This window comes from Massilia sp. Bi118 (assembly GCF_918697865.1).
Lineage (GTDB): Bacteria > Pseudomonadota > Gammaproteobacteria > Burkholderiales > Burkholderiaceae_D > Telluria.
Window position 1 is genome coordinate 1 of sequence record NZ_CAKKMV010000016.1, and the last position, 115343, is coordinate 115343.

The following is a 115343-nucleotide window of genomic DNA, read 5'->3' on the forward strand; positions in this document are numbered from 1 at the left end:
CTGCAAAATGGATAGACCCGCAATGTTACCTTTTTGCAGTCCCCATCACAACCGGCTGTCGTACTTGAAACACATTCGGGACAAGCTGCTGCCGGCTGCATCGGCGAACGCTGATCGAGGAAAGCCAGCCATGCGACAGGATGTTCCGTATTTTGCTAAGGTGACAAGCGCCTACCGCGTCCACGTATGGACGCTCACATTAGAAAGGACAGCATCATGCATGCGCACACCCACCCATCCCGATTCAGCATCACATCGGCGATCTTCGACGTGCTCGACCCGATACCGTTTGGCTTCTTCGTCGGCGCGCTCATCTTCGACATCCTGTACGCCAACACCTTCACGATGCTGTGGGTGAAGGCCGCCGCCTGGCTGATCAGCATTGGCCTCGTGTTCGCCATCATTCCCCAGCTGATCAACCTCGGCCGCACCTGGTTCGGGAAGAGCCGGGTCCGTACACGCGGCCTGGCGATCAACTTCTGGCTCCAGGTGGTCGCGATCGTGGCGGCCCTGTTCAACGCCTTCGTGCACAGCCGCGACGCCTATGCCACCATGCCCGCCGGCGTCTGGCTGTCCATCGTCACGGTGCTGGCGATGGTGATCGGCAGGATCGTCCTGGCCGCGGATACCGTCACTTACAAGGAGGTCCGCCATGGACAAGCGTAATCGCAAACTGCCGCTCGCACTGGGCGTGGCGGCCGCCCTGTCGCTGCTTCTTTCCGCCTGCGGCGAGAAGGCCCAGATGAACATCTCCCAGCAGGTCGGCGGCAATCCGTCCATGCCCAAGCCGCAGGACTTCCTGGTGCCGCCGATGCAGGTGCCCGATGGCGTCGGCTGGAAGGGCGACGCCAAGCCCCAGGTGGTCGCCGGGCTGCAGATCGAGAAAATCGCGTCCGGCCTCAAGCACCCGCGCCAGCTGCTGGTGCTGCCGAACGGCGACGTGCTGGTCGTGGAGGCCAACGGCCCCGGCGAGGAAGCCGTCACGACGCCGAAGCAGGTCATCGCCGGCAAGGTCAAGAGCCAGTCCGGCAAGGGCGGCAAGGGCGGCAACAGCGTCACCCTGCTGCGCAGGAAGCCGGGCGGCAGCGGCGAATGGGACAAGTACACGTACATCGAAAAACTGCACTCCCCGTTCGGCATCCAGCTGGTCGGCGACACCCTGTACATCGCGAACACCGGCAACATCATGAAGTATCGCTACACGCCGGGCGAAACCAAGATGTCCGACCCGGGCGTCGAACTGGGCGATCTGCCGAGCACCGTCAATCACCACTGGACCAAGGCGCTGCTGGCCAGCCCGGACGGCAAGTACCTGTATGTGGGCAGCGGCTCGAACAGCAACATCACGGAAAACGGCCTGGAAGTGGAATACCGCCGCGCCGCCGTGCTCGAGGTCGACGCCGCGACCGGCGCCAGCCGCGTCTTCGCGTCGGGCATCCGCAACCCGACCGGCCTGGGATGGGAGCCGCAGTCCGGCAAGCTCTGGGCCATCGCCAACGAGCGCGACGAGATCGGCGCCGACCTGGTCCCGGATTATCTGACCTCGGTGCAGGAAAAAGGCTTCTACGGCTGGCCCTACAGCTATTACGGCCAGCACGTCGACCGCCGCGTCCAGCCGCAGCGCCCGGACCTGGTGGCCAAGGCGATCAAACCGGATTACGCCCTGGGTTCGCACGTCGCGGCGCTGGGCCTGCTGTTCTACACCGGGACCGGCCTGCCGCAGTACAAGGGCGGCGCCTTCGTCGCCGAGCATGGCAGCTGGGACCGCACGCCGCTCTCCGGCTACCAGGTCGTCTACGTGCCCTTCGCCAACGGCATGCCCAGCGGCCCCGCGCAGCCGGTCGTGACCGGCTTCCATTCGGCCGACGAAAAGCAGCTGTTCGGCGCGCCGGTGGGCATGGCGCAGGATGCGGATGGGGCGCTGCTGATTGCCGACGACGTGGGCAACGTCGTGTGGCGCGTGACCAAGAAGTAATCGTAGGGTGGGCACCCCGTGCCCACGTTCAGCGCCGGCGTTACGCCAGCATGACGCGGGTACGGTGTGCCCGCCCTACCGTCTAGCCAGCTTCACCACATCGCCGTCGGCCAGCCCATCCGGCGGGCTGTCGATGATGCGGTCAGCCTTCGTGACGCCCTCCCCCAGCTCGATCGCATTCCCCAGGTCGCGCGCGATCCTCACCTTCCGCAAACGCACCTTGTTGGCGGCATCCAGCACCGCCACCTGGGCACCGTTGCGGCCCATGATCAGCGCGCCCGGCGGGATCGCCACCGCATTGCCCGCGATCGCCGCCTGGTCGAAAGCGACGGTGGCGAAGGCGCCCGGCACCAGTTCGGCCTTCGGATTCTCGGCCGCCAGCTGGACCAGCATGGTGCCCGATCCCGCATTGATGGCCTGGGCCAGCGACTGTACCCTGGCCTGCCAGGTCACGCCCGGGCGCTCCGGCACCGACACGCGGGCCAGGCTGCCCGGATGGATCTGCGCCACCTGGCGCTGCGGCACCTGCACGTACACGCGCAGGCGGCGCAGGTCGGACACCACGAACAGCTCGCTGCCGGCAGCGCCGCCCGAACCCGCGTTGACCAGCGCGCCGACGTCGGTGTTCCGCGCCGTGACCACGCCGTCGAAAGGCGCGGTCAGCTGGGTGTAGCGCTTCAGCGCCTGCTGGCGCTCGACGCTGGCCTGCAGCGCCGCCACGCTGGACTGCTTGGAGATGAAGTCGCCCTGCTTCTCGTCCGCTTCCTGCCTCGACACCGCGTTCTGCGCCACCAACGATTGCCAGCGCTTGGCCGTGCTCTCGGCCAGCGCTAGATTGCTGCGCGCGACCGCGAGCTGGGCCTGGGCCTGGCGCAGGTCCTGGTCGAGGTCCGGGGTTTCGATCGTGGCCAGCACCTGGCCGGCTTTCACGGGCGCGCCGATGTCGACGCGCCATGCCTTCAGGTAGCCGGACACGCGCGCGTAGATGGGCGCGCGCGACCAGGCTTCGATACGGGCCGGCAGCTCGATCGGGCTGCCGGCGATGTCCTTCAGCGCCACCAAATTCACGGTCTGCACCGCCCGCTCGGCCGCCGCTTCCTTGAGCTGCTCGGCCTGCGAGTGGCGGGTGGCGAGGCCGCCGGCCACCACGGCGGCGGCCACGGCCAGCGCGATCGTCCCGATCACCAGCGGACGTTTGTTTGTCGGTTTAGCTTGCATGAGCGGGAACTCCGGATTGGGGTGGCAGGCCTGCATCCAGCGCGCGCTGCTTGCGGCGGCCGTGGACCAGGCTGAAAACGACGGGAACGAAGACCAGGGTGGCGATGGTCGAGAACACCAGGCCGCCGATCACGGCGCGGCCCAGCGGCGCATTCTGCTCGCCGCCCTCGCCCAGGCCCAGGGCCATGGGCAGCATGCCGATCACCATGGCCAGTGCGGTCATCAGCACCGGGCGGAAGCGCACGAAGCCCGCCTCCAGCGCGGCCGCAGCAGCGTCGCCCAGTTCTTCCAGGCGCTCGCGCGCGAAGCTGATCACCAGGACGCTGTTGGCGGTGGCCACGCCCATGCACATGATGGCGCCGGTCAGCGCCGGCACCGACAAGGTAGTGTGGGTCGCGAACAGCATCCAGACGATGCCGGCCAGCGCCGCCGGCAGCGCCGAGACGATCACCGCCGGGTCGGTCCAGGACTGGAAGTTGACCACGATGAGCAGGTAGATCAGGCCGACCGCGCCCAGCAGGCCAAACAGCAGGCCCGAGAAGGCGCGCTCCATGGTGCGCACCTGGCCCAGCATCTCGACCGTCGCGCCCTTCGGCACGTCGGCCTTCGTTTCGTCGAGCACCTTGCGGATGTCGGCGGCGACGGCGCCCAGGTCGCGGTCCTGGGTGGTGGCGTGGATCTGCACCATGGGCGTGACGTCGTACTGGCTCACCAGCGCGCTGCCGTTGCCGCGTTCGAAGCGCGCGATCCCGCCCAGGGTGGCGGCGTTGGCGTTGGCGCCGTTGCCTACCGGGAGATTGGCCAGCGCGGACAGCGAGTCGAGCTCGCGCTCCGGGGTCTGCATCACGATCGGATAGGTCACGCCGGTGGCCGGGTTCAGCCAGTAGGTCGGCGCCACCTGGCTGGAGCCGGCCAGGTTCACCACCATGCTGTTGGTGACGTCGCGCGTGGTCAGGCCGAGCAGCTGGGCCTGGGTACGGTCGACTTCGACCTTGAACAGCGGCGCGCGGTTCGATTGCTGGATGCGGGCGTCGGCCACGCCCGGGATCGCGCGGATGCGTTTCAGGAGCTGGTTGGCGTAGCCGAAGTTGGCGTCGATGTTCCGGCCGCGCACCTGCACGTCGATCGGCGCCGGCGAACCGAAATTCAGGATCTGGCTGACGATGTCGGCCGGCGGGAAGGAGAAGGTGGTGTCCGGGAATTCGCGCGGCAGCACCTCGCGCAGCTTGCGCACGTAGTCGGCGGTCGGCGCGTGGTCCTCGCCCAGCGCAATCTGGAAGTCGCCGTCCTGGGTGCCGATGGTGCCGGTGTTGTTGTAGGTGAGGTTGATGCTGGACGAGGGCTTGCCGATGTTGTCGACCATCGTCACGATTTCCTTGCCCGGGATGACGCGGCGGATCGCTTCTTCGATCTTCGCGAAGCGCTTGGCCGTCTCCTCGACGCGGGTGCCGATCGGGGCCCTGGCGTGCAGCAGCACCTGGCCCGAATCGACGGCCGGGAAGAAGTTACTGCCCAGGAAAGGCAGCAGCAGGAAGGACAGCGCCACCACCGCGATGAAGCCGATCACGAAGGGACGGCGGTGCTGGATCGAATGCCGCAGGATCCCATGGTAGCGATGGCGCAGGCCTTCGAAGCGCGCTTCGAAGCCGCGCTGGAAGCGTTGGAACGCATTCGTCGGCTGGTGTGCATGCTCCTCGCGCGGGTCGTGCGCCCGCAGCAGCCAGTTGGCCATGGTCGGCACCAGGGTGCGCGACAGGATGAAGGAGCACACCAGCGCGAAGATCACGGCCTTCGCCATCGGCACGAACAGGAAGCGCGCCACGCCCTCGAGGAAGAACATCGGGATGAACACGATGCAGATGCACAGCAGCGACACCAGCGCCGGCGCGACGATCTGCTGGGCCCCGTCCAGGATCGCCGGCTCAACCGCCTTGCCCTGCTCCAGGTGCCAGTTGATGTTTTCGATGGTGACGGTGGCGTCATCGACCAGGATCCCGACCGCCAGCGCCAGGCCGCCCAGGGTCATCAGGTTCAGGGTTTCGCCGGTTGCGGCCAGCGCGATGATGGAGCCGAGGATGGACAGCGGGATCGAGACCGCGATGATCACCGTGGAGCGCCAGCTGCCCAGGAACAGCAGGATCATGACGCTGGTGAGGGCCGCTGCGATGGCGCCCTCGGTGGCCACGCCCTTGATGGCGGCGCGCACGAACACCGACTGGTCGTTGATCGGCACCACCTTCAGCGCATCCGGCAGGCTGGGCGCGAGCTGCTGCAGCTTGGCGCGCACGCCGTCGACGATCGCCAGCGTGGAGGCCGAGCCGTTCTTCAGGATCGACATCAGCACCGAGCGGCCGCCGTCGACGTGCACGATGTTGGTCTGCGGCGCATTGCCGTCGTGGACGTCGGCGACGTCGCCCAGATAGATCGTGCTGCCGCCCACGACCTTCACCGGCAGGCGCGCCAGGTCCGCGATCGCGGACGGTGCGTTGTTCAGCTGGATCGTGTATTCGAGCGCGTCGATCTTCTGGTTGCCGACCGGTGTCAGCACGTTCTGCGCCGCCAGCGCGTTGGCGATGTCCTGGGCCGACAGGCCGCGCGCCTGCAGGGCCTCGGGCTTGACGTCGACCTGCACCTGGCGCTGCTTGCCGCCGTAAGGGAGCGGGATCGCGGCGCCCGGCACCGTCACCAGCGGCGTGCGGATGGTGTTGAGGCCGAGGTCGAACAGCTGCTGCTCCGACAGTCCCTTGCCGGACAGGGCAAGCTGCAGGATGGGCACGGTGGCCGCGTTGTAGTTGATGATCAGCGGCGGCGTGATCCCGGCCGGCATCTGGCGCGAGGCCGATTGCGAGATCGCCGTCACCTGGGCGTTGGCCACCGCGATGTCGACGCCCGGCTGGAAGAAGATCTTGACGACGCTGATGCCGGCGTAAGTGTTGGCCTCGATGTGCTCGATATCGTTGACGGTGGTGGTCAGCGAGCGCTGGAACAGGGTCGAGACCCGCCCCGCCATCTGGTCCGGCGGCAGGCCTGTGTACTGCCAGGCCACCGCGATCACGGGCATCCTGATGTCTGGGAAGATGTCGGTTGGCGTGCGCATCGCGGCCAGCGGGCCGATGATGAGCAGGGTGAGCGCCAGCACGACGACGGTATAAGGTCGGCGCAGCGCGACGCGGACAAGGCCAAGCAGCATTGAATACTCCGGACAAGGGCAAACCAGCAGCCAAACCAGCACCAAACTGCCGTCATCTTCCTGTAATGACAGCCCATCCGCCGTGAAGCCGTGGTGCAAACCCGATAATATGCGCGAAAACCTTGGGGCTGGCTAGGGGCTGGCGCCTGCAAAGCCTTATGAAATTCGATTGGTAAATACAAATGAAAAGGGCGAGGCCTGCTGCCCCGCCCTTCCTTGACACTCGTATTTGCCGGAGCGCGCTTACAGCTCGCCGTCGACGACCACGCGGTCACGGCCGCCGCGCTTGGCGGCATACAAGGCCTTGTCCGCCGCCTCGATCAGGGCCCTGGCGTCCTCGAGCCGGCCCTTCTCGATACTCGCGACGCCGATGCTGAGCGTGACGTAGGGCCGCAGCGCCGCCGGCGCATGCGGCAGGTTCAGCGAGGCCACGTATTCGCGGATGCTTTCCGCCAGCTGGCGCGCCTGCTCGGCGTCGGTGTCGGGCAGGATGGCGGCGAATTCCTCGCCGCCGTAGCGCGCGGCGACGTCGGCCGGGCGCTTCAGGCGCGAGGCCAGCGCCTGCGCCACCGAGGACAGGCAGCTGTCGCCGGCCTGGTGGCCGAAGTGGTCGTTGTAGGCCTTGAAGGAATCGATGTCGGTCAGCAGCAGCGACAGCGAGCCGCCAAGACGCTGGGCGCGCCGCAGCTCGCGGTCGAGGGCGACGTCGAAGTAGCGGCGGTTGGCGATGCCGGTCAGGCCGTCGACATAGGAACGGGCGCGCAGCGATTCCGCATGGTCGAGCAGGCGCTTCTCGCGTTCGACGGTGCCGCTGACGTCACGAATTTCGACCAGGCAGAACGTCTCGCCCTCTTCGCGGAAGGGCGACACGCTGACGGCCTGCTCGATCCGCGGGCCGTCGAAGCTGCCGGCGGCGCGCAGCGGGAAGGGACTGGGGTTGTCGGTTTGCGGGATCGCGGTGGCGATGTCCTCGGCGAAGGCCGCCAGCACGGCGGCCTCCACGCGCGAACCGCGCAGCTCGGGGAAGACCTCGAACAACGGATGCCCCATGACGCGGGCGGCGGCACGGCCGCAGCGCGGCGTCAGCCAGCTGTTCCACAAGACGATGTGCTGGTCGGCGTCGAGCACGATGACGCCGCCATTGACGAGGTTCAGGACGCGCGAGGCAATGGCCTCTTGATTGGATGTGATCACTTGGCAGTTCGGTAAGGAATCGACTGCCGGATCATACCGGAACTCAGCCGTGCAGAACAGCTCGCAGGGTGCGCGAAAGATCTTCGGCCGAGTACTTCGCCACGTAAGCGTCGGCGCCGACTTTCTTGACGTGCTCTTCGTTGGTCGTGCCCGACAGCGAAGAGTGGATCACCACCGGCAGGCTGGCGAAACGCTGGTGCGTCTTGATCTTGCGGGTCAGCGTGAAACCGTCCATCTCCGGCATCTCGAGGTCGGTCAGCACCGCGGCCACGCGGTCCTGCACGGTCTTGCCCTCGGCTTCGGCGGCGGCGGCGATGGCGTTCAGCTGTTCCCAGCATTCCTTGCCGCTCTTGGTCATGATGAAAGGCAGGCCCATCGCGTCCAGGCCCTGCTCGATCAGGGCGCGCGCGACCACCGAATCGTCGGCCGCCAGCACCACGGAACCGGGCTTGACGACGATCTTGCTGCCGACCGCCTGCTGCACCGCGCGCTCGTCCTTTTCGTCGGGCGGGCTGAGGTCGCGCAGGATGGTTTCCACGTCCAGCACCTGGGCCAGGCGGGCCGGCTGGCCTTCGCTCGGCTCGAGGCGGGCGATACTGGTCACCATACCGCTGCCGGCGCTGTGCTCGGACGACATCACCTGGCTCCAGTCCAGGCGCACGATCTCTTCCACGCTCTCGACCGCGAAGGCCTGGGTGGTGCGGGCGAATTCCGTGACCAGCATGATGTTCAGGCCGGTAACGGGCTTGACGCCGGCGATGCCCGGCAAGTCCAGCACCTGGATGATCTGGCCGCGCAGGTTGACCACGCCCAGCACATGCCTGGGCGCGCCGGCGATCGCGGTGATCTCCGGCATTGCCACGATCTCGCGGATCTTGAACACGTTGATGCCGAACAGCTCGCTATGCTGGCCCTGGTCGTCGCCGCCGAGGCGGAAAAGTAAAAGCTCGAATTTATTGGTGCCGGTAAGGTTGCTGCGCTCGTCGACTTCCTGCTGAACCGATTTCATGTCTCATCCCGAAAAGTAGTAATTCCCCCGGGAAACGATTTTAGAGGCGAAGCTGGCGGCTGTGTCATTACGTGAGCAACTCTTGCTCAATTTCATCAGTTTCTGTTCCAAAAAACCACGGATTCTCACCTTTAGACGTCGTTCCCGCGAAGGCGGGAACCCAAGTTCTGCAAGCATTTCGATAACTTATAGAAACTTGGGTCCCCGCCTTCGCGGGGACGACGTTAACTACTTATCGAAAGCGCCAGGGTTTCTTTTACTTCTTCCATCACCACATAGGACTTGGACTGGGCCGAATCCGCCAGATGCAGGATCTCGCCCAGCAGGCGCCGGTATTCGGACATCTCCGGAATCCGCGCCTTGATCAGGTAGTCGAAGTCGCCCGACACCAGGTGGCATTCCATCACCTCGGGAATGCTGAGCATGGCACGGCGGAAGCGCTCGAAGGCTTTTTCGGATTTCTGCAGCAGGGTGATCTCGACGAAGACCAGGATCTGCAGCCCCATCGCCTGCGGATTGACCCGGGCGTAGTAGCCGGCGATCACGCCGTCGCGTTCCATGCGCTTGACGCGCTCGATGCAGGGCGTCAGCGACAGGCCGACCCGCTCGGCCAGGTCCTTCATCACGATGCGGCCGTCGCCTTGCAGGATGGACAGGATGTGGAGATCGATCTTGTCGAGCACCCGGTTCGATTCTTTTTGAACGCGCATGAAGTTTCACCAAATCTGCGAATAAATATAGGAACTAATTTGCTTATATCAGATATAAGATAGCAATCTTTTCTGATTCATCCAACCTATTTTTCGAGAGCATTATGCGAGTCATCGTACTGGGAAGCGGCGTGGTCGGCGTGTCGACCGCGTATTATCTGGCAAAGGCAGGCCACGAGGTCACCGTGATCGACCGCCAGCCCGGCGCGGGGCTGGAAACCAGCTTCGCCAACGCCGGCCAGATCTCCCCCGGCTATGCCTCGCCCTGGGCCGCCCCCGGCATCCCGATGAAGGCCTTCAAGTGGCTGTTCCAGCGCCACGCGCCGCTGGCGATCCGCCCGGACGGTTCGCTGTTCCAGCTGCAGTGGATGTGGGAGATGTATAAAAACTGCGACGCCGGCCGCTATGCGGTCAACAAGGAACGCATGGTGCGCCTCGCCGAGTATAGCCGCGACTGCATCCGCGAACTGCGCAGCGAGACCGGCATCGACTACGAAGGCCGCCAGCAAGGCACCCTGCAGCTGTTCCGCACCCAGGCCCAGTTCGACGGCGCCGCCAAGGACATCGAAGTGCTGCGCCAGGCCGGCGTGCCCTTCGAGGTGCTGAGCCGCGAGCAGCTCGCCGACGCCGAGCCGGCCCTTGCCAATGTGCGCGACAAGCTGGTCGGCGGCCTGCGCCTGCCGAACGACGAAACCGGCGACTGCCAGATGTTCACGACCAGGCTGGCCGCGATGGCCGCCGAAATCGGCGTGCGCTTCGAGTACGGCGTCGACATCCGCGCCATCGAATCGCAGGGCGACCAGATCACCGCCGTGCGTACCGACAAAGGCAGCTTCACCGCCGACCGCTACGTGGTGGCGCTGGGCAGCTATTCGCGCCTGCTGATGAAGCAGTTCTTCCGCGTGCCGGTCTACCCGCTGAAGGGTTACTCGATCACGGTGCCGATCACCGACGCCGCCCAGGCCCCGGTCTCGACCATCCTCGACGAAACCTACAAGATCGCCATCACCCGCTTCGAAGACCGCATCCGCGTCGGCGGCATGGCGGAAATCGCCGGCTACAGCAAGGAACTGAATCCGCGCCGCCGCGAGACCCTGGAGATGGTCGTGACCGACCTGTTCCCGGGCGGCGGCGACGTATCGAAAGCCAGCTTCTGGACCGGCCTGCGCCCGATGACCCCGGACTCGACGCCGATCGTCGGCGCGACCCCGCTGCGCAACCTGTTCCTGAATACCGGCCACGGCACCCTGGGCTGGACCATGGCCTGCGGTTCGGCCAGCGTGATCGCCGACCTCGTGAGCGGCAAGGTCCCGGCCATCCACACCGACGACCTGGCGATCTTCCGCTACGCCGGTTCGCGCCCTTCCGCGACCCGTCCCGAATTCGCGAAAGCCTGATGGTGGCGGGTGTTGCAGGGTTCGATGCCGCGCGCGCCGGGGCGCTGCTGACGGTCGACCTGGAAGCGGTACGTTCGAATTGGCGCCTTCTTCGCGACACCGGTGCGGGCGCGACCTGCGCGGCCGTGATGAAGGCCGACGCCTACGGTCTCGGCATGTCCGTGGTGGCGCCGGCGCTGGCCAGCGCAGGCTGCCGCGTGTTCTTCACGGCCCACCTGGACGAAGCCATGCGCCTGCGCCCGCTGGTGCCGGTGGACGCCACGATCCATGTGCTGCATGGTCCGCCGCCTGGCGCGGCCGCCGAATTCGTCGAACATGACCTGATTCCGGTGCTGAACGATCCTTCGCAGCTTGCCGAGTGGCGCGCCTTGTGCCGCAAGCTGCAGCGCCGCCTGCCGGCCGCGCTGCAGTTCGATACCGGCATGTCGCGCATGGGCATGGCACCCGCCGACGTCGAGCGGCTGCTGGCCGATCCAGCCTGGAAAGACGAGCTGCAGCCCGTGCTGGTGATGAGCCACCTGGCCTGCGCCGACGAAGCTTCGCACCCGATGAACGGGTTGCAGCGGGAACGCTTCGCAGCCCTGCGTGCGCGCTTTGCCGGCATTCCGGGCAGCCTGGCGAATTCCTCGGCGGTGTTCCTGGGGCCGGACTTCCACCATGACCTGCTGCGGCCTGGCGCCGCGCTGTACGGCATCAATCCGCAGCCGGGTTCAGCGAATCCGCTGCGCCAGGCGGTGGGGCTGCGTGCGCGCATCGTGCAGTCGCGCGTCGTGCAGGCCGGCGACATCGTCGGCTATGGCGCCCACTTCGTGGCCGATGGCCCGCGCCGGATCGCGACGATAGCGATCGGCTATGCGGATGGGTGGCTGCGTTCGCTGTCCTGCCGTGGGCATGCTTTCATCGATGGGCAGCGTGTGCCGTTTGCCGGGAATGTGTCGATGGATAGCATTTCGCTGGACGTGACCGGGATTCCGGAGGCGCGGGTACAGCCGGGTTGCGAAGTCGAGCTACTGGGTTCTCATCAGAGCGTGGATGATGTGGCGCGTGAGGCTGGGACAATTGGGTACGAAGTCTTGACGCGCTTGGGTAGCCGTTTCCACCGGCTCTATATATGACGTCGTTCCCGCGAAGGCGGGAACCCAAGTTCTGCCGGCGTTTCGTTAGCGCCTACAAACTTGGATTCCCGCCTGCGCGGGAATGACGGCCTAGAACAGCGCCCCCTGCGGACTCGTCAAGCGCGCAAAGCTGTCACCCAAAAACGGCAAAATCGCATCCGCCACCGGCTCCAGCTGCTTTTCCAGATAGTGCGCGTAGTCGATCGCCGAGCCGCCGCCGGCCTCGCGCACGTCGAGCGGTTCCGGTCCCGCAGTCGTCATCACATAGCGGATCCACCCGCCATTCCGGTACTGCGCCGGCCTTCCCTGCCGCAGGTGAAACTCGTCCGCAATCCGCGCCGCCCGCACATGCGGCGGCACGTTGCGCTCGTACTCGTCCAGCGCCCGCCGCAGGCGCTTGCGGTAGACCAGCTGGTCTTCCAGCTCGCCGTTCAGGGTGCGCGCCACGTAGTCGCGCACATAGTCTTCGTAGGGCTGTTCCTTGAAGATGCGCTCGTACAGGCCCTGCTGGAATGCCTGGGCCAGCGGCGTCCAGTCGGTGCGCACCGTTTCCAGGCCCTTGTAGACCATCTCGTCGCTGCCGTCGGCGCCGGTGGCCATGCCGGCGTAGCGCTTCTTGCTGCCCTCGTCCGAGCCGCGCACCGTCGGCATCAGGAAGCGCCGGAAGTGCACGTCGTATTCCAGCTCCAGCGCGCTTTCCAGTCCCAGTTCGTCCCGCAGCGTCGTGCGCCACCAGGCGTTCACGTGGTCCACCAGTGCCTGGCCGATGCGCCGCGCGTCTTCGTCCGCATGCGGCTTGCCCAGCCAGACGAAGGTCGAATCGGTGTCGCCGTAGATCACCTGGTAGCCACGCTCCTCGATCAGCTCGCGCGTGCGGTGCATGATCCGGTGGCCGCGCATCGTGATCGACGAGGCCAGGCGCGGGTCGAAGAAGCGGCAGGCGGGCGTGCCGAGCACGCCGTAGAAGGCGTTCATGATGATCTTCAGCGCCTGCGACAGCGGCGCGTTCTTTTCGCGCTTGGCCGCTTCCCTGCCCGCCCACACGCGCGTGACGATGCCGGGCAGGCAGTGCTGCGTACGCGAGAAGCGCCCGCCGCGAAAGCCGGGCACTGTCGCCTCTTCGGGCTCGGCCAGGCCCACCACCAGGCCGACCGGGTCGATCAGGAAGGTGCGGATGATGGACGGGTACAGGCTCTTATAATCCAGCACCAGCACCGAGTCGTAGAGGCCGGACTTCGAATCCATCACGAAGCCGCCGGGACTGTCCTCGGCCGCGACGTCGCCGATGTTGGGCGCGACGAAGCCCTGGCGGTGCATCAGCGGAATGTAGGAGTGCTCGAAGGCCGCCACCGAACCGCCGCTGCGGTCGGCCGACAGCCCTGTCACGCTGGCGCGCTCCAGCAGGAAGGCCATCAGATTGGTCTTCTCGAAGATGCGGGTGACCAGCTCGCAATCCTTCAGGTTGTAGCGGGCCAGCATCGGCTTGTCTTCAAAGAACATGCGGTCGATCTCGGCCATGCGGTCGTAGGGATTGCCGATCTCCTTGCCTTCGCCGAGCAGGGTCTGCGACACCGACTCCAGGCTGAACGAGGGGAAGCTCCAGGTGGCCGAGCGCAGCGCCTCGATGCCGTCGATGACCAGGCGGCCGGCGATGCCGCCGAAATAGAACTCGCCGCCGGCGCGCTCGCGCCACTCCATCGGGCTGCCGTCGCGGCCCAGGCGCAGCGGGCGCGCCATCTGCTCGGCGTGCTTCTGCAGCACGCGCAAATCGAAGCCGATCACGCTCCAGCCGATGATGGCGTCCGGGTCGTGGCGCACGAACCACTCTTCCATCCGGTCCAGCAGCGCCAGCCGGGTGTCGCAGTATTCGTAGTCGAAATCGACGATGCTCGCATCGCCGTTCGGCGGCCCGAGCATGTAGACCTGGCGCTGGCCGCAGCCTTCCAGCGCGATCGAGCGCAGCTCGCCCTGGAAGGTGGTCTCGATGTCCAGCGAGACCGTGCGGATGGGTGGGCGGTAGCCGCCGTCGGGCTTCAGCTGGCCATCCAGCAGCAGCTGCGGGTCCCTGGCGTCCGGCGTCCCGGCACATAGCACCGGCGCGGTGATGAAGCGCTCCATCAGGTAGCGCTCGGGCGGGCGCACGTCGGCCTCGTAGACATCGACGCCCTGCTGCCGCAGCTTCTTCTCGAGCGCCAGCAGCTTGCGGTACTGGCGGCAGTACAGGCCCAGCACCGGGCGATGCTGGAAGTCGGACAGGGCCAGCTCGCGCAGCTCGGCGCCCTTCTCGCCGCGCAGTACGAACTCCGCCGCTTCGCGCTGCGCCGCGGGAATGAAGGCGACCGCGCTCTGGCCGCCGACGCGCAATCGGCGCGGGCCATGTTCGGTGGCGAGCCAGAATTCCAGCTCGACACCGGTATCGAGATCGCGCCAGTGGCGGGTCAGCAGGAAGCCGCGCGGATGGACGGCGCCGTCCTCGCTGATGCCGTCGGCGTCGCTCATGGCGCGAAGGAGACGCTGTCGCCGCGGTAGCGCGCCAGTTCGGCCTCGCTGAAGCCGGCGCGGCGGCGCGCCTCCAGGTTGAACGGGCCTTTCAGGACCGGCGCCTTGTAGTGTAGCGCCAGCGCCTCGTAGGTGGCGATCGGCTCCAGGCCGCGCTCCTGGCACAGGCCCAGGTACCAGCGGTTGCCGATCTCGACGTGGCCGACTTCGTCGCGCAGGATGATGTCGAGGATTTCCGCGGCGGCGATGTCGCCGGCCTGGGCCAGCTTGGCGCGCAGCGGCGGGATCGCATCCAGGCCGCGCGCCTCCAGCGTGCGCGGCACCAGGGCCATGCGCGCGAGGATGTCGCCGCGGGTCTTCTCGACCATCTCCCACAGGCTGTCGTGGCCGGCAAAATCGCCGTAGGCATGGCCCAGCGTGCCAAGGTGGGCGTCCAGCAGCGAGAAGTGATAGGCCTCCTCCTTCGCCACCCGCAGCCAGTCGGCGTAGTAATCCGCGGGCATGCCGGGGAAGCGCCAGACGGCGTCCAGCGCCAGGTTGATGGCGTTGAATTCGATATGCGCAAGCGCGTGCACCAGCATCGCGCGGCCTTCGGGCGTGACCATGGAGCGGCGGCCGACCAGGCGCGGCGGCACCAGTTCCGGCTTTTCGGGACGGCCGGGGATGGCGCCGGCGGGCGCGAACACCGCGGCGGGATCGAGGGCCAGGCTGCCGTCTGCATACGCCCGGGCCAGGGCCGCGACGCCCTCGCATTTGCTGTGCGGGTCCGTTTGGAGCAGGTGGATCAGTGCGCCTGCGCGCAGCTCGAGCGGAGCGGACATCTTCGGTGTGGTGGTGCGTAAAAGCCGCAGTGTACCAAATCCCCGGGGCTCAGCGTCCCGGCTGTCCGCGCAGGGCCGGCTCTTCGCTGGCCTGCTCGTCCTTCAGTTCCTTGCTCAGGAAGTAGTTGAGCGCGGTCCGGATCACGGCGATCGCCGCCAGCTTGCCGATCCGCTCCCAGGTCGGCGCCACCGAGGTCGACAGGATGTCGGCTGCCAGCTGCAATTCCAGCGCCAGCGTCAGGTAGCGCGCGAAGGCCAGCCGGATCGGCACGAAGCTGCTGCCCCGCCCCGCCAGCAGATCGCGCACCAGGGCGAGGATGACGACCGCCACGCCGGCTGCGATCACCAGCGCGCCCAGCGCCTCCACCAGCAGGCGCAGCCACTCGACGCTGGATCGAACCTGCTCCTCGACTTGCTCAAACAAAGCACTCTCCTTATTGGTTGTACAGGTAGGCCGCCATGTTGCGCGCCTCCGTCTCGCTCACGCCCAGTTCCGGCATGGCGGTCTTCGGGTCGACGGCGCGCGGATGCTGGATCCACTTGACCAGGTTGGACGCGCTGTTCGGCAGCACGCCGGCGATATAGCCCTGGCTGCGCATGTCGGTCAGCGAAGGCCCGACCTTGCTGTCGGAATGGGCAATGCCCTTGATCTCGTGGCAGGCGGCGCAGCCGTAGCGGGCGATCAGTTGCTGACCGACGCGCGGGTTGCCGCCGGTGAGCGGATCGGTTTCCGGAGGCTGTTTCGAGCATCCCGCCAACGCAAGCAGCCAGAGTAATGGGACAAGGCGCTTCATCGCTGCGCTCCCGCCGCCGCGCCCTGGGGCGTGCGTCCCAGCCAGCGCGCGCACAGCACCAGGCCCGCCGCCACGTAGGCCAGGCCGCCCGGTATCCACATGATCAGGCCGCCCAGTTGCTGGTCTTCCAGCGCCGTCAAGCCGAAGGCCTGGGCCTTGCTGCCGTAGTACGGGTACCAGACCGACTCGGACATCGTGAACAGCGCGCCCAGGGCGCCGGTATGCATCATGGTCGTGAACAGGTAGAGCACGGCCGCGCCGCGTCCCTGTGCCCCGCCCTGGCGTCCCAGCACCGCCCACCAGAACAGCAGCGCGGAGAACAGGAAGCTGGCGTGCTGCAGCGCGTGCACGCCGTTGCTGGCGAGGCCGGCCTGGAAAGTGGCCGGTACGTGCCACATCCACAGCGCGGCAAAGTGCAGCAGCCAGGCGTTCAGCGGCCGGGTGAGGCTGTCCCAGGCCGCGCTTACCGCCGGGTTGTGGGTGGCCGAGCCGGTGCGGCGGCGCCAGGCGGCCGGCAGGCTCCAGACCCAGATCCCCAGCGGGCGCCCCAGCACCAGCATCGGCGCCGCCACGATCATCAGGAATTCGTGCTGGACCATGTGGGCGGCGAAGGAAAAGCTGCCGGCCGAATCCAACGGCGAGGCCAGCGCCAGGCTCAGGGCGATCCAGCCCCCGGCGAACCAGGCGACCTGGCGCGCCAGCGGCCGGCGCGACTGGCGCGAACGCGGCCACAGGCGGCGCAGGCCGAGCACGTAGAGCAGCAGCGACAGCGCCAGCAGGAACAGTACCCAGGGCTCGGCGCCCCAGGACAGCGCATCGGCGGCCGAATACTGGCCCTCGACGTCGTGGGCGCTCGCAGCGAACGGGGCCAGCGCCCCCATGCATAAGATTAACTTGCGCATGGCGACAGCACCCATTGTGGAAACCATTGCGCCAGCACGACCAGGCAGGACAGCGCCCCGACCATGGTCGCCACCATCGCCAGGAAGGGGCTGCGGTCCGGCGCCGCATCGGTGTCGCCGGCGGCCGGCCCCTGCGCGGCCTTGCCGGCGCGCCAATTGCGCCACGCGCCCCAGCTCATCCAGATGCAGGCCAGCATGAACACGGCGCTGACCAGGTTGGGCGCCAGCATGCTCTGGCGCGTGCAGGAAGGCGTCACCAGCGCGTAGGTGATGCTCAGGTTCGTCAGCGCCAGCGATGGCGCCACCAGCAGGGCCGGCCAGTTTCCCATATCAGAATCTCGCTCCCCAATAAATGACGGCATAAATCGGCAGCCAGCTCAGTACCACGAAGTACCAGTAGGCGGCGTTCTCGCTCACGTCCACATAACGCTTCCCCTCCATCAGCTTGGTGAAGGTCATCACGGTCAGCACGCCGGAATCGAAGGCATCGGTCACCAGGTGGGTCGTGTGCAGCGCCATCAACATCCACACCACGGAACCGTAGGCATTGCTGTCCCAGCGCGTGTTCAGCGCCCCGAACTCGAGCACGCGCACGCCCAGGAAAGCGATCGAGACCAGCATGCAGACCACCATCCACAGCCTGACCGCATGCAGGTCGAGCCGCTCGGCGGCCTTCTTGGCGTAATGGTTCGGCACCATGCTCGCCAACATGATCGCGGTGTTCACATTGCCCCAGATGAGCTCGGGCGGAAAGCGCGACATCGGCCACGCGCTGGCATGGCTGCGCAGGTAGAAGTAGGCCATGATGCATAGCGCGAACACCGTCCCTTCGATCAGCATCAGGCCCATGGTGCCCCACCACATCGGGCTGCGCTGGCCAAAGCCGAAGGTCGGCAGTGTCGAGACGTCGAGCAGCCGGCCGTCCTCCACCAGGCGCCCTTCGACCTTCGGGTCGCGTGCTTCCTTCTCCAGCTTTGGTGCGCTCATGGCAGGATCTCCGAGTCGACCCGCTTGCGTATCATGTCGCGCTTTGGCCAGAACCACATCGTGGCCGCGATCGCCACGGGCACCGCGCCCCACACCACGGCCCAGGGCGTGAAGATCGAGCCGACGAACAGGATGGTGGTCGCCACCCCGGCCCAGAACGGCCAGCTCGTGGAGCTGGGCAGCCACAGGCGGTGATCGACCTTGGCATCGGCCACCGAGGTGATCAGCACCTCACGGAAGTCGTTGGCCAGGCCGGTCACGTGGGTCGGGTCGGCCGGCGCCTGCCACAGCGGGTAGCGCCCGTGCACCACTGGCATCAACTTGAAATTACCCATCGGCGGCGGCGAGGAAACGCTCCATTCCAGGGTGCCCGCGCCCCAGGGGTCGCTGGCTGCGACTTCGCCATGGCGGCGGCTGCGCAGCACGTTGATAATGAAGAGCAGCACGCTGAGCGCGATAACGCTGCCGCCGATGGTGGCCACCATATTCAGTTTGCCCCAGCCCATCTCGGCCGGATAGGTATAGACCCGGCGTGGCATGCCCTGCAGGCCAAGCACATGCATGGGGAAGAAGGCGACGTTGAAGCCGATGAAGAACAGCCAGAAGTTCCAGCGGCCCAGGCGCTCCGACAGCATGCGCCCGGTGAACTTGGGGAACCAGTAATAGAAGGCGCCGAACAGCGGGAACACGGCGCCGCCCAGCAGCACGTAATGCAGGTGCGCCACCACGAAGAAGCTGTCGTGCAGCTGGTAGTCGAGCGAAACCGAGGCCAGCATCAGGCCGGTCAGGCCGCCCAGCACCAGGATCACGAAGAAGGCCAGCACGAACAGCAGCGGCGTCTTGAAATTGATGCGGCCGGTCCACAGGGTCGCGATCCAGCAGAAGATCTGGACGGAGGTCGGGATCGCGATCATCAGGCTGGCGGCGGTGAAGAAGGTCTTGCCCAGCTCAGGCAAATTGGTCGCGAACATATGGTGGACCCACAGGCCGAAAGCCAGGAAGGCGGTGGCGATCAGGGCCAGCACCATGGCCGGGTAGCCGACCACCGGCCGGCGCGAGAAGGTGGCGATGATGCTGGAGATGAAGCCCAGCGGCGGAATGAAGATCAGGTAGACCTCGGGGTGGCCGAAGAACCAGAACAGGTGCTGCCACAGCAGCGCGTCGCCGCCCTCCCCCGGATTGTAGAAATGGGTGCCGACCAGGCGGTCGGTAATCAGCGCGGTACTGGCCAGCATCACGGCCGGCATCGCGAACAGCACCATGAAGTTGGTCACCAGGATGGTCCAGACGAACAGCGGCATGCGGTTCAGGGTCATGCCGGGCGCGCGCATCTTGAAGATGGTGGTGATCAGGACGATCGCCTCCATCAGCGCCGAGAGCTCGGTGAAGGTGATCATCTGGGCCCAGAAGTCGACCCGCTTGCCGGGCGAGTACTGGGGGCCGGACAGGGGCACGTAGGCGAACCAGCCGGCGTCCGGGCCGATGTCGAGGAAGAAGGCGGCGTACAGCATGATGCCGCCCATGGTGAAGATCCACCAGGCGAAGGCGTTCATGCGCGGGAAGGCGACGCTGCGTGCGCCTATCATCAGCGGCACCAGGTAGGTCGCCACCGCCTGCATCACCGGCACCGCGAACAGGAACATCATGGTCGAGCCGTGCATGGTGAAGACCTGGTTGTACAGGTCCGCCGACAGCAGCTTCAGGTTCGGCTGCGCCAGCTGCAGGCGCATCGCCAGCGCCAGCAGGCCGCCGAGCAGGAAGAAGATGAAGGTGGTGACCATGAAGCGCTTGGCGATGGTCTTGTGGTTGATCGCCGCGAACCAGCCGATGATGCCGGGCGGGTCGCTCCAGGTCTGTTCCAGGGTTTGCGCGGCGCCGGGCGGCAGGCCGGGTCCCGATCGGTCGGGCCAGCTTCCCTGGGCGCGCTGGCCGGTATCTCCGCGAACGGTCATTTCAAGGTCTCCAGGTAAGCCAGCAGGGCTTGCAGGTCGTCGGGGTTGAGCGGGTTGGCCGGCATGTTGACGCCGGGCTTGAGCGATTGCGGGTCGGCGATCCAGCCGCCCAGGTGGCCGCGGTTGTTCGGGAACATGCCGGCGCCGATGGTGCGGCGGCTGGCCAGGTGGGTCAGGTCCGGCCCCAGCCTGGCGTTGGCGGTGGTGCCGGTGACGGTATGGCACATCACGCAGGATTTGCCGAGGAAGACTTCGCGCCCGCGCCTGGCCAGCGCATCCGACGGTTCGGCGGCCGGCTGGCGCTGTTGCGCGGCCCAGGCCTCATAACGGTCGTTCGGCTCCGCCTCGACCAGCAGCGCCATCATCGCGTGCTCCAAGCCGCAGAATTCGGCGCACTGGCCGCGGTAAGTGCCGGCGCGGTCGGCGCGCAGGCGCAGCGTGGCGGTGCGGCCGGGGATCAGGTCCTTCTTGCCCTGCAGGTTGGGGATCCACAGGCTGTGGATCACATCATTGCTGCGCAAAGTGACCACCACCGGGCGCCCCACCGGGATGTGCAGCTCGTTGGCGGTGCTGAATTCGCGCGACGGGTCGGCATCCTTGTAGCGCGCTTCCCACCACCACATGTGGCCGACCAGCTCGATGTTGACGGCATCCCGCAGCGGCAGGCGCGCCAGCGCGCGGCTGGTGAAGACGTCGGCGGCGAGCAGCGCCAGCAGCCCAAGCGTGGCGGCGCCGGTGGACCAGGCGACGATGCGCCAGATGCGCCGCTCGGGCCGCGCCAGGGAGTCGAGGTCGGGCGACGTGGCGGCATCCGCGCGCGGCGCGATCCACAGCGCCGCCACGCAAGCCGCCACGATGAGCAGGAACACGAAGGCGCACAGGCCCAGGGTAAAGTTCCACAGGCTGCCGATATGCTCGGCCTGCACGCCCGTGGGCCGCAGCGCGTCCTGCCACGGCTTGATCGCCAGGAAAACACCGGCGTGCATGTTCATTGCTCCGCCGCCGGGGTGGCTTCGTGGGTCGGCGTTTCCTTCTTGCGCCGGTTTTCCGGCTCGGCCGCCTGCAGGCTGTCGCTGCGGTTCGGCGACACGGCGCCGCCCAGCTGCCCGCTCAGCGAACGCACGTAGGCGACCAGCTGCCAGATCTGGTCTTCGGGGATGTGTTCGCCGAAGGCCGGCATCCCATTCGGGCGGCCATGGGCGATGCTGGCGTAGATCGCGCCGGGATCGGAACCGTAGCGCCACTTGGCGTCCATCAGCGCCGGGCCGATGTTGCCGCCTCCGCCGCCGCTATGGCAGGCGTTGCAGTTGTATGCCTTGTACCAGCTCTTGCCCTGGGAGACCGCGTAGGCATTCTCTTCGTAGCGGTTGCTGACCGGGGTCACGCCGCTGGCGGCATAGGAGGGGTCGGCGACGCCGGATGCGGCCGCCGGCGCCTTCATCGGCCGCATCTCGCGCTTGCAGGCGGCCAGCGCCAGCACGGCGGCCAGGCAGGCGCTCATATAAACACAGCGGGGGTTCATGGCTGGCCTCCGGCACTGAGCGACGGCGCCGCCGCGCGCGGCACCGCATACGCATCCAGGATCGCGTCGATGTCAGGCTTGCGCCTTGCCAGCACCTCGTCGAGGCGGTCGCGCAGCGCGGTATCACCCTTGCGCACGCCCATCGCGATCGCATATTCGAAAGGCATGGCCAGGCCGGCCGGCGCCTGCACCGGCGCGAGGTCGAGCGCCACCTTCGCGCGGGGCGCGAACCAGCCGGCCTGCGGCCCCCATACCAGGGCCACGTCAATGTTGCCGCCGGCGACGGCATCGACCATGCGCTTGCCTGCCGGGCCGTCGCCATAGACCAGGAAGCCGGTCACGTTTTCGACCGCGCCGTGTTGCGCCAGCGCGGCGCCGGGCGGGCTGGCGGCGAGGTCGTTGCCGATCAGCTGGACGCCGAAGCGGCGCGCATGCAGCTGGCCCGGTTCGAAGCCGGCGAAAGCCGGCGTGCCGCGCCGCGTCACCGCCACATAGGTCGAGCGGTAATAGGGACGGGTGCGCAGGACCCTGTCGAAACCGGCCGGCACGCCGATGAACAGGTCGCACTCCCCCGCCCCCATGGTCTTGCGCACGAAGCCGCGGGTCTGCTCCTGCCAGAACCAGCGCAAGGACATGCCGAGATCCTCGGCCACCAGGCGCGCGATGCGGTTTTCGAAACCGGATTCGTCGCGCTGCGAGTACGGCAGGTTGGCGGGGTCCGCGCAGACGCGCAACTCGGGCGCCTTTTCCGGCTCGGCCGCCCGCACGGCCCCGCAGGCCATGCCCAGCGTCAGGAGAGCGACACGCAGGTCAGGGCAGCGCAAAGACATACAGCGTCCCTCCCTTCCCGGTGTACGACGGCAGATCCTTCATCGCGTTGGCGAAACCGTTGGCGGCGCCGCCGTCACGCGGATCGAGGCCGCCCGAGACGATCGCGCCGGCCCAGCCGCCCACGCCGGACAGGATCGCGATGTACTGCTTGCCGTCCGGTCCGCGGTAGGCGATCGGCTGGCCGATGATGCCCGAGCCGGTCTTGAACTGCCACAGCGGCGTGCCGTTGCGGGCGTCGACGGCCTTGAACCAGCCGTCCATGGTGCCGTAGAAAACCACGTCGCCGGCGGTGGCCAGGGCCCCGCTCCACACCGGGAAGCGCTCCGGAATCTGCCAGCGCTTGCGGCCGTTGGCCACGTCCCAGGCGGTGAACAGGCCGCGGTTGCCGCCGGGGCCCGCGTACATCTTGTTGTCCACGCCCACGTAAGGCGTGCCGGCGATGTAGGAGACGTCGTAGGTTTCGGTGTCCTGGCACAGGTTCTGGTGCGGGATGTAGAGCAGCTGGGTGCGCGGCGACCAGCTCGATGGCTGCCAGTCCTTGCCGCCCGGGGACACCGGGCAGATCTCGCGGATGGTCTGGCCGGTGCGCGGCTGCTTTTGTGGGTTGTACTTCAGCTGCCCGGTGGAGAGGTCGACGCCTTCGGTGGTGGTGATGTGGACGAAGGGCTCGGCCGACAGCACCTGGCCGTTGGTCCGGTCCATCACGTACACGTAGCCGTTGCGGTCGGGATGCACCAGCACCTTGCGCTGCTGGCCCTTGAAGGGGATGTCGAGCAGGATGTTCTCGTTGACGCCGTCGTAGTCGTGCAGGTCGTGCGGGCTGTACTGGTAGAACCAGCGCGCCTGGCCGTCGCTCGGGCTGCGCGCGAAGATCCCCGACGTCCACTTGTTGGCGCCGGGGCGCTGCGCCGGATTCCAGGGGCCCGGGTTGGCGGTGCCGTAGTAAATCAGGTCGGCCTGCGGATCGTAGGAGATCCAGCCCCACACGTTGCCGCCGCCGATTTTCCAGGATTCGCCGGGCCAGGTCTTCACGCCCAGGTCCTTGCCGCGGTCGGACGCGTAGAAGGGCTTGAAATCCGGGCCGATCAGCACATCGCTGTCCGGACCCGTGCTCCAGGCGCGCCAGGCTTCCTTGCCGGTCTTGGTGTCCAGCGCCACCAGCCAGCCGCGCACGCCCAGCTCGCCGCCGCTGTTGCCGACCAGGACCTTGTCCTTGACGACCAGCGGCGCCATGGTGATGGTCTCGCCCTTCCTGATGTCGCCCAGTTTGGTGCGCCAGGCTTCCTTGCCGGTGGCGGCATCGACGGCAATCGACTGGCCGTCCAGGGTGTTCATGAAGATCCGGCCGTCGGCATAGGCGACGCCGCGGTTCACCAGATCGCAACAGGCCACGCCCTGGGACTTTGCATCCGGGTTCGGCTCGAACTTCCACTTCATGGGCGCGCCGGGCCTGGTGAGGTCGAGCGCGTACAGGTAGTTGGGGAAAGGCGCCACCACATACATGGTATTGCCGACCACGATGGGCGCCGCTTCCTGCCCACGGTCGACGCCGGTCGAGAAGGTGAAGGCCACCTGCAGCTTGCGGACATTGGCCGGGGTGATCTGGTCAAGGGGGCTGAAGCGGGTGCTGGCGTAATCGCGGGCCGCCATCGGCCACTCGCCGTCGTTGGCCAGCTGGGCCTGCGCCCCGCCCTGTATTCCGCCCAAGCCGACTGCTGCCAGGACGGCGGCCAGGTACAGCCTCCGCATCCGCATGACGTCTCCCTTAATGCATTATTGACAATGTATTTGTAACATAACGTATTTTTTTGGGAATCGACGCACGAATGACGGATGAGCAGGGTCATGCCGCTTTCATAGGGAAAAGCGGCACGAAAGAGGCAATGATTGTGAAGAAATCGTTAAATTCTTCGGGTGTTCAGCGTACGCCTTCGGGCTGGGGCAAGGCTGGCTGGGCGCCGGCTGCGATCGGCTGGGCCGCGCGCGCTTCCTTGCGCTTGAGCGCATAGCGGTTCAGGCCCGCCATGTGCACCCGGCAGAGGTAGTCTTCCCAGTCGATGGCGCGGGCGTCGACCGGGTACAGCGCGCGCGAGGCGGCGTCGAAGCGTCGGGCCAGCGCCAGCATGCCATCGTTGTGGAAGCGGTAACGCGGCTGGGCGTAGAAGGAAAAGGTGATCGCCAGCAGGCGGGTGGTGCGCAGCTTTTCCATGGCCGGGGTCTCGCCGGGCTGGCCGGCCAGGCGGCGCAGGCCGCTCCAGGCCATTGCCCCCAGCGCCACGCCGGCCATCGCCAGCCGGAATCGGACATTGCCGACCACGCGGAAGCTGTGCTTCGGCTCCTTGTGGAACAGCTTGTCGTACTGCTGCCAGTTGCGCTGCGCCTCGCCCTGCAGCAGGCGGATCAGCTCACCGACCAGGATCGGCTTGCTCGAGCCGCTGCAGCTCTGGTAGATGCGGTGCGCTGCCGGGGCCTGCATCGCTTCGGCGGCCGCCATCAGGATGCCGTTGGCGACCAGGTCGGCCGGGATCACGTCGATGATGCCCCCCGGGCGCGCCGGGAAGAAGCTGGTGCGGCCGCGCGCATAGGCCAGGATCACGGCGTCGGCCACCTTCACGCCTTCGAGCCAGCCGGGCACGGGGCCCTGCAGGGTGCTTTCGATGATCGAGGGCCGCAGGATGCTCATGGCGCGGCCCTGCATGCACTGCATGGCCAGCTGTTCGCCCATCCACTTGGTGAAGGTATAGGTGTCGTTCCAGCCATGGCGGTTGGCTTCGCGGATGCCGAGCGCGGTCAGGGCCGGCTCCAGCTGCTCGGCGCCGCGCGTCCGCGCACGCACGCGGGCGATCCTGCGCTGCAGGCCTTCGACGAGGGCCTCGATATCGAACTGGCCGTTCTTGCGGCGCGGGATGGCCGTGCGGCCCGCCGGTTCGGCCATGTTCTCGAAGATGTCGCCGCGCCGGTAACCGTGCACGTAGCAGGTCGAGACCTGCACCAGCGGCGAATTGGCCGCGCGCGCCAGCGCCGTCAGGTGGTGCAGGCTGAGCGTGTTGATGGCGAGGGCCTGGTCGAGCGGCTCGCGGAAGTTCACGCTGGCCGCCGCATTGATCACCAGGTCGGTGCGCGCCGCCAGTGCGTGGAAGGCGTCGAGGCCGAGGCCGAAATGCGGCTCGGTCACTTCCCCGGTCACGCATTCGACCCGCTCCTCGAAGAAGCGCTCCAGCCAGGCGCCGCGCTCGGCGCGCAAGGTGTCGAAGATCGAGGACGTAGCAAGCTGGCGCCGGAAGCGTTCGCGGGCGTCGCCGTCCTTGCCGCCGCGGATCAGCAGGATCACGCCTTCGATGTCGGGCACGCTGCGGACCAGTTTTTCGAGCACGACCTTGGCCAGGAAGCCGGTGGCGCCTGTCAGCAGGATGCGCTTGCCGGACAGGGCCGCCGGCACGCTGAGGAGATTCGTCGTCATGGTTCAGATGATGCGGGTGAGGCGGAACATGGCCGTCATCGCCAGCGCCGGTAAGGCGCTGCGGTGGCAGCAATAAGTCTTTTCGATGCGGCCCTGGAAGCGCGACTTGGCGAATTCCAGGCCCTTGAAGTTGTACAGGAAGTCCATGCGCTCGCGGATCACCGACATGGTGGCGCGCAGCAGCCGCGACTCCTGCGGCTCGACCCCGCCATCCATCTGCAGCGGCACCAGGCCCAGGTCGACATAGGGCACGCCCTCTTCCCTGAACACGGCCAGCGCGTGTGCCATCAGCGCATACCACAGGCCCTGGCGGAAGTTGCTTGATGAGCGCGAGATGTTGGGCACATAGCCGGCCAGGCGGCCTTCCTGGTAAATGGGGTCGAAGAAGATGAAGCCGACCGCTTCGCCATCGCAGTTGAACGCGTAGAAGTAGCGCGTGCCTTCCCGATAATCGATCAGCATCGGCCGGATCAGGAAGCGGATCTCGTTGTTCTTGCAGCGGCGGGTGCGGATCCAGGCTTCGGAGATGCGCTTGACGTCGTGGTCGAAACCGCCCTCGCGGATCTCGATGCCCTGTGCACGGGCGCCGTTGACGGCGGTGCGGATGATCTGCTTGCGCGCGCCGCGCAGGCTCCAGCCGGCAAGCGCGATCTTCGATTCGCTGCCGAACTGGGTGCCGTAGTAAGCGTGGCGGCCGTGCAGGTGGTCGACCACGGCCTTGCTGACCTGGACGAACAGGGCGCGCGGGAAGCGTTCGAGGAAGCGGTCCAGCATTTCTTCGCGCTGCCCGGGCGCGCACACCGGATCGGCCAGCGCGAACTGCATGCCCCAATGCTGGGCGTAGGCGATGTAGCCGATGCCGGGCAGCTCGAAATAGGCCATGTCCGGCTGCATGGTCGAAAAGGACATCGGATGGCTGCCATACTGCTTCAGCCAGGCGACGCGTCGTGCGAGGTCGGCGTGGGCGGCCGCGTCGGCCTGCGTGGCGGCCGGCCGCGTGAGCGCAATGGCGGTGTCGGTCATGAAGTCTCCGCTAGGGTTGCAGGCGGCCTGCCATCCGGCCGCGGCTTGCGGCGGGTCGGCGGGCCTTCAGGCTCGGGGATACTCGGAAAAGCCGGCCTCAGGCCGGTTTCTCGCCCAGCACGGACCAGTAACAGTTCAGCAGCAGCAGCTTGTAGTGCTTCTGCTCGTGGATGCGCAGTCCCAGCTTTTTCATCCACTCCGGGTAGTTGTAGATGTTGTGGAAGGCGTTCCCTGCGAACAGCCAGAAGAAGCCGACCGCCCCGTACCAGTACAGGGTCTTCACCAGGCGGCTCAGGACGTTCCCGGTCGGGAAGGAGAAGTCGCCGACCACCACCCGGGCGCCCGGTTTGCCGAGGCGGATCAGGTGCTGCAGCACCTTGACCATCATGTCTTCATGGAAGACGTTGAGGAAGAAGTTGGCGACGACCATGTCGTAGCGCTCTTCCTCCTCCACCTCCATGATGTCGCTGTGGACCTGGCGGATGTTCACCGCCACCCCCTCCTTCACCAGGTTGGCCTGGAACTTCTTCAGCATGGTCTCGGACAGGTCGACCACCGTCACCTCGGCGCCGCGCTGGGCCGCATACACGGCATCCCGGCCGTGGCCGACCCCGGCGAACAGCACCTTGTCGCCGGGCTGCAGGCGGTCGAGCATGGCGATCTTGCACTTGTGGATGGACTTGCCGCTGTAGAAGGCGCTCAGCCAGTCGTAGATCGGCCCCACCAGCTTGTATTTGTCTCTCACGCTATGCCTCCCTTATATTTTTTATAAGAGTAAGCGAAAGCGTCAAACCTCCACGGTTTAGTCGTTGGCTTTACGAGCCAACATTCTGGCTTTCTGAGTCAGCCTCCTCAGTGCACCCGGCGGCGGCGAATTGTCGAGGTCCAGTTATCCAGGTCGACCTCTTCGCGCATGTCGGCGCAGGCGGCCAGCAGCCTGGCGATCTCGCGTTTCGTCAGGCCGGCGTTCAGGGTCAGTCGGACCAGCGCGCGGTTCTTGGGCGTGGCCGGGGCGCAGAACACGGCGCCCTGGATGCCGCGGTTCTCCAGCGCCTTGCGCAGCACCAGGGTCCTGGGCTCGGTGCCCACCTCCAGTGCAATGATCTGCTCGCTGCCCTCGTCGACGCAGTAGCCGAGCCGTCCGAGGCCGGTGCGCACCTCTTCGGTGATACGGCGCAGCGCAGCGCGGCGGGCATCGGCGCGCTCGACGAAATCGATGGCGGCGTCGAACCAGGCCAGTTCGTGATTCAGCATGCACGAGCTGAAGATGGCCGGGCGCGACTCCGACAGGAAATAAGGCTTAAAGCGGCTAGAACAGGTGATGATGCCGGCGCGCCCGGCGAAGGCCTTGGCCAGCGAGGCGGTGCGGAAGTGCACGCGGTCCTCGAGTCCGGCCGCGATCACCAGGCCGGCGCCGCGCGGGCCGTGGGTGCCGAGCGAATGGGATTCGTCGACCACCAGCACGCTGCCGGTCCTTTCGGCCAGCGCCACGACCTCGTGCAGGGGCGCCAGGCTGCCGTCGGTGCTGTACAGGGCGTCGACCACGATCACGCCGGCGCCATGCTTGTTCAGCTGGCGTTCGAGGTGCTCCATATTGTTATGCAGGAAGGGCACCGCCTTGCCGCCGCCCAGCGTCACGCCATCCCACAGCGAGGCATGCGCCATGATGTCGAGGTAGACCGGCACGCCCGGCTCCGAAATGCTCTGCAGCAGGCCCACGTTGGCCGCCCAGCCCGATTGCGCCAGGATGGTCTCCTGGGCGCCCATGAAGTCGGCGAACTTTTCTTCCAGCCGGTGCTGCTGGCTCCCCGCCTGCAGGTAAACGGCGGACATCAGCGACTGCCCGCCATCGCCGGTCAGGACCCGGGCCTGGGCGTCGAGGAGTACGGGTTCGTTCGCAAGGCAGAGGTAGTCGTTACCAGCAAGCATCACTGCGCCCGGCCCCTGCCGCTTCCAGACGTGGACGTGCTCGCCGCCCATCAGCTGTTCGATGCGGGTCACATGGTGGGCGTCCATGCGCCGGGTGACGAAGGCCGGCATGTGCAGGCCGGTGGTGGGACGGGACTTGATCTGGATGGTGTTGACAGTAGACATGTTTTCCTCCGGAAAAAATTTTATTGTGTCCCTGCACAAGGCTTCTTCGCGTCTCTCCGCTGCACAATTGACCGAGATCAATCTCGACTGAGCGTTTTCCGTCAAGCTCAATCAAGAATTGAGTGAGATCAATTTCGAATTGACAAGTAATGAAAACAAACGGTCTATGACCGGGAGCTACCGAGTGAAGAACCTGCTGTACAGGAGTGTCGCGAGCTTGAGCGCGCCGATCGTGGCGCGCTATCGCCTGACCCGCCCCGCCTTGCTGGCGTGGCTGCTGCGCCAGGAGCAGCAACAGGAATATTCCGTCATGCGCCTGCACTTCCTGGCCTGGCTGGGGTGTATCGGCATGCCCTTGTACTACCTCATCTGGACAACCTGGTTCCCCCAAAAGTTCGAGAGCCTGGACCTGCGTGTGATCGGTTTTGTGCTGTGTCTGCCTGCACTGTTGGTGCCCCGCAAAATCAAGGGGAATTGGCTGCGGGTTTACGAATTCGTCAGCGTGACTTATGTGATGCCCTTCTTCTTCAGCTTCATGTTCCTGATGAACCACGGTTCCGCGGTCTGGGGCGAATCGCTGCTGGTGGCGCTGATCGCGCTGTTCCACTTCGACTGGCTGTTCGCGCTGGCCTCCTGCGCGCTCGGGGCGCTGGCCGCCTGCGTCCTGTATGTGGCGGTCGGCGACCCCGACGCCATGCGATCCGGGTTGAGCGCCTTCCCGCTGGCGCTGGAACAGATGCCGATCTACGTCTTCACGATCGTGATCGTGTCGGTGACCAAGGTCGGGCGCCGCATGCTCGCGCGCGAGAAGCTGTCCGGCATGTCGCAGGCGCTGGCGATGGTCTCGCACGAGCTGCGCACGCCGCTGATCAGCATCGCCGCCAACGTGCGCGGGATCGGACGCGCGCAGGCGGGCCAGGAAGACGGCGTGCCGGAGGCCCTGGGACGCATCCAGTTCGAAGTCCGCCACATGAACCAGATGATCGACCTGTTCCTGATGTCGGCGTCGGCCATGAGCCAGCAGCTGGCGCCGTCGGAGCGGCTGTCGATGTCGGAGATGGTCGAGGCGGTGATCCAGCGCTACCCCTTCGCCAACGAAGAGCAGCGGCGCCTGGTGGACGTGGTGGTGCGCAAGGACTTCGCCTTCCTCGGCCGCGAGGAGCTGGGCGCCGTCGTGCTGCTCAACCTCCTGCGCAATGCCCTCAAGGCGGTGGCGCGCGCCGGCAAGGGCAAGGTGCGCATCATCGTCGACGGCGCCCGCAGGCGTCCGCGGCTGCTGCTGATGGACAGCGGCTGCGGCATCGCAGCCCGGCAGCTGCCTTACATCTTCGAGCGCTTCTACTCCTGGCCGCCCAACACCGGCTCCGGCATCGGCCTGGCCCTGTGCAAGGACATCGTGCACGCCTGGCACGGCAAGATCCGCTGCCGCTCGCGCGAAAAGATCTATACCGTGTTCGCGCTGGAGTTCCCGCCGGAGCGCCGCGCGACGATGCGCAGCGCGGGCCCGCCATCCGCACTGGCTTCCTCACCGCGCCCCTGACGACCGAGGCTTACCATGACTCTCCCGATCTTCCAGCACCCGACCATGACCGTCCTCGTCGACGACAGCCCCAGCTTCATCCACAGCCTGCGCTACCAGCTCGGCCCCGGCTTTCCCAGCATCGGCTTTTCCGACACCGGGGCCGCGATCGCCTGGCTGCGCGAACACGGCAGCGCGCCGGCCGCGCTGGCCGGCCTGCTCTCGCCCAGCGTCGACACCTACACACTCTCGCCGCAGCCCTACAACATCGCCCTGCACGTCGAGCAGGTCTGCGGCATCCGCAACCAGGCGCAGCGCTTCATGACGCCCTCGGTGCTGGTGGTCGATTACTCGATGCCGGGCATGAACGGCATCGAGTTCTGCGAAGCGGTGCGCGACCTGCCGTGCCGGAAGATCCTGCTCACCGGCGTCGCCGACGAACGGGTCGCCATCGAAGCCTTCAACCGCGGCCTGATCGACCGCTATGTGCGCAAGAGCGACGCCCATGCCCTCGACCGCCTGGAGGCCGAACTCACCCAGCTGCAGGAGGGTTATTTCCTGGCGCAGTCGGAAGCGCTGCGCATGCTGCTCGCGCTGCACGACTACAGCTTCGTCAACGATCCCGCCATCTGCGGCCTGGTGCGCGAACTGGGCGCGCGCCACAAGATCGTCGAGCATTACCTGTTCAAGACCCCGCCCGGCTTCCTGATGTACGACCGCGACGCCCGCCCGTGGCTGCTGGCCGTCGAGACCGAGCAAAGCATGAACGCCCACTTCGAGATCGCCCTCGACGGCGGCGCCCCGCCTTCGCTGCTGGAGGCGCTCGAGCAGCGCCGCGTGGTGCCGAACTTCAGCGACGGCGACGGCATGTATTCGAAGCTGGCGCACAAGGAATGGCACCGCTTCACCTCGCCGGCGCTGACCTGCCATGGGCGCGAGCTCTACTACTGGGCCATGTTCGCCCTCGATCCGGATGTGCTCGAGGGGCATGTGGACTCGTTCGCCGAGTTTTTGCGGCGCTATCCGGGCACGGCCTGAGGCTGGCTCAATAGCTGGACGGCGCGCCTGGTATCGGGAATATGATTGGTAAGCGCCGGTCGCGGCTAGAGCCTTGGCCGAAAATTCATGAACGGCCTTGCGGCTGTCGAAGAATTTGACATTTATCAATGCGATAATGCGGCGCCTGCCGTAAGTCTCTGTCTTTACGAAGAAAAAATCCCGGGCACGATTCGTGCTGATAAGGAATCGGCAAATTTGCCTCAACTTCGGGAGAAGTGCGATGTCAATCAAAAGATTGGTTCAAAGCTCCACCTTGTTCATGGGTCTCCTGGCTGGCACAGCGCATGCCAACCTCATAAAGAATGGCGACTTCGAGCAAGTTCAAGGCGGCGTACCGGCACATGGTTTCGTGACTGCGAATGCCGGCTCGACCGTGTTGACCGACTGGACGGTGGGACCGGTATCGATCGACCTCGTCCAGGGGGCCTACGGCGCCATCGATGGCATCAGTGTCGACATGCTCGGCACACCTGGCCCGGGTTTTATTTCTCAATCGTTCAACGCCGTGGCCGGCACCACTTATCAGCTGGACTTCGACCTCTTTCGTAACACCGTCCCGTCCGGAACCGTCGAAGTCACGTTCACCGACTCGTTGAGCAATTCGTACTCCCAACAATTTACCTCGACCGGCGGGACGGCGACGGCGTTCTCCATGACCTATCTTGCCACGAGCAACGGTCCGCTTACGCTGTCATTCGGCAGCGTTGGCGGAGATGGCTATTCAGGTGCGGTCCTCGATAATGTGTCGGTCAACGCCGTACCCGAGCCGGCAACGCTCGCCATCTTTGGAATCGGCATGTTCGGCTTTGGCATGTGCCGCCGCCGCAAGTAGAGCCTGTCTTGCGGGTTCGAAGCCCAGGATCGGGAAGCCGGTCATGGGCTAGCTTGAAAAGGACGACGGCCGGCGCCGGAAATTCCCCAGCACCAGTCCGATCCCGCCCAGGATCGCCAGCGCCGCCACACCCAGGCGCAGCGTGAACGCCTCGTCCAGCAGGACCACGCCGCCAAGCGCGGCGATCGGCGGCACCGACAGCTGCACCACCGCCGCCCGCAGCGAAGTCAGGTGGCGCAGCGCCGCATACCACACCACATAGCCCAGCCCGGATGTCAGCGCGCCCGAGGCAAGGGCCAGCCCCACCCCGCGCGCGTCCGCATGCGCGCGCGCCGCGAAGAGCAAGGCCAGCAGGACGCCGAGCGGCGCCGCGCGTATGAAACTGGCGGCGGTGGCTGCCAGCGGGTCCTTCGCGCCGCGTCCGCGCAGCGAGTAGCCGCCCCAGGCCATGCCGGCGCCCGCCATCAGCACCGCCCCCGCCGGCGAAGGCGCGGCGGCGCCCGGCAGCAGCAGCACCGCGAGACCGGCAACCGAGACGGCCAGGCCCAGCCAGCCCAGCGGGGCGAAGCGTTCGCCCGCCAGCAGCCCTGCTCCCAGCATGGTCAGCTGCACCGCGCCGAACAGGATCAGCGCGCCGGTCCCGGCGGGCAGCGACACATAGGCAAAGGAAAACAGCGCGACATAGGCGAACAACTGGACGGCGGCGCGCCAATCCGCGTTGCCGGCGACAGCCTGATGGCGCAGACGCATTACCGCAGCGAGCACCAGCGCGCCGGCGACGAGCCTCACCGCACCGAAGGAAGCCGGGTCGATCCGGTCCTGCTGCAGCGCCAGCCGGCACAGCAGCGAGTTGGCGGCAAAGGCCAGCATCGCCACCGCGGTCAGGCCGGCGGCGGCGAAGGCGGGCCGCAGCTCAGGGGCGGCGCGGCGCAACATCGGCGATCGCCATGGTGTATTCGCGCATAGTCGCTCTCCATATCAGCCAAGTAAGCATTCCCTAAACCGCGCTCAGATTGTAAGCTATGCAATTAACAATGCAAGACATGCGCGCCGCCGTCCAAAAGCCGCCAGTGCAAGCGCATCCGCTGTCCTTCTGCTACCGTATCGGGGTTGCCGGCCCAGCGCCTACTTCAACTTTTAGACTGAACACGACATGACCCTCTCGACAGAATCGGATACCGGCCTTCCCCTCGACATGACCATCTTCGGCGGCATGGGCGACCTCGCGATGCGCAAGCTCCTGCCGGCCCTGTACATGGCCTACCTGCACGGGAACCTGCCCGGCTCGACCCGCATCATCTCGACCGGCCGCCAGGACTACGACCGCCAGGCCTACCTGGCCCACGTGCAGGAACACTCGCGCGACTTCATCGCGGCCGAGAACTTCAACGAGAAGACCTGGGACGGCTTCCTGCAACTGCTCGAATACGTCCGCCTCGACGTCCAGGCCGCGCCCGACTTCGGCGCCCTGGCCCAGTCCTCGCGCGCCGGCGCCCAGCGCGTGTTCTACCTGTCGACCGCGCCCTCGCTGTTCACCACCATCTGCGAAAAGCTGGCCGCGGCCGGACTGGTCGACGCCAACGCCCGCGTGGTGCTGGAAAAGCCGCTCGGCACCGACCTCGCCACCGCCATCGAAATCAACGAAGCGGTCGGCAAGCACTTCGAGGAATCGCAGATCTACCGCATCGACCACTACCTGGGCAAGGAGACCGTGCAAAACCTGATGGTGCTGCGCTTCGGGAACTCGATCCTGGAACCGTTGTGGCGCGCGCCGAACATCTCGAGCGTGCAGATCACGGTGGCCGAGGAAGTCGGCGTCGGCAGCCGCGCCGGCTTCTACGACGGCGCCGGCGCGATGCGCGACATGGTGCAGAACCACCTGCTGCAGCTGCTCTGCATCGTCGCGATGGAACCGCCGACATCCCTGAACGCCGACGCCGTGCGCGACGAAAAGCTGAAAGTCCTGCGCTCGCTGCGCCGCTTCACCCTGGCCGACATCGCGCGCGACACCGTGCGCGGCCAGTACACGCGCGGCGTCAGCGGCAACCAGGAAGTGCCCGGCTACCACGAAGAGAAGAACGTCCCGGCGGACAGCAAGACCGAGACCTTCGTGGCCCTGCGCACCTTCATCGACACCTGGCGCTGGTCGAAGGTGCCCTTCTACCTGCGCACCGGTAAGCGCATGCAGCGCCGCTCCTCGAAGATCGTGGTCGAGTTCACGAATCCGCCGTTCCCGCTGTTCCCGGACGCGCCGGGCGGCGTCGCGAATCGCCTGGTGATTGAATTGCAGCCGGAAGAAGCGATCAAGCTGCAGCTGATGGCCAAGGAACCGGGCAGCGGGATGCACATGCAGCAGGTGGCCCTCAACCTGGACCTGCAATCGGCCTTCCAGCAGCGCCGCGCCGAAGCCTACGAGCGCCTGCTGATCGACGTCGTGCGCGGCCGCCTGACCCACTTCATGCGCCGCGACGAACTGGAAGCGGCCTGGGAATGGGCCGATCCGATCATCGAAGGCTGGGGCACCCTGGGCGAAAAGCCGCACGCCTATGCGGCCGGTTCCTGGGGTCCGGCGGAGTCGTTTGCGCTGCTGGCGCGGGATGGCTACCACTGGGTGGAATAAGCCCGGCGCGGTCCAGGGTGGCCATGCCGCACGCGTGATTGGTTAGTCCACTTGCAACATTAACAGTTGCCAACTAATATGCGGATCTGGCATTTGCCACCAACTTTCCTGGACGACCACCGCAATGAAGAGAGCAACCGCGCCGAACGAGCTCATGTCGACTGAGCCGCGACTGTATCGGGTCGTGTCCGCGCGCATCGAAGAGCTGATCCGGGAAGAAAACATCCGGCCGGGCGAGCGCCTGCCGGCCGAGCGCGACCTCGCGACCAAGCTGGGCGTGAGCCGCACCTCGCTGCGCGAAGCCTTGATCGCCCTGGAACTGGGCGGCGTGGTCGAAGTGCGCGGCGGCTCCGGCGTCTACGTCAGCGAACAGGCGACGCCCAAGGCCGAAGGCCCTGCCGCCGGTCCCGGCCCCTTCGAGGTGCTGGCGGCGCGCCGCCAGATCGAAGTCGAGGTGGCTGGCCTGGCCGCCAGGAACGCCACTGCCGCCCACATCGACGCGATCCTGGTCGCGGTCGAGCAGATGGAACAGCACCACGAGCACAGCAGCGACAGCGAATCCGCCGACCGCAACTTCCACCTCGCGATCGCCCGCGCGACCGGCAACAGCGCGCTGACCGGCGTGGTGGAATACCTGTGGAACCAGCGCGGGACGCTGTGGCACAAGCTGAAGGAGCACTTCCAGACCGAGGAACTGCGGCAGCAGACCTTGCTGGATCACCGGAATATCCTTACCGCGATCGCTTCGCATGATGTGGCGGGGGCGAAGGCGGCCATGCGGAATCACCTGGATCGGGTGACGCGGACGTTCTCGCGGGGCTGATTACTCGTCGTTCCCGCGCAGGCGGGAACCCAAGTTTGGTGGCGCTGACGTAACGCACGCAGAACTTGGGTTCCCGCCTTCGCGGGAACGACGTTAGTTGAGGTACGCATCCAAAAACGCCGCCGTCGCCTCCACCGTCGGCCCTATCCACGGCTCGAACAACCAGAAACTATGCGGCGTCCCCGGCACCAGCACCACCCGGCCCGGCACGCCCACCTCCCGCATCCGCGCCACCATCTCCTCACGCCCGACTGAGAACCTGGCCTGCCCACTGCCGATGAACAGCACCGGCGGCATCTTCGCATGCACATGGAACAGCGGCGAAGCCTCACGCCACAAGGCCTCCTTTTCCGCATAGCGCCCGCCAAACCAGGCCCCCGCCGACGACGGCTGCTTGACCGGATCGTCCTCGTACCGGCGCGCAGCTTCCGACGTGAAGTCCGACAGCCCATCGATGTTGACGACGGCCTGCACCGCGCTGGAGACCGTACCCGGCCCGCCGTCCGGGTCGAAGCGCGCCGCGTCGCCGCTCACGCCGGCCAGCGCCGCGATCTGCCCGCCGGCCGAACCGCCGCCGATCGCGATCTTCGCCGGGTCGATGCCATGTTCCGCCGCATGCGTGCGCATCCAGCGCACCGCAGCCCGCGCATCCTGCACCGCGGCCGGATACAGGGCCTCGGGCGACAAGCGGTAGCTGATGGTCGCCGCCGCATAGCCCCGCTCCGCCATCCGGATCGCTATCGGCGCGAAGTTCGCCCGCACGCCGGCGCGCCAGCCGCCGCCGTGCACGAACACGATGCCCGGCGCCGGACGGGCCTTCGGCTGCACCGGCAGATACAGGTCCAGCTGCAGCGCGTGGCCGCCACGCTGGACGTAAGTGATGCCGGTGATCGCGCGCACCGAGGCCGGGGCCTCGCTGCCGGCAATGCGGATGAAGGGGTAGGCCGGCGCCAGCTTTCTGTACGTCGTCTCGGCCGTGTAGCTCTCCGGCGCGGGCGCAGGCGGCCGCGCGGCCGTTCCCGCAGACACCAGCAGCAGCATTGCTGCATACCCCGCGTAAGTACGCTTCATCTTCATCCCGTCTCCTTGAATGGCAGTCGCCCGAGTATGCCACGACGAAGTAAATCGCGGCTAGTCCACCTTGCTTAAGTGGCCCGACCACCTTAGAATGGTCCGACCAGAAAAAGCGGCCACGACGACAAAAAACCGGCAACAGCCGGCGGGCCGCACCAACATCATGGAGACAAGGGTGACCCCACCGAACCCATCACGCGCCACGCGGCTGCTGTCCGCGCTGGCGGCCCTGGCCGTCCTCGGCACGCCCGCCTATGCAGCCAACCCGGCGGACGGTCCCTACCGCAATCCCGACAACAAGAGCAGGACCGATCCGGCCGAAGGCACTTACCCGGTGCCCTACAAGAAGCCGGTCGCGGCCGAGATCGAAGCCAGCCTGCAGCGCATCCGCGGCTTCCTCGACGCCCAGACCCCGACCCGCGTGGTCCACAAGGGCAGCGGCGCCGAGATCACCGATTTCGGCACACCGGCGCAGGATGCGATCGTCCCGACCGGCGAGATGGACTTCGGCCTGCAGGTCTACGAAATGGGCGTGGTCCACGCCGGCATGCTGAAGGCGGCGCAGGTTACCGGCGACAGGCGCTTCAGCGATCTCACCGCGCGCCACTTCCAGTTCTTCGCCGACCGCCTGCCCTACTTCCGCGCCCAGCAGGAGCGCTTCCACCTGGACCGCGCCAACAGCTTCGCGCGCTTCCTCGATCCGCGTTCGCTCGACGACGCCGGCGCCATGTGCGCGGCCATGATGCGCGCGCGCCGCGCCCACGTCGGCCCGGACCTCGGCGCCCAGATCAGGGTTTGCGGCGACTGGGTCGCGAAGCGCCAGTTCCGCCTGCCCGACGGCACCTTCGCGCGCGAGCGCCCGCAGGCGGTGTCGCTGTGGGCCGATGACATGTACATGGGCATACCGGCGCTGGCGGAACTGGGCCGCATGACGGGCGAGCGCGCTTACTACGACGACGCGGTGCGGAACGTGCTGCAGATGACGGGCTACCTGTTCAACCCGCAGGTGGGCCTCTACACCCACGGCTGGAACGCCAACAATCCGGACGCGCCGCAGTTCTACTGGGCGCGCGCCAACGGCTGGGCGGTGCTCTCGATGGCCGACCTGCTCGACGTGCTGCCGAAAAACCACCCCGGTTATCCGAAAGTGCTCGATCAGCTGCGCAAGGCCCTGCGGGGGATCGCCCAGCTGCAGTCGGGCAGCGGCCTGTGGCACCAGATGCTGGACCGGAACGACTCCTACCTGGAGACCTCGGCCAGCGCCATCTTCGTCTACGTGCTGGCGCATGCCGTCAACGAAGGCTGGATCAGCCCTGTCACCTATGGCTCGATCGCCCAGGCCGGATGGGCCGGACTCTCCACCCGCATCGGCGAGAAGGGCCAGATCGAAGGCACCTGCGTCGGCACCACCTTCGCCAGCGACCAGGTCTATTACTACAACCGGCCCGTCAGCGCGGCCGCCCTGCACGGCTACGGCCCGACCCTGCTGGCCGGCGCCGAGATGATCCGCCTGCTGAACAACCCGGCCATCGATATCCAGTACCGCGTGCGCACCTATCACTACGTTCCGAGGAAACCATGAGCAAACCGATCCGCCTCCTTCTGCTGGCCGCATTGATCGCGCCTGTCGCCGCCGGCGCCGCCGAGCGCCTGACGATCACGGCCAGCCACGACCTCGACGCCGCCCGGCCCGCCGAAACGATCGCGATTCCCTGGGCCGAAGTGAACCGCGCCCTGCCCAACGCGCTGATCCAGCACATCGTGGTGAAGGACGCAGCCGGCCACGCGCTGCCCTACCAGGTGACGAATGTGGCGCCGCTATCCAAGGACCCGAAGAACGTCGGCGTCGCTTACGGCGAGCTGCTGTTCCAGCACAGCTTCACGGCCGGCGAGAAGAGCGCCAGCTTCACCGTCGAGAAGACCGGGGCGCTCGAGCCGGTGTTCCCGGTGAAGGCCTACGCACGCTACGTGCAGGAGCGCCTCGACGACTTCGCCTGGGAGAACGACCGCATCGCCCACCGCATCTACGGCCCCGCGCTGGCGGCGCCGGCCCCGCCCGGCAGCGGCAAGGAAGTGCTGGAGACCAGCGGCATCGACATCTGGTTCAAGCGGGTCGATTATCCCATCGTCGACCGCTGGTACAACAAGGGCCACGACCACTACCACAAGGATGAAGGCGAAGGCCTGGACATGTACAACGTGAGCCAGACCCGCGGCGCCGGCGGCACCGGCGTCTGGGCCGGCGGGAAGCTCTACGTGAGCGGCAACTGGAAATCCTGGAAGCTGCTGGCCAACGGCCCGGTGCGCGCCGTGTTCGAGCTCACTTACGACAGCTGGGATGCGAACGGCGTCAAGGTGGCCGAGGTGAAGCGCTTCACGGTCGATGCCGGCCACCAGCTGGACCAGGTCGAGAGCACCTTCAGTTTCACCGGCGCGGACAGGCTGACGGTGGCCGTGGGCCTGAACAAGACCCCGGCCAACAAGAAGCACGCGCCGCAGATCGCGGTGGCGCGCAGCCCCGCCGGGGACTGGATGACGCAGTGGGTGGCGCTGAAGGCAGGCCCGAATGGCGCCTACGGCACCGCGGTCGTGCTGCCGGGCGGCGCGGGCTTCGCCGACGATGGCCTGAACGAACTGGCGCTGGCCAGCGTCGAGCCGGGCAAGCCGCTGCGCTACTGGATCGGCGCGGCCTGGGACAAGGCCGGGCAGATCGTTTCGCAGGACGCCTGGCAGGCCTATGTGGCGGCCGCCGCTGCCCGCGCAGCGCATCCCCTGAAACTTTCCACGACCGTGGTTAATTGACAACAAGCACGAATGTGGCTTGTCCGATTGCTAAAAGTGGTCAAACCAATTTAGAATGGTCCGACCAAATCGAAATCGACCAAGCAACCGAGATTCGTCTGGCAGCATCAAGAAGCATAGAGACGCCGCGGCAACGACGGCGTCCGACCGACACCGATAACACATCTGGAGACAGCTTGATGAAATACCCGCGTTCCAACGGCGCCTTCCCGCGCACCCTCGTCCTTTCCTCGATCACCCTGGCGATCCTCGCCCTCAGCCAGCAGGCCGCAGCCCAATCCGGCCAGATGCAGCGCGTCGAAGTGACCGGTTCCAGCATCAAGCGCCTGGCCGCCGAAGAAGCGCTGCCGGTCACCACCATCAAGGCCGAGGAACTCGAGAAGCAGGGCCTGACCACGCTCGCCGACGTCATGATGGCGCTGCCGCAGTCGGTCTCGCTGCAGCCTTCGAACGCCGGTTCCGGCACCAATATCAACCTGCGCGGCCTGGGCGTGAACCGCACCCTGGTCCTGTTGAACGGGCGCCGCCTGGCGAATGAAGCGATCGCCGACGGCTACGCCAACCTCGACACCATCCCGATCAGCGCCCTTGCGCGCGTCGAGATCCTGCGCGACGGCGCGTCCTCGATCTACGGCTCCGACGCGATCGGCGGCGTGGTCAACTTCATCACCAAGCGCGAAGTGGAGGGCGGCTCGGCCACGGTGCAGTACGTGCAGCCGGAACGCACGGGCGGCGGCGACGAGCAGCGCGTCAACCTCACCTTCGGCAAGGGCAACCTGGCCCGCGACGGCTGGAACATCTACGGCACCGCCGACTTCCACCAGCGCTCGCGCCTGCTGTTGTCGGATCGCGCCGGCTTCATCCCGGACGACGCGGCAATGGCCGCGATCGGCCTGCCGCGCAGCGCCGCCAGCGGCGGCTATGCCACCCCGGCCAACTTCACCAGCTCGGTCAACAAGAGCGCCGCCAACCCGTATTACGCGAGCGGCTGCCTGCCGGGCGCCTCGATCCAGGGCGCGAAGAACACCTGCGTGCTGGACGACGACGTCTACGGCACCGCGCTGCACGCCAACAAACAGCTGTCGGCCTATGTGAAGGCGACGAAGAAGATCAACGAAAACAACACGGTCTCGCTCGAATACACCCGCGGCGAGGCGACCATCTTCGCCACCAAGAACCCGACCCAGGCCACCGCGGTCGGCAGCGTCAAGGCGATCCTGCCCTCGACCAGCAAATGGTACCCGGGCGGCAGCGGCGGCGTGCCGGCCTACCCCGGCCTGACCAACCAGCCGCTGACCGTGACCTGGGCGCCGGCCGACGGCGGCCCGGCCATCACCCGCGACCGCCAGCTCAACCAGCGCCTGCTGCTGTCGGCCGATGGGCTGATCGGCAGCTGGGACTACAAGGCCGGCCTGTCCTACGGCCTGTCGCAGCGCCGCGTCTATTTCCAGTCGGGCTATTACAACGGCCTGGGTCTGCTGACCGGCCTGGCCAACGGCACCCTCAACCCCTTCGGCCTGCAGGATGCAGCCGGCAGCGAGTACCTGCAGTCGATCTCCGCCGACGGCATGATGAACCGCAGCGCGAAGTCGTCGTACTACGGCATCGACGGCACCATCAGCCGTCCGCTGCTGGCCCTGGCCGGCGGCGACATGGCGCTGGCGATCGGCGCCGACATCCACCGCGACACCAACGAAGACACCAAGCTGCCGGAAGGCGAAGCGATCACCTACGCCAAGATCGTTCCCGGCCATGGCGAGAGCGCGCGCACCATCACCGGCCTGTTCGCCGAGATCGACGCCCCGGTCACCAAGACCCTGAACCTGGACGCCGCCGTCCGCGTCGACCACTACAGCGACGTCGGCAGCACCGTGACGCCGAAAATCAGCTTCCGCTGGCAGCCGACCAAGGCCGTACTGTTCCGCGGCTCGGCCAACACCGGCTTCCGCGCGCCGACCCTGTTCGACCGCTACGGCTACCGCACGGCGGGCGCCAACACCACCACCTCGGGCCGCTGGGACGATCCGGTCCTGTGCCCGAGCAAGACCCCGACCATGCCGGGCACCGGCACCGCCATCGCCGGCTTCAATGCCGCCGACGTCTGCAACGCCAAGCTGAACAAGATGACCGGCTCCAACTCGGCCCTGGTCCCGGAAAAGTCGAAGGGCGGCACCCTGGGCGTGGTGTTCGAACCGAGCAGCACCGCCACCCTGGCCTTCGACTACTGGCAGGTCAACATGAAGAACATGCTGGCCAATCTGCCGGAGACGGTGTACTTCACCAACTACGAACAGTACAAGAACCTGTTCGTGCGTAACGCCGACGGTTCGCTGGCCTATATCGACAACCGCACCATGAACCTGGGCGGCCAGATCGCGGCGGGCGTCGACGTCACCGCGAGCTGGGACCTGCCTGCCACCCGCTTCGGCAAGTTCCGCATCGGCCTGGACGGCACTTACCTGACCCGCTTCGACAACCAGCTGGAGAAGGATGGCGCCTGGAAGTCGAACGTCGGCGAATTCGGCTGGGCCAGCAACGGCACCACCAGCAGCTACCCGATCATCTCGCCGCGCTGGAAGCACAACCTGCGCCTGTCGTGGACCGGCGGCGCCTGGGGCGCCCAGCTGACCAACAACTTCGCCAGCAAGTACCGCGACGCCAACACCGCCGTCACCCAAGAGTACTACCGCGACATCTCCTCGGTCTCGCTGTGGAACCTGACCGCGTCCTGGTCCGGCATCAAGCAGGTGAAGATCACGGCCGGCGTCAACAACCTGTTCGACAAGGCGCCGCCGGTCACCAATAATACGGTGTACAGCAACGGCTACCTCAGCAGCGCGGTGAACCCGACCGGCCGCGCGTATAACGTGCGCGTGACTTACAACTTCCTGTAAGCGCCAGCTTGAAGAAGGCGCGCAGGCCGGGCTTTCCGCCCCGGCCTGCGCGCGCCGGCATCAGAAGCAAAGGAGTTTCATGAAGTTCGATTGTCTCGCCTCCGCCGCCCTGCTGTGCGCGGCCACGCTGTCCACTTCCATTCACGCCGCAGGGCCCCTCCCCATCCGCGTCATCCTGGTCGGCGATTCCACCATGGCCACCCGAACCGGCTACGGCGACGCCTTCTGCGCCCGTTTCAATCCCGAAGTCAGCTGCATCAACCTGGCGAAGGGCGGCCGCAGCAGCGGCAGCTTCCGCGCCGAAGGCCGCTGGGACGAGGTGCAGCGCTTGTTGAAAGATGGCGCCGGCTTCAGCGCCACCTATGTGCTGGTCCAGTTCGGCCACAACGACCAGCCGGGCAAGCCCGGACGCTCCACCGATTTCGTCACCGAATTCCCTGCCAATATGGCGCGCTATGCGCAGGAGACCAAAGCGCTGGGCGGCGTGCCGGTGCTGGTGACGCCGCTGTCGCGCCGGACCTTCCACGGCCAATACCTGCACAACGACCTCGCGCCCTGGGCCGATGCGACCCGCAAGATGGCCGCCCGCGAACATGCCGTCCTGCTCGACCTGAACGCGGACAGCCATGCCGCCGTGCAGGCCATGGGCCAGGCGGAAGCCGATACCCTGGCGATGGCGCCGCCGCCGTCCGTGCTGCCGTCCGGGCCGCAGGATCCGAACAAGGTCGAGCCCCAGGGCGCTGCGAAAAGCGCCTTCGACCGCACCCATGTCGGCGCCAAGGGTGCGGACCTGTTCGCGACGATGGTCGAGCGCGAGATGGTGCACGCGCTGCCTGGGACCCGTTCGTACTTCAAGGACGGAGGCAAGCAGTGAGCCCGCGCCTGCTGCCCCTGCTGATCGCCGCCGGCTTCCCCGTCATCGTTCACGCCCAGGACACGCGCACCGTCACCGAACCGGTGCTGCCGCCTGCCTGCGCCATCCTGACCGGCGAGACCTTCGCGCCGGAGCGCAACGACGCGCCGCGCATCCAGGCCGCCATCGACGCCTGCGCCCCCGGCCACGCCGTGGTGCTTGCGGCCAGCAATGCCAGGCGCAGTTTCGTCTCCGGACCGCTGGTGCTGAGGACCGGCGTGAGCCTGGTGGTCGATGAGGGCGCCACCCTGTATGCGAGCAGCGATCCGAAGCTGTTCGACCGCGGCAGCGTGGATGGCCGAACTGCGTGCGGCACCAACGACCAGAACGGGCGCGGCTGCCGGCCTCTCATCACGGCCGAGAACACGCGCGGCAGCGGCATCATGGGCCGCGGCGTCATCGACGGCCGTGGCGGCGAGAAAATGCTCGGCGCCTCGGAAAGCTGGTGGCAGATCGCCCGCCGTGCACAAAAGGAAAAGACGCGCCAGAACGTGCCGCGGCTGATCCAGGTGGACAAGTCGCAGGACTTCACCATGGCCGGCATCCTGCTGAAGAATTCGCCGAATTTTCACGTAACCCTCAATCAGGTCGACGGCTTTACGGCCTGGGGCGTGAAGATAGCCACGCCCCACGACGCCCGCAACACCGACGGCATCGACCCGATCTCGTCGAAGAACATCACCATCGCCCATAGCTGGATCCGCACCGGCGACGACAACGTCGCCATCAAGGGCGGCAACAACGGCCCGACGGAAAATGTCTCCATCCTGCACAACCATTTCTACAGCGGCCACGGCATGTCCATCGGCAGCGAGACGAATGGCGGCGTGCGGCGCGTGCTGGTCGAGGACCTGTCGATGGACGGCACCACCTCCGGCCTGCGCATCAAGAGTAATGATACGCGTGGAGGCACCGTGTCCGATATTCTGTATCGCGATGTCTGCCTGCGCGGCACGAAAGCGCCGATCGACATCTACACCCATTACGAGCAGGCCGCCAGGCCGGGCAGCCTGGTCCCGGATTACCGCGACGTGCGCATGGAGCGCGTCCACAGCCTCACGCCGGGCAAGATCAACCTGCAGGGCTACGACGATGCGCACCCGCTGCGCCTGCGCCTGTCCGACGTGGTCGTCGACGGCCAGCCGGTAGTAAAAACCGAGTTCGCCCACGTGACCGGCACCGCCAGCTTCCTGGGCGAGGTTGCCGCCGCCGTCGATTGCAGCGGGCGCTTCCCGGACTTCCCGGCGGAGGCTGTGCGCAATCCGCGGCCCCAACTCAGCGCCGGGCAGGCCAAAGCCTACGAACTGCGCGAGGCGCTGAAGTATGTGGGCACGGTCGGCGCCGAGCGCATCGATCCGTGGGATCCGCTGGCCGATCCGCTCGCCACCGGCGCTCCGTTCACGGCCGACTACACGGTCGATGCGGGCGCCAGCGTGCAGGCGGCGGTGAACAAGGCCATCGCCGCCGGCGACAAGGACAAGCGCGTCTACATCCGCATCCAGCCGGGCGTGTACCGCGAGCTGCTCTACGTGCCCGCGGGCGCGCCGCCGATCACGCTGTATTCCGAGGATCCCGACGCGCGCGCCGTGCGCATCGTCGCCGGCCTCGACGCCTCGACCACGGGTGCGGATTACCGCAAGCTGCATGGCGCCCAGTTCGAGGGCGCGCCGCCTGCGGTACGCGCGATGTACGAGCAGCTGAAGGATCTGCCGGCCCTGTCGACCAGCGGCTCCGGCACCGCCTGGATCAGGGCCGACGGCTTCCAGGCGCGGAACATCACGATCGAGAACGCCTTCAACCGCGGCGGCGCCAGGGCCCCCACCGAGTGCGTCGGCGACCGCTGCCCGGACCACACCGGCGGCAGCCGCGTCCACCACCAGGCGGTCGCCCTGCGCGTGGACGGCGCTGACCGCGTCCAGTTCGAGAACCTGCGCCTGCTCGGCCAGCAGGACACGCTGTTCCTGAACGCGCCGGACCCCGACAGCACGGTGCGCAGCTTCTTCCACAAGTCCTATGTGGAAGGCGACGTCGACTTCATCTTCGGCGACAGCATCGCCTACTTCGACGATTGCGAGATCAAGTCGATCGGCGGCCGCGCCGCCTCGTACGCGCTGGCGCCCGACACCAGCCGCCGCGCCAGATACGGCTTCATCTTCAACCACTGCCGCTTCACGGCGGACAAGCCGATAGCCGGCAACACCCAGTTCTACCTCGCCCGCCAATGGTTCCACAACCAGCGCTGCACGCCCTACGGCTGGATGCTGGTGGCCGGCTACCGCTGCCGCCTCGGCGATACCGACGTCTACCGCGCGCCGGAAGGCACGATCCGCCAGCGCACCCTGGAATCGGTCGGCAAGGCCGTGATCCTGAACTCGCGCATCGGCGCCCACATCGACCGTATCAACCCCTGGTCGGAATGGAACCGCATGGGCACCATGGCCCACCGCCCGGCGCAATTCAGCTCCGACGACCTCTGGGCCAATCTGCAGGCCGTCCACCCCGCGGTCGGGCTGGACGTGAACAAGGTCCTGGGCGGCAAGCCGCGCCCGGCGCCCGCCGAGATCTACCTCGGCGAATACAACAACACGAACGAATGACGGAGACCGCAGCATGACATCAGCTTTCGACACCCGCCGCAGCTTCCTGCGCAGCAGCTCCCTGGCCGGCCTGGCCGGGCTCGCGCTCACCCCGGGCGCGCAAGCCATCGCCGCCGCCGCGCAAGCCGTCGGCAAGGCGGCCGCCGACCCATGGCGCGAAGCCCAGGCCATCGCCCGCCGCCTGGCCATGCCGGTCAGGTTCCGCAAGAAGGACTACCTGGTGACAAGCTTTGGCGCGGAACCGTGCAAGCTGGTCCCGGTGAAAGCCTGGGTCTCTTTCGAAGACCAGGAAACCCTGAACACCCCGGCCCCGGGATCGAAAGACTGCTACCCGGCGATCCGCGACGCGGTCAAGCGCTGCCACCGGGAAGGCGGCGGCCGCGTCGTGATCCCGAAAGGCGACTGGTTCTGCGCCGGCCCCATCGTGCTGCTGTCGAACGTGAACGTGCACCTGCAGGCCGGCGCCCACGTCTACTTCAGCAACGACCCGCGCGACTTCGCCAAATACGGCGACCATGACTGCGGCCAGAACGGCAAGCTGGTCGTGTCCCGGTGGCAGAGCAACGACTGCCTGAACTTCTCGTCCATGGTCTACGCGCACAAGGCGAACAACATCGCCCTCACCGCCGACGACTGGACCGCCATCCTCGACGGCCAGGGCGGCGTGCCGTTCGAAAATTCGAACGATTGCTGGTGGACCTGGAAGGGCAAGAACGCCACCATCAATTCGGTGGCCCAGGACAAGTCGCCGAACTACGTGCCGGGCAAGCTGGCGCAGAACCAGGTGAACCCGCTGAATCCGAAGTCGCTGCTTGACGTGGCGCCGGGCCTGTCCGAGGAAAAGCGCCTGCTGATCCAGGGCGAAGGCGACAAATGGCGCGCCGACGACGCCTATCTGCCGGCGCTGTCCGAAGCCGGCGTGGCTATCGAAAAGCGCGTGTTCGGCCTCGGCCACTACCTGCGCCCGCCGATGATCCACCTGGTCGAATGCACCGGCGTCCTGCTGGAGGGCTACCAGGTCACGCACACGCCGTTCTGGCAGCACCATCCCGTGGCCTGCCGCGATCTCACGATCCGCAGGGTCTACGCCAACAGCCTGGGGCCGAACAGCGACGGCTTCGACCCGGAAGCCTGCGACGGCGTGCTGGTGGAAAGCTGCGAATTCGACACAGGCGACGACTGCATCGCGATCAAGGCCGGCAAGAACCTCGACACCCAATACGGCCCTTCGCAGAACATTGTGATCCAGAAGTGCAGGATGCACAGCGGGCACGGCGCCGTCACCCTCGGCAGCGAGATGGCCGGCGGCATCCAGAAGGTGTATGCGCAGGACCTCGTCTTCGAGAACAGGAACTGGGCGACCAACCCGCTGAACATCGCGATCCGCCTGAAGACCAACATGAACCGCGGCGGCTTCCTGCGCTACTTCTACGTGCGCAACGTCAGCATCCCGAACGGCGTGCAGACCAGTCCCTCGTTCTACGCCACCCTGCCCGGCTCGCCGATCCCGACCCGCACGGTGGCGGCGGCGGCCGGCGGCGTCATCACCTTCGATTGCGACTACACGCCGCGCGCCGACAACGTGCGCATCCGCCCGCCCGAGGTGCACGACGTGCACATCTCGAACGTCCGCGTCGGCAACGTGAAGACGAAGGATGGCAGGCAGGCGTCCAGCTACCAGGCCTTCGTCATCCTGGGCCCGGTGGCTTCGGACTACAACGGCCCGGCGCCGCTCCCCGAAGTGCTGCCGGTGCGCGACGTGAGCATCACCGATTGCGACTTCGGCACGCCGTCGAATGGCGACCAGCCCTGGTACCTGTACAACGTGAAGGGTCTGACGCTGAAGAACGTGACGATCGCCGGGAAGAAGTACCACAGCGCGCTGCAAAGCTGAAACACACCGTTTGCGCCTTGGGCGCCGATTTGTGACGCTGAGTCACAAATCGGCGTTTTTTTATGCGTCTTTCACATCCGCCACCGCCAGCGCCGTCATGTTGACGATACGGCGCACGGTCGCGCTCGGGCTCAGGATGTGCACCGACTTCGCCGCCCCCAGCAGGATCGGCCCTACCGTCACGCCCTTGCCCGACGAGACCTTCAGCACGTTGAACAGGATGTTGGCGGCATCCAGCGAGGGCATCACCAGCAGGTTGGCGCTGCCTTCGAAGTTGGCCTGCCCGTCCGGCAGGTAGACCGCGCGGATGTTCTCGTCCAGCGCGGCGTCGCCGTGCACTTCGCCGATCACGCTGAGCTCCGGCGCCTCGCGCGCCAGGATCTCGCGCGCCTCGCGCACGCGCTGGGCGGACGGGCGCGACGACGAGCCGAAGATCGAATGCGACAGCAGCGCCGCCTTCGGCTCGAGCCCGAACTGGCGCAGCTCGTCGGAGGCCAGCTTCGCGATCGCCGCCAGTTCCTGGGCGCTGGGCTGGTCGTTGACATAGGTGTCGGTGATGAACAGGGTGCCCTTGTCCAGCACCAGCGCGTTCATCGCCGCCATCACCTGCGCGCCCGGCGCGAGACCGCGCTTTGAAAACCCGATATCGCGCTGCACGTGGGCCAAATGGCTGTCGTAGCTGCCCTGCATGCCGCAGATCAGGGCGTCGACCTTGCCCTCGGCCAGCAGCTTCGTGCCGCAGGCAGTCGTGTCATCGCCGCACTCGACCAGGCTATAGTCCGTGCCCGCCTGCATGCGCAGGCCAGCGTCGCGGATCGCCTGCTCGATCTCCGCGCCGCGGCCGATCAGCACCGGCTTCGCCAGGCCCTCGTCGACCACGGTCTGCACCGCGCGCAGCACGCGCGCATCGAAGCCTTCGGCATAAGCGACGCGACGCGGCTTGGCGCGGGCCTTGGCGAACACCGGCCGCATGAAGAAGCTGGTGTGATAGATCATCGCCGCCAGCCGCTCGCGGTAGGCATCCATGCCGGTGATCGGGCGCGCGGCCACGCCGGACTTTTCGGCAGCTGCCGCCACGGCCGGCGCGATCGCCGCCATCAGGCGCGGATCGAAGGGTTTCGGAATGATGTAGTCGGGGCCGAAGCGCAGGTCCTGGCCGGCGTAGGCGGCCGCCACGGCGTCATTGGCCTCGGCCTGGGTCAGCTCCGCGATCGCGCTGACGCAGGCCAGCTTCATCTCCTCGGTGATGCGGGTGGCGCCGCAATCGAGGGCGCCGCGGAAGATGTAGGGGAAGCACAGCACGTTGTTGACCTGGTTCGGGTAGTCCGAACGGCCGGTGGCGACGATGCAATCGGGCCGCGCGGCCTTCGCCACTTCCGGCCGGATCTCCGGCTCCGGGTTGGCCAGGGCCAGGATCACGGGGCGCTCGGCCATGGTCTTGACCATCTCGCCGGTCAGCACGCCGGCGGTCGAGCAGCCGAGGAAGACGTCGGCGTCCCTGACGATGTCGGCAAGGGTGCGCGCATCGGTATCCTGGGCGAAGCGCGCCTTGTTGGCTTCCATGCTGGCCTCGCGCCCGCGCCAGATCACGCCCTTCGAATCGGTCACGAAGATGTTTTCGCGTTTCACGCCCATGCTCACCATCATGTCGAGGCAGGCGATGGCCGCGGCGCCGGCGCCCGACGCGGCCAGCTTGACGCTGCCGATGTCCTTGCCGACCACTTTCAGCGCGTTCAGCAGCGCCGCGCTGGAGATGATGGCGGTGCCGTGCTGGTCGTCGTGGAAGACCGGGATGTTCATGCGCTCGCTGAGCTTCTTCTCGATGTAGAAGCATTCCGGCGCCTTGATGTCTTCGAGGTTGATGCCGCCCACCGTCGGTTCCAGCATGGCGATGGCGTCGATCAGCTTGTCGGGATCGTTCTCGGCCAGCTCGAGGTCGAACACGTCGACCCCGGCGAATTTCTTGAACAGGCAGCCCTTGCCTTCCATGACGGGCTTGGAGGCCAGCGGCCCGATATTGCCCAGGCCAAGGACGGCGGTGCCGTTCGAGATCACGGCGACCAGGTTGCCGCGCGAGGTGTACTCGGCAGCCATGGCCGGATCGGCGGCGATCTCTTCGCAGGCGTAGGCCACGCCCGGGGAATAGGCCAGCGACAGGTCGCGCTGGTTCGACAGCGGCTTGGTGGCGACGACCTCGATCTTGCCGCGCGTGGGCGAACGGTGGTAGTCGAGGGCGTCGGCGCGCAGCTGCGCGTCCTTGCCCGGTTCCTGGATGCCGCTATCGAGGCTGCTTTCGGTGCTCATTGGTTTCTCCCTTGTCCGGTCGTCCGGGTATGGTCGCAGAAAAGCGCGGGCCGCTGCGCACGGCGCAGGCCGGCGCTCAGAATGCCTCCAGCACGCTGCTCAGGTGGATGACGTTGGGCGCGCCGTCGAAGCAGGGTCCGGCCAGGCGCCGCCATTCCTGGAAATCCTCGCTGCCGCGGAAATGCACGGTATGGTCTTCCAGCGTGTCCCATTGCACCAGCAGGCGGTAGGCGCGCGGATTCTCGATACCGCGCTGGACACGCATGCCGGTACAGCCGCGCGCCCGCCTGAACAGCGGCGCCGCCGCTGCCACCGCGGCCTCGAAGGCCTCTTCCATGCCCGCCTTCACCAGGATTTCCGCACTTTCCAAAACCATTTCTTGCCCCTTCGATGATTGAGTGATCGTTCAATTATGCCTAGTATGCGCTAAGCTTGCTGATCGACCCCAGGGAGCACCCATGAGCACCACGTATCACTTCTACGAACCGCGCGCCGGCCACGGCCTGCCGCACGACCCTTTCAACGCCATCGTCGGTCCGCGCCCGATCGGCTGGATTTCCTCGCACAGCAAAGCGGGCCTCCTCAACCTCGCGCCCTACAGCTTCTTCAACGCCTTCAACTACGTGCCGCCCATCGTCGGCTTCGCCAGCATCGGCTGGAAGGATTCGGTGCGCAACATCGAAGAGACGGGCGAATTCTGCTGGAACCTGGCGACCCGTCCGCTGGCCGAACAGATGAACCAGACCTGCGCCGCGGTGCCGGCCGACACCGACGAGTTCGCGCTGGCCGGCCTGGTGCCGGCGGCCTCGAACATGGTCGGCGTGCCGCGCGTGGCGGAGAGCCCGGTATCCTTCGAATGCCGCCTGAGCCAGCTGATCCAGCTGCAGCGCGCCGACGGCGAACAGGTGCCGACCTGGCTGGTGCTGGGCGAAGTCGTCGGCGTGCACATCGCCCGCGCGCTGCTGAAGGACGGCGTCTACGACACCGCCGCGGCCGAGCCCATCCTGCGTGGCGGCGGCCCGGCCGATTACTTCACGATCGGCCACGAGCAACTTTTCCGGATGTTCCGCCCGAAGTAGGATCGCCAGGTTTTGACAGCGTCCGCATCCAGGCCTAAAGTGGAATCTGCCGTCCCACTTTGGGGGGAACCGACATGTACAAGACCATCGTCGTACACATCGACGGCGGCGCACGCCAGGAAAGCCGGCTGCGCGCGGCCGCCCTGCTCGCCGTCAAGCACGCCGCCCACCTGGTCGGCAGCGGCGCCACCGGCATCTCGTGGATGGACTACAGCCTGCTGACCGGCTCGATGGCGGCGCCGGTGATCGGCGACGATTTCCAGGGCCTGCGCGAGGCCGCCGCCGAACACCTGGAAGCCTTCCGCCGGACCGCCGCCCACCTCGGCGTCGAAGCGCCCGAGACCCGCCTCATCGAAGACGACCCGCGCTACGCCCTGCTGCTGCAGTCGCGCTATGCCGACCTGGTGGTGCTGAGCCAGGACGGCGACAAGGACCCGAACCTGCCGGTGCGCGTGCGCGGCCTGCCCGAGCACGTGGCCCTGCGCGGCGCGCGCCCGGTGCTGGTCGTGCCCGGCGATTACCAGGGCGAGCCGATCCCCGGCGCCGCGGTGGTCGGCTGGGACGGCGGCATGCAGGCGCTGCGCGCGATCACGGCCGCGCTGCCGCTGCTGCAACATGCCGCGACCGTTAAGCTGGTGGTGATCAACCCGGACGCGCTGTCCGAGCTGCACGGCGAGCAGCCGGGCGCCGACATGGCGCTCTGGCTGGCGCGCCACGGCGCCAGCGTCGACGTCGTGGTCGAACGCACCCGCGCCACCACCGGCGATACGCTGTGCAGGCTGGCGCGCGATTGCGGCGCCGGGCTGATGGTGGCGGGCGCCTTCGGCCACAGCCGCTACCGCGAATGGATGCTGGGCGGGACCACGCGCGAGCTGCTCGAGCGGGCGCGGGTGCCGCTGCTGATCGCGCACTGAACCGCCCGACGCGCGCGCCGCCATGATGCCGCACCGCCTGCCCGCCCGGCCGCCGGTCTACACGGCGGCGCTGCGTCATGCGCGCCGCCTGCTGTGCGAGCGCCTCGCGCATGCGGCCGGAGCGCCGGACGAGGGCTTTGCGCATTGCTATATGGAGGTGATGGCCGAGGTCGAGGCCCACCTGCATCACGAGGAAGTGATCCTCGAAGCCTGCCGTGTCAAGCGCCTGCAGGAACGCGTGCACGAGCAGCGCCAGGAAAACGCCGCGATCCTCTCCGCCCTGCACCACACCCTGGCGCAGGTCGAGACCGGCGAGCACGACACGGCGCGCCAGCTGGTGGCGGCCCTGACCGGCATCCTGTCCCTGCACCGGATCAGCGCCGACCTGGCCCTGCCGCACCGCCAGCCCGAACCGGCCGGGCCGCCGCGCATGCGCGGACGGGCGGCGCGCACGCCCCATCCGGCGCCGGCCCGGCCGCCCCGCCGCGCGCGCGCCCTTTTCCTTCCCCACGGAGGTTCCGATGTCGCTGCAGTCCATCCTGGTCCACGCCGACCTGTCGCGCCACGCGCCGGCGCGCATCCACGCGGCCGCCCTGCTGGCGCACGAACACGGCGCCCATCTCACCGGCGCGGCCATGATGGGCGTCTCGCGCGCGATCTTCCCGAACGGCTACCATCAGCGCCCGCGCACGCTCAGCGCGGCCTGCTTCGATCCGCTGGCGGAAAATGCGCGCCAGGCCTTGCAGCGCTTCGAAGCCATCGCCAGCGAGCGCGGCGTGCCCCACGACACGCGGCTGGTGGCGGACGAAGTCGACGACGGACTGGCCCTGCTGTCGCGCTTCGCCGACCTGGTCGTGCTCAGCCAGGACGATCCGGACGAGTCCCTGTCGGACCACGTGCTGCGCATGCCGGACTACGTGATCCTCAACAGCCCGCGGCCGGTGCTGGTGATTCCGCATGGCGTCGACGCGCCCGCCGCGGGCTTCGCCCGCCGCGTGCTGCTGGCCTGGGACGGCAGCCGCGAAGCCGCCGCCGCCATGGCCGCCTCGGTGCCGCTGCTGCGCCGCGCGGAAACGGTGACGGCGGCGATGCTGTCGGGCCCCATCCTGACGGTGGCCGATTGCGAGGCCCAGCAGGACGAGCTGCTCGGCTTCCTCGGGCGGCACCGGGTGCGGGCCGGGGTGCTGGTCCGCGAACATGCGGGCGACACCGGCCGTGCACTACTGGACATGGCCGACGAGTTGAACGTCGACCTGCTGGTGATGGGCTGCTACGGCCACAGCCGCCTGCGCGAGCTGTGCCTGGGCGGTGCCAGCCGCACGGTGCTGGCCGAGGCGCGGATCCCGGCCCTGCTCGCGCATTGATCAGGTCTCGCGCCGCCGCCAGATCCAGGCGTACATCAGCGCATTCATCGCAAGCACGCCGATGCCCAGGCCGATCTGCAGCTCACGCGTCAGGCCGGGCGGATAGATCAGCGGCAGCAGGTAATGGTCGATGAAGCCGCCTTCGTAGCCCGCCTCCCCGGCCAGCCGCCGGAAAGTCAGTTCCGCCCAGGTCAGGGGGCAGACCGCGCCGCTGGCCTCGATCAGGAAACCCCAGCCCGCCGCCGCCAGGTGTAGCGGCAGCCAGCGGCGCCGGCGCGCCACCAGCAGAGCGCCGAATACGACAAACAGAATGAAGCCGAGATGCAGCAGTGAAACCGCGTCGGCCAGCAGGCGGTAAGGCATGAGCGCATGCTACAGCAGGCGCTTGGCCCAGCTCAAGCGCTGGCCATTCGTGCGCGCCCTGGAGTGGCGTACAGTGCTGTCTTCCCGAACCAGACGAGACGAAATCGACATGATCGCAAGCAAAGGAACGCCCTTCGGCGACTGGGGCGCCATGGTCCTGAAGCAGATGGACCACAGCCGCCAGGCGCGCGGGCAGATGATGGAGCGCGCAGGCTACGGCCCGCGCCCGACCCCGTCCACCGTCCTGCACCGCGAGCCGGGCTTGAAGCTGCGCCGCTACGGCCCGCGGGCCGCCGAAGGGCCGTCCGTGCTGCTGGTGCCGGCGCCCATCAAGCGCGCCTATATCTGGGACCTGGCGCCCGAAGTCAGCGTGGTGCGGCGCTGGGTCGAGCACGGCTACCGGGTTTATATGGCGGAATGGGAGCCGCTGGGCGAACACAGCCAGGGACAGGACTTCGGCCTGGCCGACTATGCCGGCCGCCTGCTCGGCGCCTGCCGCCAGGCCATCGGCGAGGACGGGGCCGGCGGCAAGCCGGTCATCGCCGGCCACTCGCTGGGCGGCGTGCTGGCGGCCATCCACAGCTGCCTCCATCCGGGCGAACTGCGCGCCACCATCCTGCTGGAGTCGCCGCTGCACTTCCAGCCGGGCTCCTGCTGCTTCAACGGACTGGTCAAGGTCACGCCGGACGCCCGCCAACTGGCCGAGCGCTTCGGCCATGTGCCGGGCGCCTTCCTCAACACCATGAGCGCCATGGCCGAGCCGATCGCCTTCCAGTGGGAACGCTGGACGGACCGCTGGCTCTCGCTGGCCGACCCGCAGGCCCTCGCCACCCACATGCAGGTGGAGCGCTGGACCCACGACGAATTCGCGCTGCCGGCGCGGCTGTTCGGCGACATCGTCGAATCGCTGTACCGCCGGGACCAGTTCATGCAGGGCGAACTGGACATCGGTGGGCAGCGCATCGGTCCGCAGTCCCTGCGCACGCCGCTGCTCGGCGTGATCGACCCGCGCAGCAAGCTGATCCCACCGGCGGCCGTGCTGTCCTTCCACGAGGCGGCAGCGAGCCCGCGCAAGCAGGTGCTGCATTACGGGGGCGACGTCGGCGTCAACCTGCAGCATGTGGGCGTGCTGGTGGGGCGCAGCGCCCATGCGCGGATCTGGCCGGCAATCTTCGACTGGCTGGACGGCGTGCGGGACTAGTCAGAGCGGCCGCAGGAAGAGACCGACCGTCAGCGTAGCACCGATACAGACGATGGCCACGCGCAGCGCCTTCTCGTTGACCCGGTGCAGGGCCCAGGTGCCGGCCAGGCCGCCGAGGACGGCGCCCACCGCCAGCACCCCGGCCTGCAGCCAGTGCAGCTCCGGCGAGGTGATGAACAGGGCCACCGCCGATGCGTTCATCACACCCGCCAGCACGTTCTTGGTGCCGCCGGCATTGCGCGCCGACAGTCCGGCCATGGTCAGCGCCGCCATCATGAGGATGCCGATGCCGCCGCCGAAATAGCCGCCGTAGACCGCGATCAGGAACTGCGCGGTGCCGGTCACGACCGGGCCGAGGTGGGCCGCCTTTTCCGCGGACGCCTTGCGGAAGAAACTGCCCCAGGTGAAGACGGCGGTGGCGAACAGCACCAGCCAGGGCACCAGGCGCGCGAACACCTTGGGCGAAGTGTGCAGCAGCAGCAGGCCCCCTAGCGCACCGCCGAGCACGCTCAGTATGAACAGGGTGCGGAAGCGCAGCCCGGCCGCCCCGCTCACCAGCTTGCGGCCGGCATAGCCCGAGGTCAGCTGGCCGGGAAACAGCGCCACGGTCGAGGTGATGTTGGCGGCCAGCGGCGACATGCCGGACAGGATCAGCGCCGGCAGGGTGACGAAGGAGCCGCCGCCGGCCAGGGTGTTCTGGATGCCGGCCCAGAGGCCGGCGAGGAAGATCAGCGCGAGCAACATGGCGCGCGGCTCACGCCCGGTCCGCCAGCAGATGCGGCCCGATCTCCGCCACCGACTTCACCCCGGTCAGCACCATGTTCGTCCGCAAATCCTTCTCCATGATCGCCAGCAGGCGTTCGACCCCGGCCTGGCCGTGCGTGGCCAGCGCGTAGATGAAGGCGCGTCCGAGCAGCACGCCGTCGGCGCCCAGCGCCAGCATGCGGAACACGTCGGTGCCGGTACGCACGCCGCCGTCGGCGAAGAGGGTCATCCTGCCCTTGACCTCATTCGCGATCGCCGGCAGCACGCTGGTGGAGGATGGCGCGCCGTCCAGCTGGCGGCCGCCGTGGTTCGAGACGACGATGCCGTCGGCGCCGAAGTCCAGGGCGTCGCGCGCGTCCTCGACGTCGAGGATGCCTTTCAGGATCAGCTGCCCCTTCCACTCGTCGCGGATCCACTGCAGGTCCTGCCAGGAGATGCCGGGGTCGAAGTTGGAACCCAGCCAGCCGATATAGTCTTCGAGGCCGGTGGCGTGGCCGCGGTAGGCCGAAATGTTGCCCAGATCGTGAGGGCGGCCGAACAGGCCGACGTCCCAGGCCCAGCGCGGGTGCATCATCGCCTGCAGCATGCGGCGGCGCGGGCCGGCCGGGCCGCTCATGCCGCTGTGCAGGTCGCGGTAGCGGTTGCCGGGGACCGGCATGTCGACCGTAAAGATCAGGGTGGTGGCGCCCAGCTCGCTGGCGCGTCGCATCACGTCGCGCATGAAGCCGCGGTCCTTCAGCACATACAGCTGGAACCAGATCGGCTTGCCGGCCTTGGCCGCAACCTCGGCCAGCGAACAGACCGAGACCGTCGACTGGATGAAGGGAATGTTCGCCTTGCCGGCGGCCTGCACCGCCTGGACTTCGCCGCGGCGCGCATACATGCCGGCCAGGCCGACCGGCGCCAGCGCGATCGGCAAGGCGTAGTCCTGGCCGAACCAGTGGGTCGCCAGGTCGAGGGATTCGGAGCCGCGCAGCACGCGCTGGCGCAGCTTGACGTTCTGCAGGTCGTCGACGTTGGCGCGCAGGGTCTGCTCGGCGCCGGCGCCGCCGTCGAGGTAGTGGAACAGGAAGGGAGGCAGCTTGCGGCGCGCGGCTTCGCGGAAGTCGGTGGCGGAAGAAATGATCATGAACGGGACGCTGGACGGTAACGGTTGATTATTCTTTTCGTATGGTCCAGTGTACGACGAAACGCGCACGGATGGGCATGCCAACCGCTTTAATCAGCCCAGTGATGCTATAGTCTCCACCCTCTTTTCACCCGACAGTAAAGACATCAAGATGTTCCCGGCAGTTTCCCTCGACGTGGCGGCGGCCCTCAAGACGCTCGTCCTGACCCTCGACCTGGTCGGCACCTTCGTGTTTGCCCTGAGCGGCGCCACCGCCGGCGTCAAGCGCCGGCTGGACATCTTCGGGGTGCTGGTGCTGTCCTTCGTGGCGGCGAATTCCGGCGGCATCGTGCGCGACCTGCTGATCGGGGCGACACCGCCGGCCGCCATCAGCGACTGGCGCTACCTGGTGGTGTCGGTGGCGGCGGGCGTGCTGATCTTCTTCTGGTATCCGAAGGTGCGCCATCTGCGCAACCCGGTGCTGGTGTTCGACGGCGCCGGCCTGGCGCTGTTTTGCGTGGCCGGCGCCCAGAAGGCGCTGGTGTACGGCCTCGCCCCGTGGATGGCAGCCCTGCTCGGCATGCTGACCGGGGTCGGCGGCGGCGTCGCGCGCGACGTCCTGCTGTCACAGGTGCCGGCCGTGCTGCGCGCCGAGGTGTATGCGGTGGCGGCCCTGGCCGGCGCCGGCGTCGTCGTCATTGGCCACGTCCTGGGCCTGCCGTCGGCGCCGATGGCCAGCGCCGGCGCCGTCCTGTGCTTCGCCCTGCGCATGGCGGCAATCCGCTACGACTGGCACCTGCCGGTCGCGCGCGATCCCGAGGAGCAGGAAGCGGAAGCCAGGGATGGAAGATGAGCTCGCTTTGAGCTGAGTCAGGTCCCCTCCTGGATCGTCGGCGCATCCTGAAGGCTTGCGTCAATACCGCGAGGGGCTGACATGAAACCAGGAGCGATTCCCGCTTATCCCGCCAGCATCCGGCGGTCTCCCGTCAACCTCGCTTTCAGCGCCCTGCTGTTTTCCTTCCTCGGCTGGGTCATCCTCGAACGCTGGAGCTTCGGCGCCCGCGCCGGCATCGTCCCGCATCTCGTGATTACCCTGGCCTGCGCACCGGTCCTGGCCTGCTCCCTGCGCCGCTTCCGCGCCGCCTGCCCGCGCCACCTGCGCGCAAGCACGCGGCCGCGCGGCGCACTGCTCGGCGGCGGCCTGGCGCTGGCCATGCTGTTCGCCGCCGGGGCCCTGTTCGGCTTTGCTGTCGGCAGCGGCCTGGTGAGCATGGTGGCGCTGTCCGTGCTGCTGTGCTGCCTCATGCCCTGGACCCGCCTGCGCGCCCACCAGCAGCACCTGTTCCTGTCTTTCCTCGCGGTGGCCGCCGGCGCGCTGCTAGCCGCGAACCTCGTCAACCCCAAAATGAACCTGCTGGTGGCCCTGCCGGCGGCCTGGTGCCTGTGGGCCGCCGCGGCGCTGCTGTGCATCGGCTTGTGCGGCGGCGAGCTGATGAAGAAAAAGGGCGGGTTCTGAGCCCGGCGGTCACGAGCGGGTAAAATCGCGCTTTTGCCGCGAGCCCGCCATGAACACACGACCGCCCCTCCCCGCAGCCACGCCGCCCGTTCCCGACCTGGTCCTCGGCCTCGAAGACCGCCCACGCGCCGCCATCGGCATCCTGGCCGCCCTGCAGCACCTGCTGGCCATCATCGTCCCCATCGTCACACCCGGACTGCTGATCTGCCAGGCGCTGGGCGTCTCCGCGCGCGACACCAACCTGATCGTCTCGATGTCGCTGGTGGTGTCCGGCATTGCCACCTTCGTCCAGTGCCGCCGCTTCGGCCCCTTCGGCGCCGGACTGCTGATCGTGCAGGGCACCAGCTTCAACTTCGTCGGCCCCCTGATCGCCGGCGGCACGCTGATGGTCAAGGGCGGCACGCCGGTCGAAACCGTGATGGCCGCGATCTTCGGCGTGGTGGTGGCCGGCTCTTTCATCGAGATGGGCGTGTCGCGCATCCTGCCTTTCGTGAAGCGCATGATCACGCCGCTGGTCACCGGCATCGTGGTGCTGATGATCGGCCTCACCCTGATCAAGGTCGGCCTGATCAGCATGGGCGGCGGCTTTGCCGCGATGTCGAACGGGACCTTCGCCAACGGCGAGAACCTGCTGCTGTCCGGCGTGGTCCTGGCGATCATCGTGCTGCTGAACCGCGTGCCGGTGGTGTGGATGCGCAGCGGCGCCATCATCATCGCGCTGGCGGTCGGCTACCTGCTGGCCGGTTCGCTGGGACGCCTGGACTTCACGGGCATGCGCCAGGCGGCCTTTTTCCAGGTGCCGCAGCCGCTGCATTTCGGCCTGGGCTTTTCGTGGTCCCTGTTCATTCCGATGATCGTGATCTACCTGGTTACCTCCCTCGAAGCCATCGGCGACGTGACCGCGACCAGCAAGGTCTCGCGCGAGCCGGTCGAGGGCGAGACCTGGATGCGGCGCATCAAGGGCGGGGTGCTGGTCAACGGCGCCAACTCGCTGCTGGCCGGCCTGCTGAACACCTTCCCCAGCTCGATCTTCGCCCAGAATAACGGCGTGATCCAGCTGACCGGCATCGCCAGCCGCCATGTCGGCATGTGGATCGCCCTCTTCCTCGTCGTTCTTGGCCTGTTCCCGGGCGTGGCCGGCGTAATCCAGGCGGTCCCGGAACCGGTGCTCGGCGGCGCGGCGATGGTGATGTTCGGCGCGGTGGCGGCGGCCGGCATCAATATCCTGGCCAGCGTGACCCTGGACCGCCGCGCCCTGCTCATCATCGCGGTGTCGCTGGCGCTGGGCCTGGGCGTGTCGCAGGTGCCGGAATTCCTGGCGCATATCCCGTCGGCGCTGCGCCACGTGCTGGAGTCGGGGGTGGCGACCGGCGGCATCTGCGCGGTGCTGATGAACTGGTTCCTGCCCGCCGTGCACGAGGCCAGCTAGTCGAGACCGAGATGCTGCGGGTGGGTGTAGCAGACGAAATCCCGCCCGCGCGCAAAGGCCAGCAGGGTCATGCCGGCCTGCTCGGCCAGCTCCACCGCCGCCAGGGTCGGCGCCGACATGCCGACCAGCGCCGGCACCCCGGCCATGATGGCCTTCTGCGCCATCTCGTAACTGACCCGGCTGGTGATCAGCAGGAAGCCGTCCGCCGGCTGGCTGCGCGCCCGCGCCATCGCGCCGATCACCTTGTCGAGCGCATTGTGGCGGCCGACGTCTTCACGCACGATCTGCAGCCCGCCGTCCATGCTGCACCAGGCGGCCGCATGGGCGGCGCCGGTCGAGCGCGCGAGGGCCTGCTCGGCGCCGACGGCATCGAGGGCGCGCCGCACCGCCGCCACATGGAAGCCGCGCGCCGGCGCCAGTTCCAGCAGCGGACGCGCCACCTGCTGCAGGCTGTCCACGCCGCACAGGCCGCAGCCGGTGCGCCCGGCCAGCGTGCGGCGCCGCTCCTTCAGGGCCATGAAGGCCGCCGCGGCGATCCGCAGCTGCACGGCGATGCCGTCGCGGCCCGGTTCGACCTCGATGCCGTAGCAATCGCCCGGCCGCGCGATGATGCCTTCGCTGAGCGAAAAGCCGAGCGCGAATTCTTCGAGGTCGGCCGGCGTGGCCATCATCACGGCATGCGAGATGCCGTTGTAGACCAGGGCCACCGGGACCTCGTCGACCACCATGTCCTCGACGGTGGCGAGGACCTCCTTGCGCATGCGCAGGACGTGACGCGCACGCGCGGGCGCCGGCGGTGCGAGCGCCGGGCTATCGGGACTGCCTGAGAAATCGAACTGTGCATGCATGGGCACAAATCTAGCATTCCGGGCATTTTGCCGGCGCGCGCCACCGCCGATACGCCCAAGGCGGGCCAGCGCACGGAAGGCCGTCCTCACGCATGCTACAAGGGACGCCCGGGGCCAGACCCCATGCACGCACAGGAGGGAACATGCTGAAGATCGGGAACATGGATGGCGAGCGGGTCGAGCGCCTCGGCGCCCTGGCCGCGCACGTGGTCGAACATGCGCTGGCCTCCGGGCTGAGCTGGGATGAAGCCATCCTCGGCTTCGGGATCGCGGCGCGCGCGTTGGCCGCGAAAGCAGCCGACAATGGCGCGGGCAGCGTCGATCAGTGTACGGCGCTGGCGGAGCGCCGCCTGAAGTCCGGCATGAACCAGAGCGCGGACGTGCTGCGGGCCTGGCTGCGCTGAGCCGCCCGCGTCGCCGGCCTTACCAGTTCACGGCGCCCATGCTGCGCGCCGGCTGCCAGCTGTAATACAGGCCGACCGAGTCGTAGCGCTGCTGCCTTTCGACGACGTTCGGGAAGGAAAAGCCGCGCCGGGACGTCAGGTATTTGAGCGTGAGCGCGTGCGGGCCGGACAAGCGGTAGCTGAGCGAGGCGTCGCCGCGCAGCACGCGGTCCTTGCCGCCGGATTCGAGGCCATGCTGCTTGCCGTCGAAAAAGGCGCTCGAGCTCAGGTCCAGCGACAGCTTGTTGTCCCAGATGAGGCGCAGTCCCAGCATCGACTGCGGCGCGAAGCCGTAGTGGTATTGGCCGCCCGAGTTGGCGCGGATCGTGCCGGTGGACACATAGCCGACGCCGGCCGAGGCATGGGCCTGCAGCGCCAGCTCGCGCGCCAGCCACACCTGCATATTGCTGCCCAGAGAGACGCCGGTGCTGGCGATGCGGAACAGCTGGGGCGACAGGTAGTCGTAGCTGCCGTAGACCCCGGCGATGCCGCGCATCCGCTCACCGTAGCCATAGGTCGTCCCGACCAGCATGCCGCGCGAGGTCAGGCTTTCGAGGCCGTTCGCGTTCGACACGCGGGCGCGGAACAGGAAGTAGTCGAAGGGCTTGCGATAGGTATAGCCTTCCTTGCCCGGCAGACCGTACTCCAGCGCGAAGTCGGCCGCGACTTCCCTGCGCTTGGTCGCCAGGGATGGGCCGACGTTGCTGCTCGACGGATTGCTGTAACCCAGCTGCAGGCGCGAGAAGGTGGCGGGCGTGGCCCCGGCCCACAGCGAGGCGGCGCGGCGCGAGCCCTTCTGGCGGTTGTACTCCAGCGAGGGCGAGACCAGCGCCGCCCCCACTTCGCGCCATGGCGACGTGCCGTCGCCACGGTCCAGCACCAGGTTGGCCATGCGGTACAGGGCTTCGCCCAGGAAGCTGCCGCCGAAGCTGGTGGTGATCTGGTCGTTGCGCGAAGGCGGCGTGGTCTCGCCGGCGATTTCCCACACCGCGCTGCCGGCGAAGGCATAGCCCATCGATTCCCAGAACGTCAGGCCGTTGCTGCGCGCGATATTGAAGTAGACCGAGCCCTGGTAAGGGTGGCCCATCTGGTTGATCTCGAAGGGATCGCGGTCCTCGACCCAGCTGCTGCGCAGGTTGCGGCGCACGGAGCCGATGCTGACGCCGTAATCGTCCGGCTTGACGAAGGCGTGGTCGATGCGGTTCAGCACCACCTGGAAGCCGAGGATCTCCAGCGCCGCCGCGCCGTAGCTCTTGTACTCGCGCGAGTCCGCGAAGACCTGGGTTTCCCTGGGCGGCGCATGGGCCACGGGGATCGCCGCCGGGTCGGCCGGCTGCTGCTTCTCGACCTCCTGCGCATGCACTGTGCCGCCGGCCAGCGCGAGCAGGATCGCTTGGGCCAGTAATTTCATTTTTCTCCGATTCGCTACGATGCAAAGTATTGGCATTAATGTAACAATTACAGATGAACCGTGTCGCACGAGAAAAAACAATGTCCTCCACGCCCTTGTCCAAAATCCCGGCCCCATCCGCCGCACCCGCACGCCTGAGCGCGCGCGGGCTGCGCTCGCGCTTCGGCGGCCCCTTCGACTTCGAGGTCCGGGCCGGCGAATGCGTCGCCATCCAGGGGCCATCGGGGGCCGGCAAGAGCGTGCTGCTGCGCATGCTGGCCGACCTCGACCCGCACGAGGGCGAGATCCTGCTCGACGGCCGTTCGTGCGCTTCAATGCCTGCGCCGGCGTGGCGCGCGCAAGTGGTCTACCAGGCGGCCGAGCCGGCGTGGTGGGAAGCCACGGCGTGCGAACATTTCGGCGACGACCAGGACGGTTTTCTTGACGAGACCCTGCCCGCGCTCGGCCTTGCCGCCACGCTGCTGGACACGGAAATCGAGCGCCTGTCCACCGGCGAGCGCCAGCGCCTGGCCCTGGTCCGCTCGCTGGCCAGGAAACCGCGCGTGCTGCTGCTGGACGAGCCCACCGCGGCGCTCGACCCGGCCTCGGTGGTGCGCGCGGAGGCGCTGCTCGCGGCCTGCCTGGCGCGCGGCATGGCGCTGCTGATCGTGACCCACGCCGCCGATCAGGCGCAGCGGCTGGCGCACCGCATCTTCCACCTCGAGCACGGAAGGCTGACGACGCAATGAACGCCATCCACCTGGGCGCCTGGGACCTGCTGGCGGCGGCCGTGCTGATCCTGGTCGACGCCGCGCTCTCGCTGGCGCTGCGCCTTGGCGTGCATCGCCAGATCCTGGTCGCCGCCGTGCGCATGGTGCTGCAGCTGGCCATCGTCGGCATGGTGCTGCGCAGCGTGTTCGCCTCCGCCTCGCCTTGGGCGACCGGCGCCGTGATCCTCTTCATGATCGGCGCCGCCGCGCGCGAGGTTGCGACCCGGCCGAAGCAGCGCCTGAAGCGGCGGATGAATTACCAGATCAGCGCCGCGGTGGTCGCCTGCGCCGGCTTCGCCACCGTGCTGCTGGCCCTTACCACGGCGGTGCGTCCGGACCCGTGGTATGCGCCACGCTATGCGATCCCGCTGATGGGCATCGTGCTGGGCAGCGTGCTGAATGCGGCCTCGCTGGCGCTGGACGGCATCCTCGACGGCGTGGTGCGCGAGCGCGCGCGCATCGAGGCGCGGCTGGCGCTGGGCGCGTCCTTCCGCGAGGCGATCGGGCCGCTGGTGCGCAATGCGACCCGGCGCGGCATGATTCCGGTGGCGAACCAGATGTCGGCCGCCGGCATCATCACCCTGCCCGGCATCATGACCGGCCAGCTGCTGGCCGGGATGGACCCAATGGAAGCGGTGAAGTACCAGATCCTGCTGATGTTCCTGCTGGCCGGCGCCAGCGGCCTGGCCTCGGCCGGCGCCGCGCTGCTGGCGGTGCGGGCGCTGAGCGACCACCGCCATCGCCTGCGCCTCGACCGATTGCGCTCTCAAGCCAGATAGGTGGCGCGGCCCGAGACGTCGTGCAGCACCTCGCGCGCCGCATTGTGCCCGGGCGCCCCGGTCACGCCGCCGCCCGGATGCGCGCCGGCGCCGCAGGTGTACAGGCCCTGCACCGGGCCGCGGTAGTCGGCGTGCCCCAGCATCGGCCGCGCCGCGAACAGCTGGTCGAGGCCGAGCGCGCCATGGAAGATGTCGCCGCCCACCAGGCCGAAGGTGCGCTCGAGGTCCAGGGGGCTCATGATCTGGCGCCCGAGCACGGCCCCTTTGAAATTGGGTGCGTAGCGGGTGACCGTCGCTATCATCAGGTCGGCAACCTGCTCGCAGTGATCGTCCCAGCTGGCGCCGTCGGGCAGCTGCGGCGCCACGTGCTGGCAGAACAGGCTGGCCACATGCTGGCCGGCCGGGGCCAGGGTCGGATCCAGGGTCGACGGGATCAGGATCTCGACGATCGGTTCGCGCGCCCAGCCGAAAGCGCGCGCGTCGTGGTAGGCGCGTTCCATGTACTGCAGGCTGGGCGCGATGATAATGCCGCTGGCGTGGTGCTCGGCCGCCTCCCGGCCGGGCAGGCAGCTGAAGTCCGGCAGTTCGGACAGGGCCACGTTCATGCGGAAGGTGCCAGAGCCGCAGCGCCAGGCCTGCATGCGCCGTAAAAAATCGGCGGGCAGCACGCCCGGGTCGACCAGCCTGGTGTAGAGCAGGCGCGGGTTCAGGTTCGACACCACCACCCGCGCATCGATGCGCTGCCCCTGCGCGGTGACGACCCCGGTGGCGCGCCCTTTGCTCGTGAGGATCTCGCTGACCGCACAGCCGGTGCGGATCTCGACACCCTGCGCCTGCGCCGCTTTCGCCATCGCCTGGGTGATCGCGCCCATGCCGCCGATCGCATGGCCCCAGGCGCCCTTCTTGCCGTTCACCTCGCCGAACACGTGGTGCAGCAGCACGTAGGCCGAGCCGGGCGTGTAGGGGCTGGCGTAATTCCCGACCACGCTGTCGAAGCCGTAGGCGGCCTTGATCGGCGCGCTCTCGAACCAGCCATCCAGCACGTCGCCGGCGGACTTGGTGAACAGGTCGAGCAGCTCGCGCTGTGTAGCGAGCGGCAGCCGGGCGACGCGCTTGCCCAGCTTGCCGGCCTTGAGCAGCTCGGGTAGCAGCTCGAGCCACCCGCCCTGCACGCGGTTCGGCGGCGTCTGCAGGACCAGCTCGCGCAGCAGGTCGGCGGCGGCATCCAGGTGCGCCGCATAGTCGTCCAGCCGCCCGGCGTCGCGCGGCGAAAACTTCGCCACCTCGGCGGCGGTCCTGCCGGCGCCGAGCTTGAGGTAGCGCGTGTCGTCCAGCGGCAGGAAATTCGATAGCGGACGCTCGACCACGCGCAGGCCGTGCGCGGCCAGGTCCATCTCCTGGATCACCTTGGGGTTCAGCAGCGAGACCGTATAGGACGCGACCGAATTGCGGAATCCCGGATGGAATTCCTCGGTCACCGCGGCGCCGCCGACTACCTGGCGCTGTTCCAGCACGGTCACCTTCAGCCCCGCGCGGGCCAGGTAAAAGGCGCAAACCAGGCCATTGTGGCCGCCTCCGACAACGATCGCATCGCGCATGCACGGTCTCCGGTCTTGAAATAGCGGGGATGTGAGCTAATATACAAGTTGCTCAGCGGATGGCAAGCATCCAATCCTCAACGATGAAGACAGATCACAGCGCCACGACAGTTTGCGAGAAGTTCGCCTGGCTTCATTAAGCTCGGCGGCGGCCCCGTGCGCCGTTTGCCGAGCTCCCCCTTCCAGCCTGTTCCGCCGCCCGGCCCCGCCGGCGGTCCTTCGTCACGTCCGTATCACACCCTGGAGTTCACCATGAGCCCGAATATCACGCTGTCGAAAACCGATTTCAACCGCATCGACCTGATGCTGGAAAAGCTGGCCGCCGTGCGCATGCACGGCAAGGAAGCCCTGTCGAACGAATTGCTGCGCGCCCAGGTCGTCGAGCCCTGGGAGGTGCCGCCGATGGTGGTGACCATGAACTCGACGGTACGCTTCCGGCTGGACGGCAACGGCCCGGCCCTGTGCCGCACCCTGGTCTATCCAAAGGACGCCGGGCTGCAGCCGGACACGCTGTCGGTGCTGACCCCGGTCGGCAGCGCCCTGCTCGGCCTGTCGGAGGGCGACCGCATGCAGTGGACCCATCCGGATGGGCGCGAACTCACGGTCGAGGTGCTGGAAGTGCTCTACCAGCCCGAGCGCGCCGGCGATTTTCATCTGTAAGCCGGCGACTGCCCTAATCCAGCGTGCGGTTGCGCGACTCCACGTCCACGCACAGGATCGCGAGCGCGCCGAGCGCCAGGAAGCCGGCCAGCATGAGCAGCGCCAGCGTGAAATGCGCCGTCATCACCGGCGCGATCACGGCCGGCGCCAGCAGCCCGCCGAAACGCGCCACGGCGCCCGCCAGGCCCATGCCGCTGGCGCGCAGGGCGGTCGGGTAGACCTCGGGCGTGAAGGCGTACAGCGCGCCCCATGTCCCCAGCAGCGCAAAACTCATCAAGAGGGTCGAGCCGACCACCAGCGCCATCGCGCTGCCCAGGCTGTAGCCCAGGCAGCCCACGGCGCTCAGCAGCAGGAAGCCGATCAGGGTGGGCTTGCGTCCCCAGCGCTCCACGCCATAGGCTGCCAGCGCATAGCCAGGCACCTGGGCCAGCGCCAGCACGATCAGGAATTCCTGACCGCGTATGAAGCCGAAGCCCTGGGCGCTCAGCTCGACGGGCAGGTAGACGAACACGCCGTAATAGGCCACCGAGATCAGCGCCCACGCCGAGAACAGCGACAGGCTGCGGCGGCGCAGGTCGCGGTCGAACAGCGCCGAAAGCCGACGCGCCGGTGCGGCTTCCGGCTGCAGCAAAGGGATCGTCACCTCGCGCTTGTTGACGCGGGCGACGCGCTGCAGGACGGCGCGCGCCTCGTCCGCCCTGCCGGTGCGGTTCAGGTAGATCGGGGACTCGGGTATCGACAGCCGCAGCACCACGCCCACCAGCGCCGGAATGCCGGTCACGAAGAAGATCACCCGCCATGCATCCGCGCCCCAGCGCAGCGCAGCCAGCGCCAGCACCGCCAGCAGGATGGTGCCGACCGCCCAGAAGGATTCGAGCAGCACCAGCCAGCGTCCGCGCCGCTCGCTGGGCAGGAACTCCGCCATCATCGTGTAATCGACCGGCAGCGTGCCGCCGACCCCGATGCCGGTGAGGAAGCGCAGCGCCAGCAGCCAGCCGAAGTCCGGCGCAAAGCTGGACGCCACGCCGAAGCAGGCGTCGACCAGCACCGCCGCCATCAGCACCGGACGGCGCCCGATGCGGTCCGCCAGGCGCCCGAACACGAAGGCCCCGAGCAGCATGCCGACGAAGAACCAGGTCCCGCTTTCGAGCGCGCGCGGCATCGCGATGCCGAAGGTCCGGGCGATCGAGGGCGCGCTGAAGCCGATCGCCAGCACCTGCATGGCGTCGGCCATCCACACCAGGCCGAAGATCGCGAACAGGCGGTACTGGAATCTGCCGACGCCTGCCGCCCGGATGCCCTGCTCCACTGTTGCGGGTAATGCCGGCATGTGTTTTCCTTCCCTTGAAAGCATGAGTAAATATTTAATATTTTCTTGCGGGGTAAATATAGTCATGCTAATTTTAGAACCAGGAATCGCAGATGCCCGCCCCGCTTGGCCTATTCATGGCAATACCCGGAAATCATGAATCTACGCACATGGCTATTGTCCGTTCTGTTGGCGTTTTTCGGGGTTCTGCCGGCCTGCGCCTACGCCGTCGGCGAGGGCAATCGCGCGATCGAACCGCAATCCAAAATTGCACTCGTCATCGGCAATGCACACTATACCGATGCCCTGCCCCTGCCGAATTCCGCGAACGATGCGAGCGATATGTGCGCCGCCCTCAGGAAGCTGAATTTCGAAGTCATCTGCAAGCTCGATATCGCCACCAAGCGTGAATTCAAGGACGCTATTTACGAATTTACCGGGAAAATCAATTCGCGCAGCGTCGCCCTGTTTTACTACGCCGGCCATGCGGTACAGGTAGAAGGGATCAATTACCTGATCCCCGTAAAAGCGGTGATGCGCACCAGGAGCGATATCGAGGACGAAGGCGTCCAGATCAATTACCTGATGAGCGAACTGCAGCCGCGCCAAGCGCTGTTGAACATCTTCCTTCTCGACGCCTGCCGCAACAATCCCTTCGCCAATCCGATTCGCGGCTATGTGCCGATGATGGGCCTGGCGTCGCAATTGTATGCGCCGCGCAACAACATCGTCGCCATGTCCGCGGGCCCCGGCCAGCAGGCCCTCGATGGCACCGGCCGCAACGGCACGTTCACCAAGAATCTGCTGCAGAACATCAGTGTGCCGCGTTTGACGATCGAAGAAGCCTTGAAGGCAGTCAGCAGCGGCACGCGCGCCGATGCCGCGCGACTCAACTACCAGCAGGAGCCGCAGATCAGCGCGTCATTCGGCGAGAAATTCTGCCTGGCCGGCTGCGGCGATCCGGCGCCGCCCGCGCCCGATGACGGCCTGCTGAAAGCGAAGACCGCTGAACTGAACCGCCTGCAGGCCAGCATTGCCGAGGCCAGGGCGAAGCAGGCGGAACTCGATTCGCAGCAGGCCTTGCTGCTCAAGAAGCGCGCCGAACTCGACTCGCTGCGCCAGGGCCTGGCCGACGTCGAAACCCGGAAGGAAGAGCTGGAAAAGCGCCGCGCGGAAATATCGCAGCGCGAACAGGAGCTCGACAAGCTCGGCAACGAGGTCAAGACGTCCACTGACAAACTGAAAGAGCTCGAAACGGTGCGCTTGAGCCTGCAGCAAAAGCAGGAGGAAATCGAAAGGATGCGCAAGACACTTGTAGCGCAACAGGCCACCATCGACGCCGCCAACCAAGAAATCGCGACGCGATCGCTCAAGCAAAAGCAGGACGAAGCCAAGAAATCGAAAGAGGAAGAAAAGAAAGCGCCACCCGCCACGGTCGTACCCACTTTCTAACGCAGTTTACACAAAGGGGATCCATATGAGGGTAAGAAACGCAATTTCGCTTGTTCCGTTCGTCCTGGGCACGCTCGCCTGCGCCGCAGCGCACGCACAAACTGATCCTCCTAAAACGCAATTCAGTATCGGCGCCAAAATCTGGCACGCCTCGTGGCTGTCTTACGTCCCTGCAACCTATACCGGCATCGATGCCAACGGTGGGCCTGCGCTTGGCGACAGCGTGAATGGCGCCGACGGGACAGGAGACACCAGCGTTCTACCCTTGCTCGGGGTTAGGCACGGTAAATTCTTCGGATCGGTCAGTTACGGAAACTATTCTAGCGATTTCCATGTCCTCAGCAGCTCGATAATTCTGCCCAATGGCCAGAATCTGATTACCTCGCGTACCGACCATTTCAAGCGGCGCGAGAGCGATCTCAATGTCGGCTACTACCTCACCCCCGAAATCGGCATCGCGCTCGGCTACAAGGATGCCACGGAAAGCCGGGACACGACCCTCGCAGTTGCACCGCAGAGCACCCCACTGCTGAGCACAAAGGCCAAGACGCTCCTTTTGGGCGCCGTGGGCAGCTTCGCGGTCTACGAAAAGCTGCGATTCTATTTCCAGGCCGCTTATGGTCCCGCCAGACTGAAGCTCCGGTTTGCCGACCCCGCGCTGAGTAATTTCAGTACCAACGGCAGTTACCTCATCGGCGAGTTGGGCCTCAGCTATCCGATCTTTACGAAAGCAAGCGGGTATGGAGGAGCAACGGCTTCCCTCGGATATCGTACACAGACGGTCAAGACGGACAGCTACGCGAAGTTCCAGGAAGGCCGGGAACTGCGCGACGTGCGCGACGGCGCAATCCTGGCACTGGTCTTCACCTTGTGATGCAGTGACATGCCGGCCTGGCGACCGCAACCGGTCCGCCGGGCCGGTACGACCGTTCCCTCCGACGAAGCGCCTCCTATGATCAGCTATAAGGTCCGGCAATGAAATTCTCGATTGCGGCGAAATTCAATATCGTCTTCCTGTCCATCTTCGTGGTGGGCTTCGGCGCCGCCAGCGCCGTCACGAATTACCTGCTGCGCCAGAACGCCAGGGAGGAAACCCTGGAGAATGCACGCGTGCTGATGCAGTCCGCACTGGCGGCGCGCAGCTACACGGTGGGCCAGATCGTGCCGCTGCTGGACACCCATCTGAAATATGAATTCGTGCCGCAGTCGATCCCCTCGTATGCCGCCACCGAGCAGCTCGGCCAGCTGCTCAAGCAGTATCCCGATTTCACCTACAAGGAAGCGACGCTCAACCCCACCAACCTGCGCGACCGCGCCGCCGACTGGGAAGCGGACCTGATCAACACCCTGCGCGCCAAGCCGGCGCTGAACGAACTGGTGGGCGAGCGCAGCACCTCGGTCGGCCCGGCCCTGTACGTGGCGCGGCCGCTGCAGATCAAGAACGAGGCCTGCCTGCGCTGCCACAGCGTGCCCGACGCCGCGCCCAAGACCATGACCGACATCTACGGCCAGAACAACGGCTTCGGCTGGAAGCACATGGAGATCGTCGGCGCCCAGGTGGTCTCGGTGCCGATGGAGGTGCCGCTGCGGCGCGCGAACGCGATGCTGCGCACCTACATGCTGTCGATGCTGGGCATCTTCGCCTTCCTGTTCGTCGCCCTCAACCTGATGGTGCATTACTTCGTCACCCGCCGCATCACGCGCATGTCGCGCCTGGCCGACCAGGTCAGCCTGGGCCAGTTCAACGACGAGGAATTCGAGGTCAAGGGCAGCGACGAGCTGTCGACGCTGGCGCGCTCCTTCGCGCGCATGCGTTCCAGCCTGGCCAGTGCGATGAAGATGCTGGACGAGTAAGCGGACGGCAGGCGCATGATCGGACAGCTAGGCAAATACCGGATCGACAGCATCCTCGGCAAGGGCGCGATGGGTGTCGTCTACAAGGCCTTCGACCCGTGGATCGAACGCGTGGTCGCGCTCAAGACCATCCGCAAGGAGATGTTCTCGGAAAAGGAGCAGGCCGACCTGATCGACCGCTTCAAGAACGAGGCCCAGGCCGCCGGACGCCTGAACCACCCCAACATCGTGACCGTCTACGACTACGGCGAGGATGCCGAGTCGGCGTATATCGCGATGGAGTTCGTCGACGGCGTCGGCCTCGACACCCTGCTGGCGCAAGAGCGCCCCACCGACCTGCCCAGGGTGCTGGCCTGGATGGGCGACCTTTTGAAGGGCCTGGAGTACGCCCACTCGCGCGGCGTGGTGCATCGCGACGTCAAGCCGGCCAACCTGTTGATCACGCGCGCCGGCCAGGTCAAGATCAGCGACTTCGGCATCGCCCGCATCGAATCCTCGACCCTGACGCAGGCCGGGGCCATGGTCGGCACGCCGAGCTATATGTCGCCCGAACAGTTCCGCGGCGACGCCATCGACGGCCGCTCGGACGTGTTCTCGGCTGGCATCGTGCTCTACCAGCTGCTGACCGGCGCACGCCCCTTCAGCGGCACGGCCTCGATCGTGATGCAGCAGATCCTCAACGAGGAGCCGGCGCCGCCTTCGCACGCCCTGCCTGCGCTCGGCACGTGCTTCGACGCGCTGCTGGCCAGGGCGATGGCCAAGCAGCCGGAAGCGCGTTACCCGGGCGCGCGCGCCTTCCACGAGGCGCTGCTGGCCGCCGCCAGGAGCAGCGAAGCCGACCCGGATGCGACCCGGCTGGCGAGCGACGACCGTACCGCGCTGGCGCCGGCCATGCCGGCCATGCCCGCCGCGCCGGCAGCGCTTGCCGAAAGCAGCGGTATCGCGACCATGACACCGTGGAAGCGCGAAGCCCTGCCGGAAGTCGAGGCCAGCCTGGCGCGCCAGATCGGCCCGATGGCGCGCTTCCTGCTCAAGAAAGTCGCCGACAAGGCCGAGGGCCTGGACCACCTGTCCGAGCTGCTGCTGCCGCATATTCCCTCCGAGGTCGGCCGGGAGCAGTTCGGCCAGGCCCTCGCCCAGATCAGGAAGAAGCTGGACGCCAGCGGCACCGGCAGCGGCGCCACCCGCGCGTCCGGCCAGGCCAGCCTGTCCGGCGCAGCCCAGCCGGGGCTGGCGTCCGCCGTGTCGCGGCCGCCGCGCCCGGAGAGCTTCGACACGGGTTATGCCGACGCGACCGCCGACAAGCTGGTGGCCATCATCGGCCCGATCGGCCGCGTGGTGGTCAGGCGCGCCATGAAGCAGACCAGCGACAAGCAGGCCTTCCTGCAGCTGCTCGCCGGCCACATCGACAATCCTGGCGAGCGCACGCGCTTCCTCGCGGACGCCGGCGCCAGTTCCTCAACATGACCGGGTCCCAGCAATGACGATGCCGATTCCCCTCTCGCCGCCGCGCCTGCACCGCCTGCCGGGCATGCTGGTGGCCGGCGCCACCGACATCGGCCCGGTCCGCAGCAGCAACGAGGACAACTTCCTGCTCGACGAAACGCTCGGGCTGGCGATGCTGGCCGACGGCATGGGCGGCCACGCCGCCGGCGAAGTGGCGAGCGCCGGGGTGCTGACCGAAGTGCGCGCCTACCTGGCGCTGCACGCGCCCCACCTGCCGGCCGTCGACCTCGACGCCACCGTGCCGGCCGATCCGGATGCGACCTGGTCGGATCCGGCCGCCGCCGCGGTGCGCCTGCTGCACGCGGCGGTGAGCCACGCCAACGCCAGCCTCTACGAACAGAACTGCGCACGCAGGCGCGCCGACGGCGACGGCATGGGCGCCACCCTGACCGGCTTCTGGCGCGCGTCGAGCACCGCGCCGCTGGTCGCCTTCCACGTCGGCGACAGCCGCCTGTACCGCCTGCGCGAAGGCGTGCTGGAGCAGCTGACGCGCGACCAGACCCTGTACCAGCAGGCGCTCGAAGCCGGCATGCTCGACCCGCTGCCGCCGCGGAACCTGCTGCTGCAGGCGGTGGGGCCTTCGAACTCGGTGACGCCGGAAGTGCGCTCGCACCTGGCCGTCGCCGGCGACGTGCTGATGCTGTGCAGCGACGGGCTGCACGGCAGCGTGCCGCACGGGGATATCGAGGACGCGCTGGCGCAGGCGAACGAAGGCAATCTGGATCAGGTGTGCGGGCGGCTGATCGGGATGGCCAAGGACTGCGGCGGACGGGACAACATCACGGTGGCTGTCGCGCTGTGCGACGGCTGAACAACGCGGAAGGGAGACTTTCATGGGCTGCGCGAACGACGATTTCTTTCTCGATGCAGACGCACTGGCGAAAACCAGGGAACGCGCCAGGTCGGGCATCCAGATGCCGGACCAGGTCAAGATCGAGCGCAACGCCATCCTTTACCGGATCGGCCACTCGAACAAGGATATCGAGACCAACCTGTCGTCGCCATGGTGGATGTCGGACGCCAGCTTCGACTACCTGCGCCGCCAGGCCGGCCGCGAGGCCGACCGGCAGCAGGTCGGCGGCGTCTTCCAGGAACTGTTCCGCAACAAGCTCGCCGTGCCGCACAGCTTCGGCCTGGCCGACATGCTGGTCAAGGTCGCGGTGCGCCAGCGCCTGCGCGCCTTCAGCGGGCGCGGCGGCTACATCGGCGACACGCAGGAAGGCGGCGAAGTCGTCGGCTGGATCGGCGGTTTCGAGCTCGCCCAATACTTCATACCCGGACTGCGGCTGGACAAAGGCGGCGCCTCGCCGATGGCGAAGTCGGCCCTGGAGGTGCTGGCCTACCAGCCGCTCCAGTCCTTCATCCAGTCCCGCCACGGCCACTAGCTTCGCGCTTCAGGCCGGCCGCGGCGTGGTCAGGTTCAGCACGGCGATGCCGTGCCTGGCGGCGCCGGTCGCTGGATGACGGGCCGCCGCGGCGAATGCAGCGCTGCCCTGGACCGCGCCCGGATCGCGCCTGAACGCCGCGACGGCCGCGTCCCAGATCTGCTCCGCCCTGGCGCGGTCGACGCCGACCTCCTCTTCGACCAGGGCCACCGCCTGCACGCGCGTGGGCGGATCGGCCAGTACCCTTTCCAGCGCGTTCAGGTCGTCCAGGTTCAGGTAGCGCTCGAACGCCCGCTGCAGCGCCGGCAACCTGCACACCGCCTTGCCGATGATGTAACCGACAGCCCCGCCGCCCAGCATGGCCGGCAGCGACATCGGCCCGGCGCCTGCAATCGCCCCGAAGGCCACGCCCACCGCAGCCATGCTGCCTTCGCAAACCGCTCTTCCGGTTATCGGCATATTCATTCTCCTGTTTTGTCAAGACGGCAGTTCCGCATCGCCCATTCCCCATCCAGCAGCGCCGCGAATTCCGCGGCGGCCGGCATCCCGCGGCACACCGCCAGGCAAGCCTGCACCTGCGCCGAGCCATCGGTCCACCAGGCACTGGCCCCGGGCATTGGCGCCTCGGCCAGCAGCGGCAAGCGGCCGTCTTCGAGGACGGCCACGGCCGGCAGCTCGCCGGTCTCGGCCTGGCCAGGCGCGTCGGGCGCCGTGCCGCGCGGGCCGTCGTCCATCCCGACCAGGCCGAGATCAAGCGCGGTCAGCGTGAATGCCTCGTCGAGCGAAGACAGGGCCAGCTCCTCGAGCCGTTCAAACCAGCCCTGGTGCACGGTCAGGCAATCGCGCAGCGAAGGCGTCCCGGCGATCCCCGCCATCAGCAGCAAGGGAAAACAGCGCCCGACCCTGTCATGGCTCGGCATCATCACTCCGGCCCAGGCCTGCTCGCCGCATACCCCCTCGGCCACCACGAAGCGCCAGATCGGGCTGCTGAGCCAGACCGGCAGCCATCCGTCGCCCAGATCCTCCCTGCTGCGCACCAGCCCGGCCTGCAGCCAGCGGTCGAAGCAGTCCTTCACCTCCGGCGGCAGGCGGCGCCCGACGAAATCGCCGTGGCTGGGCAGCTTGCCGAAAAAGGCTACCATCCCGAGGGGCAATGGAAGCCTTCCAGCGTCTCGCGCCGGAACGGGTTGATCACGCTGCTGGCGATCAGCAGGTAGCTCATCCTGTGGCCGTCGAGTTCGTAGATCAGGGCGAAGCGCTCGGCCTGGCCGGCCGGCTGCAGCACGCCCTTGTCGATCATGCGGAACCAGGCCCACGGCCCTTCGCTGCGCAAGTCGGCGCGCAGCGGCGGTGTCGCTTCCAGATGCACCTGGCCGGCGCCTTTGCCGGAGGGGAGCGTGATCTGTACAGGCTGCGCCGGGCTGCCGGCCGTGTAGACCACCTGCTGGCCGTCGATGTCCAGCACGACTTTCGTCAGCGCCGGGTCGGCGGCCTGCGGCGTGAGCGTGAAGCGCAGCGAAGGCTGGCGGCCGCCGGCAAAGAACATCTCGCGCACGCGGGCGCCGCGCTCGAACTGGTTCAGCACGTCCTGCGGGATGCCGATCGGCGCGGCGCCGGTATCGCGCCAGCGCCACTGGCTGCCGGACATGTCCACCTGGGCCGCCAGGTTCTTGGTGAAGAAGTCGTCCATCAGGCCGCCCGGGCCGAAGAACTTGCCGAAGTCGTCGGCGGTGACGTCGCGCGAGACCCCGCGTACCAGCGGATAGCGGCCGGCAATCGCATCGGCGCAGAAGCGCGCGCCTTCGGCCGTCCACAGCGCCTTGATGCGCGCCCGCTCGCTGCCCAGGGTCAGGCTGGAGCCGGCGCTGTCGACGGTCTGCAGCATGTCGCCCAGCGGCGCCGGCGTGCCTTCGGCGGCGCGCTTGATCTTCTGCAGCGCCTCGCCGCCCGGCGCCGGGGTGCCGGCGCGGCGGGCCTGGTCGGCGGCGTCGAAGAACTGCGAAGCGTCCTTCAGCATGGCCAGCTGGGCGTCCAGCTGGCCGGGCGCCTCCTTGCTGCCGACCAGCTTGTGCAGAGGCTGGAAATGCAGGTCGACCGGGTTGGTGGTTTCCGCCACGGGCGGCGGCGCATCGTCGGCGCCGAGCGCCGCTTCCAGCTTCTTGCGCGCGTCAAGCAGCTTGCTGCGCACCGCCTTGTCGAGCGCCACCGCGGCCTTGCCGGCGGCGCCTTCCAGCGTGGTCTCGCGCGAAGCCGCGACCAGGAAGGACCTCAAAGGCGAGTCGGCGGCGGCCAGCGCGTTGGTGATGCGGGCGCCCTGGTCAAGGCTGGAGAACGGCGCGATGCGCACGTCGGCCAGCAGCGCGTCCCAGGCGCGGATGTAGTCCGCATAGTACAGGCGCAGCACGGCGGCGTTCATCTGGTCGCCGGTCAGGCCGGCCACGGCGCCTTCGGCTTCGCGGCGGTCCAGCACCCAGCTGTCCTTGGCGATGTCGGCCAGCGCGGCCGGCGCCTGCTTGAGCAGCTCGCGGTAGCCGGCAACGCTGTACAGGCCCGGCACCCCGCGCGTCAGCGGTTCGCCGCTCTTGCGCGCCAGCAGCGCAGAGACGTCGCGCCCGGCCGCGCGGTTGACGCTGAATTCGGGCAGCCTGGCCTGCGCCACCTTGCGCTTGAGTCGGTTGTAGACGCGCTCAGGCAGCGGCATCATCGCCAGCGTCGAGCGCACGTTCGAGACCAGGGCGGCGTCCGGCGGCGGCGGATCGGCGGCCACGCCGCCCGAGTCGAGCAAGGCGCCGACGTGCGCGGCCAGTTCGTCGCGCTGCGCGGGCGTGGCCTGCGGCAGGCTGCTGCGCCAGTCGAGGTCGAGCCAGGCCTGCACCGATTCCGGCTCCAGGTGACTCGGCTGGCCCAGCATCAGGTAGACACGCAGGGTTTCGTACAACTGCTCCTGGTTGTTGGCGTCGCCGCGGCGCAGCACCTCTTCCAGGCGCGCCATCACCTGCGGGAGCAGGCTTGACCTCAACAGGCGCTGGTAGGCCAGCTGGGCGCCCGCGCCCAGCTTGTCGCTCTGGTTCAGGCCGAAGCGCTCCAGCCAGGGCGTGCCGGCCTCGCGCTCCTCGTAACCGCCGGGCAGCTTGCGCGCCGCGTTCAGCATGGGCAGCGCGTCCAGCACCGTGCCCTTGGCCGGCGCCTCCTTCACCAGCCGCGCCAGCTCGGCGCTGCGGGCATCGACCTCGTTCACGGTGCGCTGGTTGCGCACATAGCTGGTGGCCAGCGCGGCGCCGAACAGCAGCACCGCCAGCACCGCGGCGATGGCGCCGGCCCAGCGCAGCAGGCGCTGGCGCCGTTCGACGTTCGGGTCGATGCCGGCCAGCCCAGCCTCCTTGAAGATCAGGTCGCGCAGCAGGCCGGTGATGAAGTAGCTGCGCCCGCTGACCGCGTTCGGCGGCAGCAGCTTGCGGTCGAGGCCGAAGGTCGCGGCCAGGGCGCCCATCACGCGGTCGATCGGGTTGCCTTCCTGGGTGCCGCTGGTGAAGTAGACGCCGCGCAGCTGCGCGCCCTGCTCGTAGCGGGTCGGCTCGAACACGGCGTCGAGGAAGCCCTTCAGCACCTCGCCCAGGCCGGCGAACTGCTGCGGGAAGCGGTACAGCAGGGCGCGGCGCTGGAGATCGCGCTCCTCCTGCAGGCGTCCCAGCACGCGCGCCTGCAGGCGCTGCTCGAGTTCCAGGAAGCGCGCCGGGAACTCGGCCAGCGCGGTGGCGGCGTTGCGGCCCGGTCCCTGGGCGAAGGTCACGCCCCAGACCTGGGCGCGTTCCTCGCGGCCGAAGGTATCGAAGTACTCCATGAAGCCGGCCAGCAGGTCGCACTTGGTGACCGTCACGTAGATCGGGAAAGTGCTGCCCAGGCGCTCGTGCAGTTCCTTGATGCGCGCGCGGATCGCCGCCGCCTGCGCCTGGCGCGCCGCCGGCCCCTGCTGCAGGAGGTCGGCCACGCTCAGCGCGACGATGATGCCGTTGATCGGGCGGCGCGGCCGGTGTTTCTTGAGCAGGCCGAGGAACCCGTGCCAGCCGGCCTGGTCGACTTCAAGATCGCTGTCCTGGGTGGTGTAGCGCCCGGCCGTGTCGAGCAGCACGGCATCGTCGGTGAACCACCAGTCGCACTGGCGGGTGCCGCCGACGCCGCCGATCGCGCCCGGCCCCAGCGCCTCCGCCAGCGGGAAGCGCAGGCCGGAATGCAGCAGGGCGGTGGTCTTGCCGCTGCCGGGTGCGCCGACAAACATGTACCAGGGCAGCTGGTACAGGTACTGGCTGCCCCACCCTCGCCTGCCGGGCGACGCCTTGCGCAGCACCTCCAGCGCCTGCTTCATGCGCTGCTGCAGGGCCAGCTGTTCCTGCAAGGCCTCCGGCGCGCTGCCGGCCGCGCCCTGGGCCGCGGGCGCGTTCGCCGCCGCCACGCCGGCCATCAGGCGCCGGTTGGCCAGGTGCGCCTTCAGCGCCTTCCAGCCATACCAGGCCGCCCAGGCGCCGAACATCAGGAGGATGATGGTCCAGCGCACGCCGCTGCCGGCAAACGGCTCCTTGCCGTCGAAGGCCAGCAGCGGCGCTTCGAACCAGAACACCAGCGACAAAAAGGCGACGCCGATGAAAGCCAGCACCGGACGCTTGAACAGCCAGGAAAAGAGTTTCTTCATGTTGGCCCCCTCAGGACGCGCTGGCCGGCGCCAGCACCACCACGTCGACGCGGCGGTTGCGCGCCCGCGCGCCCGGACTGTCGTTCGGCACAAGCGGCTCGGTGTCGCCGCGCGCTTCCACGCTGTAGCGCGAGGGCGGACCGGCCCGCTGCGCCAGCGCCGCCATCACGCTCTGCGCGCGCGCCTTGGACAGGTCGTAGTTGGACGGATAGCGGGCCGACAGGCCGGGCCGGGTATTGTCGGTGTGGCCGATCACGATGACCTTGCCCGGCAGGGTCGCCAGGGCCTCGCCGATCCGTCCGAGCAGGCCGTTGAGGTCCGGGTTGACCTCGGCGCTGCCGGAGTCGAACATGCCTTCGCCGCGGATGGTGATGGTGGTGCGGCCGGCATTTTCCGTCACCGTCACCAGCCCCTTGGCCACCTCGGGCGCCAGGAAGCCCGCGGTCCGGGACGGCGCGGCCGGCGTTGCAGCAGGTGCGGGCACGCCGGGGCCTTCCTGGCGCAGGGCCGAGAGCTTGGCGAACACCGGATCGGAGGCGCGGTTGAGGAAGCTGGACGCCAGCAGCTGCGCCACCACCAGCAGCACGCAGGCGGTGGCGGCGAGCACCCACAGCGGCGTGCGGCGCAGCGGCGACACCGCCGGCGCGGCTTCTCCCCGCCAGTGCGGCGACAAATCCGTCTCGACCGGCCCGCGGTGCTGGCGGATCAGCTGCAGCAGGCGTTCGCGCAGGGTCGCCAGCTGGGACTGGCCCTGCTCGGCCATGCGGAAGCGCCCTTCCAGGCCGAGCGCCAGGCACAGGTACATCAGTTCGAGCAGATCCAGGTGGCGCGCCGGGTCCTCGCTCAGGCGCTGCAAGACCAGGAAGAATTTCTCGCCGCCGAAGGCCTCGTTGTGGAAGGCCACCAGCAGGCTGCGCGAACCCCACACCCCGCTGCCCCAGGCCGTGCCGGCAATGGCTTCGTCGAGCAGGGTGCAAAGTGCATAGCGCGCGGCCGCAATCTGCTCGGCCGGCACCCCGCCCTCGCGCGCCTCGGTTTCGAAAGTACGGATCGCCAGCGCCAGCCGTTCGCGCAGCTGGCCCAGGTCGGGCGGCTGCACCGTATGGCGCAGCGGCACGACCAGGTCGAGCAGCGGGTTGGCGGCGCGCACCAGCGGATTCAGGCCGCTGCCGGGCGGGACGCTGTGGACCGGGATCGCCGCTTCCGGCGGCGGCGCCGATGCGGGTATGGGCACCGCCGCGGCGGCGGCCGCAGCGGAACGGCGGCCGCCGGGGTTCAGCACCAGCATGGTCGCTTCCGGGTCCGGCGGCTTGGGGCTATCCGGCGTACTCATGGCTTCTTACCTCCTGATGGCCCAGAACTGCATCTGCAGGCCCGGGAAATCGCCGGCCACGTGCATCGCGAAGCCGGCCGACTGGTGCAACTGCTGGAAATACTCGCTGCCGCTGTCGAGTTCGAAGTAGGTATAGCCGGCATAGAAAGGCAGCTGGCGCGGCGCCACCGGCAAGGGCCGCAGGCCGATCCCGGGAAGCTGCAGGTTGACCAGGTTGCGGATCTGCTCCACCGAGCCGATCTTGACCTGGGCCGGGAAGCCGCCGCGCAGGACTTCCGGCGGCATGTGCGCGTTCACCGCCAGCACGAAGGTGGCCGAGCGCAGCAGCTCGCGGTCCGGCACCACCGCCACGCGGATGCCGAACTGGCGCTCGTCGAGCGGGATCGGCACGGCCTGGGTGTCCATCACCACCGACAGCGCGCGGCGCAGGTCGGCGATCACCGGGGCGAAGCTCTCGGCCAACTGGTCGTGGCGGTAGGCCGGGTAGGCCGCGCAGCGCTTGCCGGGATCGGTGAAGGTGGCCAGCTCGCCGGCCAGCGACACCAGGGCCTGGTACAGGGTCTCGGGATGCACGCCGCTGGCGCCGGCCAGGTGGATGGCCAGCGGCTCGACACGGTTGAGCAGCTGCAGCAGCAGGAAGTCCTGGATCTCGGCGACGCCGGTGGCGCCGGGTTGCGACAGGCGCGCGGCCAGCAGGTCGCCGCGCTGGTGCAGCAGGCCAACCAGCTCGTCGGCGAAGGCCGCCAGGCGCGGCGCGGCGCGGAAGTCCAGGCAGGGCGCGCTGTAATCGGGGTCCAGCACCAGGCGGTCGTCGGCGCGGCGCTCGACCACGCGGGCCACGCCCAGGGTCGCATAGGCGTTCGCCACTTCGGGCGCCAGCGCCAGGCGCAGGCGCAGCTTGCCCACCTGGAGCAGCGCGCTGTTGTCGAGGCCATTGCTGTCCCAGACCTCGTAGTCGGCGGTGCGATGGCGCGCGAAGCTGTCGGCGCTCTCGGCGTTCGCCACTTCGGCGATGCCATGGCGGCGCAACGGCAGCGCCAGCACCACCGAAACGTTGCGCGCGTCCGCCGGGATATCCAGCGGCAGCGGCAGCTCGTCGTCGGCCGGCAGCGTGAAGGGCGTGCCGTCGGGCAGCACGCCGCTGCAGGAACGCAGCGCGAGCTTGCCCAGCGCGAGCTGGTGCTCGTCGAACTTCAGTTCCGAAAAACCCCAGCTGTAGGGCCGCAGCGCGGCGACCCTGGACTCCAGCTGGCTTTGCCAATAGCGGTCATGCTGCTGCAGGTGCTGCGGCTGCAGCAGCATGCCTTCGGACCAGACCACCTTGTTCTTCCACGCCATAGACTGTTCTTCCCTTTATTGTCGTGCGCTGCGCAGGCGCGCCACCTGCTCTTCGTAAGCCTCGGAGAATTTTTCGCCGTACAGGCGCTGCAGGTCGTCGTCGGCCTCGCGCACGATTTCTCCGTACAGTTCCACCAGCCGGTCCCACATCTTGGCCTTGCGGCTGGAGGACAGCATCTTGTCCATCACCGTCGGTTCCGCCAGGCGCGCCTCGATCCGGGCCGGATCGAAGCGCTCCAGCACCGCTGACAGCGCGGCGCGCATGCCGGCGATGACCGCCAGCTCGTGCGCGCGCAGGTCGTCGAAGGCGCCGGCCATGGCTTCCACCGGCGGCATGTAACCGGGCAGGTTCGAGGTCAGCATCTGCGTCAGCGCGCCATGCGCATTCGGGAAGAATTTGAGCGGATTGTTGGCGCGCACCGACAGCATGGTCATCTCGATCCGGCTCTCCTTCTTGGTGGCGGCGCGCGCCATCAGCACGTCGATCGTACCGGCGGTGGCTTCGCGCAGCATGGCGCCGACCGTCTCCGCGATCTCCACCGGCGGGCGCTGCAGCTTCAGGTCGGGCAGGCCAAGGCCGCGCAGCAGCGCCGCCAGGACTTCGCTGTCGGAGGCGGCCGCGTAGACCGGCGCAGCGGCAGCGGGCGCAGCGGCAGCGGGCGCCGCCTGCAGGGCCGGCGCCGCCAGTGCCGCCGCCAGCGGCGCGGCCTGGGCCGTCACGGGCGGGGCCACCGGTATCGTGGCCGCCGGCGCAAAGGCGGCCGGCGCCGGGGCGATCGTCGCCGTCTCGGCGGCCGCCGACGGGAAGAAATCGGCCAGCGGATCGTAATCGTTGGGGATCGCGAAGATGCCCGGTTTCGGCGCCGGCGCCGGCTGCACGGCCAGTCCCGGCAGCGTGGCGCTGCGCGGCATGGCCGCCAGTTCCGGCGACACGTGGTCGCTCTCGGCGGCGCGCGGCGGCTGGCCGGAACCCGGCCCCGGCGCGAACAGGTTCAGGCCGAGCGGATCGGCCATGCCGCGCTGCTGGCCGGGCGCGACGTCGAGGATGCTGGCGCCGGCCAGCGGGTCGAGGAAGGCAGGCGCGGATACCTGAGCGGGCGCCTCCCCGTGGACCTGCGAGCGCGGCACGGTCGCAGGCCCGGACTGCAGGCTTTCCAGGGGCGGCAGCTGCGGCGGTGGAGCGGGCGGCGGCGGCTCGAACAGCGGCAGCGCCGGGTTGTTGGCGGGCGCCGGCGCCAGCAACGGCGCCGCCGGCGTCGCGTCGACCACCGCCTGCAGCAGGTAGTCGCCGATCAGCACGCGGTCGCCATGGGCCAGCGCCACCTGCTTGCCCTTGCCCAGCGGCCGGTCGTTGACCACGCTGGCATTGCTGCCCATGTCCTCGAGCACGAAGGCGCCGTCCTGCACCAGCACGCGGGCGTGCACGCGCGAGATGTACTTGCTCGGGTCGTCGAGGACCAGGGCATTTTCAAGGGAGCGGCCGATGCTGCCGCCCTCGGCGCCGAAGGCCACGGCCGGCGCCGGCGGCACCGGCTGGTTACGGTAGGTCAGGATTCGTAATGTCAGCTGCATCGCATCGCTTCAGGTTTTCAGTTGATCTGCACCAGGGAACCGCCTATGGTCATCACGCCGCCCGCCTTGATCTCCATCATCGCGCCCGCCTTCACCTTGGCGTTGGCGTCCGCGGCGATCTCGATCTCGGGCGACTTGACGGTGATCTTGGCCGCCTCGATCTTGATGCTGCTGCCGCCCACCTTCAGTTCGATCGAGGTGCCGGCCTCGATCACGATGGTGGTGGCGACCTTGACCGCCTGCTTGCCGTCGATCTTCACGGTCTGGTCATGGCCGATGGTGAGGGCCTGGTCGTTCTTGATATCGATGGTCTGGTCGCCCTTGTCGGCGGTCTCGAAGCCGACCTTCAGCACATCGTCGTTCTTCACCACTCGCAGGAAGTCGCGCTCGGCGTGCATGAAGACTTCCTCGCTGCCCTTCTTGTCCTCGAAGCGCAATTCGTTGAAACCCTCGCCCTGCTTCGAGGAGCGGCTCTTGACCGTCGATCTGGTCTGTTCGGCCGGCAGCTCGTAGGGCGGCATCGCATCCGAGTTGTACAGGCAGCCGGTGACCAGCGGCCGGTCGGGATCGCCTTCGAGAAAGCTGACCACCACTTCCATGCCGATCCGCGGCAGGCTCATGGCGCCCCAGCCCTTGCCGGCCCAGCCCTGGGCCACGCGCACCCAGCAGGAACTGTTCTCGTCGCTCTGCCCCACGCGGTCCCAGTGGAACTGGACCTTGATGCGGCCGTACTTGTCGGTCCAGATCTCCTCGCCGGCCTTGCCGACCACCATGGCGGTCTGCGGTCCGCGCACCACCGGTCTGGCGATGACGGGCAACGGCCGGTAGGGATGCTCCTTGCCGATCGCCGCGATCCGGCACTGGAAGTCGAAGCCGCCGCCGCCGCTCTCGTACTGGTTGCCGACCAGCTCGTAGCGGGCGTAGGTGACCAGGTAGTCGCGGTTCTGGTCGTCGCGCGGATGGTCGGCCAGCGTGAAGAGGCCGCCCGGATACAGGCCGCGCGCGTTGGTGAGCGCATCGATCCGCTCGCACTGCCCGTGCAGGCTTTCGATGCGCGCCCGCGCCAGCGCGTTGCCGGCGGCGGCCACGCTGTAGTCGCCGGGGTAGTCGAACATCTCGTAGGAGGCCTGGCTGAAGCCGGCCGCCACGTTGGCGGTGGACAGCAGGCCGCCGCTCAGGCAGTTCGCGGTCTTCTCGAAATCGAAATCGTTCAGCACGACCTTGCTGCTGGCGATCTCGCCGCCGGTGGTCCACTCGGATACGCTTTCGTCGGTCCAGTCGCCGCTGCACTGGGCGCGCGCGAATTTCAGGCCGTCGTAACCCGGGATCGCCTGGTGGGCGCCGTAGGAATCGGCCAGCACCATCGTGTGCTTGTCCACCTCGTGGGTGAAATAGAAATAGATGCCGGCTTCCTCGAGCAGGCGGCAGACGAAGTCGAAGTCGCTCTCGCGGTACTGCACGCAGTAGGGCATGGCCTCGTATTCACCGCTGAGCGCGGACACCGACAGCGCCACCACGCCGCCGTAGGCCTCGCACACTTCCTTGACGATCTCGGTGACGGACTTGTCCTGGAAGATGCGGCAGTTCGAGGCGCGCGTGAGCAGCCAGAGCCAGGGGTGGACGGTCGCCTCGTAGGTGGCGTAGGCGCCCCGCCAGCCGGTGCCGCGGAAGCGCGTGACGATGCCGTTGAAGTAGCGGACATCGCCATCGGGACTGGTGCTCAGTTCGACGGTCAGGGGCTTGCCGAGGACGTCGGCGATCTTGACGTTGCCGTCCTCCGACAGCAGGCTGACCGTGAACTCGGACAGGCGGCCGAGTTCTTCCACGCCGCTCATACCGGCGAACAGCAGGACGTCCTCCGCCAGTGCGGTCTTGACTCTTGCTTCGCGGTGCGCTTGGATGGCATCCATAGGAGTTCCGGTTCTCTTTCGATTTCAGGGAATCATGGTCTTGACCGTGCCGGACGAAGTGAATCCGATCACGCCGCCCCAGTTGCACATGCACTTGGACACGTTGTCCAGCGCCGGCATGTTCGCGATCAGCACGGTCGGGGCGCCGGTCACCCAGGGCGTGCTGGTGGCGGGGATGCAGGGCATCGGCGTCAGCACCCCCATCGCCGCCGCGGTGGCCGCCGCCACCGTCGGATTGGCCATCGAGGTGCAGACGCCGAAGGGCGTGATGTTCACGATCGGCACGTGGTCCATGATGTTGGCGGCCGGCGGGCCCTCGCACAGCACCTTGTTCTTGGGCAGGACGACCAGCGGCGCCGGGGCCGCCCCGAAGCTGCAGGTCATCATCGCGCCCATCGACACCTGGTTCGGCATGATCGTCCCCCCTTTTTCAGAAGCGGTAGTCGAAGGCGCCGTCTGCCACCCCCACCTCGACCCGCTCGGCCGTCCTGCCTTCCATCATCCGGGTCAGGAACTCGCGGCTCATGTCCGGCAGCATGGTGTTGGTGAGGATGGCATCGATCATGCGCCCGCCGGACTCGCTCTCGGTGCAACGCGACACCACCAGCCTGACCACCTCGTCCGAGTAGGTGAAGGGGATCTTGTAGCGCGCTTCCACGCGCTTCTTGATGCGGTTCAGCTGCAGGCGCACGATCCTGCCCAGCATGTCGTCGGACAGCGGGTAGTAGGGGATCGTCACCAGGCGCCCCAGCAGCGCCGGCGGGAACACCTTCAGCAGCGGCTCGCGCAGGGCCTTGGCCATGCCTTCCGGGTCCGGCATCAGGTCCGGGTCCTTGCACAGGCTGGCGATCAGTTCGGTGCCGGCGTTGGTGGTCAGGATGATCAGGGTGTTCTTGAAATCGATGAAGCGCCCTTCCCCGTCCTCCATGAAGCCCTTGTCGAAGACCTGGAAGAAGATCTCGTGCACGTCCGGGTGGGCCTTCTCGACCTCGTCCAGCAGCACGACGGAATACGGCTTGCGGCGCACCGCTTCGGTCAGCACCCCGCCTTCGCCGTAGCCGACATAGCCCGGCGGCGCGCCCTTCAGCGTCGACACCGTGTGCGCTTCCTGGTACTCGCTCATGTTGATGGTGATGAGATTCTGCTCGCCGCCGTACAGGGCCTCGGCCAGCGCCAGCGCGGTCTCGGTCTTGCCGACGCCCGAGGTACCGGCCAGCATGAACACGCCAATCGGCTTGCTCGGGTTGTCCAGGCCCGCGCGCGAAGTCTGGATGCGTTTGGCGATCATTTCCATCGCGTGGTCCTGGCCGATCACCCGCTCGGACAGAGTCGCCGCGATGTTGAGGATGGTCTCCATCTCGTTCTTCGCCATCCGCCCGACCGGAATGCCGGTCCAGTCGCCGACCACGCTGGCCACCGCCTGGTAATCCACGGTCGGCAGGATCAGCGGATCCTCGCCCTGCAGCTCGCTGAGTTCCGCCTGCACGTCCTTGAGCCGGGCCATCAGATCGGCGCGCTCTTCCGGCGTCATGTTCGTGGCGGCCGGCGCGGCCGCCGCTTCCAGCTTGCTGCCGGTGCCCTCGACCGGATTGGCGCCGTCGCGCAGCTGGGCGCGCAGGGCCAGCAGCTGGTCGACCAGGGCGCGCTCGGCGTCCCAGCGCTGCTCCAGCCCGGCCAGGCGGGTGCGCTCGGCGCCCAGCAGGTCGTTGGCCTCGCTGGCGCGCTTGCCGGTATCGATGCCGATCGCGCCTTCGCGGCCGATAATGGCCAGTTCCGTCTCCAGCGCCTCGATGCGCTTGCGGCTGTCGTCGACCTCGGCCGGGGTGGCGTGCAGGCTCACCGCCACGCGTGCGCAGGCGGTGTCGATCAGGCTGACCGCCTTGTCGGGCAGCTGGCGGGCCGGGATGTAGCGGTGGCTGAGCCGCACGGCGGCTTCCAGCGCCTCGTCGAGTATCTGCACCTTGTGGTGCTTTTCCATGGTCGAGGCGACGCCGCGCATCATCAGGATCGCCCTTTCCTCGCTCGGCTCGTCCACCTGTATGCTCTGGAAGCGGCGGGTCAGCGCGGGATCCTTTTCGATGTGCTTCTTGTACTCGGCAAAGGTGGTGGCGCCAATGGTGCGCAAGGTGCCGCGCGCCAGCGCCGGCTTCAGCAGGTTGGCGGCGTCGCCGGTGCCGGCCGCGCCGCCGGCGCCGACCAGGGTGTGGGTCTCGTCGATGAACAGGATGATCGGCTTGCTGGAAGCCTGGACCTCGTCGATGACGGAACGCAGGCGCTGCTCGAACTCGCCCTTCATGCTGGCGCCGGCCTGCAACAGGCCGACGTCGAGCGTGCGCAGTTCCACGTCCTTGAGGCTGGGCGGCACGTCGCCGCGCGCGATACGCTGGGCAAAGCCTTCCACCACCGCGGTCTTGCCGACGCCGGCCTCGCCGATCATGATCGGGTTGTTCTGGCGCCGCCGCATCAGGATGTCGACCATCTGGCGGATCTCATCATCGCGGCCGACGATCGGGTCCATCTTGCCGCTGCGCGCCTGTTCGGTCAGGTCGACGGTGAACTTCTTGAGAGCCTCCTGCTTGCCCATCGCGGCCGGGGCGATGGCGCCGCTGGCCTCCCCGGGCGCCGCGCCGCCGCCCGTAAAGCCGTCGGTCGCGCTCAATCCCGCTTCCGGCGACGTCGCCAGCAGGCGCGCGAAATTGTCGCTCAGGTGTTCCAGCTTGATGCGCTCGAACTGCTTCGACATGCCGTACAGCGCATTGCGCAGGCCGGTGGTCTTGAGCATGCCGATCACCAGGTGGCCGGAGCGGATCTGCGATTCGCCGAACATCAGGGTGCCATACACCCAGGCCCGTTCGACCGTCTCTTCCAGCTGCGAGGAGAGGTCGGTGACGGAGGTGGCGCAGCGCGGCAGGCGGTCGAGCGCCGCCGTCAGGTCGCGCGCCAGGGCCGCCGCGTCCAGCTCGTACTGCCTGACGATGCGGACCAGGTCGGAGTCCTGCAGCTGCAGGAGCTGATGCAGCCAGTGCACGATCTCGACATAGGGATTCCCGCGCAGCTTGCAGAACACGGTGCTGCTCTCGACCGCGCGGTAGCACAGGCTGTTCAACTTTCCAAACAATGCAACACGACTGATGTCGGCCATGATCGTCCTTTAAGGTTGGAGTTCGATGCTGCTGCGGCTGATGCGCATCTGGTCCGGGTCGCGGCTAGCCTCCGCGCTGGCCAGCCATGTGCTCCAGCCGATCCGGGTGGGGCCGCCGAGACGCAGTCCCGGCCGCTCGGCTTTCTTCAGAATCATGCGTACTTCCCAGTCGAGCGCCAGGCCGCAGTACATTCTGACCCAGGCCAGCAGGCGCTTGAGGCTGACGCCGCCGGGCATGAAGCGGCGGTAATCGTCGTAACCGACCGGTCCGATCACGATGCGGAAGCGGTTCTGGCTGTCCCATACCTTGCGGCCCAGGACCAGCGAGCTGCCCAGGCGGCTGCCCTGGCCGGCCAGGCCGACCCGGCTCTGGACCTCGTCCGGCAGCGCCATCCAGTGGCCGACGAACTGCTCGATCTGCAGCGGCAGCTGGAAATACTCGCGCAGGATGGTCGCCAGGCCGGAGGCGGGTCGCGCGCGGTTGGCCAGCAGGCCGGCGAAGTGCAGCTTGGCGAAGTCGCCGATCTCGTCGCGCTCGCGCAGCGCCGGGGCGCCGATGCCGAACATGCTGCCGACAAAGCTCGAGAAGCGGTCGCCGTCGGCGCGGTCCAGGCTGACGACCGGCTCGGCGTTCGCGCGCGCCCGGTAGAACAGCGACAGCATGCGGTGGTGGAAGACGTCGAGGAAGGCCATCAGGGTCGGGTCGCCGCCGTGGCGCAGGCGGTCGCGCACGTATTCGGTCAGGTGGGTCGGCAGCGGGCCGTTGGCGCCCAGCAGGCCGAAGAAGTTCACCGCCAGGCGCGCGCGCGCCTCCGGGCCGCTGTACCGCCAGCTTTCCAGCGCCGCCTCATGGAAGGACAGCGAGGGCTCCTGGCCGAGGCGGATCGCGTCGTCGCGCGGGCGCAGCGAGGTGCCGATGCGCGGCAGGTCTGGGTGCGCGTTCTCGACCAGGCGCAGCACCTGGAAGAAATCCATGCGTGCCGCGTTCCGTTCCAGCTCGGCGGCCAGCGCTACAGGATCGCGCATGTGCCTCCCTTTGCCGGCCAGCGCATGATGGCGCCGCGGGTCGGCGTGCGCACCACGGTTTCGGTGAACGAATTGATCGACACGTATTCGGCGAAGAACTCGGCCAATACTGCCCCCAGCAGGAACGCGCCGCTGCCTTCGAAGGCGGCGTCGTCGAGCGTGAGGCTGATCTCGATGCCGCGGCCGAAGGTGATCGGGCCTGGCGAAGGCATGCGCCGGGTGACCGGCTTTGATGCGATCGAGCGCACCCCTTCCACCTGGCGCTGTCCGTAGGCGTCGGCCGGATGGCAGTACAGGGCCAGCATCTCGCGCAGCGCGACCGCGCCCTGCACTGGATCGGTGTCGAGCAGCGACAGGTAGTTCAGCGACAGGTGGTTCAGCAGGCGCCAGGCGGCGCTGCCTTCGGCGAACGAGGGCTGCGGCTGGCTCGGGCCGGCGACGCAGCGCACGGCGAGCACCGGCGCGCCGGCGTCGAGGATGAAATCGGTCTTGCCATTCCCGAGCGGCATGGAAAGCGGCAAGTCGCGGTTGGTGCACCAGACCGTCAGCCCGAGCTGGCGCAGGTCGGCGCTGTACGGCGCGCGGCCGGCGTCGACGATGGCGATGAAGGTCTCGCTGCCGATATAGCTGGAGCGCGGCCCGTCGCGCCGCTGGCGCTGCGACAGCACGCGCTGCTCGCGCCGGACCTGGAAATAAGCCTGGTCCTGACCGGGCGCGCCGAGGTCGCGCGCCGTGTAGAAGGGCCGGAACGGCTGCTCCGAACCCGGGCCGCTGCCGTAACCCGTCACCGACTCGACCTGGAACACTTCGTAGTCCATCGGCCGGGTGCGGTCGACCAGCACGTGGTACTCGAGCTGTTCGCCGCTCAGGCTGATGCGGTCGGCGCGGCGCTCGAACAGGTTGATGACAGGCGTGCAGTGCAGCGCGAAGTGGCGGCTGTCGAGCGACTTTTCGAGCTGCGGGTCGGCGCGGTTCAGCAGCACCGTCAGCTCGACCTCCTTGTCGGCGCAGTGGCGCAGGGCCGCCTGCAGCCCGGTCAGGTCGACGAACTGGTAGCGCTGCGGGAAGGCGAAGTATTCCTGCAGCAGGCGGTAGCCGGCGAAGGTCCGGCCGCGGCCCGGCAGCAGCGCGTCCTCCTCGGCAAAGCCGCGCGGCTGCAAGCAGGTCTTCGGCAGCAGCCGGTGCCAGGCGGCCGGGCGCGCCACGGGCGTCACCAGCACGCCCTCGACGCTGCCGAGCAACAGTTCGTAGATCCGGACCGGCATCGCGTCGGCGCCGCGCAAATGAAGGCACAGGCGGTCGAGCGGCAAGTCACGAAAAGATGCGGCGCTGGTGCGCAGGCGCAGCTTGATGCCGGCCTTGACCGCCGGCGGACAGCTGATGCCGCCTTCGGCGCCGGCGATGGTGACGAACCTCGCCTCGGCCAGCTCGATGGGCCACAGGGTCAGGTCCTGGGCGCTGCGGTATTCGCAGGCGGTATTGTCGTCCTTGCCCAGCAGGCTGCGCATGGCGCTGCCGCGCTTTACCAGGAAGCCCTTCTGCAGGGCCGGATTCGACAGGTCGGGCTGCAGCTGCACCACCGCCATCGAGGGCGTCGGCGCCAGGAACTGCGGATAGACCAGCTCGGACAGATGCTGGGTGAAGCGCGGGAATTCGGCGTCGATCTTCATCTGCACGCGCGCCGCCAGGAAGCTGAAGCCTTCCAGCAGCCGCTCGACGTAGGGGTCGGCGCATTCGAAACTGTCGAGGCCCAGGCGCCCGGCGATTTTCGGATAGTCCTGGGCGAACTCGCCGCCCATCTCGCGCAGGTGCTGCAGCTCCTGGCTGTAGTAACGCAGGAAGCGCGGGTTCATGCCTCGCCCCTGGCGCCGGCGTCCGCTAGCGTGACGGCGCCGCGCTCCAGATCGAGCTCGGTCCGCAGGTACAGCCGCTCCGGATAGGGCTGGGCCCACATGTCGGCTTCGATCTCGAAGGTGATCTTGTTGTGGTCGGCGCCGCCGTCGGGCAGCGCCCGCACCTTGACGGTGGCGCGGATCAGGCGCGGCTCGAAGTCCCAGATCGCCTGGCGGATGGCGCGTTCGAGCTTGCCCGGGTTGATGTTGGAGATCGAGTTGCCGGACAGGTCGGGCACCCCGTAGTTCAGCACCGAATTGGCCACCTGCGGCAGGCGCGGCGCGTCGAGCGCGGACAGCAGCGAGGTGGTGTTGAACAGCCAGGCCAGGTCACGCAGCACGCCTTCGCGCAGCGCGCGCAGCGACAGCACGCGGCGCTCGCGCGGCTCGGCCTTGTTATCCGGCTCTTCGTCGGTCAGGCGGTCGAGCAGCGAGGGCTGCAGCCGCTCGCGTGGCGCCAGGTCAGCCATTGCCTACCTCATTGCCACCGTCTCCATCGAACACGATTTCGCGCACATTCATCAGCGGATGGTCGCCGGCGTCGCTGACCAGCATGCGCTGGCCGCAGACCTCCTCGCCCAGCCATTCGGTGCGGCGCGCCAGCAGCAGGCCTTCATCGCCCGTGGCCACGGTGCCGCTGTACCGCGTCGGGATCAGGCCGACGCCGGAGGCGCCGTTGGTCCAGGTGAAGCTGGCGGGGGTCCATACCGTATCGCGCAGGTCGGTGGGCGGGTCCAGCTCGATGCGCCGGATGCGGCACAGCGGAATCCAGAAGTAGCGGCCATTGACGATGGCTTCCAGCACGGGGCCGAGGCGCTGGTCGGCGTCGGCCAGCCAGGCGAAAGGCATGCCGTCGATGGTGCCGCTGGATGCCGGCGCGCTTTCAAAGGCCTGCTCGCGTGCGGCGGCGGCGCGGGCCCGGTCGGTGGCGTCGTGCTGCAGGGCGTCGGCCAGCTGGGCCAGCCAGGGCTGGGGCTCGCCGAAGACCAGCGGTGCGCGCAAGCCGGCAAAGATGTCGGCGCGCAGGGCTTCGCACTGGATCGCCGGGCCGTAGGTATTCACCATCGGCAGGGTGGCGGCGTCGAGTTCGCCGGCCACGTTCAACTGGGTCAGCGCCCTGCTCCACTGGCCCATCACGGCCAGCAGCTGGAACAGGAAGATGCGCAACTTGACATCGGCCGCGTCCTTGCGCACCGCATCCTGCAGTGCTGCCAGCGCGGCGCCGGGTTTCCCTTCACGAACAAGCTGTTGCGCGAGCATTCATCGTCTCCTCGGCCGGGTTGGGATGCGCGCCTTTGCCGCGAGATGCGCGGCAAAGGCGTTCGCACAGATGACTTGAACTCGGGCTCAGGCCACGTTGCCGTCGTTCTCGGCGATGTTCCAGGTGAAGGTCTTGTCACCCGAGACCGTGCCCTTGGCGTCCTGCGGCGTGTAGGCGAAGCTGACCTTGCCGAAGTTGAGCGTGACGTTTTCGGTCAGCCGGTCTTCACCGCCGCTGCCGCCGGTCGAGATCGAGGTCACCAGCACTTCCTCCATGGTGATGCCGATGTACTTGTGCTGGCCTTCACCGGCCTTGCGGACGATGAGCACGCACTTTTCGAGGTGCTTGCCCTTCGCCAGTGCGTTCATCAGCGCGTTCGAGGAGCTGTCGATGTACTTGGTGAAGGACAGGTCCTGGAAGTTGGCCTTGCCCGAACCGCCCCCGCCGCCGGTGTGGGTGGTGCCCGATTGGCTCATCCCCCAGCTCCAGGCGAGGATGTCGATCTTGTCCTTGTTTTCCTTGTCGCGCGACTCGCCCTTGATCGCACCCATGTCGATGAACATATCTAATGCCATGTCACTCTCCGGTTATTGCCGGGCGCCTCGGCCCGGCCTGGTTGCACACCCCCGCGCGGGCGGCCCACCCGCCCGCGCGGCACTAATGCGGACGTTCAGGCTTTCGCCGACGGCAGCTTGGACACCAGCCGCAGCGACACCGTCAATCCTTCGAGCTGGTAATGCGGCCGCAGGAAGAACTTCGAGGTGTAGTAGCCGGGGTTGCCCTCGATCTCCTCGAGCACGACCTCGGCCGCGGCCAGCGGTTTCCTGGCCTTGGTCGACTCGCTCGAGCTGGCCGGGTCGCCGTCGACGTACTGCATGATCCACTTGGTCAGCCAGCGCTGCATCTCGTCCTTTTCCTTGAAGGAGCCGAGCTTGTCGCGCACGATGCACTTCAGATAGTGCGCGAAGCGGGTGGTCGCGAACAGGTAAGGCAGGCGCGCCGCCAGGTTGGCGTTGGCGGTGGCGTCCGGGTCGTCGTACTCGGCCGGCTTGTGCAGGGACTGGGCGCCGATGAAGGCGGCGAAGTCGGTGTTCTTCTTGTGCACCAGCGGCATGAAGCCGTTCGCGGCCAGTTCGGCCTCGCGCCGGTCCGAGATGGCGATCTCGGTCGGGCACTGCATGTCGACGCCGCCGTCGTCGGTCGGGAAGGAGTGCACCGGCAGGCCCTCGACGGCGCCGCCCGATTCGATGCCGCGGATCCGCGAGCACCAGCCGTATTCCTTGAAGGAGCGGTTGATGTTGACGGCCATGGCATAGGCCGCATTGGCCCAGCTGTAGTTCTTGCTGCCCGGCGCCGAGGTGTCTTCCTCGAAGTCGAAGGCTTCCACCGGGTCGGTGCGGCTGCCGTAGGGCTGGCGCGCCAGGAAGCGCGGCATGGCCAGCGCCACGTAGCGCGAATCCTCGGACTCGCGGAAGGAGCGCCAGGCGGCGTGTTCCGGGGTCTGGAAGATCTTGGTCAGGTCGCGCGGATTGGCCAGCTCCTGCCACGACTCCATCAGCATCACCGAGGGTGCGGCGCCGGCGATGAAGGGCGCATGGGCGGCGGCCGCCACCTTCGACATCGAGGTCAGCAGCTCGACATCGGGCGCGCTGTTGTCGAAGTAGTAGTCGGCCACGATGGCGCCATAGGGCTCGCCGCCGAACTGCCCGTATTCTTCCTCGTACATCTTCTTGAACAGCGGGCTCTGGTCCCAGGCCGTGCCCTTGAACTTCTTGAGCGTCTTGCCGAGGTCGTTCTTCGAGATGTTCAGCACCCGGATCTTCAGCATCTCGTCGGTTTCGGTGTTGTTGACCAGGTAGTGCAGCCCGCGCCAGGCCCCTTCGAGCTTCTGGAACTCGGGGGTGTGCATGATCAGGTTGATCTGGTCGGTCAGCTTCTTGTCGAGGGCGGCGATCAGGCTTTCGATCGTCCCCAGCACGTCGCCGGAGATGACCTTGCTGTCCTTGAGCGCGACCTCCGCCAGCGTCCGCACCGCGGTCTCGACCGACTCCTTGGCCTTGTCCGACTGCGGTTTGAATTCCTTTTGCAGCAGGCTGCCGAAGTCGCTGACTTCGAGTGTGCCGCCTTCCTGTTCCATCCGTTCCTGTAGTTCAGCCATCGTCGTCTCCGCGCTTGTCAGGTAGATTCTTGGGGCTTCGGTGCCGAGGCCAGGGCCTGCATCAGCGCAGGCTCGGCGAGCAGCCTGGCGATCAGTTCCTCGGCGCCGGTCTTGCCGTCCATATAGGTCATCAGGTTGGACAGCTGGGTACGCGCTTCGAGCAGCGTGTTCAGCGAGCCCACCTTGCGGGCGATCGCCGCCGGCGTGAAGTCATCCATGCTTTCGAAGGTCATCTCCACCGCAAGGTTCCCTTCGCCGGTGAGGGTATTCGGCACCTGCACCGCCATGCGCGGCTTCATCGCCTTCAGGCGCTCGTCGAAATTGTCGACGTCGATCTCGAGGAACTTGCGCTCGGCGACCGGCGCCAGCGGGTCGGCCGGCTGGCCCGACAGGTCCGCCATCACCCCCATCACGAAGGGCAACTGCACCTTCTTTTCCGCGCCGTAGACCTCGACGTCGTACTCGATCTGCACGCGCGGCGCGCGATTGCGTGCGATGAACTTCTGGCTACTCTCTTTGCCCACGATTGACACCCCCTTGATTGAACGTCACTCAATAATCGTTGTCCTGCTTCGAACCGTCCGGTCCGCGTATCACCGCCAACTGCGCGACGCCTTCCGGCGCCAGGTCTTGCAAGAGCTCGAAGAAATCCATGGGTACCAGGCGCTTGGCGCGCTCGAGCAGGATCGGGATCGGGCTCGAGGGCTCGTGCTGGCGGTAGTACTGGACCAGGCGGTCCAGCGTGCGGACGACGTCGTCGCGGCTGGCGATCTCGCCGCTGGCGGCAGGGCTGCCGCGCGTGGCCGTGGCTGCGGCCGTCGCCGATCCGGCGCCGTCGGCCTGGGCCGCTTCCTCGGGCGCGCCGGCGGCGGTGCCCTGCTGGCGCTGCAGGAATTCATGGGCCTTGCGCAGCGGCCGCGTGAGCCCGTCGAGGTTCAGCGCCTGCGAACTGCCCACCTGGCGCACCAGGATCACTTCGATGTTGACGGCGGCGGCCAGCGCGCGGCCGAGCGCATCGACGGCTTCGGCCAGCTTGTCCGGCGCGAGGTCGGCGATCGCGCTTTCGATCGAGGACAACGCGAGGGCTTCCTGGCCGGCCGGCGGCTGCAGCTCGCCATTGGCGATCTCGAGCATCTTGATGCTGAGCGGGCCGAGGCCGGGCAGCACCAGCAGCGGCGCATCCTTCAGCTGGCGCACCAGGGTGCCGGTGTCGGCCAGGATCGCCAGGGAATTGATGCGTTCGGTGGGGTCGTTGTCGTCGTCGGCGTCGAGTTCGGGATGGACGCTGTCCCAGCGCGTGTCGAGCAGGCGCTCGATCAACTCCACGCCGTCGGCCAGGCCGGCGATGCCGTGCAAGGCCAGGTTGGCGCGCAGCAGGTGGATGGCCAGGCGCAGGTCGCGGCTGCGCTGCAGCAGCTCGCCGGCCATGCGGCGGACGACTTTCCAGTCGGGGGGCACGGCCGGCGTGATGGTGGCGCCGTACTGCACTTCGGGCTTGCCTTCCGCTTCACGGTCCAGCGCAAGGTAGGCCGGGTCTCCTTCCAGGTTCGGCCCGCATGGCTTCCCCGCTTCGACTTCCACCAGCAAGGCATCGATATCGACAGTGCTCATCCGTACTCCAAAACATGCTGCGTTAGCAAAACATGATGAAACGGCCTGGCTTTCCTTGCGCTCGCTGAAACCCGTCGCGTGCGCCGTCGCGCTATCCCGGCCTATTCTAAAAGCATGGCCGAAAGATATTGGACGGGGTAAATACTAAAACCAATTACAGAAATTGGATACAAAAAAAATATCTTTTTTTCGCGAGCATTTGTTATCGAAACACAGCAATATGCATAATGGGAATGCGAACGCAATATGCATGCGTGGCGCATTAATGAATGCGCGCGCATGCATTTTGTATTAAAGAAATGGATGAGAGTTATTAGCCGGAGAGAATGGCGATGCCGTGGCACCTATCCCTGCATTGGACCATCTTTTATTATGCTCGCAAGCCAGGACGCTGGAATAAAAATAATCGGGTTTCGCAAATAAACAACAAATTATCTATTTTGGGTAAATAACCACAAGTTAACAGCTGACAGCGGGCATAAGATTACTGGCAGGCTGTTGCCAAGTAGATCATAATGAATCAACCAGCCAGTCCGTTTTCCCCATGAGCCAAACTCCCGAAGACGACCGTACCGTACTCGCCACCAGCAGCCCGCAGACGCCGGCCGAGGGCAGCGAACATCACCGTCCGCATGCGCTGCCGCCCGGCACCCGGCTGGGCGAATTCGAGATTACCGGCGTGCTGGGCGAAGGCGGTTTCGGCATCGTCTACCTGGCGCACGACAGTTCGCTCGAACGCCAGGTCGCGCTGAAGGAGTACATGCCTTCGTTCGCGTGGCGCTCGACCCAGGCCCACGTCAGCGTCAAGTCGTCCCAGAATGCGGACAGCTTCGAGGCCGGCCTGCGCAGCTTCATCAACGAAGCGCGGATGCTGGCCCAGTTCGACCACCCCGCCCTGGTCAAGGTCTACCGTTTCTGGGAAGCGAACGGCACCGCCTACATGGTGATGCCGTATTACCACGGCCTCACGCTGAAACAGACCCTGCAGGAGCGCAGCGCGGCGCCCGACGAAGCCTGGCTGAAGGCCCTGCTGGGGCCGCTGCTGGACGCGATCGAGGTGATGCACCAGCACCAGTGCTTCCACCGCGATATCGCGCCCGACAACATCCTGATGCTCGACGAGGGCCGCCCCCTGCTGCTCGATTTTGGCGCGGCAAGGCGGACGGTCAGCGGCATGAACCAGGCTTTCACCGTCATCCTGAAGCAGAACTACGCGCCGATCGAACAATATGCCGAGATGCCGGGCATGAGCCAGGGCGCATGGACCGACCTATATGCGCTGGCCTCGGTGGTGCACTTCGCGATAGACGGCCATGCCCCGCCGCCGGCCCTGAGCCGCATGATGGCCGATCCCTATGTGCCGCTGGCCAGCCGCTATGCGGGCCGCTACAGCGAAGGCTTTCTGCAGGCGATCGACCGGACGCTGGCCTTCAGGCCGGACGACAGGCCGCAGAGCGTTGCCGCGATGCGCGCCATGCTGGGGCTGGACGCGGCGCCGCGCGAGCCTGTGCGGCCGGCGCCCCTGCCTGTGCCCGAGCCGGCCCTTGTGGCGCCGCCGCCGGCCAGCAGCGCCGATGCGCCGCGGCGCACGGGCCGGCTGCTGATCGCTGGCATCGGGGTGGCGCTGCTGGGCGCCGCCGGGCTGTTCGGCTGGTCCAGGCTCAACAGTCCGCAAGCGCCCGCCGCGCCCGCGGCCGCCAGTGCGCCGCCTGTGGATGTCGCCAGGCCAACAACGGCGCCGCCGCCGGCCGCGCCCTTCAGCCCCCTTGCCGCCCTCGATGCAGTCCTGGCGGGGGCCAGCCCGGAACGCAAAGTGAGCGTGCAGGTAGAGAACCAGCACTTACGGATCAACAAGGATAAGGTCGGCTTCACCGTCCGTTCGGCGCACGCCGGCTACCTTTATGTGTATGTGGTGAGCACCGAGAACAACTTCCAGTTGCTGTTCCCGAATGCGCTCGACGGCGCCAATCGCATCGCCGCCGGTGAAGCGCTCAAGCTCCCCAGGCGCCCATGGCTGCTGACGGCCCTGGGCCCGGCGGGCACCGACCATTTCGTGGCGATGGTGTCGGATGCGCCCAGGGATTTCAGCACGGCTGGATTGACAGAGGGCAAGCCCTTCTCCGGCTTCCCCCTTGCTCGCGCCACCCAACTGCAAGCAGCGCATACAGGCGCACGTCCCCTGTTCGCCGGTATGCCGGCCTGCGCCGCCGCGCCCTGTCCTGGCGACTACGGCGCGGCAGCGTTTTCCATCGAAGAGCTGGCGCAATAGACCAGGCCGGCCTTAGCGCGACAGATTGACGATGGTGACGCGGCGGTTTTCGGGGGCTTCGGGATTATTCCTGTTCAGCGGTTCGCGATCGCCTTTGCCGATCGCCTCCAGCCTGGCCTTGTCGATGTTTTGCGCCTGGACCAGGTAATCCCGCACCGATTGCGCCCGCAGCTGCGACAGCTTCAGATTGGCGGCGGCGCTGCCGCGCGGATCCGCATGGCCCTCGATCGAAAAACGGTAGCTCTGGAGCTTTTCCGACGCCAGGGCCTGCCCGACCACATCCAGCGAATGCCTGGCGGCCGGCGTCAGGTCTGCCGAATTGGTCAGGAAAGTGACCTGCAAATTCACGTTCCCGTGGCTGGCCGACCCGCCGCTGGCTTCCACGTCTTCCCGCGCGATGCCCAGGCTGCGGGTACGGACCGGACGATTCTGCGGTGGCGGCGCCAGCGCGTCGATCAGCTTGTTGGCGTCGACCTGGCCTTCCTTGATCAGCTGCCCTTCCTGACCCACCGCGGGCAAAGCAGCGAGCATGAAGCAAACCGCAATCAGCGAACGTGCATGCATTTCCGACTCCTCGGTAATTAAGGGATGTAAGGCGATGGACATATCGGTCGGGGCATCCTAACCGAGCTCTTGCCAATATTCAACGTCTTAATAAAAGCCGATATAGCGTGGATACGCGAGGAGCAAGCCTGCCGCGTATTTTTGCCATTCGGGAAAAATATATCGCGCAACTACCTTATCCGCATATACCGGAAGTTATTAAAAAATTATCGGCAGTATAGTAGCGAGCTCGTAAATACTCAAGTTCCTTTTTTAAATAGTGGCGGCATTTCTACACTTGAAAAAAACTATAACCGGCCTCGTCCTTCAGTCCGATAATCAAGCTCGCCAAATCCTCGTTTGCCGAATAATTGCACTAAATAAATTCAATTCGATGCGCGGCTGATCTCGCGCCTCGGCGAGTGGAGACAACATGAAGCTCACGCCTTTCGGTCTCTTGATGCTTCTTCCCGGTATGGCATTGGCTCAGCAGCAGAGAATACCGGTGAGCAGCGTGCACATCGAGGGCAATACGCTGCTGCCGGAGCCGGCGCTGGCCAGAATGACGGCGGACCTGCCCGGCACCGAACGCAGTCTCGCGGAACTCAATGCGCTCGCCGTCCGCGTGCAGGACGCCTACCGCGACGCCGGCTACGGTGGCGTGGTCGCCTACATCCCGCCGCAGGAAAACCCGGACGGCAAGATCGTGTTGCGGGTGGTGGAAGGACGGCTAGCCCAGGTCCGCGTGAGCGGCAACAGCTGGTTCGATACCGCGAACATCCGCGCGGGGCTGCCGAACCTGCGCGAAGGCGGCACGCCGCGCGTGCGCGCCATCGACCGCGACATCCAGTCGACCAACGACAATCCCGCCAAGCACGTCCGGGTAACGCTGATGGCCGGCGCCAGGCCCGGCGACATCGACGCCGACGTCGCCGTCAGCGACAGCAACCCGCTCCAGTACCTGGCCGGCTACAACAACACCGGCACCAGCGCCACCGGCAGCCAGCGCCTGAGCGTCGGCATCCAGCACGCCAACCTGTTCGGCCTGGACCATGTCGGCACCTTCCAGTACCAGACCTCGCCCCAGCATCCGGACCGGGTGCGGATCTACAGCCTGGGCTATCGTGTGCCGCTGTACGCGCAAGCCCTGTCGATCGACGCCTTCTACGCCCATTCCACCGTCAGCAACGGCACCACGGCCACCACCGCGGGGCCCTTGTCCTTTACCGGCAAGGGTACGGTGCTGGGCCTGCGCCTGAACCGGAATCTCGACCGCATCGGCGAGTACGACCACCACCTGACTTTCGGCTTCGACCGCCGCGTGTACGACGACGACTGCTCGGTCGGCGTGTTCGGCTCGCTGGCCTGCGGTCCGGCGGCGGTGGACGTCTCCACCCTGCCGCTCAGCCTCGCGTATTCGGGCCAGAAGCAGAGCCCCACGCTGGCCTACGGGATCAGCGCCGCGCTGTCCGCAAATGCCGGCGGCAGTTCGGCCGCCACCTTCGAGGCCGCGCGCCCCGGCGCCAGGCGGCATTACCTGATCGCGCGCGTGGTCGGCTTTGCCGAAAAGGCGCTGCCGGCGGGCTTCGCCATCAATGGCCGCGTCGAAGTCCAGTACAGTCCCCACGCCCTGATCAGCGGCGAAAAATTCGGGCTGGGCGGCGTCGGCAGCGTGCGCGCTTACGCCGAGCGCGAACTGGCGGGCGACAAGGGCTACCTGCTGCGCTTCGAGCTTGCTTCGGCCGCGCTGGAACTGACGGAGAGCTGGCGCCTGCGGCCCTACCTCTTCCTCGACCACGGCCGGGTGCTGAACCACGACGACGCGCCCTGCCGCGACGCCACCGAAACCAGCTGCGCCCTGACCGGCTTCGGCATCGGCGCGCGCCTGAACGTGGGCAGGAAAATCAACTTCAGCCTGGACCTCGGCCGGGCAGCGACGCGCGGTGTGCAAACGGCGTCCGGCGACGTCCACGCACATTTCGCGCTCAATCTGGTCCTTTGATCGTCCCGCTAGGGGGTGCCATCATGAAGCAGTCCATCCGTATCAATTCCGTCGCCGCCGCCGTCGCCGCGGCCTTCGGCGCCGTCGCGGCGCCGGCCTTCGCGCAGCTGCCGAGCGGCCCGGCTGTCGTCAACGGCAGCGCGGGCATCGCCAGCGACGGCAGCCGCATGACCATCACGAACAGCGCCAACGCGGTGCTGAACTGGCAGTCGTTCTCGATCGGGGCGCCGAACAGCGTCCGCTTCGAACAGCCCAGCGCGTCCAGCCAGGTGCTCAACCGCGTGGTCGGCAACGATCCCTCGAACATCCTGGGCAGCCTGTCGTCCAACGGCGGCGTGTGGCTGATCAATCCGCACGGGGTCCTGTTCGGGAATAGCGCGCGCATCGACGTGGCCGGCCTGGTCGCGTCCTCACTGGGCATCTCGAACGACGATTTCCTTGCCGGCCGCGTCAGGTTCGACGCCGCCGGCCTGCCGTCCGGCCAGGTGCTGAACCGCGGCGAACTGCAGACCAGCTTCGGCGGCCACGTGTGGCTGGTGGGCGGCTCGGTGAGCAACGAAGGGCTGATCCGCAGCCCCGGCGGGAATATCGTGCTCGCCGCCGGCAAGAGCATCGAGCTGGTGGATTCCGGCGCGCCGAATGTCGCCGTGCGGGTGGCGGCGCCGGACAACGCGGCGCTCAACCTCGGCCGGCTGCTGGCGCCCGGCGGCGGCAGCATCGACATCCATGGCGGCATCGTCAACCAGCAAGGGATCGTGCGCGCGGACAGCGTCGGGCTCGATGCGGCCGGCCGGGTGACGATCAAGGCGCGCGGGGAGATTCAGCTGGGAGCCGGCAGCGTGACCAGTGCCAGCAGTGCGGGATCGGGAGCCGGCGGCAAGGTGCTGGTCGAGTCGGCCGATGGCGATACGCTCGTGCAGGGCCAGGTCGGCGCCACCAGTGCCGCGGGCGTCGGCGGACAGCTTCACCTCCTCGGCAGGAACGTCGGCGTATACGGACAGGCGCTGGTCGATGCGTCCGGCGCGGCCGGCGGCGGGGAAGTCCTGGCCGGCGGCGACTACCAGGGCGCGAATCCGTCGGTGAAGAATGCGGCCGCGACCTACCTGGGGCCGAATGCCACGGTGCGCGCGGATGCGACGGGCGCCGGCAGTGGCGGCAAGATCGTCTTCTGGGGTGACGAGAGCACCCGGATCTACGGGTCCATCGGCGCGAAGGGCGGACCGCTGGGCGGCGATGGCGGCTTCGTCGAAACCTCCGCGCACGTGCTGGACGCCAGGCCGAAGCACATCGACGTGGCGGCCGCGAATGGCAAGGCCGGCACCTGGCTGCTCGATCCGGGTAACGTGGAAATCAACGGCGACAGCACGCTGGAAGGCGGCATGTCGAATGACGACGTACCCGGCTTCAGCCGCATATCGAACCGCGACGACGCCATCATCGCGGCAAGCACCATCGTCAGTGCGCTGGAAAACGGCAGCAATGTCACCATCCGTACCGGCGGCGGCAGCGGCACCACGCAGCTGGGCGACATCGTCGTCTCCAGCAGCATCATCCTGCCCGCCAATGCGGAGAGTTCCGGTTCGCTCACGCTCGAAGCCCATAACGACATCGTCATGCGTTCAGGCGTCGAGATCCGGTCCGACAACAAGCCGCTGCCCGTCGACTTCCTGGCGGACCGCGACCACAATGGGGTCGGGAGTATCCGCCTGGAGTATGGCGCCAATATCGAGACCAGGGGCGGCGACATCACGATGACCGTACCGGCGCTGGCCCAGCGTGCAGGCAGCAGCATTACGCTGGAAGGGAATAACCAGCTGAATGCCGGCACCGGCCAGGCCAGCTTCACGACGTCCAACCTGAACCTGTGGAACACCAGCCAGGTCACCGCCAAGCATATCCTGGTGGATGCCGGCTACGTATCGATAGACGCTTCGGGGCTCAAGGCGCAAGGCACGGATGAGAGCTCCATCACGATCAACACGAACAACCTGTGGATGAACAACGGTGCGCTGGAAGCTTCCGTGAGCGACGCATCGTCGCTGGACGGCGCTCGCATCAACACGCTCGCCGGCTACGGCTACATCGACCTGCACACGTCCACGATGCTGGCGCAGCAGGTCTACGTCGACACCTACGGGCTCACGCTCGACCAGTCGACCCTGACCGCCAGCGGCACCGGCACGCCGCTCTGGATCGATGCCGGCAGCTTCTCGAACACCGCCGGCGGACTGTCGGCGCCCCAGGGCCGATGGATCGTCTCCATGAAGAGCGGCACGCCATTCCGGAGCGCGGACTTCAGCGGCCTCGATTACCAGTTCGTGCAGGTGGACGCCAACGATGTCGCGCCCGCCCTTTCCGGGGCCGGCCAGAACGGCATCCTGGTCTACGATCCGCTCGACGTCCAGATCAAGCTGAACGCGACCCGCGACTACGATGGCACGACCCACGCCAGCTTCACGAACTGGCTGTCGCACAACGCTTCGTCCAGCTTCCAGCTGCAGGACAACACCGGCGGCAGCACGCTGCAGGCGAACTTCCAGGACAAGAACGCCGGCACCGACAAGCCCATCGTCTACTCGGCCGAGACCCTGCCCTTCCTCGTCGTGACGGACAGCGGCAAACCGGTCTATGGCAGCACCCAGTCGTATATCGGCGACATCCTCCCGCTGGCCGTTTCGGCTTCCGGCCTGGTCGCCGCCAACAAGGTCTACGACGCGACCCGCACCGCGACGCTTTCCGGCATGCTGTCCGGCGCGATCGGCAACGACGACGTGACCGTGACCGGGATCAGCGGCCTGTTCGACACCAAGGATGCCGGCACCGGGAAGACCGTGACGATTTCAGGCGGCACGCTTTCCGGCGCCGATGCGGGCAACTACCTGTTCACCGGCGGCGGCACGACCACCGCCGACATCACGCCGCGCCCGATCTCGGCGGCCGGCCTCCACGCCAACGACAAGGTCTACGACGGCACGACGATCGCCACCCTGTCCGGCGGCCTGTCGGACGTGCTGCCCGGCGATGTCCTGACGATCGACACCGGCTCCGCCCACTTCGACAACAAGAACGTCGGCAGCGAGAAGGTGGTGACCATCACGGGCGGCCTGCTGGGCGGCGCCGACGCCGCCAACTACACGCTCGGCGGTCCGCTCACCACCACCGCGTCGATCACGCCCAAGCCGGTGACGATCGCCCTCACCGGCCAGGTCGCGAAGGTCTACGACGCCACCACGGGCGCCACCCTGGGCGCGAACAACTTCAGCCTGCAGGGCTTGGTCGCGGGCGACGCCGTCAGCGTCGGCGGCCCGGTCCAGGGCAGCTACGACACGCGCAACGCCGGCCAGGAAAAGCTGGTCAGCGCCGCCGGCAGCTTCACCGTTGCCGGCGCCGATGCCATGAACTACAGCATCGGCTCGACCGTGTTGACCGCTGCGACCAACATCGTCAACGCCAGCGCCAGCGGCTACATCGGGACGATCACGCCCAAAGCCATTTCCGCGACCGGCCTGAGCGCGGAAAGCAAGGTGTACGACGGCACCCGCTCTGCAACCGTGTCCGGCACGCCTTCCGGTGTGATCGGCGGCGACAATGTCAGCGTCGCCGGTATCAGCGGCCTGTTCGACACCAAGGACGCCGGCACCGGCAAGACCGTCACCATCGCCGGCGGCACGCTGTCCGGCGCCGATGCGGGCAACTACAGTTTCAGCGGCGGCGCCACGACCACCGCGAACATCACACCGCGCCCGATCACGGCGGCCGGCATCCGAGCCGGCGACAAGGTCTACGACGGCACGACCGCCGCCACCCTGTCCGGCGGCTTTACCGGCGCGCTGCCCGGCGATTCGCTCACTGTCGGCACGACGGCAGGCGTGTTCGATACCAGGAATGCGGGCGACGGCAAGACCGTCACGTTCACGAGCAGCGTGCTGGCGGGCGCCGACGCCGCCAACTACATGCTGACCGGCCCACTCACCACGACGGCATCCATCGCGCCGAAGCCGGTGACGATTTCCATCACGGGCGAGGTGCGCAAGGAATACGATGCCACCGCCAACGCCAGCCTGGGCGCCGACCAGTTTGCCCTGAATGGGCTGATTGCGAACGACGCGGTCAGCGTGCGCGGCCCCGCCCAGGGCAGCTACGACTCGCCCAATGTCGGCCAGCAAAGGCAGGTGAATGCTACCGGCGCCTTCGAGATTGCCGGCGCGGATGCGCCGAACTACCGTGTCGGCGAGGTCCGGCTCGGGGGCGCCAGCAATACCGTCAACGCCAGCGCCAGCGGCGAGGTCGGGGTCATCACCCCCGCCACCCTCACCTATACCGCGGCCCCGTCCACGGGCGAACCTGGTCTTCCCGTGACGGGCCTGGACGGAACGGTCACCGGCTTCAAAGGGACGGACACCCTGGCCACCGCCACCTCGGGCACCCTGGTATGGCAGAGCGCCACGACGCTGCAGTCGCTGCCGGGTGCGTACGCGATCGAGGGCGCGGGTCTCACCGCCGCCAATTACCGCTTCGTCCAGGCGCCGGGGAATGCCACCGCGCTGGCCATGAAATTCAATCTGACCCCAGCCAGGCCGCAGCTGCAGGCGCAGGAGAGCAGCGTGCAGGCGATCGGCACCGCGCTGCGCACGGCCATCCTGGCGGTCGATCCGCGCGGCAGCGGCGGCGGCGTCTTCGACCGCTCCGGCCCGGCAGCGGCCCGGGCCTTCAGCGCCCTGCGCATCGGTGCGATGAACCAGGACGAGCTGGCGCAGATGCTCGCCCTGCGCAAGGAATTCAAGCGCAAGCTGTTCGCGGATGCGGTCTACAAACTGGAAATCGATCCCAGCCTGGCGGACGTCCAGCCCTGCGCCAGCGCCGGCGATGCGGCGTCGGGCGCATGCCGCCTGACGCCCGCGCAGGTGGAGCTGATCCATGCGACGAAACGCCCGGTGCAGGCGGCCACGAAAAGCGCGAGCGGCCGGGTCGCGGCCCTGCCGCAGATCGAGCGCAAGATGGTGGTCCTGTTCGGCATCAACGACTACCAGGATAAGACCATCCCCCAGCTCGAGAACGCCGTGCCCGACGTCGACGCCGTCTCGCGCATCTTCGCCGAGAAGCTGGGCTACGAGGTCCGCGTGGTGCGCAATCCGGACAAGGCGGAAATCATCCGCACCCTGAACGGACTGGCGGCCGAAATGAACAGCGCCGACAGCGTCGTCATCTATTACGCGGGCCACGGCTACTCGCTCGAAAAGAACGGCGCCGGCTACTGGATTCCGTCCGATGCGAAGGCCAGCGACCCGCGCGGCTGGATTTCGAACAGCGACGTCGCCAAGGCGCTGGCCAGCATCAGCGCGAAGCAGATGGCGCTGATCTCGGACAGCTGCTACTCGGGCGCCTTCGCGCGCGACGGCATCGACGCCGTCGGCCACGACGTGACGGTGGCCGACGTGCTGGCCAAGCGCTCGGTGGTGGTCCTGTCCTCGGGCGGCGACGAGCCGGTCGCCGACGAAGGCAAGGAAGGCCACTCCATCTTCGCCTGGAACCTGATGCAGGCGGTCGGCTCGGTGACCGGCTGGAAGCCCGGCAGCACGATCTTCACGAACGTGCAGGCGGCGGTGAAGAAGGAGTTCCCGCAGACGCCGAAGTATGGGTCGGTCACCGCCGCCGGGCACCAGGCCGGCGGCGAGTACCTGTTCGAGCTGCGCTGAGGCTCAGCGGCTGGCCGTCTGCGTGCCGCCTGGGGCCGCGTTCTTCACATACTTGTCGAACCAGCGCAGCATCTCGTAGACCAGCTGCTCGTTCGACTCGCGCGCCGCGTACCAGTGCGGCTCGTGCGGCAGCATCACCAGGCGCGTCACGCCGCCGTTGCCGCGGATCGCTTCGTACAGCTTGACCGACTGCAGCGGCGTGGTGCCCGGGTTGGCGTCGTCGGCGCCGTGCACGATCAACAGCGGCGTCTTCAGCTTGTCGGCGTAGAAGAAGGTCGAGGCCCTGGTGTAGACCTCCGGCGCTTCCCACACCGAGCGGCGCTCGTTCTGGAAGCCGAAGGGCGTCAGCGACTTGTTATACGAGCCGCTGGTGGCCGCGCCGGCGCGGAACAGATTCGAATGCGCCAGCAGGTTGGCGGTCATCAGCGCGCCGTGGCTATGGCCGGTCACGCCGATGCGGCCGGGGTCGGCCACGCCCAGGCGCACGGCTTCGTCGACGGCGGCCCTGGCGTTCGCCACCAGCTGCTCGGTGTAGGTGTCGTAGGCCTTGCGCGGATCGCCGACGATCGGGAAGGCGGCGCTGTCGATGATCGCGTAACCCGACAGCAGCAGCAGGCGGTACTGGCGCAGGCGCGTGAAGGTGGCCTGCGAGCCCGTGGTCTGGCCGGCCTTCGACGCATCCGCATAGTCGAGCGGATAGGCGTTCAGGATGGTCGGCAGGCGCGTGCCCTCCTTGTAGCCCGGCGGGGTGTAGAGCGTGAAGGACAGCTCGATGCCGTCGGCGCGCTTGTACTTCACCAGGCGCTTCTTGATCTGGCGGACTTCAGGCGTCGGGTCGCTCAGGTGGGTCAAGGCGGCGCTGGAAGAAGCGTAGCCCGGCTCACCGGCGGCTGCCGCGGTGGCGGCGCCCAGGGTGCGCACGAAGGCGTTCGGCGTCTCCTCCGCGGACTGGTACCAGGTCAGCAGGCGCTTCGGGTCGTCACCGGCGAAGCCGAGGAACTGTTCGTAGGACGCTCTGGAACTGCGGAACAGGCGCTCGCCCTGCTGGCTCTTCAGGTTGAAGCGGTCGAGGAAGGGACGGTCGCCGTCCGGCGAGGAGCCGGCGCCGGACAGGTAGATGCTGTCGCCGTCCACGCGGATCACCGGGAAGCCGTTCGCCAGCTGGCGCCGTACCGGACGGCCCGGGTCGGCGTAACGCTCGTCGCTGGACATGTCCCAGATCAGGCGGCGTGAGTTCTGCGCATCGTCGACATTGATCTGCCAGGTGCGAACCCATTTGCGGTTGACGTCGTAATCGCTCAGCAGGGCCACGCCGGCCTGCTCGCTCCAGGCCAGGCCGGCGTAGCGCTGCTGGGTGCGGACGATCTCGGCAGGCGCCGCCTTGAACGGCGCCTTCAGCATCATCAGCTTGTCGCGCTCGGCCGCCTGGACATTCGGATTGCCGCCGTCCAGCGCCTCGGCCCAGACCAGGGTTGCCGCTTCGGTAGGACGCCAGCTGAAGTTGCGCGGCCCGGAAGGCACACCGCGGTTCGGCACCCGGTCGGCCAGCGGCAGCGCGGCGATCTCGCGCACCACCGGATTGGCCCCTTTGGCCGCGCGCTGGGCCAGGTCCCAGATTTCGATCTGCTTGGGGAAGCGGTCGAAAGTGGTGACGTAGGAGTAAGGCGTGCGGATCTCGGTCACCACGGCGTGACGGCCGTCGGGCGCCACATCCAGTTCCTCGTACATGCCGGGCCTGCCCACCGGCGTGATCCTGCCGCTGGCGGCATCGACCAGCGCCAGCTGCGAGCTGCCGTAGTAGTCGAACAGCGCTTCGTCATGGCGGTTGCGCAGGGTGTCGCGGTTTTCATAGGTGCTGCTCTGCCCTGTCGCGCCCAGCGATTCCTGGATGCCCGGGCCATCGGAACCGGGCGCCTCGGCGGCCGGCGGCTTTTGCGCGGTCGACAGCTTGACCAGCAGCGTCTTCTGGTCCGGCATCCACTGCATCTGGTCGCCGAACATCTGGTTCAGGCGCACGCCCGGCAGACGGCGCACGGCGCCGGTCTTCGCATCGCCGATCCACAGTTCGACCGCTTGACTGGTGATGTTCTCGAAGGCGAAACGCCGGCCGTCGGCGCTCCACACCGGGCGGCGCGGACAGGCATTCGCCGGCAGCTTCACCTTCGTCTGCCTGCCGTCGGCAACCTGCACCAGGTCGATGGCGCTCACGCAGGGCGGGATGCCGTAGCCGCCCGGGGTATCGTGCTGGCTCTGATTGCCCGGTTCGATGCGCACGCCGGTCAGGCGCAGGAAAGGCGTGGCGACCTTGGCGATCGACGGGTACTCCTCCATCGTGATCAGCATCAGCCTGTCGCGGGTCGGGCTGAGCGAGGGCGAAGGCGGCGGCGGCGCGCGCATCACGTCGAGGATTTCCTTCGGCGGCTGGCTGTAGGCGCTGGCCGGGGCGGCCGTCGCCGGCGCAGCAAGCTTCGATGCTGCCATCGCGCCGGGCGTCATGCCGGCAGTGAGCGTGGTGGCCACGAGGGCGTGGATCAGGTGTTTTGCCTGCATGGAGAGTGCTCCGGTTTTATGTGGTGTCCTTCGACATTGCCATAAAAATATCCTTGCAGCAACCACACATTCAGTGACAAACGGGCAAACCCTCCTGATATAATTATTGCCATATCGCAAGCCCACCCTATGGACGCCCTCCTCGACCACGAGATCATCGAACAGCTGCACGACAGTTCCCGCTCGCTGGTCTATCGTGCCCGCGCCGGGGACGGGACCGCGCTGATCGTCAAGCTCCCGAACCAGGAATTCCCCTCCTTCCAGCAGCTCGCGCAGTTCAAGCGCGAGTACGCGATCGCGCGCCGTTGCCGCCATCCGGGCGTGGTGCGTCCGCTCGCGCTGGGACACAGCAAGGGGCGCTGGATGATGGTCCAGGAAGACGTCAAGGGCCTTGCGCTGGACAAGGTGCTGAGCGAACGGCTGGCGGCAGGACGCGCACCCACGCAGCCCGCGCTGGCGCTCGGCGATTTCTTCGACATTGCGCTGCAGCTGTGCGCGGCGCTGGAGGAAGTCCACGGCCATGGCGTGATCCACAAGGACATCAATCCGTCCAACCTGGTATGGAACGAAGAACGGCGCCTGCTGCAGCTGATCGATTTCGGCATTGCCTGCGAGCTGCCGCACGAGGTCCAGGGCATCGTCAATCCGCATGCGCTGGAAGGCACGCTGCGCTATATGGCGCCGGAGCAGACCGGGCGCATGAACCGGCGCGTCGACTACCGCGCCGACTTGTATGCCGTCGGCGCCACCTTTTACGAGCTGCTGACCGGGCAGGCGCCGTTCGAGGCGCGCGACGAGATGGAACTGGTGCATTGCCATATCGCGCGCAGCCCCGACTGGTCGCACCCGGTGCTTGCGGCGCTGCCCGGCGCGCTGCTGGCGATCGTCCAGCGGCTGCTGGAAAAGAGCGCCGAGCAGCGCTACCAGAGCCTGCAGGGCCTGCGCAGCGACCTCGAAGCCTGCCGCGCCGGCATGTCCGCCGTGGCGCCGTCGCTGCCGCTCAGGCTCTCCGAGCACAATGGGCGCTTCATGGTGCCGCAAACCCTGCACGGGCGCGAAGACGCGGTCGCCGCGCTGCTGGCTGCCTTCGAGCGCAGCGCCGAAGGCAGCTGCGAGATGCTGCTGGTGGCCGGCTACTCCGGCATCGGCAAGTCGGCAGTGGTGAACGAGGTGCACAAGCCCATCGTCGCCCGGCGCGGCTGCTTCCTGGCCGGTAAATTCGACCAGTTCCAGCGCGACCTGCCCTATGCATCGCTGATCCAGGCCTTCCAGGGACTGGTGCGCCAGCTCCTCGGCGAACCCGAGGAAACGCTGCGGCTCTGGGCCGCCAAGCTGCACAGCGCCCTGGGCCAGGGCCTGGGGGTGATGGTCGAACTGATTCCGCAACTTGCGCTGGTCGTCGGCCCCACCGAGGCCGTGCCGCCCCTGCCTCCGGACCAGGCCCAGCGCCGCCTGGCCCGCGTCTTTCCCCGCTTCGTCGAAGTGTTCGCCTGCGCCGGGCATCCGCTGGTGCTGTTCCTCGACGACCTGCAATGGGCCGATGCGGCCACGCTGCGGATGATCGAGCTGTTCATGGTGTCCGGCGACGGCGGCCACCTGCTGGTCATCGGCGCCTACCGCGACAACGAAGTCGACGCCGTCCATCCGCTCGTCGCCCTGCGCGACAAGCTGCGCGACAAGGGCGTGCGCCTGGCGACGCTGGCCCTGGACGCCCTGACCGAGCCGCAGGTGGCGCGGATGGTGTCGGCCACCGTGCGCGTGCCGGCGGCGGACTGCGCGCCGCTGGCCCGCCTGTGCTTCCGCAAGACCGGCGGCAATCCCTTCTTCCTCAACCAGTTCCTGGACTCGATCCACGATGCCGGCCACCTGCGCTACCGGGCCGCCGGCGATTGCTGGGACTGGGACCTGGCGGCGATCGAACAGGCCGCCTACACCGACAACGTGGTCGAGCTGCTGCTCGATAAAATCCGCCGCCTGCCCGCCGCCACCCAGCAGATGCTGCAGCTGGCGGCGTCGATCGGCAACCGCTTCACGCTCGACACGCTCGCCCTGATCGAGGAACGCAGCCCCTGGCTGACGCAGCAGGATTTATGGCCGGCGCTGGACGCGGGCCTGATCCAGCCGCTGGACGAACGCTACAAATACGTCGACACCGGGGCCGGCGCCGGCGACACCGGTGTCGGCTACCGCTTCCTGCACGACCGCGTCCAGCAGGCCGCCTACCTGGTCGCCGGCGATGAAGCGCGCGCGGCAAACCACCTGCGCATCGGCCGCCTGCTGCTGCGGCATACGGCGCCGGAGGCGCAGGAAGGCAAGCTGTTCGAAATCGTCGAGCAGCTGAATGCCGGCCGCGCGCTCGTCGTCGATGGCGGGGAGCGCCTGCAGCTGGCGGGACTGAATCTGCGCGCCGGCGCCAAGGCGCGCCGTTCCGCCGCCTTCCAGGCCACGCTGGAGCATGTGCGGACCGGTCTCGAACTGCTGCCGCCGGACGCATGGCAACAGCACCCTGAGCTCTGGCTCGACCTGCAGCTGGGCGCAGCCGAAGCATCCTACCTGTGCGGCCACTTCGACGCCGCCGAGGCGATCTACCCGCTGGTGCGTGCGCACACCAGCGCGCCGCTGGACCAGGCGCGCTGCGTCGCGGTGCAGGCGCACCAGTACCAGTTGCAAGGACGCCTGCCGGATGCCATCGCCGTGCAGCTCGAGGGACTGGCGCTGCTGGGCTTCGCCGTCCCCCGCGAGGCCGCGCAGCGCAAGGCGCTGGCCGATGAGATTCTCGAAGATATCAACGGCCGCATCGGTGCGCGCTCGCCCGACGAGCTGCTGGCGGCCGGCGAGATGCGCGATCCGCTCGCGGTGGCGGCGATGCAGATGATGCACGGCTTGTGGATGGCGGGCTACTATGCCGGCCACCAGGACATCAGCGCCCTGATGGTGGCGATGACGACGCGCCTGTCCGTACAGGAGGGAACCAGCGATATCAGCGCCATCGCCTACGTTGCCTACGCATTCTTCGTCACCCAGCAGAGCGGCGACGCCGGGCGCGGCTACCGCTTCGGCGCCATGGCGCTGGCGCTGGCCAGGTCGCGCGCCAATCTGCAGGCGCGCACCCAGGCGGCATTGATGTTCGCCGCCATGATCCAGCACTGGATCCGTCCGCTGCGCGAATCCGAGGCGCTCTACGAAGAAGCCTTCGGCTGGGCGCTGGAGATCGGCGATTTCGTCCAGGTCGGCGTGGTCGCCGCGGTGCGCGCGACCGACCGCATCATCCTGGGCGACTACCTCCCAGACCTGATGCAGGCCATCGAGCGCGACCTGGCGCTGATGCGCGCCAACGGACAGCAGGCGATGGCCGACTGCTGCGTGGCCGCGGCGATCCAGCCGATCAAATCCCTGATGGGCCAGTTGAAGCGCAGCGACAGCTACGACGAGGAGGGTTTCAGCGAGGCGGACTTCCTCGGCCGCTATGGCGACTCGCGCCTGTACCGTGCCTACTACCTGCAAGGCAAGATCCGTAATGCCTACCTTTTCGACGCCGCGGATGCCGAGGCCCTGGCCGGCCAGCTCGACGTCATCGCCCAGATCATGCGCGGCCAGGCCAAGGTGAGCGAGTCCAGCTTCTACACCGCGCTGGTCCTGGTCCGGGCACTGCGGCGCGACCCTGCGCGGCCGGATGCGGCCGAGCTCTTGCAGCGCATCGACGCGCTGCAGGCCAGCCTCGGCTGCTGGGCGGCCCAGGGTCCGGACGAGAGCCGCGCCAGGCAGTTGCTGGTCGAGGCCGAGATGGCGCGCTGCCGCCAGGACCTGCCGCTGGCCACGCGGCGCTACCAGCAGGCGATCGATGCCGCCGGCCTGGCCGGCTACGTCAATCTCCAGGCGCTGGCGAACGAGTTATGCGGCGAAGCCTGGATCGAGCAGGGACAGCCACGCGTGGCGGCGGTGTTCCTCAAGGACGCCATCGCCCGCTATGGCCAGTGGGGTGCGCAGGGCAAGGTCGCGCAGCTGCGCGCGCGCCATGGGGGCCTGCTGTGGAAGCTGGAAGGCCGCAGCACGCAGTCGGGTTCCGGCAGCCACGGCGCCGCCGCGCTCGACCTGGTCTCGCTGCTGAAGGCGACCCGCGCCCTGTCGAACGAAGTCGGCCTGCGCAAGGTGCTGCAGCGCCTGATCGCCATCGTGCGCGAGAACGCCGGCGGCCAGGTCGCCCGCCTGCTGTTGCTGGAAGATGGCGAGTGCCGGCTGGAGGCCGACAGCGACGGCGACGAGCTCGCCGTGCTGCAGTCGCGCCGGCTCGACCTCGATGCCGACGCCGATCCGCAATTCCCGCTGTCGGTGCTGCGCTACGTGATCCGCACGGGCGCCGAGGTGATCGAAGACGACATCGCCGAGAACGCGCGCTACGCCGCCGATCCCTATGTGCTGCTGCAGCGCCCGCGCGCAGTCATGTGCCTGCCGATCCGGCATGGCGGCCGCATCGAGGGCGTGCTGTATTTCGAAAACCGGCTGGCCGAGGCTTCCTTCACCGGGGAGCGCGTCGAGTTCCTGCGCATGCTCGGCGCCCAGGCCATGATCTCGATCGCCAGCGCCAGGCTGCACGACAGCCTGGAACAGCGGGTCGCCGAGCGCACCGCCCAGCTGGAGGACGCCAACCGCAGGCTGGCGGCGCTGTCGACCACCGACGGCCTGACCGGGGTGGCCAACCGGCGCCGCTTCGACGAGCTCCTGCGCAGCGAATGCGCGCGCGCGGCGCGCCAGAAGCATCCGCTGGCCCTGGTGATGCTGGACGTCGACTACTTCAAGCGCTACAACGACCACTACGGCCACCAGGCCGGCGACGACTGCCTGGTGCGCGTAGCGCAAACCCTGGTGGCAGGCATGCGGCGCGCCAGCGACCTGACGGCGCGCTACGGCGGCGAAGAATTCTGCGTGGTGCTGCCGAATACCGATGCGGAAGAGGCGCGGCAGATCGGCGAAGCCTTGCGCTGCGCGATCGAAGGGCTGGACATTCCCCACGCGGGCTCGAAGGCGGGACTGGTGACGATCAGCGTCGGCATCGCGATCCAGCCGGCGCTGGACACCAGCGACCCGGAAGCCCTGCTCCGGATCGCCGATGCGGCGCTCTACCGCGCCAAGGATGCGGGGCGCAACCGCGTGATGCTCGGCGCCGAGCTTTAGCGGGAGCGCGCCGCGGCTTTTGCCCGCGCCGCATGCAGCTTGCGGTAGCTGTCCATCAGGCGATGATGGCGGTCCAGGCCTTCCAGCCCCATGCCGGTCGGGGTCAGGCCATGGAAGCGCACACTGCCGTCGACCGAGCCGAGCACCGCATCCATGCGCGGGTTGCCGAACATGCGGCGGAAGTTGGCGACGTAATCGTCCAGTTCCATCTCGTCGTCGAGCACCACTTCCAGCACGGCGTTCATCGCCTGGTAGAACAGGCGGCGCTCGACGCTATTGTCGTTGTACTGCAGGAAGGCGCCGACCAGTTCCTGCGCCTCCTCGAACTGCTGCAGCGCCAGGTTGATGAGCAGGCGCAGTTCGAGCACCGTCAGCTGGCCCCAGTCCGTGTTCTCGTCGAATTCGATGCCGATCAGGGTGGCGATGTCGGAGTACTCGTCCAGCTCATTGTTCTCGAGGCGGTCCAGCAGCGCGGCCAGGGCCTCGTCGTCCAGGCGGTGCAGGTTCAGGATGTCTTCGCGGAACAGCAGCGATTTATTGGTGTTGTCCCAGACCAGGTCTTCGACCGGGTAGATTTCCGAATAGCCCGGCACCAGGATGCGGCAGGCGGTGGCGCCCAGTTCGTCGTACACCGCCATGTAGACTTCCTTGCCCATGTCTTCGAGAATGCCCAGCAAGGCGGCGGCTTCCTCGGCATTCGACTCCTTGCCCTGTCCCGAGAAATCCCACTCGACGAAATCGTAGTCCGGCTTCGCGCTGAAGAAGCGCCAGGACACCACGCCGCTGGAATCGATGAAATGCTCGACGAAGTTATACGGCTCGGTGACGGCTTCGCTGGCGAAAGTCGGCGGCGGCAGGTCGTTCAGGCCTTCGAAGCTGCGCCCCTGCAGCAATTCCGTCAGGCTGCGCTCCAGCGCGACCTCGAAACTCGGATGCGCGCCGAAGGAGGCAAATACCCCGCCGGTGCGCGGATTCATCAGGGTTACGCACATCACCGGATACTGCCCGCCCAGCGACGCATCCTTGACCAGCACCGGGAAGCCCTGCTCTTCCAGGCCCTGGATGCCGGCCACGATGCCCGGGTATTTCGCCAATACCTCCTGCGGCACATCCGGCAAGGCGAGTTCGCCTTCCAGGATTTCGCGCTTGACCGCCCGTTCGAAAATCTCGGACAGGCACTGCACCTGTGCCTCGGCCAGCGTATTCCCGGCGCTCATGCCATTGCTGGCGTAGAGGTTTTCGATCAGGTTCGAGGGGAAATACACGGTCTCGCCATCCGAATGGCGCACATAGGGCAGCGACACGATGCCGCGTTTCACATTGCCGGAATTGGTGTCGTAAAGGTGCGAGCCGCGCAATTCGCCGTCCGGGTCGTAAATGCCGAGGCAATATTCGTCCAGGATGTCGGCCGGCAGCGCATCGTC

At 67.5% G+C, this 115343-nt stretch carries 88 protein-coding genes (1 of these 88 running past the window's edge); 36 read left to right on the top strand and 52 right to left on the bottom strand.

The genetic code is table 11. From position 1 onward, the window contains the following. Positions 1-216 precede the first annotated feature (216 nt). Complete coding sequence (locus LQV39_RS21040) at positions 217-666, top strand: hypothetical protein (RefSeq protein WP_230028717.1); 450 nt, start codon at positions 217-219, stop codon at positions 664-666. After that, complete coding sequence (locus tag LQV39_RS21045; protein WP_230028719.1) at positions 653-1975, top strand: sorbosone dehydrogenase family protein; 1323 nt, start codon at positions 653-655, stop codon at positions 1973-1975. The genes LQV39_RS21040 and LQV39_RS21045 overlap by 14 nt, the downstream gene beginning before the upstream one ends. Before the next feature lie 75 nt (positions 1976-2050). On the opposite strand, the gene LQV39_RS21050 is transcribed toward LQV39_RS21045, so the two are convergent. The 5 genes from LQV39_RS21050 to LQV39_RS21070 all read right to left on the bottom strand — a co-directional run bounded on the left by LQV39_RS21050 (position 2051) and on the right by LQV39_RS21070 (position 9296). Next, positions 2051-3193: an efflux RND transporter periplasmic adaptor subunit gene (locus LQV39_RS21050; RefSeq protein ID WP_230028721.1), complete on the bottom strand. Its 1143-nt coding sequence runs from the start codon at positions 3191-3193 to the stop codon at positions 2051-2053. Beyond that, a complete protein-coding gene (locus tag LQV39_RS21055) occupies positions 3183-6380 on the bottom strand; it encodes an efflux RND transporter permease subunit (protein ID WP_230028915.1) in 3198 nt (1065 codons plus the stop codon). The genes LQV39_RS21050 and LQV39_RS21055 overlap by 11 nt, the downstream gene beginning before the upstream one ends. A 246-nt stretch (positions 6381-6626) precedes the next feature. Further along, a complete protein-coding gene (locus LQV39_RS21060) occupies positions 6627-7577 on the bottom strand; it encodes a GGDEF domain-containing protein (RefSeq protein WP_307727863.1) in 951 nt (316 codons plus the stop codon). A gap of 43 nt (positions 7578-7620) precedes the next feature. Beyond that, positions 7621-8586 (bottom strand): chemotaxis protein, encoded by a 966-nt coding sequence (locus tag LQV39_RS21065; protein ID WP_230028723.1) that lies wholly within the window; start codon positions 8584-8586, stop codon positions 7621-7623. 224 nt (positions 8587-8810) lie between these two features. Continuing rightward, a complete protein-coding gene (locus LQV39_RS21070) occupies positions 8811-9296 on the bottom strand; it encodes a winged helix-turn-helix transcriptional regulator (RefSeq protein ID WP_230028725.1) in 486 nt (161 codons plus the stop codon). 104 nt (positions 9297-9400) lie between these two features. On the opposite strand from LQV39_RS21070, the gene LQV39_RS21075 reads away from it, so the two are divergent. Then, complete coding sequence (locus LQV39_RS21075) at positions 9401-10693, top strand: D-amino acid dehydrogenase (RefSeq protein ID WP_230028727.1); 1293 nt, start codon at positions 9401-9403, stop codon at positions 10691-10693. Beyond that, positions 10693-11808 (top strand): alanine racemase, encoded by a 1116-nt coding sequence (alr, locus tag LQV39_RS21080; RefSeq protein ID WP_230028728.1) that lies wholly within the window; start codon positions 10693-10695, stop codon positions 11806-11808. The genes LQV39_RS21075 and alr overlap by 1 nt, the downstream gene beginning before the upstream one ends. Before the next feature lie 90 nt (positions 11809-11898). On the opposite strand, the gene LQV39_RS21085 is transcribed toward alr, so the two are convergent. The 16 genes from LQV39_RS21085 to cqsA form a co-directional block, all read right to left on the bottom strand. Beyond that, positions 11899-14307 (bottom strand): DNA polymerase II, encoded by a 2409-nt coding sequence (locus tag LQV39_RS21085; protein ID WP_230028729.1) that lies wholly within the window; start codon positions 14305-14307, stop codon positions 11899-11901. Then, positions 14304-15128 (bottom strand): ferritin-like domain-containing protein, encoded by an 825-nt coding sequence (locus tag LQV39_RS21090; protein ID WP_230028730.1) that lies wholly within the window; start codon positions 15126-15128, stop codon positions 14304-14306. Before LQV39_RS21090 ends, LQV39_RS21085 begins: the two co-directional genes overlap by 4 nt. 49 nt (positions 15129-15177) lie before the next feature. Beyond that, the gene (locus LQV39_RS21095) at positions 15178-15552 is read right to left on the bottom strand and encodes a DUF1622 domain-containing protein (RefSeq protein ID WP_230028732.1); all 375 of its coding nucleotides are present in this window, start codon (positions 15550-15552) and stop codon (positions 15178-15180) included. A gap of 10 nt (positions 15553-15562) precedes the next feature. After that, positions 15563-15922 (bottom strand): cytochrome c family protein, encoded by a 360-nt coding sequence (locus LQV39_RS21100; protein WP_230028734.1) that lies wholly within the window; start codon positions 15920-15922, stop codon positions 15563-15565. Further along, positions 15919-16824, bottom strand: a complete 906-nt coding sequence (locus LQV39_RS21105; RefSeq protein WP_230028736.1) for a cytochrome c oxidase assembly protein — start codon at positions 16822-16824, stop codon at positions 15919-15921. Before LQV39_RS21105 ends, LQV39_RS21100 begins: the two co-directional genes overlap by 4 nt. Continuing rightward, positions 16812-17153, bottom strand: a complete 342-nt coding sequence (locus LQV39_RS21110) for a hypothetical protein (protein ID WP_230028738.1) — start codon at positions 17151-17153, stop codon at positions 16812-16814. Before LQV39_RS21110 ends, LQV39_RS21105 begins: the two co-directional genes overlap by 13 nt. Before the next feature lies 1 nt (position 17154). Then, positions 17155-17811, bottom strand: coding sequence for a cytochrome c oxidase subunit 3 (locus tag LQV39_RS21115; RefSeq protein WP_230028740.1), 657 nt, complete (start codon positions 17809-17811; stop codon positions 17155-17157). Further along, entirely contained in the window at positions 17808-19763 is a 1956-nt protein-coding gene (ctaD, locus tag LQV39_RS21120; protein WP_230028742.1) for a cytochrome c oxidase subunit I, read from the bottom strand. Before ctaD ends, LQV39_RS21115 begins: the two co-directional genes overlap by 4 nt. Then, a complete protein-coding gene (locus LQV39_RS21125) occupies positions 19760-20749 on the bottom strand; it encodes a c-type cytochrome (protein ID WP_230028743.1) in 990 nt (329 codons plus the stop codon). The genes ctaD and LQV39_RS21125 overlap by 4 nt, the downstream gene beginning before the upstream one ends. Positions 20750-20751: 2 nt before the next feature. Further along, the gene (locus LQV39_RS21130) at positions 20752-21285 is read right to left on the bottom strand and encodes a c-type cytochrome (protein ID WP_230028745.1); all 534 of its coding nucleotides are present in this window, start codon (positions 21283-21285) and stop codon (positions 20752-20754) included. Further along, positions 21282-22115, bottom strand: coding sequence for a quinoprotein dehydrogenase-associated putative ABC transporter substrate-binding protein (locus tag LQV39_RS21135; RefSeq protein WP_230028747.1), 834 nt, complete (start codon positions 22113-22115; stop codon positions 21282-21284). The genes LQV39_RS21130 and LQV39_RS21135 overlap by 4 nt, the downstream gene beginning before the upstream one ends. After that, entirely contained in the window at positions 22096-23871 is a 1776-nt protein-coding gene (locus LQV39_RS21140) for a methanol/ethanol family PQQ-dependent dehydrogenase (RefSeq protein WP_230028749.1), read from the bottom strand. The genes LQV39_RS21135 and LQV39_RS21140 overlap by 20 nt, the downstream gene beginning before the upstream one ends. 163 nt (positions 23872-24034) lie before the next feature. Next, a complete protein-coding gene (locus LQV39_RS21145) occupies positions 24035-25576 on the bottom strand; it encodes a fatty acyl-CoA reductase (RefSeq protein WP_230028751.1) in 1542 nt (513 codons plus the stop codon). Positions 25577-25579: 3 nt separating this feature from the next. Further along, entirely contained in the window at positions 25580-26599 is a 1020-nt protein-coding gene (locus LQV39_RS21150) for a DUF2156 domain-containing protein (RefSeq protein WP_230028753.1), read from the bottom strand. Between the two features lie 97 nt (positions 26600-26696). Then, positions 26697-27344 carry a class I SAM-dependent methyltransferase gene (locus LQV39_RS21155; protein ID WP_230028755.1) on the bottom strand — a complete coding sequence of 216 codons (648 nt, stop codon included), beginning with the start codon at positions 27342-27344 and terminating at the stop codon, positions 26697-26699. A 107-nt stretch (positions 27345-27451) separates the two neighbouring features. Beyond that, positions 27452-28693: an alpha-hydroxyketone-type quorum-sensing autoinducer synthase gene (cqsA, locus tag LQV39_RS21160; protein ID WP_230028757.1), complete on the bottom strand. Its 1242-nt coding sequence runs from the start codon at positions 28691-28693 to the stop codon at positions 27452-27454. Between the two features lie 217 nt (positions 28694-28910). Between cqsA and LQV39_RS21165 the strand changes: the two genes are divergently transcribed. From LQV39_RS21165 to LQV39_RS21175, 3 genes are all read left to right on the top strand, one after another. Next, complete coding sequence (locus LQV39_RS21165) at positions 28911-30233, top strand: sensor histidine kinase KdpD (protein ID WP_230028759.1); 1323 nt, start codon at positions 28911-28913, stop codon at positions 30231-30233. Between the two features lie 15 nt (positions 30234-30248). Then, on the top strand, positions 30249-31250 hold the full coding sequence (locus tag LQV39_RS21170; RefSeq protein WP_230028761.1) for a two-component system response regulator: 1002 nt from the start codon (positions 30249-30251) through the stop codon (positions 31248-31250). Positions 31251-31491: 241 nt separating this feature from the next. Then, complete coding sequence (locus LQV39_RS21175) at positions 31492-32103, top strand: choice-of-anchor C family PEP-CTERM protein (RefSeq protein WP_230028764.1); 612 nt, start codon at positions 31492-31494, stop codon at positions 32101-32103. Positions 32104-32151: 48 nt separating this feature from the next. Here the strand turns inward: LQV39_RS21175 and LQV39_RS21180 are convergent, their stop codons facing one another. Continuing rightward, entirely contained in the window at positions 32152-33039 is an 888-nt protein-coding gene (locus tag LQV39_RS21180; RefSeq protein ID WP_230028765.1) for a DMT family transporter, read from the bottom strand. 217 nt (positions 33040-33256) lie between these two features. Between LQV39_RS21180 and zwf the strand changes: the two genes are divergently transcribed. Continuing rightward, on the top strand, positions 33257-34723 hold the full coding sequence (gene zwf / locus LQV39_RS21185) for a glucose-6-phosphate dehydrogenase (RefSeq protein ID WP_230028767.1): 1467 nt from the start codon (positions 33257-33259) through the stop codon (positions 34721-34723). A gap of 124 nt (positions 34724-34847) precedes the next feature. Further along, entirely contained in the window at positions 34848-35546 is a 699-nt protein-coding gene (locus tag LQV39_RS21190) for a FadR/GntR family transcriptional regulator (protein ID WP_230028769.1), read from the top strand. Positions 35547-35639: 93 nt separating this feature from the next. On the opposite strand, the gene LQV39_RS21195 is transcribed toward LQV39_RS21190, so the two are convergent. Continuing rightward, positions 35640-36623, bottom strand: coding sequence for an alpha/beta hydrolase (locus LQV39_RS21195; RefSeq protein ID WP_230028771.1), 984 nt, complete (start codon positions 36621-36623; stop codon positions 35640-35642). A 172-nt stretch (positions 36624-36795) separates the two neighbouring features. Between LQV39_RS21195 and LQV39_RS21200 the strand changes: the two genes are divergently transcribed. The 6 genes from LQV39_RS21200 to LQV39_RS21225 all read left to right on the top strand — a co-directional run bounded on the left by LQV39_RS21200 (position 36796) and on the right by LQV39_RS21225 (position 47720). Next, a complete protein-coding gene (locus LQV39_RS21200; RefSeq protein ID WP_230028773.1) occupies positions 36796-38202 on the top strand; it encodes a glycoside hydrolase family 105 protein in 1407 nt (468 codons plus the stop codon). Further along, positions 38199-39422 carry a DUF4861 family protein gene (locus tag LQV39_RS21205; protein ID WP_230028774.1) on the top strand — a complete coding sequence of 408 codons (1224 nt, stop codon included), beginning with the start codon at positions 38199-38201 and terminating at the stop codon, positions 39420-39422. Before LQV39_RS21200 ends, LQV39_RS21205 begins: the two co-directional genes overlap by 4 nt. Positions 39423-39601: 179 nt before the next feature. Further along, positions 39602-42316: a TonB-dependent receptor gene (locus LQV39_RS21210; RefSeq protein ID WP_230028776.1), complete on the top strand. Its 2715-nt coding sequence runs from the start codon at positions 39602-39604 to the stop codon at positions 42314-42316. Between the two features lie 79 nt (positions 42317-42395). Continuing rightward, entirely contained in the window at positions 42396-43190 is a 795-nt protein-coding gene (locus tag LQV39_RS21215; RefSeq protein ID WP_230028778.1) for a rhamnogalacturonan acetylesterase, read from the top strand. Beyond that, complete coding sequence (locus LQV39_RS21220; RefSeq protein WP_230028780.1) at positions 43187-45826, top strand: pectinesterase family protein; 2640 nt, start codon at positions 43187-43189, stop codon at positions 45824-45826. Before LQV39_RS21215 ends, LQV39_RS21220 begins: the two co-directional genes overlap by 4 nt. Before the next feature lie 13 nt (positions 45827-45839). Then, positions 45840-47720, top strand: a complete 1881-nt coding sequence (locus LQV39_RS21225) for a glycoside hydrolase family 28 protein (RefSeq protein ID WP_230028782.1) — start codon at positions 45840-45842, stop codon at positions 47718-47720. 60 nt (positions 47721-47780) lie between these two features. Here the strand turns inward: LQV39_RS21225 and LQV39_RS21230 are convergent, their stop codons facing one another. Next, positions 47781-50024, bottom strand: a complete 2244-nt coding sequence (locus tag LQV39_RS21230; RefSeq protein ID WP_230028784.1) for an NADP-dependent malic enzyme — start codon at positions 50022-50024, stop codon at positions 47781-47783. A gap of 76 nt (positions 50025-50100) precedes the next feature. After that, positions 50101-50400 (bottom strand): antibiotic biosynthesis monooxygenase, encoded by a 300-nt coding sequence (locus LQV39_RS21235; RefSeq protein WP_230028786.1) that lies wholly within the window; start codon positions 50398-50400, stop codon positions 50101-50103. A gap of 82 nt (positions 50401-50482) precedes the next feature. Between LQV39_RS21235 and LQV39_RS21240 the strand changes: the two genes are divergently transcribed. The 3 genes from LQV39_RS21240 to LQV39_RS21250 all read left to right on the top strand — a co-directional run bounded on the left by LQV39_RS21240 (position 50483) and on the right by LQV39_RS21250 (position 53381). After that, positions 50483-51103 carry a flavin reductase family protein gene (locus tag LQV39_RS21240; RefSeq protein ID WP_230028788.1) on the top strand — a complete coding sequence of 207 codons (621 nt, stop codon included), beginning with the start codon at positions 50483-50485 and terminating at the stop codon, positions 51101-51103. A gap of 74 nt (positions 51104-51177) precedes the next feature. Next, positions 51178-52017, top strand: a complete 840-nt coding sequence (locus tag LQV39_RS21245) for a universal stress protein (protein ID WP_230028790.1) — start codon at positions 51178-51180, stop codon at positions 52015-52017. Positions 52018-52538: 521 nt separating this feature from the next. Next, positions 52539-53381 carry a universal stress protein gene (locus LQV39_RS21250; protein WP_230028792.1) on the top strand — a complete coding sequence of 281 codons (843 nt, stop codon included), beginning with the start codon at positions 52539-52541 and terminating at the stop codon, positions 53379-53381. On the opposite strand, the gene LQV39_RS21255 is transcribed toward LQV39_RS21250, so the two are convergent. Next, complete coding sequence (locus tag LQV39_RS21255) at positions 53382-53744, bottom strand: DUF2784 domain-containing protein (protein WP_230028793.1); 363 nt, start codon at positions 53742-53744, stop codon at positions 53382-53384. A gap of 109 nt (positions 53745-53853) precedes the next feature. Here LQV39_RS21255 and LQV39_RS21260 point away from each other — a divergent pair, with 109 nt between their 5' ends. Continuing rightward, the gene (locus tag LQV39_RS21260; RefSeq protein ID WP_230028795.1) at positions 53854-54945 is read left to right on the top strand and encodes an alpha/beta fold hydrolase; all 1092 of its coding nucleotides are present in this window, start codon (positions 53854-53856) and stop codon (positions 54943-54945) included. Here LQV39_RS21260 and LQV39_RS21265 read toward each other — a convergent pair whose 3' ends face one another. Both LQV39_RS21265 and lldD read right to left on the bottom strand, forming a co-directional pair. Continuing rightward, complete coding sequence (locus tag LQV39_RS21265) at positions 54946-55686, bottom strand: sulfite exporter TauE/SafE family protein (protein WP_230028929.1); 741 nt, start codon at positions 55684-55686, stop codon at positions 54946-54948. A gap of 13 nt (positions 55687-55699) precedes the next feature. Next, positions 55700-56839, bottom strand: coding sequence for an FMN-dependent L-lactate dehydrogenase LldD (gene lldD / locus LQV39_RS21270; RefSeq protein ID WP_230028797.1), 1140 nt, complete (start codon positions 56837-56839; stop codon positions 55700-55702). A gap of 151 nt (positions 56840-56990) precedes the next feature. On the opposite strand from lldD, the gene LQV39_RS21275 reads away from it, so the two are divergent. From LQV39_RS21275 to LQV39_RS21285, 3 genes are all read left to right on the top strand, one after another. Next, on the top strand, positions 56991-57671 hold the full coding sequence (locus LQV39_RS21275; protein ID WP_230028799.1) for a trimeric intracellular cation channel family protein: 681 nt from the start codon (positions 56991-56993) through the stop codon (positions 57669-57671). An 81-nt stretch (positions 57672-57752) separates the two neighbouring features. Further along, positions 57753-58334, top strand: a complete 582-nt coding sequence (locus LQV39_RS21280; protein WP_230028801.1) for a hypothetical protein — start codon at positions 57753-57755, stop codon at positions 58332-58334. A 49-nt stretch (positions 58335-58383) separates the two neighbouring features. Then, complete coding sequence (locus LQV39_RS21285; RefSeq protein WP_230028804.1) at positions 58384-59763, top strand: nucleobase:cation symporter-2 family protein; 1380 nt, start codon at positions 58384-58386, stop codon at positions 59761-59763. On the opposite strand, the gene fdhD is transcribed toward LQV39_RS21285, so the two are convergent. Further along, entirely contained in the window at positions 59760-60611 is an 852-nt protein-coding gene (gene fdhD / locus LQV39_RS21290) for a formate dehydrogenase accessory sulfurtransferase FdhD (protein WP_230028806.1), read from the bottom strand. The two genes, LQV39_RS21285 and fdhD, sit on opposite strands and share 4 nt — an antisense overlap. A 143-nt stretch (positions 60612-60754) precedes the next feature. Between fdhD and LQV39_RS21295 the strand changes: the two genes are divergently transcribed. Next, a complete protein-coding gene (locus LQV39_RS21295; protein ID WP_230028808.1) occupies positions 60755-61015 on the top strand; it encodes a hypothetical protein in 261 nt (86 codons plus the stop codon). A 19-nt stretch (positions 61016-61034) separates the two neighbouring features. On the opposite strand, the gene LQV39_RS21300 is transcribed toward LQV39_RS21295, so the two are convergent. Beyond that, positions 61035-62465 carry a DUF3943 domain-containing protein gene (locus LQV39_RS21300; protein ID WP_230028809.1) on the bottom strand — a complete coding sequence of 477 codons (1431 nt, stop codon included), beginning with the start codon at positions 62463-62465 and terminating at the stop codon, positions 61035-61037. An 80-nt stretch (positions 62466-62545) separates the two neighbouring features. Between LQV39_RS21300 and LQV39_RS21305 the strand changes: the two genes are divergently transcribed. Both LQV39_RS21305 and fetB read left to right on the top strand, forming a co-directional pair. Then, complete coding sequence (locus LQV39_RS21305) at positions 62546-63193, top strand: ATP-binding cassette domain-containing protein (protein WP_230028811.1); 648 nt, start codon at positions 62546-62548, stop codon at positions 63191-63193. Continuing rightward, on the top strand, positions 63190-63993 hold the full coding sequence (fetB, locus tag LQV39_RS21310) for an iron export ABC transporter permease subunit FetB (RefSeq protein WP_230028813.1): 804 nt from the start codon (positions 63190-63192) through the stop codon (positions 63991-63993). Before LQV39_RS21305 ends, fetB begins: the two co-directional genes overlap by 4 nt. Here the strand turns inward: fetB and LQV39_RS21315 are convergent. Further along, positions 63981-65591: an NAD(P)/FAD-dependent oxidoreductase gene (locus tag LQV39_RS21315; RefSeq protein WP_230028815.1), complete on the bottom strand. Its 1611-nt coding sequence runs from the start codon at positions 65589-65591 to the stop codon at positions 63981-63983. The two genes, fetB and LQV39_RS21315, sit on opposite strands and share 13 nt — an antisense overlap. Before the next feature lie 252 nt (positions 65592-65843). On the opposite strand from LQV39_RS21315, the gene rnk reads away from it, so the two are divergent. Next, the gene (rnk, locus tag LQV39_RS21320) at positions 65844-66251 is read left to right on the top strand and encodes a nucleoside diphosphate kinase regulator (protein ID WP_230028817.1); all 408 of its coding nucleotides are present in this window, start codon (positions 65844-65846) and stop codon (positions 66249-66251) included. Between the two features lie 13 nt (positions 66252-66264). Here the strand turns inward: rnk and LQV39_RS21325 are convergent, their stop codons facing one another. Continuing rightward, on the bottom strand, positions 66265-67581 hold the full coding sequence (locus LQV39_RS21325; protein ID WP_230028819.1) for an MFS transporter: 1317 nt from the start codon (positions 67579-67581) through the stop codon (positions 66265-66267). Between the two features lie 45 nt (positions 67582-67626). On the opposite strand from LQV39_RS21325, the gene LQV39_RS21330 reads away from it, so the two are divergent. From LQV39_RS21330 to LQV39_RS21355, 6 genes are all read left to right on the top strand, one after another. Further along, the gene (locus tag LQV39_RS21330; protein ID WP_230028821.1) at positions 67627-69012 is read left to right on the top strand and encodes a caspase family protein; all 1386 of its coding nucleotides are present in this window, start codon (positions 67627-67629) and stop codon (positions 69010-69012) included. Between the two features lie 25 nt (positions 69013-69037). Continuing rightward, positions 69038-69886: a hypothetical protein gene (locus LQV39_RS21335; RefSeq protein WP_230028823.1), complete on the top strand. Its 849-nt coding sequence runs from the start codon at positions 69038-69040 to the stop codon at positions 69884-69886. Positions 69887-69987: 101 nt separating this feature from the next. Continuing rightward, positions 69988-70866 carry a DUF3365 domain-containing protein gene (locus LQV39_RS21340; RefSeq protein ID WP_230028825.1) on the top strand — a complete coding sequence of 293 codons (879 nt, stop codon included), beginning with the start codon at positions 69988-69990 and terminating at the stop codon, positions 70864-70866. Between the two features lie 15 nt (positions 70867-70881). After that, a complete protein-coding gene (locus LQV39_RS21345) occupies positions 70882-72333 on the top strand; it encodes a serine/threonine-protein kinase (protein ID WP_230028828.1) in 1452 nt (483 codons plus the stop codon). Positions 72334-72352: 19 nt separating this feature from the next. Beyond that, the gene (locus LQV39_RS21350; RefSeq protein ID WP_230028831.1) at positions 72353-73183 is read left to right on the top strand and encodes a PP2C family serine/threonine-protein phosphatase; all 831 of its coding nucleotides are present in this window, start codon (positions 72353-72355) and stop codon (positions 73181-73183) included. A gap of 22 nt (positions 73184-73205) precedes the next feature. Then, positions 73206-73757, top strand: coding sequence for a hypothetical protein (locus tag LQV39_RS21355; RefSeq protein ID WP_230028833.1), 552 nt, complete (start codon positions 73206-73208; stop codon positions 73755-73757). Positions 73758-73766: 9 nt separating this feature from the next. On the opposite strand, the gene LQV39_RS21360 is transcribed toward LQV39_RS21355, so the two are convergent. The 17 genes from LQV39_RS21360 to tssA form a co-directional block, all read right to left on the bottom strand. Beyond that, a complete protein-coding gene (locus tag LQV39_RS21360; protein WP_230028835.1) occupies positions 73767-74216 on the bottom strand; it encodes a hypothetical protein in 450 nt (149 codons plus the stop codon). A gap of 2 nt (positions 74217-74218) precedes the next feature. Beyond that, the gene (gene tagF, locus LQV39_RS21365) at positions 74219-74899 is read right to left on the bottom strand and encodes a type VI secretion system-associated protein TagF (protein ID WP_230028837.1); all 681 of its coding nucleotides are present in this window, start codon (positions 74897-74899) and stop codon (positions 74219-74221) included. Further along, a complete protein-coding gene (gene tssM / locus LQV39_RS21370) occupies positions 74893-78444 on the bottom strand; it encodes a type VI secretion system membrane subunit TssM (protein WP_230028839.1) in 3552 nt (1183 codons plus the stop codon). Before tssM ends, tagF begins: the two co-directional genes overlap by 7 nt. A gap of 10 nt (positions 78445-78454) precedes the next feature. Further along, positions 78455-79777, bottom strand: a complete 1323-nt coding sequence (gene icmH / locus LQV39_RS21375) for a type IVB secretion system protein IcmH/DotU (protein ID WP_230028841.1) — start codon at positions 79775-79777, stop codon at positions 78455-78457. A gap of 6 nt (positions 79778-79783) precedes the next feature. Next, positions 79784-81115 (bottom strand): type VI secretion system baseplate subunit TssK, encoded by a 1332-nt coding sequence (gene tssK / locus LQV39_RS21380; protein WP_230028843.1) that lies wholly within the window; start codon positions 81113-81115, stop codon positions 79784-79786. A gap of 15 nt (positions 81116-81130) precedes the next feature. After that, on the bottom strand, positions 81131-82687 hold the full coding sequence (gene tagH, locus LQV39_RS21385; RefSeq protein ID WP_230028845.1) for a type VI secretion system-associated FHA domain protein TagH: 1557 nt from the start codon (positions 82685-82687) through the stop codon (positions 81131-81133). 17 nt (positions 82688-82704) lie between these two features. Continuing rightward, positions 82705-84597 (bottom strand): type VI secretion system Vgr family protein, encoded by a 1893-nt coding sequence (locus tag LQV39_RS21390; RefSeq protein ID WP_230028847.1) that lies wholly within the window; start codon positions 84595-84597, stop codon positions 82705-82707. 24 nt (positions 84598-84621) lie between these two features. Continuing rightward, the gene (locus tag LQV39_RS21395) at positions 84622-85011 is read right to left on the bottom strand and encodes a DUF4280 domain-containing protein (RefSeq protein WP_230028850.1); all 390 of its coding nucleotides are present in this window, start codon (positions 85009-85011) and stop codon (positions 84622-84624) included. 16 nt (positions 85012-85027) lie between these two features. After that, complete coding sequence (gene tssH, locus LQV39_RS21400; protein WP_230028852.1) at positions 85028-87739, bottom strand: type VI secretion system ATPase TssH; 2712 nt, start codon at positions 87737-87739, stop codon at positions 85028-85030. A gap of 9 nt (positions 87740-87748) precedes the next feature. Further along, positions 87749-88765 (bottom strand): type VI secretion system baseplate subunit TssG, encoded by a 1017-nt coding sequence (gene tssG, locus LQV39_RS21405; protein WP_230028854.1) that lies wholly within the window; start codon positions 88763-88765, stop codon positions 87749-87751. Then, complete coding sequence (gene tssF / locus LQV39_RS21410; protein ID WP_230028856.1) at positions 88750-90618, bottom strand: type VI secretion system baseplate subunit TssF; 1869 nt, start codon at positions 90616-90618, stop codon at positions 88750-88752. The genes tssG and tssF overlap by 16 nt, the downstream gene beginning before the upstream one ends. Next, on the bottom strand, positions 90615-91127 hold the full coding sequence (gene tssE, locus LQV39_RS21415) for a type VI secretion system baseplate subunit TssE (protein WP_230028858.1): 513 nt from the start codon (positions 91125-91127) through the stop codon (positions 90615-90617). Before tssE ends, tssF begins: the two co-directional genes overlap by 4 nt. Further along, complete coding sequence (locus LQV39_RS21420) at positions 91120-91917, bottom strand: type VI secretion system accessory protein TagJ (protein WP_230028860.1); 798 nt, start codon at positions 91915-91917, stop codon at positions 91120-91122. The genes tssE and LQV39_RS21420 overlap by 8 nt, the downstream gene beginning before the upstream one ends. A gap of 87 nt (positions 91918-92004) precedes the next feature. After that, on the bottom strand, positions 92005-92493 hold the full coding sequence (locus LQV39_RS21425) for a type VI secretion system tube protein Hcp (protein ID WP_230028862.1): 489 nt from the start codon (positions 92491-92493) through the stop codon (positions 92005-92007). A gap of 95 nt (positions 92494-92588) precedes the next feature. After that, positions 92589-94076, bottom strand: a complete 1488-nt coding sequence (gene tssC / locus LQV39_RS21430; protein WP_230028864.1) for a type VI secretion system contractile sheath large subunit — start codon at positions 94074-94076, stop codon at positions 92589-92591. Positions 94077-94093: 17 nt separating this feature from the next. Further along, positions 94094-94600: a type VI secretion system contractile sheath small subunit gene (tssB, locus tag LQV39_RS21435; RefSeq protein ID WP_230028867.1), complete on the bottom strand. Its 507-nt coding sequence runs from the start codon at positions 94598-94600 to the stop codon at positions 94094-94096. Positions 94601-94628: 28 nt separating this feature from the next. Further along, positions 94629-95687 (bottom strand): type VI secretion system protein TssA, encoded by a 1059-nt coding sequence (gene tssA, locus LQV39_RS21440; protein ID WP_230028869.1) that lies wholly within the window; start codon positions 95685-95687, stop codon positions 94629-94631. A 544-nt stretch (positions 95688-96231) separates the two neighbouring features. On the opposite strand from tssA, the gene LQV39_RS21445 reads away from it, so the two are divergent. After that, on the top strand, positions 96232-97956 hold the full coding sequence (locus tag LQV39_RS21445; RefSeq protein WP_230028871.1) for a serine/threonine-protein kinase: 1725 nt from the start codon (positions 96232-96234) through the stop codon (positions 97954-97956). Positions 97957-97968: 12 nt separating this feature from the next. On the opposite strand, the gene LQV39_RS21450 is transcribed toward LQV39_RS21445, so the two are convergent. Further along, positions 97969-98520, bottom strand: a complete 552-nt coding sequence (locus tag LQV39_RS21450) for an OmpA family protein (protein WP_230028873.1) — start codon at positions 98518-98520, stop codon at positions 97969-97971. Positions 98521-98932: 412 nt separating this feature from the next. Here LQV39_RS21450 and LQV39_RS21455 point away from each other — a divergent pair, with 412 nt between their 5' ends. Continuing rightward, a complete protein-coding gene (locus tag LQV39_RS21455; protein WP_230028875.1) occupies positions 98933-100501 on the top strand; it encodes a ShlB/FhaC/HecB family hemolysin secretion/activation protein in 1569 nt (522 codons plus the stop codon). A gap of 23 nt (positions 100502-100524) precedes the next feature. Continuing rightward, positions 100525-106197: a YDG domain-containing protein gene (locus LQV39_RS21460; protein WP_230028877.1), complete on the top strand. Its 5673-nt coding sequence runs from the start codon at positions 100525-100527 to the stop codon at positions 106195-106197. A 3-nt stretch (positions 106198-106200) separates the two neighbouring features. Here LQV39_RS21460 and LQV39_RS21465 read toward each other — a convergent pair whose 3' ends face one another. Beyond that, positions 106201-108747: a prolyl oligopeptidase family serine peptidase gene (locus LQV39_RS21465; RefSeq protein WP_230028879.1), complete on the bottom strand. Its 2547-nt coding sequence runs from the start codon at positions 108745-108747 to the stop codon at positions 106201-106203. A gap of 129 nt (positions 108748-108876) precedes the next feature. Between LQV39_RS21465 and LQV39_RS21470 the strand changes: the two genes are divergently transcribed. Beyond that, a complete protein-coding gene (locus LQV39_RS21470; RefSeq protein WP_230028881.1) occupies positions 108877-113919 on the top strand; it encodes a diguanylate cyclase in 5043 nt (1680 codons plus the stop codon). On the opposite strand, the gene LQV39_RS21475 is transcribed toward LQV39_RS21470, so the two are convergent. Next, positions 113916-115343: the 3' portion of an OsmC domain/YcaO domain-containing protein gene (locus LQV39_RS21475; protein WP_230028883.1), read on the bottom strand. The gene runs 777 nt beyond the window's last position; only the last 1428 of its 2205 coding nucleotides appear in the window; its start codon lies off the right edge, out of view — the gene reads right to left on this strand; its stop codon occupies positions 113916-113918. The two genes, LQV39_RS21470 and LQV39_RS21475, sit on opposite strands and share 4 nt — an antisense overlap.

What these genes read in the sequence shown, in the direction of transcription:
- LQV39_RS21040 (WP_230028717.1), top strand. Translation starts at nt 217, where the DNA reads ATGCATGCGCACACCCACCCATCCCGATTCAGCATCACATCGGCGATC.
- LQV39_RS21045 (WP_230028719.1), top strand. Translation starts at nt 653, where the DNA reads ATGGACAAGCGTAATCGCAAACTGCCGCTCGCACTGGGCGTGGCGGCC.
- LQV39_RS21050 (WP_230028721.1), bottom strand. Translation starts at nt 3,193, where the DNA reads ATGCAAGCTAAACCGACAAACAAACGTCCGCTGGTGATCGGGACGATC.
- LQV39_RS21065 (WP_230028723.1), bottom strand. Translation starts at nt 8,586, where the DNA reads ATGAAATCGGTTCAGCAGGAAGTCGACGAGCGCAGCAACCTTACCGGC.
- LQV39_RS21070 (WP_230028725.1), bottom strand. Translation starts at nt 9,296, where the DNA reads ATGCGCGTTCAAAAAGAATCGAACCGGGTGCTCGACAAGATCGATCTC.
- LQV39_RS21075 (WP_230028727.1), top strand. Translation starts at nt 9,401, where the DNA reads ATGCGAGTCATCGTACTGGGAAGCGGCGTGGTCGGCGTGTCGACCGCG.
- alr (WP_230028728.1), top strand. Translation starts at nt 10,693, where the DNA reads ATGGTGGCGGGTGTTGCAGGGTTCGATGCCGCGCGCGCCGGGGCGCTG.
- LQV39_RS21085 (WP_230028729.1), bottom strand. Translation starts at nt 14,307, where the DNA reads ATGAGCGACGCCGACGGCATCAGCGAGGACGGCGCCGTCCATCCGCGC.
- LQV39_RS21090 (WP_230028730.1), bottom strand. Translation starts at nt 15,128, where the DNA reads ATGTCCGCTCCGCTCGAGCTGCGCGCAGGCGCACTGATCCACCTGCTC.
- LQV39_RS21100 (WP_230028734.1), bottom strand. Translation starts at nt 15,922, where the DNA reads ATGAAGCGCCTTGTCCCATTACTCTGGCTGCTTGCGTTGGCGGGATGC.
- LQV39_RS21105 (WP_230028736.1), bottom strand. Translation starts at nt 16,824, where the DNA reads ATGCGCAAGTTAATCTTATGCATGGGGGCGCTGGCCCCGTTCGCTGCG.
- LQV39_RS21110 (WP_230028738.1), bottom strand. Translation starts at nt 17,153, where the DNA reads ATGGGAAACTGGCCGGCCCTGCTGGTGGCGCCATCGCTGGCGCTGACG.
- LQV39_RS21115 (WP_230028740.1), bottom strand. Translation starts at nt 17,811, where the DNA reads ATGAGCGCACCAAAGCTGGAGAAGGAAGCACGCGACCCGAAGGTCGAA.
- ctaD (WP_230028742.1), bottom strand. Translation starts at nt 19,763, where the DNA reads ATGACCGTTCGCGGAGATACCGGCCAGCGCGCCCAGGGAAGCTGGCCC.
- LQV39_RS21125 (WP_230028743.1), bottom strand. Translation starts at nt 20,749, where the DNA reads ATGCACGCCGGTGTTTTCCTGGCGATCAAGCCGTGGCAGGACGCGCTG.
- LQV39_RS21130 (WP_230028745.1), bottom strand. Translation starts at nt 21,285, where the DNA reads ATGAACCCCCGCTGTGTTTATATGAGCGCCTGCCTGGCCGCCGTGCTG.
- LQV39_RS21135 (WP_230028747.1), bottom strand. Translation starts at nt 22,115, where the DNA reads ATGTCTTTGCGCTGCCCTGACCTGCGTGTCGCTCTCCTGACGCTGGGC.
- LQV39_RS21140 (WP_230028749.1), bottom strand. Translation starts at nt 23,871, where the DNA reads ATGCGGATGCGGAGGCTGTACCTGGCCGCCGTCCTGGCAGCAGTCGGC.
- LQV39_RS21145 (WP_230028751.1), bottom strand. Translation starts at nt 25,576, where the DNA reads ATGACGACGAATCTCCTCAGCGTGCCGGCGGCCCTGTCCGGCAAGCGC.
- LQV39_RS21150 (WP_230028753.1), bottom strand. Translation starts at nt 26,599, where the DNA reads ATGACCGACACCGCCATTGCGCTCACGCGGCCGGCCGCCACGCAGGCC.
- cqsA (WP_230028757.1), bottom strand. Translation starts at nt 28,693, where the DNA reads ATGTCTACTGTCAACACCATCCAGATCAAGTCCCGTCCCACCACCGGC.
- LQV39_RS21170 (WP_230028761.1), top strand. Translation starts at nt 30,249, where the DNA reads ATGACTCTCCCGATCTTCCAGCACCCGACCATGACCGTCCTCGTCGAC.
- LQV39_RS21175 (WP_230028764.1), top strand. Translation starts at nt 31,492, where the DNA reads ATGTCAATCAAAAGATTGGTTCAAAGCTCCACCTTGTTCATGGGTCTC.
- LQV39_RS21180 (WP_230028765.1), bottom strand. Translation starts at nt 33,039, where the DNA reads ATGTTGCGCCGCGCCGCCCCTGAGCTGCGGCCCGCCTTCGCCGCCGCC.
- zwf (WP_230028767.1), top strand. Translation starts at nt 33,257, where the DNA reads ATGACCCTCTCGACAGAATCGGATACCGGCCTTCCCCTCGACATGACC.
- LQV39_RS21190 (WP_230028769.1), top strand. Translation starts at nt 34,848, where the DNA reads ATGAAGAGAGCAACCGCGCCGAACGAGCTCATGTCGACTGAGCCGCGA.
- LQV39_RS21195 (WP_230028771.1), bottom strand. Translation starts at nt 36,623, where the DNA reads ATGAAGATGAAGCGTACTTACGCGGGGTATGCAGCAATGCTGCTGCTG.
- LQV39_RS21205 (WP_230028774.1), top strand. Translation starts at nt 38,199, where the DNA reads ATGAGCAAACCGATCCGCCTCCTTCTGCTGGCCGCATTGATCGCGCCT.
- LQV39_RS21210 (WP_230028776.1), top strand. Translation starts at nt 39,602, where the DNA reads ATGAAATACCCGCGTTCCAACGGCGCCTTCCCGCGCACCCTCGTCCTT.
- LQV39_RS21215 (WP_230028778.1), top strand. Translation starts at nt 42,396, where the DNA reads ATGAAGTTCGATTGTCTCGCCTCCGCCGCCCTGCTGTGCGCGGCCACG.
- LQV39_RS21225 (WP_230028782.1), top strand. Translation starts at nt 45,840, where the DNA reads ATGACATCAGCTTTCGACACCCGCCGCAGCTTCCTGCGCAGCAGCTCC.
- LQV39_RS21230 (WP_230028784.1), bottom strand. Translation starts at nt 50,024, where the DNA reads ATGAGCACCGAAAGCAGCCTCGATAGCGGCATCCAGGAACCGGGCAAG.
- LQV39_RS21235 (WP_230028786.1), bottom strand. Translation starts at nt 50,400, where the DNA reads ATGGTTTTGGAAAGTGCGGAAATCCTGGTGAAGGCGGGCATGGAAGAG.
- LQV39_RS21240 (WP_230028788.1), top strand. Translation starts at nt 50,483, where the DNA reads ATGAGCACCACGTATCACTTCTACGAACCGCGCGCCGGCCACGGCCTG.
- LQV39_RS21245 (WP_230028790.1), top strand. Translation starts at nt 51,178, where the DNA reads ATGTACAAGACCATCGTCGTACACATCGACGGCGGCGCACGCCAGGAA.
- LQV39_RS21250 (WP_230028792.1), top strand. Translation starts at nt 52,539, where the DNA reads ATGTCGCTGCAGTCCATCCTGGTCCACGCCGACCTGTCGCGCCACGCG.
- LQV39_RS21255 (WP_230028793.1), bottom strand. Translation starts at nt 53,744, where the DNA reads ATGCCTTACCGCCTGCTGGCCGACGCGGTTTCACTGCTGCATCTCGGC.
- LQV39_RS21260 (WP_230028795.1), top strand. Translation starts at nt 53,854, where the DNA reads ATGATCGCAAGCAAAGGAACGCCCTTCGGCGACTGGGGCGCCATGGTC.
- lldD (WP_230028797.1), bottom strand. Translation starts at nt 56,839, where the DNA reads ATGATCATTTCTTCCGCCACCGACTTCCGCGAAGCCGCGCGCCGCAAG.
- LQV39_RS21275 (WP_230028799.1), top strand. Translation starts at nt 56,991, where the DNA reads ATGTTCCCGGCAGTTTCCCTCGACGTGGCGGCGGCCCTCAAGACGCTC.
- LQV39_RS21280 (WP_230028801.1), top strand. Translation starts at nt 57,753, where the DNA reads ATGAAACCAGGAGCGATTCCCGCTTATCCCGCCAGCATCCGGCGGTCT.
- LQV39_RS21285 (WP_230028804.1), top strand. Translation starts at nt 58,384, where the DNA reads ATGAACACACGACCGCCCCTCCCCGCAGCCACGCCGCCCGTTCCCGAC.
- fdhD (WP_230028806.1), bottom strand. Translation starts at nt 60,611, where the DNA reads ATGCATGCACAGTTCGATTTCTCAGGCAGTCCCGATAGCCCGGCGCTC.
- LQV39_RS21295 (WP_230028808.1), top strand. Translation starts at nt 60,755, where the DNA reads ATGCTGAAGATCGGGAACATGGATGGCGAGCGGGTCGAGCGCCTCGGC.
- LQV39_RS21300 (WP_230028809.1), bottom strand. Translation starts at nt 62,465, where the DNA reads ATGAAATTACTGGCCCAAGCGATCCTGCTCGCGCTGGCCGGCGGCACA.
- LQV39_RS21305 (WP_230028811.1), top strand. Translation starts at nt 62,546, where the DNA reads ATGTCCTCCACGCCCTTGTCCAAAATCCCGGCCCCATCCGCCGCACCC.
- fetB (WP_230028813.1), top strand. Translation starts at nt 63,190, where the DNA reads ATGAACGCCATCCACCTGGGCGCCTGGGACCTGCTGGCGGCGGCCGTG.
- LQV39_RS21315 (WP_230028815.1), bottom strand. Translation starts at nt 65,591, where the DNA reads ATGCGCGATGCGATCGTTGTCGGAGGCGGCCACAATGGCCTGGTTTGC.
- rnk (WP_230028817.1), top strand. Translation starts at nt 65,844, where the DNA reads ATGAGCCCGAATATCACGCTGTCGAAAACCGATTTCAACCGCATCGAC.
- LQV39_RS21325 (WP_230028819.1), bottom strand. Translation starts at nt 67,581, where the DNA reads ATGCCGGCATTACCCGCAACAGTGGAGCAGGGCATCCGGGCGGCAGGC.
- LQV39_RS21335 (WP_230028823.1), top strand. Translation starts at nt 69,038, where the DNA reads ATGAGGGTAAGAAACGCAATTTCGCTTGTTCCGTTCGTCCTGGGCACG.
- LQV39_RS21340 (WP_230028825.1), top strand. Translation starts at nt 69,988, where the DNA reads ATGAAATTCTCGATTGCGGCGAAATTCAATATCGTCTTCCTGTCCATC.
- LQV39_RS21345 (WP_230028828.1), top strand. Translation starts at nt 70,882, where the DNA reads ATGATCGGACAGCTAGGCAAATACCGGATCGACAGCATCCTCGGCAAG.
- LQV39_RS21350 (WP_230028831.1), top strand. Translation starts at nt 72,353, where the DNA reads ATGCCGATTCCCCTCTCGCCGCCGCGCCTGCACCGCCTGCCGGGCATG.
- LQV39_RS21355 (WP_230028833.1), top strand. Translation starts at nt 73,206, where the DNA reads ATGGGCTGCGCGAACGACGATTTCTTTCTCGATGCAGACGCACTGGCG.
- LQV39_RS21360 (WP_230028835.1), bottom strand. Translation starts at nt 74,216, where the DNA reads ATGCCGATAACCGGAAGAGCGGTTTGCGAAGGCAGCATGGCTGCGGTG.
- tagF (WP_230028837.1), bottom strand. Translation starts at nt 74,899, where the DNA reads ATGGTAGCCTTTTTCGGCAAGCTGCCCAGCCACGGCGATTTCGTCGGG.
- tssM (WP_230028839.1), bottom strand. Translation starts at nt 78,444, where the DNA reads ATGAAGAAACTCTTTTCCTGGCTGTTCAAGCGTCCGGTGCTGGCTTTC.
- icmH (WP_230028841.1), bottom strand. Translation starts at nt 79,777, where the DNA reads ATGAGTACGCCGGATAGCCCCAAGCCGCCGGACCCGGAAGCGACCATG.
- tssK (WP_230028843.1), bottom strand. Translation starts at nt 81,115, where the DNA reads ATGGCGTGGAAGAACAAGGTGGTCTGGTCCGAAGGCATGCTGCTGCAG.
- tagH (WP_230028845.1), bottom strand. Translation starts at nt 82,687, where the DNA reads ATGCAGCTGACATTACGAATCCTGACCTACCGTAACCAGCCGGTGCCG.
- LQV39_RS21390 (WP_230028847.1), bottom strand. Translation starts at nt 84,597, where the DNA reads ATGGATGCCATCCAAGCGCACCGCGAAGCAAGAGTCAAGACCGCACTG.
- LQV39_RS21395 (WP_230028850.1), bottom strand. Translation starts at nt 85,011, where the DNA reads ATGCCGAACCAGGTGTCGATGGGCGCGATGATGACCTGCAGCTTCGGG.
- tssH (WP_230028852.1), bottom strand. Translation starts at nt 87,739, where the DNA reads ATGGCCGACATCAGTCGTGTTGCATTGTTTGGAAAGTTGAACAGCCTG.
- tssG (WP_230028854.1), bottom strand. Translation starts at nt 88,765, where the DNA reads ATGCGCGATCCTGTAGCGCTGGCCGCCGAGCTGGAACGGAACGCGGCA.
- tssF (WP_230028856.1), bottom strand. Translation starts at nt 90,618, where the DNA reads ATGAACCCGCGCTTCCTGCGTTACTACAGCCAGGAGCTGCAGCACCTG.
- tssE (WP_230028858.1), bottom strand. Translation starts at nt 91,127, where the DNA reads ATGGCTGACCTGGCGCCACGCGAGCGGCTGCAGCCCTCGCTGCTCGAC.
- LQV39_RS21420 (WP_230028860.1), bottom strand. Translation starts at nt 91,917, where the DNA reads ATGCTCGCGCAACAGCTTGTTCGTGAAGGGAAACCCGGCGCCGCGCTG.
- LQV39_RS21425 (WP_230028862.1), bottom strand. Translation starts at nt 92,493, where the DNA reads ATGGCATTAGATATGTTCATCGACATGGGTGCGATCAAGGGCGAGTCG.
- tssC (WP_230028864.1), bottom strand. Translation starts at nt 94,076, where the DNA reads ATGGCTGAACTACAGGAACGGATGGAACAGGAAGGCGGCACACTCGAA.
- tssA (WP_230028869.1), bottom strand. Translation starts at nt 95,687, where the DNA reads ATGAGCACTGTCGATATCGATGCCTTGCTGGTGGAAGTCGAAGCGGGG.
- LQV39_RS21445 (WP_230028871.1), top strand. Translation starts at nt 96,232, where the DNA reads ATGAGCCAAACTCCCGAAGACGACCGTACCGTACTCGCCACCAGCAGC.
- LQV39_RS21450 (WP_230028873.1), bottom strand. Translation starts at nt 98,520, where the DNA reads ATGCATGCACGTTCGCTGATTGCGGTTTGCTTCATGCTCGCTGCTTTG.
- LQV39_RS21455 (WP_230028875.1), top strand. Translation starts at nt 98,933, where the DNA reads ATGAAGCTCACGCCTTTCGGTCTCTTGATGCTTCTTCCCGGTATGGCA.
- LQV39_RS21460 (WP_230028877.1), top strand. Translation starts at nt 100,525, where the DNA reads ATGAAGCAGTCCATCCGTATCAATTCCGTCGCCGCCGCCGTCGCCGCG.
- LQV39_RS21465 (WP_230028879.1), bottom strand. Translation starts at nt 108,747, where the DNA reads ATGCAGGCAAAACACCTGATCCACGCCCTCGTGGCCACCACGCTCACT.
- LQV39_RS21470 (WP_230028881.1), top strand. Translation starts at nt 108,877, where the DNA reads ATGGACGCCCTCCTCGACCACGAGATCATCGAACAGCTGCACGACAGT.